This window comes from Bacillus sp. FSL L8-0152 (genome assembly GCF_038006365.1).
GTDB lineage: Bacteria > Bacillota > Bacilli > Bacillales > Bacillaceae_G > Bacillus_A > Bacillus_A cereus.
In genome coordinates this window covers 115343-230685 of record NZ_JBBOVB010000002.1, presented here as the reverse complement: position 1 = coordinate 230685, position 115343 = coordinate 115343, and the positions used below count along the sequence as shown (strand labels likewise).

The window sequence follows — 115343 nt, the reverse complement described above, 5'->3', positions numbered from 1 at the left end:
CAAAAGATAATTAAAATGTTCTTTCCAATCAGACTCATCCCCATATTCTTGTCGCATTAATACTTCTTGGTCTTTCCCATCCCAAGATCTTGTCCAAGATTCATTTGCCCAACATAAGCAATATGGGAAATCAATTTCTTTACATTGATTTCTTAGTTCTAGTGGTTTTTCTAGTAATTTTTTCCCTTTGAACCAATAGTGATAATAGCAAAAACCATCTAAACCATACTGTTTTGCTAAGTTTATCTGCCACTTATGAACATCTAAATTTAACAAGTTGTAATAATAATCCCGTAATGGAGCCCTAGGCTGATAGTGTCCCAGAAAACGTGGTTTTGCTTTTTTTACATTGGTCCATTCTGTAAAACCCTTCCCCCACCATAAATCGTTTTCAGGTATTTCATGAAATTGTGGTAAGTAAAAAGCAATAGTCTTCATTAGTAAGGACTTCCCCCTTCCCCATATGCAGTTACGTACTTATTAATAAAAAACAATTACACAATATAAAACTCCATCTTTTAACATGTAACTATTTAATCTGATGTTAAATCTTGTCACAAAATAAGGCAAAAAGACCCTAATTATTGTAATTTTCACACACAAAAAACAATATTTTTAGTTTTTTAAAGAAAATTATACAAAAAAACACTTTAAATCCATTAAATTAATGTATAGTTTTATATGATAGGAGGGGTAAAATATGTCGTATTTTGGCGAAAAATTCACAAATTTATTGATAAATTTAGATGTGGCTAGCCTAATCGGAAAAATAAAACAATACCAAGGAAGATTGGAGGTCTATGAAAAGGAGTTTCCATGTACATTAGAAAAGTTGCAAAAATCTACTCAGCTTCAACATACCAAAGATTTTGTTGCAATGTATAAAAACTTAAAAATAACAAATAAAAGGTTAAAAGAATTAATTACATATGATTTGTCGCCAAAAACAATGATTGAAGATGAAATATCTTGTTACGTAGATGCGTTATCACTCATTCATAATAATTATGAAAAGCTTACTATTGATCCAAACACAATCTTAGAAATACATTTTCAACTTTTTAAATATGCTACTTCGGATAGTGGAACATGGAGAAAACAGGACATCTTACTTGAGGAACATGAGCAACTAAATTTCTCATTTTATTGCTATCGTCCTTTAACGATTAAAGAAATCCCAGAAGCAGTAAAAAATTTATGTGAAGAATACAATTATTTATTAAATCAAAAAGAGATTGATCCACTACTTTTAATTTGTAATTTTGTGCTTAATTTTATATGTATTTTTCCTTTTGAATCTGGAAATGGAAGAATGGTACGTCTACTTATATCTTTATTACTATTACAAAGTAAACATTCACTAGTGAAATATATTTCATTAGATAAAATAATAAAAAAATACGAGAGAGATTATTATGATGCCTTATATAAATCTTCAGCAAATTGGCATTTTCAAGAACACAATGTATCCTTTATATTAAAATGTCTATTACATATTATCCTAGAAGCATATAAAGAACTAGACGTACATATTACAAGTTACCAACTAAAAGGGAACAAAACCTATAAAATTAAAGAGTATATATTAAAACAAGAACTACCTTTTACAAAAGAAGCAATACGAATGGTATTTTCAGATGTTTCACCAAGTACAATCAATAAAGCATTTGCTTGTTTACAAGAAGAAAAATTAATCAAACTAATATCAAAAGGCCGTAATGCAGTTTGGATTAAAACAAAAATATAAATAATATTAAAGAATATAGGGTAATTTTCTAACAATAATGATTAAAACATACATATAAATTTATTTCACATACACAATAGAAATTTTTACATAATACATAAAGAGAGAACTTGTCGCTACATTATTCATACAACTATTTTTTTATTTTTATTTCTCTATACTTCCCAAAGTCTGATAACAGACTTTATAGGAAGTATTAAACATATACAAACTAGACATTCAGATTTTATATCCCCACTATTATTTTAGTAATAGGAACGTTTAGCATTTATACCGTTTCACTTAAAGCTTTTTAATAAAAGTAATAGAGAAAATACCTAGATTCAGCTTTAATTCATTAAAAGATTTGATTTCACTTAAGTAAGTGCTGATTAATCTTGTCTCTAATAGCAACGGCTATAAATTCTTCAATAGAGCTATTTGTTTCATTTGTAATTTCTTTCATATATTTGTATTCCTTACTTGTAAGTATGACTGACTTCGTTACTGTGTTACTATCCAAATATACACTATGATTCATTCTTGGAACCATTTTTCCTTCTATTATATAAGGCGTTAACTCTTCAATCCATTCCATATGAATTCCTGGTGGTAATGTAATTAATGATTGACGGATCTCAAAATACCAAAACGACTCTTCTTCTGAAATTTTTATATTTCTTGGTGATACGTACTGTAATATATTATCGATTAAGTGGAAAATGTTGTTTCGTAATTGCTCAGATTTTGGAAAACGAAATTTAACAAACCTTTGATGATGGCTTCTAGGCTTATCCGATAACATATAAGCAGACTTATACCCTTCTTCTAATGCCTCACTAAGTATCATATTAGTCCCAAATTCATCAAGGAGTTGAATATCACCACGTTTTGGAATAGAAATAACACGTGCCAATGTATTGCCCTTTATAAACTTTTGTAATAATACTACATTATGTTTCTGCGAAAATGTATATACAGGATTAGCTTGTTCTACTTGCTGAACAAGTTCACGTATATCCTCTTCCTTCACAAATTTCGTTTGTCGATTACGATGATCTATTAAAGAATAAAATAACTTTCCTTCTTCTATCCATTTTTCAAGCTGATTCATACTAACATGGTACTCTTTACTTGCTTGGTATAAAGTAATACCCTCAATTTTACGTTCTTCTTTTACTTTCTCTACTTCTTCTCTACTAAATAAAAAACTACCATCTAAACGCCATGTATCCTTATTAATTGGTGTTAGCTTTCCTTGCTTCATTAAATTATTAAAAATAAAGTGACTAATATCTAAATAATTTTTCACTTCATTTGTTGTCATAGTCATTTCATATACGCTAATCATTCTAATTCCTCCTCACACCTCATAATTTACATAATAATATTATGTTAATTAAATTTATAGTATTTACATTTTAAATAAATTATAACATACATCGATATGTATATTAGATTACTTATTGTAATAACATTAAATTTAATTTTCTTTTAAAATTCGATTTTATTAATGATTAAACTTTATGAATAAAATAGTATTTTTTAAATTAAATAATAACCATAGAAAATGGGAGATTTTCTATAGTTATTGTATATTATTATTTTATAAAATTTAATCTTAATATGTAATTTATTTTCTAATTGATTACGTTATAATATTTAATATAAAAGGAATTTATAAGGAGTTGAATAACATTGAAACTTGAATTAGATACTCTTCATAGTGTGAATTCTTTAGAAAACCTAGAGAAACAAAAACAAAATTTTACAAACATAATTGCATTATGGAGCCACGATTATATAAATGAAGCGGAATTAAAAAAAGAAAATAATGAAAGAGAAGATTCATATACATATGAAGGGTTTTCAGATGAAGAGATATTGTACTACTACTTGAATCGACAAACACATTTTGACCAAGAAAAACGGATTAAGGATGCATCAAGAACCCTATATGCACGTGATCTAAGTCAGTTTTATTTTTTTATTAAACAAAGTGAGGAATTTCTACAGAAAGATGTAAAAGATTATAAAGTTGGTCAAGTCTGGAGAAATCTTAGAAAACGACATATCCGTAATTATCAAAAATGGTTGTCTCATGAGGCAATCTCCTATCAATCTAAAAATAAATACAAGCCATCTACAATTAGTAGAAAGCTTGGTGTTATTCGTTCCTACTTGAAATGGCTATATGAAATCCAATTTATTCAGGACCCTCTACATGTTGAGATACTAAGTACAACTGTAAATAAACAACATAAACCTAAAAGGGAGTTATCATATGAGGAAGTAAAGCAGTTACTTCATTACTACAAGGATAATGAAATCAATTACGCTTTATTGTCAGTCTTAGCTACTACAGGTTTACGTGTTGCAGAAGTAGCACATGCAAAGTGGGATGACCTTGAGTATGACGCTATACGAGGACGATATTATTTAAAGGTTGATACAAAGGGAGATAATGAGCGGATTGTTTCCATTAATAAGAAGATTTTTAATCGGATTGCCGCATTTCGAATGCGGAGAAGATTACCTATAGACATTGGGAATAGAAATGGTGGAACAGTATTTCAAACTAAAAACCATACTGCTTATAGAGAGAATTATTTATCACAATATATTTCTAAAATCATTAAGGATACTCAGCTACCCTTTACAGAGAATATCGGAATTACTCCCCACTTCTTTAGACATTTTTATGTACAGTACTTATATGATTACAAAGGATTACCACCTCATATTATCGCGGCTGCAGTAGGTCATAAAAATGATCGTACTACGAAAGAAAATTATTTGAATCAGCGATTGACGAAAGATAATGATGCCGGTAATCTAATTTTGGAAGATGAATTTTAATTTAAACGCTCTATAATTTATTAGTTTATAGGACTTAATCCTGTTATATTTAGATGTGTAATTTTTATATAATTAAAATTGATTTTTAAACCATTTTTCATGTTTATCATTACAGTTTATTCATAAATTCTCCGCCAAGATTCTTTGATAATTTAGCCTATCTATAGGGAACCTTGTTGTGATTTGTTATAAAATACTTGCAAAAAATTCACATCAGAACTTTTTGCAAGTTAAAAGTTGATTTTATTTAGCAGTGTTAATTTATTAGTTGTAAATAATTTATAATCTATTTTTTTTGTTCTAATAACAACTATTTCTGAAAATTCAAGCTCTCTACCGACCGTTACCACTTTGGTAGTGTTCGTAATAGTATTATTTGTATTAACCTCAACGATATCCTCTAAAGAAATATTGATTATTGCGCTTTGCCATGTAATGGTTAGTTTTTCTTTTGATTTAATAATTTCTATCTCTGCCATATTGCTAGTAACTCCCTAATCTATTTGTATTTTATCTATATAATACAGTATACGTCTAGAATAGAAACCAGCCAATTTCATATATATTCACACAGCCATTGTGTAAATAGGTAATTCTAGTATAGAGGTTCTTAAAAGATAAAAATTTAGATTAAGCGCTATTAAATCTTATTTATATATATAGATTGAAATGATTCAATCCCTTTAATTTGAGTAAGATGCTATTTAGAATTTTTCATCTATCTTTATATAATTAGTACTAAAAACCTAAAAGATACTCCAGCATTCTTTTAAGGAAAGTAGCTCTAGTATTTTAATACCAGCTATACTATTTCCATTTGCATCTAGAGCGGGACCAAAAATACCAATTCCCATTTCTCCTTTTACGCAGCCGAATATTCCACCGGAAACACCACTCTTCGCGGGAATCCCTACGCGAATTGCAAATTCACCAGATTCGTTGTACATACCACATGTGACCATAAAGGTTTTACAAATTTTTGTTATATGTTTCGGAACAATTTGTTTTTTTCTATATGGATCATATCCATCCATTGCAAAAATTAAACCTATCCGTGCTAAATCAATACAGTTTACCTCAATTGCACATTGTCTTGTGTATAAATCCATTAACGCCTCCACATCTCCATGAATAATATCATTTTGCTTCATGTAGTAACAAAGAGAGCGATTTAAATACGCTGTTCCTAATTCAGAGGCGGCTACTTTTAAAGAGTAATTAATGGTAGGATTATCCGTAATATCACGCACAAAGGAAAGAATCCGTTCCATCTTCTCGTCATTACTATCTCCTGCTAGTATACTTGTAATTGCTAGTGCTCCTGCGTTAATCATTGGATTGAGTGGTTTAGAGGGGCTAGCTGTTTCTAATTTAATAATAGAATTAAATGGATCACCAGTTGGCTCCATTCCAACTTTAGAAAATACATACTCTTCGCCGCATTCTAAAAGCGCAAGTGCAAGCGTAATTACTTTTGAAATACTTTGAAGTGTAAAGAGCGTTTCTGAGTTACCGGCATGAATATAATCTGTCTCTTTATGATAAATTGCAATCCCTAAATCATCTAGATTCGCATTTCCTAGTTCTGGGATATAAGTAGCCAGTTCCCCTTTTTTTGTATATGTTTGTACTTGCTCTAACAATTGTTCTAGGTTATTTGTTTGAATGCACTGCATCACTAATACGTCCCTTTCCTCATTATTAATTGTATTCTAATTATCAAAATTCTCTATTTCCTCAACTTGATAGCTGTGTTCATAATCTGTATTTAATAAACGACCTGAATAAAAGTGCGTCTTCAGAATCCTAGAAATTGACTCCTCTGTATTTAAGTAAATATCTTTGTTAACCAATCTTTTGTTTGGTTTTTTCGTTGTTCCAGCATTCAGTATTCTTTAAATTAGGAATATTATTTGCATAGAAAATCGGATCTTTTCCAGCTTTCTTTTGTCTTATATAATCTTTGAGTGCAGAGAAAGCATATTTTCCAAGGAAAATAATTGCAATGAGATTAAAAATGGCCATAATCCCCATGAATAGATCTGCAATATCCCATACAATTTGAATTGTAGCTATAGAACCGAGCATTACCATACCAATTACTGAAATACGATATATCATTAATAATGTCTTACTACCACTTAAAAACTCAATGTTTGTTTCACCATAGTAATAGTTCCCAACGAGAGAACTAAAGGCAAATAGAAAAATTGCAACCGCTACAAAGGTAGGTGCCCATGGACCGATATGGGTTTTTAATGCTTCTTGGGTTAATTGAATTCCATTCAAGTCTGTAGAATTGTGCATATCGGATAGAAGGATCATAAATGCAGTACAACTACAAATTATTAGTGTATCAGTAAAAACACCAAGCGTTTGAATAAATCCTTGTTTAACAGGATGAGTAACATTGGCAGTCGCAGCTGCGTTTGGAGCACTTCCCATACCAGCTTCATTTGAAAATAAACCACGCTTTACTCCTAGAAGAATCGCAGCACCAAGTCCTCCGCCTACAACTTCCTTAATACCAAAAGCATGCAGCAAAATTTCTTTAAATAGATTAGGAACTTGCGTAATATTTGTAATAACCACAAATAGTGCAACACCAACATAAAGAATCGCCATAAATGGTACAATCATTTCTGCAACACGAGCAATCCGTTTTACGCCTCCAAAAATAATTAGTGCGATTAAACCAACTAGTATACAGCCGACAATTTTAGGCTCCAGATTGAATGCGCTTTCAAATGCTAACGAAACTGTATTCGCTTGAACAGCATTAAATACCAGACCAAAGCAAACTGTAATTAAAATTGAGAAAACAACTCCCATCCAACGTTTATTTAATCCTTTTTCCATATAGTAAGCTGGACCGCCTCGAAATTTATTACCATCTTTTACTTTGTATATTTGAGCAAGTGTACTTTCTACAAATGCAGAAGCTCCCCCAATTAATGCGATAAGCCACATCCAAAATATTGCACCGGGTCCGCCGGTGGAAATCGCAATTGCTACACCGGCTAAGTTTCCTGTACCAACGCGAGAAGCTGTACTCATGCAAAATGCTTGAAAAGAAGAAACTCCATTTTTTTCTTTTTGTGCTTTACGAGTTGAGGAACTTGCGCCATCACTAAGTAAGCGAATCATTTCACCAATATAGCGAAATTGTACAAACCTTGTCTTAATTGTAAAATAGCATCCAATCCCAATTAAAAGAGCAATTAGGATGTAACCCCATAAGAATTCATTTGTTATTCCAATGAATTTGTGGATGGAAGTGATTACATCTTTGATGAAATCCATATGATTACTCCCCCTTATTCTAATGAATATATTTATCTAAAAAAAACGTGAATTCAATTTGACAAAAAATAAGCGAAAACATGATCTTCAAATTTTTTTATTAGCACTCAGATACTATTTTCGTTTATATATTTTCTCTTTGTACACGAATCAGACGTCTTTTTAGAGTTACATTGTTCCAATGATTACAATTTCCCTAATGATCTTACGTAGTAGAGAATTGTTTATTTATTCCAGAAATCATCAAACCGATCAAACCACCAAGTAAGGCTATTAAAACCCATCCCATTCCTTCATTATATAAAGGAACATGTTGCATGAAAGTAAGCAACGAGTCACTAGCAAGTTCTGCTGTTTCTAATCCTTGTATTATACTAATCAGTAATGCTCCTAAAACTGATCCAACATAGACAGCCTGCTTATCTTTTATAAAACGATCAAAAAAAGCGAGGATAATTAACACTATTGCTACAGGATAGATAACAATTAGGATAGGTAGGGAAAGTTTAATTAGCATAGACAAACCAAGGTTTGATACTCCAAAGCTAAATAAGCAAATAATTAAAATGATTTTGTTATAAGAAATCTTTGGAAATAGTGTTGTGAAAAATCTCCCACATGCTGAAACGAGTCCTACAGATGTAGTTAAACATGCGAATAACATTGTAATTCCTAATAAGGAAAGACCATATTGCCCAAATAAATGTTGTACTACATTTGTTAATAACACACTTCCGTTTTCAAATGTGCCAAATGTTTGAGAAGTAGCTCCAATATAAGCAAGTGATATATATATGATAGATAATCCAAGTGCGGCTATAAGCCCTGCTACTATAGTAGATTTAGCAATGGATTTTTTATTTGTAACACCTTTTTCTTTTATAGCGTTAATTACAATAATTCCAAATACGAGAGCAGCAAGGGCATCCATTGTTAAAAATCCTTCAATAAATCCTTTGAAAAAAGGAGCTTCCTGATATGAATCAGAGGGTGTTGAAATAGATCCAACTGGTGAAGAAATTGCTTTAACAATAATAATACTAATCATGATTAGTAACAGCGGGGTTAAATATTTTCCAATTCTATCTACCAATTTAGAGGGATTTAAAGATAGATAATACGTTATAGCGAAATATACAAGTGTGTACAGAAGTAATATATACCATTGATTTTGCATGGTGTTACTTAAAAAGGGGGAAACTGCCATTTCATATGAAACAGTGCCTGTACGAGGAATTGCGAAAAAAGGGCCAATTGCTAAATAAATGATAAGAGGAATAATAACACCACAGGCGGGGTGAATCCTACTAGCAAGGGTACTAACATTTCCACCAAAAAGGGAAATAGCAGCGATGGCTAGTAATGGAAGTCCAATACTACTCACAACAAATCCCGAAATCGATATCCAAATATTCGTTCCAGATGAATATCCTAATAATGGAGGGAATATCATATTACCTGCACCAAAAAATATTGCAAACAGCATAAGTCCAATAGGGATTGTTTCTTTAAAAGTTAACGATTGTTTCATAGAGCACTCTCCTTTTTTGACGAAAAATGTCGAAATTTTAGTTTTTTTCATTATAGCATATGTTATTAGAAAATAAAGAAAAATAAAAATGGGAATAATTTCTTAATCCACTTAAAATACCGTATTAAGTGGATTAAATTATATAAATCCCCAAATTCCATAAAATCAATTAATAAAAATACACAGATATTTTAAAATTAAACATTCGTACATTGAAATTTCAATAAATAATTATCATTTTTTCCTAGAAGACTCCTTCCTCAAGGAACTCCAATGAGAAATGAATCGTGTCACTATTAGTTGAAACAGAAGTGCAAGAACTTCCAAAAACAAATTCTTACATTGAAATGGCTGTAGAACTATAAGATTTTGCCATTTTGTCAGATGGAATGACCTAGAAAATTCCGAATTTTTTCGATCATTAGAAGAGAAGTTAGCGAAAGCACAACTTATTCTTTCTAGACGAACGAAAGAATCTTCTCGCTGGAATAAATAGCGAGTAAAAGTAGCTAGAATTCATGAACATATAGAAAATACTAGAAGATATTACTTGCACAAAATCTCAACTGATAACACTAAAAATCATGATGTTATCGATATAAAGGATTTGTAAGTATTGAATATATTAAAGAATCATAGGTTAGCAAAAGCAATTAGTGAGGTATCATGGTCACAGTTTCGAGCCATGTTAGAATACAAACCCAAGTGGTACGGCAAACAAGTCATTGTCGTATTGAAAACATTTGCTTCGATCTAATTATGATCTTGTTGTGGATATCAAAACAAAGACGTTTAAACTCTATGATACTGCCCTACTTGTCGTACACACCATGATAGGGAGATTAACGCAAGTATCAATCTAAAGAATGAAGCGATAAGGCCTCTAACCGTAAGGACTATGGAGATATCCTAAATGAATTGAAAGTGAGGATAGTTTAAAACTACTTTCTACTTTATCCCTCTCAAAATAATTAAATTCAATGAATAAAATTTAATTATAGAAAAATAATAATAAAAAAACGGACTATTATACATATTAAGAGGTGAACTCATGTCCTTAATTGAAGAAACCTTAGAAACTAAGACAGATAAAACCATTGAAAAGATCCAAACGAGTAACTTACAAAAACTTAAAGATATATTAGATAACATCTTTGATATTAGTGCAGATTTGATTGAACATCCTTTGCAATTAAAAACAAACACGAATATTTTATTATATTATTTTGAAGGCCTTACAGATGGTGTTGCATTAAAAAGCAATGTTGTTACACCATTATTACAAAACGTAAATGAAGACAGTCAAATATTTAATTCTAATATTATTGCTACTCATACCAAAATAGTATATACATGGAATGAAATTAAAGAAGGATTACTTGAGGGGCAATGTGTACTGTTTATGGAGGGAGAAAAGCGTTCACTTCTAATAAATACAAAAGGCTGGGCAGAGAGAGCAATTCAAGAGCCAATTTCAGAAGTTACTATAAAAGGATCCCATGATGGATTTATTGAAAATGCCACAAAAAATATAGGTCTTATCCGTCGATATATTCCTTCTACAGAGTTAAAAATCAAAAAGCTGACGATTGGAGAAAGAGCCACTTCTTTAGTCTATTTAATTTACTTAGGTGATGTAGCAAACGCAGATGTAGTCCAAGAAATTGAAACCAGAATCTGTAAAATCAAAACAGATGCGGTATTAAATATTGGAGAGCTATCTAATTATACAAAAGATCAAAATTGGACTCCTTTTCCACAGGCATATTTAAGCGAGCGCCCAGACGCCATTTCAAATCATATACTTGATGGGAAAGTAGCAGTATTAATGGATAGATCCCCTGGTGCAATGGTTGTTCCGATGAATTTGATTGGATTTTTTCAAACCCCAGATGACTATAATATTCATTGGCTCATCGCATCATTTTTTCGCTTATTACGATTTGCAGGATTTATTATAGCTATTTTTTTACCCGCATTTTATATTGCTATAGTCTCTTTTCACTTTGAAATTATTCCTATAGACTTATACACTTCTATTGCAACATCAAGAGTCAAAGTCCCTTTCTCCCCCTTATTGGAAGCTTTTATAATGGAAATTACACTAGAAATGCTACGTGAAGCTGGCATTCGCTTACCACAACCAATTGGACAAACTATTGGAATCGTTGGAGGGATTGTAATTGGACAGGCAGCTGTTCAAGCTGGTCTTGTTAGTAACGTTATGGTTATTATCGTATCTATTACAGCCATTGCTTCATTTATTGTTTCTAATTATGATTTATCAAGTTCTATACGCCTTATCCGTTTTCCAATGATGTTATTGGCTTACTTTTATGGGATTGTAGGTATTGTTAGTGGATTAATGCTCTTATTTGCTCATTTTGTTTCACTAACTTCCTATGGTTCACCATACGGAATGCCAATCGCACCATTTCGTCTCCAAGAGTTAAAAGATTCTTTTGTAAGATTTCCTATTTCGATGATTACCACCCGCTCGAGTACAGGACAGCCGAAACAAAGAAAGAAAAAAGAAGGTGGTTAACATGGAGAATCTTAAGTTCCAAAAAGTAACTTTATTCGAATTTATTATTTTCATTCATTCGCTGCAACTCGCATCTGGTATGTTAATTATGCCAAGCCCACTTGCTACTACTGCTGGTACAGATGGCTGGATTTCGATCATTCTCGGATGGATAGTTACTTCTATAATCGGTGTATTTATTATATTAATGTTACAAAAAAATCCTAACAAAAATTTCTCACAAATCTTAAAAACATACTTTGGTAAATGGATAGGGACAATTCTTTTTCTTGCATATGCCTTTTATCTATTTTTTGCTGGATTTAATACTTTATTAAAGGCAACTGATATTGTAAAAGTGTGGATATTCCCTTCCACTCCTGCTTATCAAATCACCATATTATTACTATTACCTTTTATTATTTTAGCCCTGAGTGGGTTAAGGGCTCTTACTAGTTATTCTATGCTTGTTTTCTTCTTCACTACTTGGATGCCATTACTTCTTCTTTTTTCATTAAAGAGTATGTATGCTCCTTTACACCTACTACCGATTTTTAAAGATGGTATATACCCTATTGTAAAAGCAACGAAAGAAACCATTACCCCTTATGCTGGTTTAGAAATTGCATATTTTATTTATCCGTTCTTACAAAAAAAACAACAAGCTATTAAGGGACTACTAATTGCGAATACTGGAACCATGTTTTTCTACCTATATGTGACTATTCTTTCTTATATATACTTTAGTCCAGAGGGGATAAAAGACGTAATTTGGCCAGTATTTCATCTGTTAAAAGGGGTTCGTTTTTCTTTCATAGAACGATTAGAAATTATATATATTGCTTACTATTTAATTGTATTTTCCACTACAATATATCCATATTTATTTTTCAGTTTTGATTCTGTGACCATTTCACTTCAAAAAAACGCTCGCAATTGGGCGCTGTTTGGTTTTATGGTATTAATAGTCGGCTTATTTATTTTTCTAAACCCCAATGTGGATCAATATTTGTTTATATATTCTCTTATGGATATCTTAAATGTCGTTTTCTTTATTCTATTACCCATCTTATTTTTCGCTTACAGTATTCTTTTTACTTGGATTACTAGGAGGAAACAACTTTGATTCGAAAATGGATATGGATTGTAATTTGTTGTGTATATATAATTGGTTGTGGTCAGAGAATTCCTCTTGAGAAGGTTTCATTAATCCTGTTAATTGGCTTGGATAGAACCCCTAATGGAGACATAAAAGTTGGAACAAGCATACCACTCTTTCATCATAAACAGTCAAAAAGTACTATAGAACATTGGACACAAGCATCAACTGTATATACTGGATTCAGTAAGATAGATACGAAGTTAACAGGCTTCATGACAGCTTCCAAAGCTGAAATCATTTTAATTGGGAAAAAATTAGCGCAAGAAGCAAATTGGTTGCAGGAGCTTGATTCTTCTTACCGTGATCCTTACGCTACCATTAATGCTAAAGTAGTACTTGTAGATGGACCTGCAGAAGAAGTTTTTAAAATTCATAAGCCTAGTAAACCATCACTTTCATCTTATATAAATGGTGTAATTGAATCGTCAATTCAAAATAACCAATCCGTCTCTTCTACAATTCAACAATTAATGAGAGAACAAAATGAAGAAGGAATGACGCAAGCCGTTCCAATTATCAAAAAAACAAATAATGAAATTGACACGATAGGAATTGCACTTTTAGATCGACAAGGAAAATTTTTAACTCGTATCCCTAAAAAAGATGTTAAGTTCTTCAATCTTATAAATAAGTCAAAAAATACAGGCCGGATGATACTACACCTTGCGCTTCCTCCTAAAAAATCCAACAAAAAAACAAACACTTCCATCTTCGTACAGAATGCGACAAGGAAGATAGATGTTAATTTTAAAAACGGGAAGTTTGTATTTAATCTAGATATAAACGCTAATGTAGCCTTAGTAGAAAAAAACAATGCGAATTTAATTAAAGAGCATTATGATAACAAAAAAAACATAAATAATTTAGAAAACGCTATCGGAAAAGAAATTAATAAGGAATTACAAAATATGTTGGATGAAATACAGCAGAATAAAATTGATCCAATCGGATTATCCCTATATGCTAGAGCATTTCAATATAAAGAGTGGAAAAAAGTAAAAAATGATTGGTTGCAAGCGTTAGCAGAGGCTAAAATAAATGTAAAGACACACGTCAAAATAAAAGATACTGGGACCATTAGAAATTAAAGGTCCTGTTGCTACGAAAATTTGAAACCAACGAGCTTTTCTTGGAGAGTGGATGCAATCGAAATGGGATTATCATACATACTTGTCGATCTAAAATTTTGTAGTACCCCCAAAACCATAATTTTCTTTTTTGGAAAATCTGAAACTTGATGATAGTATTCATAATGATGAATACTATCTTATGAAAAGAGTAATAAAATTAGAAGAACTCAAGTCCGGACAACATATGGTTTATTTTAAATATGCCCCTAGTGACCGAGAAAAATTTCTTTTGGAAAAAATATTGGAGCATAGCATATGGAGCTATGAAAATGAATCCCAGCGACTTAAGGATTGTTTAAAAACCTGTAACCTATTATTTGTTAGTGGCAAAAAATAATCTTATAGGAGAGGCTAGATAAAAGTATCTTACAATGAATAAATCCATATGTAAAAAATATACAGGAATGGTGCTAATGAGAAAAAAAACTAAATATCAAACTTGGATTCGAATGAAAAGACTGATTGTATTTTTAATAAGTTCAATAATTCTTTTATTTATAACGTTATCTCCTATTACTTTCTATCTGCGAATCCTATCAGGGGTTATAGCAATACCTTTTATTTATATAACGTTTATACTTTCTTATTCTACTTACCAATTCGCAACATTCGGAGAGAATTATCAATCCAAAATACATGATTTAATTGTTAAAAAAGTGAATTGGGATGGAAAAGGAAAAATACTAGATATAGGAACAGGTAGTGGATCATTGATTATTAAGCTTGCAATGGCTTTTCCTAAATCCTTTTTAACTGGAATTGATTATTGGGGGGGAAATTGGGAATATTCACGGGATCAATGCCAACAGAATGCTGAAATAGAAGGTGTGTCTGGTAGGATTAATTTTCTAAAAGCAAGTGCCGCCGAGCTCCCCTTACAGGATAATGAATTTGATATAGTTGTAAGTTGCCTAACATTTCATGAAGTAAAAGATACGAAAAATAAAATCGAAGTAATTAAAGAGGCTTTAAGGGTATTAAAACCTGGTGGCGAATTTATCTTCTTAGATTTATTTATGGATGAAAAAATATTTGGGGATACAGAAGAGTTCTTAAATGACCTAGAGAATCTCGATATCTGTAAATTGAATAGCTGCAAGCTTGCTGAAGAAATGAAATTACCAAGGCTATTATTAAATAAAAAAGTATTGGGGAATGCAATGATTTTGAGTGGAAGAAAATAGAAGTGTACTAATTGCTTGCTAAAATAGCGAAGATTTCTTTAAATAAAGGTAATTGGTGTATTTAACAACGTGAAGTAACTCTATATTTTTTAATTATTAAGTGACCTTAGACTTATTTAAGTAATCAAACATAAATTCTTTAAAATAGTGTAGCGAAGCACTTTACATAAAAGTTAATTTTTTTTCATATTTTTTTCCGAAGCAATAGTGATACCTCATTGCTATCAAGTTACGGTTTTTTAAGACTTCTTAAGCAAAAGATTTATTTCTCTATGATTAGTAATTTTGAGAAATCAGTTTACTTTTCTTAAGTTGATAGGTATGGAATCACCATATCAACAAAGGCAATTGTACGTTAATACATATTTTAGGAACAGGTTAATTAACTCACTGTTCACTATCCATCTGGTATTGTTAAATATATTAAACCACCTCCTGATATTCGCGAGGTGGTTTATGTCTATTTATTCACAATTCTATTATATGAATTAACGGTTAATACATAGTAAAGAAGGTAGATCACGCCATATGTTGTCACAGCATACATAAATGAAATGATATCATGCTGTATGTCCATGCTAAATTGTAAGGATACAGACATTGTTAACATGCCTGCATTTAGTATTCCAATAATTAACGGAAGAAGAAATACAAATAACGTTTGTTTTGCTATCGTAGTTCGTATTTCTTTTCTATTTACACCAATTTTTCGTAAAATTTCATAACGATTTTTATCTGAATGTGCTTCTGTTAGCTGTTTGAAGTAAATAACACTTCCTGTTGCCACTAGTAAAACTAATGCTAAAGAGCTAACTACAAAGATTTTCATTCCTGTAAGTGCCTTTATTTTTTTATGCTCTTCATAGAACGTACGCATATGCGTATCCTGCCCAGCTAATTTTATTACTATCTTAGAAGTTTCTTCTGTTGTTTTCTCATCTTCCACTTTATAAGCTTTATATGTGATTGGACTGACTTGTTTTGCAACAAGATTAAACATCGCATCGTCAATGACAATATATAAAAGCTCCGTTCCAGAGGCTAGTTGTATCGATTTTTTTTCGAGTTTCTCGAGTTTAAAAGTATAATTCCCCTCAGGTAGCTGAATATTCACTTGTTGTCCCGTGAAATTAGAAACTGGTTGGTTAAAAAGGTATTTTTTAAATGCGATAGCTTGCTCACTAGCTAGTAATGAAAAAAAGCCTCTTTTCTCGTTGAAAAGAGGCTTTTTACCGTATCATATTAAGTTATTTGGGTACTAGTAATAGTAAGTAATGTACTGGGATACAATTTATTTACTATGCAACTAAGTATAACATGTATATATTATAAAAGGCTGTGTCAAATTTACGAATAAATATAGTATCAAAAATACTTATAGCTAACTAAGTACTGAATTTAAACTATTTTCATACTTCTGCAGTTGACTAAAATTCAAATGAAACGTTAAATTGAGACTAATTATCCAATGTTCTTATCTCTTTGGGAGTATATTTGTATTTTTTATTTTCTTTCAACAATCTATAAAACTCATTTTTTAATACATTTTTTTCGCGCTCTAGTTTCTTTTGATGCTTAGTCAATTCATTTATACGCTTCGCACTTTCTTGTATTTTTAAATACATGCTCATGATTAACCTCCCAATAAGTTATGCTTAAATATATGAGGTTTTTGTACAAAAAATACGGTGAAATTTTTCCACAAAGGAAGCTTTTCTCTGGTAGTCATTATGGCCTTGCTATCTGGAGTTTGTGTAGAGATATAAAAACTTCATAGGAAAATTATCTTTACTTCATATCAGCTTAGATGCATGAGATAATTTATATGCATAATAACACTAAAAAGAAAGAGGTAAACAAGATATCACTTGAAACAAACATTTATTCTTTCTTTATTAGATGTACAACTGTGAATTGCTCATCATTCGGATTATAGTCGCATACAAGTAAAAAAACACAAATTAAATTCAGCACCGTACTCAAATAAGTACGCAAGTGTAAATAAAGGAAATTAGACATTTATACTTGTATATAAATTAACCGGTTCCTTATATGTTAAGGTACCGGTTGTTGACTTATTAAAAAAGTTATATTTTATTAATTACTTCTTGGGTCTTTAGATTCCACTTTACCTTCACTATATTCTTTAGCAGTACTGAATCCTGAATTCCCACTTTTAATAGATGAGGGTTGTCTTTGCTTCGGGCCAATCTCATCTTGAAATATATTTACTTGATCTTGGTTAGACTCACTTATATCTTCTTGAATAAATTCTCCTTATTCGTCTTTTAATAAAATCTGTTTTGGATTTAAACGAAGAATGGATAATGCCGGAAGAATCGTTCCTAGCATAGCGATTCCTAATCCAATCCCCCCTACTTTTCCTAAATCTTCAGTTGAAATACTTACCTCGATATTATCAACCGGATCTACGTCTGCAGCAGGGTTACCACTTAATTTTGCTATAGGATCTTCCGGTTTATCTTCATTCTTTGCTATTTCACTAGATAACAGATTATCACCCACTTTTTGAGAAACTTTCTCTCCTGTTGCTAAAGATAAACCAAAAGCTAATACAGCAATACATAATACCTCAACTAATAGTTGACCCATTAACTTCCACTTTTTCTCGCCTATAGATAACAAAATTCCCATTTCTTTTCTACGTTCCTTAATAGAGAGCATAATGATTAATCCTAAAATCGTTGCACCTGCAATAGACACCATAATTACAATCGTTTTCGAAAAAGATGCAATATTTTCGATTGGACCAATCATCTGTTTATAAACGTTATCTTGTGCATCTAATTCATAGTACGCTGGTAACCCCAATTTTTTTACTTCTTCTTTAAATGCATCAATATCCTTAGGATCCTTTAATGAATAGATTGCATTTTCCAGTGAATTCATAACAGAATACGGTACATATATTTGATTAGCAGGCTCTAATAAAGCAAAAGATTGTCCCCCAAAAGATGGAGCCTCTTCTTTAGACTCATATATACCTATAATTTCTAGCTCTTTCGTGGTAAGTTCCTCATCCATTACTTCACCTATCTGCAATTTATCACCCACTTTTAAATTGTTTTTTTCAGCTAGTTTTTTTTCAATCATAGCAACGTTTTTTCCTACTGTTTTTGACGTAATTCCCTCTCCTTCAACAAGTTTTAATTTTTTTTCTTGAGCAGCTTCTAATAAAGAAAAGTCTCTAACACCCTGTAAAGTGAAATTTAAATTATTATTTGCACCAAATGATTGAGCTCCTCCAGATGGTTCGACATTATGAAGCTCTTTCAGCTCAGCAATAACACTTTTTAGATAATTATAGTGATCTAAATACTTAGAGTTCTTTAATTTATCAGCTTCTTTTTTTTCGATACTTGGTACCTTTCTTGCTTCATTAGCATTTTGATTACTGTTTTGTTCTTCCAAATACTTATTTATATCGATTCTTAAGTTGATATCAGCTCCTAATTGTTGTCTAGCCAAATCCGTTGCTTTACTGGATGCACTTTGAATCGTAAAACCAGCGAATACCAAATTAGTAACAACTAGAAAAATAGCAAGTAATATAAGTGACTTTCCCTTTCTTGATTGTAAACTCAAAAATGATCGTTTGATAAAATTCATGTTCTCTAACCTCCTGGATGCCATAGTATTGTATCAATCTGGAGTTTATATGTGGATTATCTAAAGATTTGTGGAGTTTATATGAGTTTCTGGTGCAAAAACTTCAAGATAATTGCAAGTAACCTTTTTAATTTGGACATATAAACTGTGATTTAGACAATAACCTTGCCACTTTGGCAAATTTATGCTTACAACGATAAAATTTTAAATCCATCATAAAACCGCTTAAAATTATAAAGGCATTAAAAATAAGGTTTTACCAAACTAACTTAATAACACTTAATTATAGAAGCATTATCGTACAATATAACTTAAACTAACTTGCGGAATAACTTACTTTAACTTAATATATTCTTATGGAGGTTACTTATGAATCAAGAAGAACGATTGATACGAGTCTTTAATTATTTAGAAACAAATAAAACTATGAATATAAAAAAAATGTGTGAAATGTTTCATATCTCAAGAGATACTGCAAGAAGAGATATAGTAAAACTTTCAAAAAACAAAGCAATAGTTAGAACTTATGGCGGAGTGGCTTTAGCTACTTTTCATAAGAAAATTGATACTTATCAAGTGCGGTCAAAGACTGAATTAGAAACGAAAAAATTGATTGGAATGAAGGCTGCAAATATAATTGCAAACAATGACATGGTTTATTTAGACGTTTCAACAACTGTCAACTTTGTAGCGCAACATTTACAATCAAAGAACGTAACTATTGTGACGAACTCTATTGATACTGCTTATATGTTAGCTCACTCTGAAGATACGACTATTCACCTTTTGGGAGGAACTTTAAATAAGGTTTCTCGACATACTACGGGGACTTCGACCACTGAAAAACTCAAAGATTATCACTTTGACAAGGTATTCATTGGAACCGCAGGTATTACAGAAGACGGGATATACTATGGTTTTGAAGAAGATATTTATTTCAAGCGTGAATTAATAAAGCATGCTGATCAAGTTATTTTAGTGGCAGATCACACTAAATGGAATCAGCGACGAAATTATAAGGGTTTAACGCTTGAATCTATAGACACATTCATTACAAATCAAGTTATGTCTAATGATTTATATAACACTTTGAAAGAAAACGGTGTTGAAGTAGTTATTGCAAGTGAAGATTAAAAAATCGGGAGGATTTATTCTGATTACATCTCTTATTTTTGACGTAGACGGCACAATTTTAGACACAGAAAAAGCAATACTAAAATCCTTACAAAAAGTTTTAAAAGAAGAACTAAAGGAAGATTATGCGTTACAGGATTTAAGATTTGCATTAGGGATTCCCGGAAAAGAAACCTTAAAAAAATTAAATTTTAAAAATATAGACGTTGTTCATCCGAAATGGGCCAAATCTGTACTAGATTTTTCTCATGAAGTCTCCGTGTTTGAAGAGTTAGAAAAAATTATTAAAGAGTTATCTTTTAGTAAAATAAAGCTTGGTATTGTTACATCAAAAACTAAGCAAGAATTAATAGATGAGTTCGAGCCATTTGATCTAAGCGGTCATTTTGAACGTATAATTTGTGCGTGTGATACGGATAAACACAAACCACACCCTGAACCATTATTAGCTTGTTTGAAACAATTAGATGTTCCAAATAATGAGTCAGTATACATCGGAGACTCTATATACGATATGCAATGTGCGAAAAGTGCTGGTGTTAAATTCGCACTCGCTTTATGGGGTTCAAAGACAAAAAAAGGTTTTGAAAAGGCTGATTATGTATTAAATACACCAAAAGATATTTTAAATTTAATTTAACCAAGCTCGAGTCTAATAAAGAAATTAAGTTACTCACTAAAAAGTCGATTTCTTAACGTACAGGAAATCGACTTTTTATTTATAGGATTAGCGAAAGAAATTCGGTTATTGTTGGTGCTATCTTTCAGTGAAGGCTTTATTGATATTCTAGTTTTTTTTAGCTAAGAACACGTTAACTCTAGTTGTCTTTATGGTTTATATTAAAATTTCGGCAATTTTATGGGTTAACAATTAACTTACGGCTAATTAATAGATAAAATGATAATCAAAGTATTAGCTTGATAGGAATAGAGTAACATCACTTGCCTATCAACTTAATATTTTAAACACCCCCATAACAAAGTTTTTCTCTCTACAGTTATTTATGTAAACGCCATTGACTAATTTATTTATAGACAATGCCATTCAACCAAAATAAAAAGGCCTAGATTGATCATATTTTAAGATTTATTTCCATAGTTGAAAGTAAACCTCATTTACAAATTCATTTGTTTCATAACCATTTTTAACTATAGCAAATACGGTGTCATATATTCACTGAATTGTTAAATCAAATATATATTCAAAATCTTCTTCGTCACCGGATAACAGACGGTCTATCCAGTTGCTTATATTGTCATTACTAGCCAAACAGGCAACCTCCTTAAAATTGATTTCACTATATATTGGACAGTAATCATGATAAAGTTCCAAGTTTGATAAAAAATATATATTTATCATCTCTTTAGAAATATATAGATTACGTTAAGCAATTAGGATGGTGTAAATTCCAGTAAATCCAATGTTTCCCATTTAAATGTGATAGAATAGAAAGATATCTAAAGAGGAGGAAAAACAACTGAACTCAAACACAAAACAGTTTATTTATGATATCCAGAAAAGAAAGAACAATTATATGGAAGATGTATTAACAGCAATACAACACCCTAAAAAAGAGCAATCTGTACAGATCATTCAAAATATAGTAGAGAAGATGGATATGATGATTAGTTTAGTTACTACCTACATGACTATTGAAACAGAATCTATGAAAGAATTAAAAGAACTTCAGGAAGAAATTATTCATGCACAAGCTTATATTCAAAAACGAAAATTTGAAGAAACACAGAGATAAAACCCTGTGTTTTTATCCAGCAGTCTATGACGCCAATCTTTTATGAATCAAACTAGATGTAATTTGATTCTCAATTTAACTCGCGTTATGGAGTTTTGAGAATCCCTTAGCGTATAAAAACGTTAAAATGTGCGTGCTCCCCCTTTGTAACCTTAAAATTCATTCCAGCAATTCCTTACAACGTATATTTATATATGCAAACTCTAATTACAGACAAAGGGAGAAGAATGTTTATTATTCTCCTCCCTCGGTCTATTAACAATACTTGATTATAGCTCTGTAACCTTTTTTATTCATCACGTATTATTCTACGAATAGTTTAAGGTATAAGTACTTCTTATTTGATATTTAGTGCTGATTCACTGAAAACATATATTCTTTGTATGTTTTTCGTGTGGATAAAATAAGCCCCATCATTAACATGTTCGAAAATAAAGAGCTTCCTCCATATGATAAAAATGGAAGTGCAATACCTTTGACAGGCATTAATCCCACAATCATACCGATATTTTGAAAAAATTGTAACATTAGAACGCCTACAATTCCTGCACATAGTAAGGTGCCGAATAAATTATCTGCGGAATTACCAATTATAAGTATTCGGGAAAGCATTAAGAAGAATATACATATTATAAAAGTGGCAACTATAAAACCGCCTTCTTCGGCAATTGTGGCAAAAATGAAATCAGTATGTTTTTCTGGAATATAAACATTACCAGAACCGAGGCCTTTTCCTTCTATCCCCCCACTACCAACAGCTAAAATTGATTGTTGAGTTTGATATCCCTGATCTGTATGCTGAAATGGATCTAACCAGCCTAAAATTCGCGATTGTTGATGGGGCTTTAATAAAGTAACTAACTTATTGAAGAAAATATCTGGATATTTTAAGTATATAAATATTAAAGCAGACAATACAGTCATCGGAATTCCTGCACATAGTACGATTAACTTTTTTTGGATTCCTGACATAAATATAATACATGCAATGGCTGCTATATATAGGAACACCATTCCCGTATCGGGTTGACTATATACAAGTAACGCAGGTGGAATAGTTATCAAACATATTTTACCAATCAAAAGTAAATCAGTTTGAAATGTCCGTGCCATATACTGTGCATTATGTTTTACGACTAAACTTGCGGCCAGAAGAATTAAGGCAAGCTTAAAAAATTCAGCTGGTTGAATAGCACCAATAATCGGAAATCTAAACCATCTTTTTGCCCCTAATATTTCAGGTGTAAAACTTGACACTGGTAATACCTTTAAAATGATAATTGAGATGAACCCCACAATATAAATCGGCCAAGCTAATTTTTGTAATTGATCTAAATCGATATTGGCAACAATTAATAATAGAACAAAACCTATGGCATAATTTACCATTTGTTTCATAGCAAAATTTTGGTTACCATATTGCCCGGTTTGCTGACTACTGTATATTGCAACGATACTGGTGACACATAATATGAATAAAATGAATATTAGTTTCTTATCTAATTTTTTAAAAAAAACTATTTTCCCCACCATTTCACCCCCCTGGACATTGTGGTATTTACTTTTTATAGGAACTATCCTGTTTTTTTATGTGTACATTAACATTTATTAATATAATTTTACAATAATAAGGAGATATTGAACATTCTCAAAATTATCCATACTGATTAGACTACTTTAAAAAGGTGAATGATTAGTGTAGATAAGGAAATTTTATTTAAATGGAGACATTATCAGCCTAATATTATTTTGTTGAACGTGAAATGGTACCTACGGTAAAACCTAACCTCTCGTGACTTGGTGGAGTACTTTTTAAATCTTGCCTACTTTGCATGAGTTACTCCAAACTTATCTGAACCAGACATGTAGTCAGACTATTTTTAGAATACGGGTATCACTATGACCTGATTTAATAAATCTCTCACATCAATCTTAAAATTCAAGTTATAAATTTTCTGAATTATAACTTGAATTTTTTCGGAGAATTTCTTCAATAAGCTTCGCTTTTTCATTCACCTTTGTTGCATATGTGAAATCACCATAACAATATGGATACCTAAAATTTTTTTTATTTCCACCACAAGTATACATTTCTGGATTTTGATCAACTTTCATCTTAGAAAAATTTTTGGCCAAATCTTCCGAGTGTTGTTTAACCTCTTGACTAGCAATAAAATCAATATACCCTGGTCCCATATTATAGCTTTGAATAATTGTCTCTATACTTACATTTTTTTCCATTCCATATTTGTACATTTGAGCAAAGTGTTTTACCCCTTGTTTAATGCTCAAGCTTGTCTCTTTTATTTCATTTGGCTTTAATCCAAGCGATTCAGAAGACTGCATAGGATCGTTGCCCTCACCTCTACTCTCTTGGTACATAATTCCTAATAAAACCGCTGTTTTGCCTCCTAAATTATATTTTTCTAATTCTTTTTTCAAGGTGGGCTCGTATTGCAATAAACGTTTTTCCGTAGCAACCTCTTTATTTCTTTGAATATTGGTTTTATGCTTAACATAAAATATTCCAAGCATGGTTCCTAAACCTAAAATACTAATATAGAATAATATAATAAATCGTGTTTTAATCGTATCCTTCATATAATACTCCTCCTCGTATAAAAAGTTCGTACCTTTTTGGACTCAAAATTATTTCTTTTAGGTGTAAAGTTTAATATAGAAATTTAAAGAAAAACAAACGCCTGAATTGGAGGATTTTTCAAGGCGGGTTATTCTTTGAATCGTTTCCATACCCCTACAAGTGTCACACTTTTTTTTTGAACTTTGTTGTTCTTTGTTTTGCCCAATTGATACATTTCTTTTCAATTAAATGATACGATAATATAGAACAAAGTATTGTCGTTGTAATACATAAGATAAGAAGAAAAAGGGTAGGTATCTTTGCATACAAAAGTTTAAAGAGTACCATCGAGATTGGAAAATGACATAAATAGATACTATATGAAATTTCCCCTAAGTACACAAATACCCCCTTATTTAAAATAGCTTTTACCTTTAGGTTATTCATTGCCATAATGATTATTATACTAACACCAATTACGACACCCCAATCTTTTAATAGGAAAGCAGTATCACTACGAGAAATCAACAAAATTCCAGTAGAGTATACATATAGAAAGATTCCTAGTGTGATAAGAAGATTTCTATTTAAGTTTTTCATATTTCTATATAAGTGGGTAAGTTCTTCCTGATGCTTAAAAAGTAACATTCCGACCATAAACATAGATGTGAAATGCAGTGTATCGGCATAACCATTATAAAACCCCTCAGCTTTCCCAATATGCAACATATTAAGGAAAATACTAATTAAAGAAAAGCTCATAGCAAACAGTATCGTTTTCTTCCAACTCTGTTTATAAAACAGAAGGAAGAACAAGGGAAACACGATAGATATACGCATTTCTTGAGCTAATGACCAGATAACCGGATTATAATTATCCGTAAAAAAGTTATTAAGAAGTACAAAGTGATTCATAATATCTAATTTGGTTATTGGCCCTTGCCACTTATCATAGAACCAATCTCGTAGTCCCGTAACTTCATATGGTGAAAACAAAATAAATAAAGCAAAGGTGATGAATATCCAGAAATAATAAGGGATATAGATTCGTACAAATCGCTTAATTAAATATCCCCAATAATTTGTTTTTGAATGATAAAGTGCCATAGATAGCACAAAACCACTGAGTACATAAAAAATGATTACAGCTTCCCCACCAGCCCATAAAAACCTAAGAGGTGATAGTTTTATAGAATTAGGCAACGATGGTAGCATTAAACAAAAGTGCCCAAATACCACTGTAATTGCGGCTAAACCTCGTATTGAATCTAATTCGTTTATTCTCTTACTCATAAAGTGTTCTCCTTGTAAATTGTAGTTTTTGTTATTAATATAGATGACTATACTAGCGTGGTAAGCGAAGTAAATATATTGTGTTTATTTTTCGTTAAACTCCCGATATAAACGCTACAAAAAATTGTGTATCTTTTAAAGGGTTTTTTCATATTTATACATAAATTATAGAATAAATATAGAAAGATAAAAGAAATTTTATCTAAATTTTTTATTAAGGTTTTATTCTAATTTATTGACACACATAAACATATTTACGTATTTTAAAAGCTATTTTACTATTAATATAGACCACTATACTAGTACAGTTGGAGAATTGTACATATTGTGCTTATGTTTCTTTAAATTCCTGATATAAGCAGTACAAAGTCAATCTGTGCATCTTTTAAAGAGAATTTTCCTCTTTAAGCATGAATTATATAATAATAATTATTAAAAATTTCATTCTAGAACATCGTATTGTCGTTTAGAAAGCATTATAAAACTCTTTTCTAAACCCTTGTTATAGTCTGTCTGTTTCTCTGTCCATTGAACACCCTTATTGCCAGGCCAACCTGAGGTATTAGCAACATGTTTTAATAGATCTGTTCCTTTTAAACTTTTCTATAAACCACGGTTATATGCAATTGTCATATTAGATATTGCAATTCGAGTATTGGCTTCTGCATTTTTCAAATCTTCGTTCGTTAAACCTCTCGGTACTAATCCACCTCGATGGAGTTGAAACAGTCCAAGGGATGTGCCCTGATTTCATCAAACTTGCTTTCAAGGTGCATATCCAAGCATAATTAGTGATTGAGTATGCACCCTCAATTTTTTGTTTATCTTTATTATTAATATATTTTTGTACATATGCGTTTTATATAGTGATTTCTAATAATAAGGAAATAAATAATTTGCATACAAATAAAGCTTACTAATACAACAATTGAGCTTTGAATAACGGACAGTTCCCTACTTACTGTTTGTCCTAATTGGTGAAAAGTTATAAATGCAAAACTGCTGTGAAGCATAGCCACTACTATTGGCAGGAAAAATAGTAACATCATTTGTCTTGTCACGATTTGCTTTAACTCACTTTGACTTAAACCTAATTTTGAAATCATTTCATACTGCTCTTGATCGCGTTCTAAATCAGTAAATAGACGGAAATATAAAAAGCTTAGTGTAAATACGAAAAATACAATTCCCACCATTACACTTGAAATAGAGAGTAATCCGTTTTGTTGTTTCAATTCAATCCATTTTAAATACAGTGATGAAAAGGAATAATAATCCTCTTGATTCGTACCAATGAACTTCATAAGTTTTGTAGAAATTGCACTTGTTTCAGGCCAATTTTTTATGATAAAACCGTATATGGTGTAATCTCGGAGTACGCCTTCTTGTTGTACATTTAGAACTTTACTGTAAACAGCATCAGAGACAATAAAAGGGTTGTCAATCTCGGCGAATTCTGGGATATAAATTGTTTTTTGAACAGAAAGTGGTACTTCTAGTTCACCATGTTTTAATTCCAATGTTTTTTGATCCTCTGCACTTGTGGGATTTTTCTTTGGTAGTATAGCGATACTTTCAGTTTCATTTGTTAATTTTTCTATTTCATACCCTAATTTTTTAGCGTATTCATTATACGTAGAAAGATTAATTAACACCGGACCGTTTTGTGACCTTTTAAATTTTGTTGCTACAAGTTTATAAGAAAATCCAGATTCTTTTAATTGTTTCTTTATCTCTTCAATATGGGGTTTTTCTTGTGTATTTCCATTATCCGATCGATAGGTAAATGCATATGGCGTCGCACTTTTTGCCAATTCAGGATTTGCGATCGCCCTACAAACTCCAATTGCTGTAAAAGATACAGCTGATATAATTGTAACGATAAAGAACGTTCTTGCATTATCTTTCATTCGATACATTAATTCTGAAATAACAAGGAGATTGGTTCTTTTAAAGAATGTAGTTTCCCTATTTTTTAAAGTGTGTAACACATATACACACAATTGAGTAAAGAAAAAATAAGTTCCAAATACAATAAATACGACACCTACTCCTACGAGTAGGAATAATTGGTTCAAAGTCATGTAATTTACAGCGGCAATACTGTGGTGAACAGCGGAGTAACCCGCTCCAAATAAAATAAGTACCAACAAGGATATAGAGACTGACACTATTGGCTCAGTTTTTGGTTTTTCATCTGATTTTATGAGTTCTACAAGCTCATTCATTTTCACCATTTTTAATGTAAACAAAGAAATAAGTAGAAATAAAACAATAAAGGACATTGCTGTTACTAGCATTGCCTTTAAAGGAAAGTAAAATGTTAACGTTTGTTCTACTCCTAATAAAGACCCACTAACTAGTAAAAACAATTTAGAAAAAACCATTCCAAGTCCGATTCCTACTACTATAGAAGGGATTCCAATCAACATATTTTCGAAAAAAATTAATCGATGAAGCTGTTGATGAGACATTCCATGTAACATTAATAATCCAAACTCTTTTTTTCTATTTTTTAAAAATGCACTAACAGAATAGAAAATAAATAAGAAAGAAAAGACAAAGATTAAGTAATAAGATAAATGAAATCCTATTTTCCCAAATGTACTCATGATGGTACTTACATGAGTTAGTTCGCCTTGTAGGTTCGGATGAAAGATAAGTAGCCCATAAGTGAAAAAAACCAATACCGCAAATGTACTACTAAAAAAATGACCTAGATATATTCGTTTATTCCGTAAAACATTATTGAATGCCAGCTTTCGAAAAGTCATGTTTATTCCCTCCTAACATAGAAAGACTATCCATAATATTTTTATAAAATAATGGGCGATCACCATTGTAGCAAACTTCATTGTATAACTGTCCATCTTTAATAAAAATAATGCGGTCACAGAAACTTGCAGCAACTGGATCGTGCGTTACTAACATCATTGTTGCCTTTTCTTCTTTATTTAATAGTGTTAATATCTCCATTACGTCTTGAGAGGCTTTAGAATCTAAGTTTCCTGTCGGCTCATCTGCAAGTACCAATTTAGGAGAGTGAATGAGTGCACGGGCAATCGCTGTTCGCTGTGCTTGTCCTCCTGATATTTCATATGTTCGTTTATTTAAGATTTCGTTGATTCCTAATTTTTTCGAAATAGATTCTACTCGTTTATTTATTCTCTTCACATTCATTCCATCTAATACGAGCGGAAGAACCATATTTTCTTTTACTGTTAAGGTATGCAACAGATTAAAGGATTGAAAGACGAATCCTAATTCCTGTCTGCGAAATACGGCCAAATCATTGGGTGATAGTTGATAAGGATTGTTACTATTAATGAATACACTGCCTGATGTTGGCGAGTCAATAGTAGAAATCATATTCAATAACGTTGTTTTCCCACTACCAGAAGGACCCATAATCCCAACAAATTCTCCTTCTGTAATTGTTAAATTAATATTTGAAAGTGCTGTATGTGAAACCTTGCCTGTGTATTCTTTACTAAGATCTGTTACTTTTACTATTTTCATACGAGAAATTCCCTCCAAATTTACACACTAAGAATGAGCGTTGATAGATGATGCCTGCCAACATTTTTATTTTTTTTAAAATACGAGTAATTTACCATTAATTGTTGGTCTAGTTTCGTATTTCCTTATTTAAGCTGTAATACTTGGTCGAATGTTTTAAGCACTAAAATAACTTGATATTGCATCACAGGTATTTCATGAATGTTTCTGTTATTCATTGTAGTAGTAAGATTGTTTTTCTCATATTGAATTGCCTTACATTTTACTTACATGCTTGTCATGTTTCTGAAAATACAGTTTATAAGGTCCTCGGCAATGATTTTTTGGGGGGAGGTAACAAAGAGGGATTTTTTATATGCACTTTACTATACCGAACTAGATTTCGGTATAGTTTTTATTTGCAATTCATTGTGTCTTCTTTACCAAACACTTATAAAAATCAATAGTATGAACTAAACTACTGGGTGAAAGTTTACATCCGATTTTTTGATCATTTATAGTTTGTTTTGCAATAAATTTCTCAATATAGATATACTTATCAATTATGGTTTTAACATTCAAAATTAACAAAAATCTAAGAATTATAAAAATATGATGGTTATTCCTTTTGTTTACTCCTTGTGCTAAAGATAACTTTTTTTACATAGTAAAGATTCAATATTTTTCACGCAATCTCTTAAAAATCCACATTTTTTTGTAAACGTTACATATACCTATATATGGGCGACCGAAGAATTTTATTTTTTCATGAAGAGATAGGGAATTCTATCGCCTTTTTATAGAAATTGTCGTGTGAATCGAAAAGGAATTGCATACAACCTTGATTGTCTATCTGTCATAGAAGGAAAATGTAGAAAAACTATTCAAGTTGATGGATGCGGTCCTATCGAATGTTTACCGGATTATGAAATCAATTGTCATCATGTTGTTGTTTCAGATTTTAAAGGGGTACGGCAACGATTCTTTACTTTTTGAGCCACTCAAAAAAATGTACTACATAAGCCCTTTTTCTAGAAAGAAAGTAGTGATACAAGTACTAAATAGAACCAAAATAAAAATCAATAAAAGGAGGCAGTAAACATGAAAGATTCTTATAATACAAATGAAGTAAATCCAACATCCTTCACGTTATTCGATTTGGATGATTATTTAAATCATAATGTAGATAATGTATTACACGGTCCTATCGGTTTATTTGCTAGATTTGATGGGTACGCTCCACTAGGTTCTTGGAAGTTCGATCAAAGGTTTGTTCCTACCCCAACTTCTGCCCAAATACCTAGCCCTTGTAACGCCGGTAATACTCTATACTCCACATGTGAATGGCGACCAAATAACGCTGGTACTTGGAAGGTAGAGACATCCGATTTAGTCGCAGGAGGGACAGATGTTTATGAACAAATCGAAGACGTTGTTCTACAAACCCCGATTATTGCGGATCAACATACATATCAAAATGAATCATCTTTACAACAAGCATATGTAACTCCCGCCTATTCCGAATCAGTGACTACCACCACGACAAACACAACAACAAACGGATGTAAAATAAATCCAAAAGCTAGTATTTCGCGTAAATCAAGTTATAAAGTCAAGATTACGGATAAAGAAAGAGGATTTAATCTGGAAGTAGGGGCAGAATATAATTTTACTAATACAGAAACAAAAACAGATACGACAACTCGGACTGTAACATATCCAGCATTCACGACACAAGTTCCACCCTATACCACTGCGATTGTAACAATTACATTAAACAAAGGATATTATGCCAATTATAATGTTCCAGTCGAAGTTGATTTGTTTGGGAGATTCAGGAATCAACACGCCAAACACTATGATCCGAACGACCCGCTTACGTACAACTATTTTGATCTATATCCTTTCGTGGAATTAGTTCAAACCTGTTGTAAAAGTTGTAGTCAATGTGTGTCAAATACGATTCGCGCTCTTCCTGACAATAAAACAGTTCGTTTTAATGGAACAGGGTCATTTATAGCGGATATTGCATCAAATAATTATGTCGTAAAGACTAAATTTGTTGACAATAAAACAGGAGCAACCATTGCGGAACAAGTAGAATATATACCAGCTATTTATACAAACCCAGTTATCAAGACAGTCACCACATCTGAATAGACGATTCGAACAAGTAGAATTACGATTAGGCGTCAACTCCCTTTTTTATGTGTAAGAACCCCGGTTTATAAACCGGGGTTTCTTCTTGGGGTACCACCACATCGCCATCAAGTTAAGGTTTTGAAGTACCCCCTAAACGAAAAATTTCTTTCTCTATAGGTAGTTACTTTGAGAAGTCAGCTTATTTACATAATTATCGTTATTGGAAGTCATTTAGACTTATAATCTATCTATTATCGAATAGCTATTAGTGTATATAGTCCAGGAATCTTAAATTCTGTTTCTGTAGGTGCATCTAGGGGAAAAACCCATTTTTGATGTGGTCCAGATTCTTCAGTTAATGATTGTACTTGTAATCCGGATTGAACTAAGGTTGTTATAATTTCACCTAAGGTCCACCGTTTAATTCTTACTAAGGGTATAGAGTTTGTTTCATCTTCTGATAATAAACTAGTGTAGGCTACTTCTCCTTCAATAATTTCATTATCAAAGTAATTACCGTTGGCTTTCATTTCTCCATCCTGAAACTGTATAAGCTTAGAGTAAACTGGATGATAATCACGCAAGATGAACATACCGCCATTTTTTAGTAATTTATAGACTGTATCAAAAAGAGGTCTCAAGTCAACGAAATAGTGCAACACACCTAGTTCTAACACGACATAATCAAATCCTTGTGTATCTATAGGTAAATCCAAAACATCAGATACAATATATGTAATGTTAACACCTGACTCGTAAGCTAATTCATTTGCATACTGGGCGTTACTTTCAGAAATATCTACTACAGTTACATCAGCACCCATTAAAGCAAATGCGACAGCTTTACTTCCTTTGGATCCTAAAAGATTAATTATTCTTTTCTTTTCTATATTTCCTGTATATTGAAGGTAATATGATATCTGTTTTTGCGGGTTTGCAGCGATTGTTTTAGCAAAATCTTTTGGAACCCCATGCCTATTTACCCAAGCTTGATAAGCTGAATGTTCCCAACCCTTTTTATTAAGGTTACTCATTTGTTTTTGTTCCATCTATACCCCTCCTTTTTTAACAACTTGAATATTTTAACAATTCAAAATCTATATGTCTACTAGTAAATCATTTCTTAAATAACTTGATGTAAATTGTATATCCTATTCATGAGAAGTTGACATAACGTCTCATTATCGGTAGCAAGAAAAAAGCGAATTCCCTTTGAAAATAGGGTTTCGTCTTTTTCTTTTTCTATAACCCTATTCATCTTTTTATACATTCCTGTCCTGGCGTGTGTTCAGGGCTATTGTTTGTTACTGCATTAGCCCAAAAACTGTATAAAATCTTGCATACTCTTAGCGTGGGGGTTTTCCAAAATGCTGGCGATACCCCTATAACTATTACAGAGCTAAAAGTTCTGCAAGAAGTAGATTCAGAAATATGTGGAATGCAAAACCGTAGTAATGAAAAATTATTACTACGGTGAGTTATCAAAATTGATAACTACGAGATTTAACGTTTCATAAAAAAACTGAGAATACTATTTGGATGCACGGTTTTTTTGTTATGGTGAGGTGAGGGTAGAATATAAAAAAGGATTTCTTAGCATATGACTGCGCTTATATGAACTATGTGGAATATAAATGTTCCGGCTCGTCCCACTAACAACGTAATAGGATTTGTTTTATATAAACTATGTGGAACGTATATCGAAGTACATATGCTGTACCTTGAAGTACTTTTCGTAACACCGTTATAATAAATGGTAAATAAAGACTGAAAATTCTATCTTTTTATGAGAAATGCATTTAACTCTTTCGTTTGTTTGGAAAATAAAGTAAGTTTAAGTTGTACTAAATATTAATAAGGGGGATTAAGTCATGAAGAAAAATAAAGCGCTTTCAGTATTGCTATCTACAACCTTAGCTTTTGGTATTAGCTTTACCGCACTATCATTTCCGACAGATGCTAATGCAGCATCAACTACTAAAGTAGAATTGCTTGCAGGTGATTTATATTCTAAAACGCAGTACGTAGATGTCCATTATCCAAAGGGAAAATCACCAGCACAAACCTATTCATATGATCAGAACGGATATAAAGGGATATTAACTCTTTATTCGACTAAAGTAACGGATTTTGGTGGAATTATGGCAACTTACAAGGGGACAGTAACTTGTAAGGCTCCATGCATGATGAAAAAGTAATACTTCATAGTTACATAGACTTAGCCATATGTATCTATTTTTACACATATCTCGGCTGTATCCCATGCCCATCAACTTAAGTAAACAAATCCAACCCAAAACGAGAAAATTGATATCTCCAGGTGAGAATGTACAATTTACTCGTTTTGGGAGCGTTATAAAATTTTTAAGCTGATGGATGTGGCGAACCCCACATCCATCAGCTTAAAAATTCAAAAATAAGAACTTTGATTTGTCTTGCAATCCAATGTTACCTAGCCTTTTATGACAGTCATGTTCCTCAGATCATATGTCTCCACCATTCTGGACTTAATTCCTAGGGAATATATGTATGCTAGTTGTGCTCAAGAAAAAACATAGTATGTCGTCCCTACTTTATAAATGATTTAACATTTCCTGCACTTTCTTCCATGTCTTTCATAAATTCGAAGTCTTCCGAACTTTGAATATCCTCACCAATGACCATAATTATGAGGAGTCTAAATTTTGAAGAAAACAAAAAAATAGTGTAAATAAGAGCTACATACTATTTTTTTGTTTTCTTTTTTAATCCGTATAAATTTTTTAATTACTACAAGCATTTAATGTATTACACTTTTTTCGTCCTTTAATTTCCGCCGGCTGGGCACCAAGCCAATAAGTGGGAAAAGCAGTCCCTTCAGTAACACTCCCATCACGATGCATGTAATAACGCTCATCATGGTTAGCTTTAAAGTTTCCTTCAAGTGCAAATTCCACCCACTCTGCACCAAAACGAAAAATTTCTGCAGCTACTCCACCAAGTGGGTGAAATTCATTCTCATAGACGCGTATCTCCTTTGGTGCTTCTACAAACTCATAAAGACTTAATGCTTCTTCCAAACGGGTAAGTTCATCAAATTCTCCTATTCCCATGAAGACTGGACAAGTAATCTTTGGTACCAATTTCCACAAATTCATCTGGCTACTCAATTCGTTTTCAAAAGCAACTTCATCAGTGTAACCAGACATGTACATAAAATTTGCTTTGAAACTCGGCTGCGCTCTGTTAAAGATGGTATCAAATTCACCATATACACCTTCAAAAGTCGCTATAGCGTTTATACGATTATCACTCGCAGCAGCTCGCATCCCCCAATACCCGCTCATACTGATACCAAAAAATCCAATACACTTTGGATCAACCTCAGGCCGTTTTGATAGAAAATCGATATAACAACTAACGGCGCGTTCGTAATTAGTCAAATCAACTTTTAGACCTCCAGATACAGATTCGCCTTGCCCCGGTCCTTCAATTGATAGAGCTACGATACCACGAGACGTATAATAACGTTGCGCAATCTGTATATAGTCTTCCTTAATCATATCCATACCTGGACCTAATATTACTGCTGGTGCATTATGAACTTCACCTGAGGGCAAATGAAGGAGTGCATATATCTGTTTGCCTTCAAATTCTAGTACTATACGTTGTACCGTTCCTCCTCCAAGTGATGAAATAGCTGCCACACATTCGTTACAACGCTCTCGAAATGCCAATTTTCGTGGATCATCATTAAAATATGAGTATTGTGCACGTCCCCACATAACAGCAGCTCGCTGATATAGATCACGAGCAGTAACAGTGAATCCCTTTTGTTCATAATGTTTTGCACGTTCTTGAGCCTGAGAAGCAACCGTCGCCCATGCTTTTGGTATCATTGCTCCACTCTTTACTTGAGAAAAAATTTTATCAAAATCAGTGTGGTCGTGCCCTAACTGTCCATAGTTGCCTTTGCTTCAGGATGCAAAGCATCAAACCCACCAAGTGAAAGAGCTATATCTAAAGCCCATCCTTGAGATTGTGAACGTTGAGTCATAATAATCATCTTTTTTATTTTTAATTAAGTACTTAACGATTCAGTACTTAATTAAAATATTGAAGTATAATATGTACTTTTGTCAAGACTACGAGCCAAGTCTTTTTATTATTTTATTGATGACTTAAGGTGAGCATATATAATATTGCTTAGAAAATGAATAGCCAGTCTCTACTTAATTTGACTCTACTCTTTTTCATATGTTAATGTTAACTTAATATAATTAAGTACTTAGTTAATGAGAAAATGGTGATGTTATGACAAATTCTTCAAATAAGTTAACTGCGATAGACGAACTTAGTCAGGCTATATATAGTCTAACTGCAGCCGATGGACGTTTAAGAGGGCGAGCTACTCGTACATTAGGGGCCGTTTCAATGGTCCATGCTCGAACCCTTAAAGTATTAGCTGAAGAAGGCGAATTGTCAGTCAAAGAATTAGCTGATCGAGCAGAAACTACCGCCGCTGGTATTACTCAATTAATCAATGGATTACAACAGGCTGGTTACGTTGAGCGTGTTCGTTCAAATAACGACCGGAGAGTTGTCAACGTTCAACTTACGCCTAGTGGTTTAAATTGTCACTTAGAAAGAGAGAAAAAACTAAAACATATTCTTAATGCGAACCTTTCAGATTTTGATGCAGAGCAAATCGAGAAATCCTCTGAAATAATTAGATGTCTAGTTCATGTGCTTGACCAACTATAATAGTATTCTAAAGCTTTCTTGAGTTTTTAGAACTAACACATCGCTATTATGCTAAAATTTTATAGTAACCCCAGAACGAAATCTTATGTTAACTTGTAACAATAAAGCTCATTTTTTCGTTTTGGGGTATTTCAAAATATGAGCTGGATGGGCATGTATGGTGACCTCTACTTAATTATTAGAAAAACATTAGTTTTTAATTGTATACACGCTAATTATGTTGATTTTCCGATGCCCCATCATAATGAATTTCCTCTTTTTATCAGTATTGGTAGGTAAAGAGAGGGCTAGGCACAAAAACAGGTTGTGGAGAAAGTCTTCTTCACAACCTAAGAGTAAGTTATATATCCAAATATGACCTGTTCTTTTAACTATTAAGTCTTTTATAATCTGTTATAGTCGATATAACTAGAGTCATAATAAATCCACTGCCCTGTTCCAATTCTTAGCCAGCCGTTCTTTTCTTCATATACTGTAACTTTTTCGCCTTTACTTGTCTTTCTAACAATAGAATAGTTTGTCCCTGATCCGCTTCGAACATTTACCCCAATACCATTAATTTGAGCCGTTCCAATTACCTTTTCAACACTACCATTTTCAATTACTTGTAGCATATTTAGAATGAATGTTGCTGTCTCACCACGAGTTGTTGTTCCCTTAGGGTCGTATTGATTGTCACCCTTACCTTTTACAATACCTAGGCCATACAGTCTTTGTACGTCTTCTTTATAAATAATTTGGTCTTTGTCTGAGAATGGTAGGTTTACAACTGGTCCCCATATACCTTTATACTGTAAAGCCTTGTTTACAATAATTGCTGATTCTTCTCTTGTAATAGGTGTGTTTGGGTCAAAATAACCATCTCCTCTACCTTGAATGATACCTGCACTTGCAGTACGTTTAATACCATCTCGTAAAGTTGAATTTGCATCGTTTAGGTCTCTAAATGAAGCATCTCCAGCTGACAGGTTTAGAGATTTAGAGATTAATTGAGCAAATTCGGCTCTTGTTATCGCTCTATTGGGTGCGAAAACTCCGTTTCCTTCCCCTATCATAATACCCCTTCTATTTAACTCTCGAATAGCTTCTTCATACCAACCTCCTGTAATGTCATCTTTTGGTTGATAAAGATTATTATAATACCCCTCAACGCTATTTACGAATACATCCCATTGCCCATTATTAATCATGTTGGCAGGGCATATTTTACCGCTCCATTTTTGATGTTTTACAATGTTATTTAACGGTACACCAGTTTCTTTCATTAAATAAGCTACAAGTTTCTTAGCGTTATCTACCGCTTTACTGTAGTTTCCGTCACTATTAACTGCGATTTCAATTGCAATAGATTCTCTATTCCCTGGACCATCACCGTCTCCTGCGTGCCATCCGTTCTCGTTTAATGGTAGATGTTGATAAATCTCTTTATCGTCTACTGTAAAATGCCACGATGCAGCTCGATCTGTGTTCCCTACTGCTTGGTTATATAGGTATTGAGCGTGGTTTCTAGCACCTGCTCCTACACTTGTATTATCAGTCTCATGAATTGTAATATACTTTGGACTCATATAGTTTTGAGGACGAATATTATCGTTACCTGCTGGAACAATCCATTCCGTGAATGGAACACCATTTATTGTACTAGAGGTGCTAGGTGATATGGGAGACAGACTACGTTTTGTTCTGTTTGAATTGTTAGGAACAGTTAGTGTACCTGTTTCTTCATGAATACCTTCTGAACGTTGAAGACTATCTACTTTCTTATTGTCGACAGTACCTCCACCACGTCCGTCTACCTCTTCAAAACTAGCTTCAATACTTTTTAAAGCCTGTTCATCTGATGTTGTTTTACTTTGTTCCTGAACGTTTGTAGGTTGCTTATTGTTTACTAATTGTTGTTCCTCTGCAAACGATATCAATGGTGAAGATAATACCGTTAATCCTGCCGTGAATGCTACTACTTTTTTATTAAATTTAATATTCATTTTGAATTTGGTATATCTCACTACTTTAATAGATATACCTTCCTCCTTGTACTTCTTTTAGTCTAAATAATAGTGTGAATAATAGTTTAAATAATCATAGCCTGACCCTCAAATATAATAGATTAATTTTCCACTTCGTATGATAAACCGAAATCTTTAAGTCCTACTAGATATATCAGTATTTCAGAATTATAACACAGCACGATTGCAAAAATATAATTAAATAACATAAATAACCTTTAGTGTATACAACGGTTCTGGTGCAAAAATCCCAAGGCTCTTACAACTAATATCTTAATCTTGAACATACTGATAGTATGACTCTAAAAAGGAGCATAATCAGTTAATCTATTTTTACACCAAAATCATGTTAGCTCCTATATAAAAAATACACCCTTCTTTTCATTTTATTATTTCTTTTTACCTAGCGATTTAAGACCACGTTTAATAACATCATAGAAACTTAGAGATTGTGCCATATGACCTGGATCTACATATTCTCGTATAGCCCGAAGAACTTTCTTAGGTTCCTTAGAAGAAAAGGTGAAGATTCCATTTCTCTTGGTTTCAATAGCATAACGTGGAATCCATTTCCCCTTAAACATTACAGAAGCTATAACGTAATCTACCTCCTCCCACGGAATTTGAATAAATTTACGCGTATCACGAGAATTATAAAATTCAAACCCTTTATCACCAATCATAATTTTCCCATAGTCCGTAAGTCCCGTAAAAGCGGTAGCATCTATTACTAAATCTACCTTTGTATTAATTGATTGAATCATCATATCCACTCCATTTCATTTATCCTATTTATAATTCATAACTTCAAACAATTAAGTCAATACAAAAAGTGGCTGAAGCGATAATCCCCAGCCACTTTTTGTATACGAACTATTATCGATTCACAGGCTACTAACCTATACTTTAATCTCAACAATTCCTAAATATTAAATTTTAAGAATTGAAAACGTGAGCAACTTAAATTATAAAAGTCCGATTACGTGACCAACTACCCCAACTACGAATAATGAAAGAATAATAACAATTGGGCTGACCTTTTTCTTCAGCAACCACATGCAGAAAAATGTCAGAAGCAATGCAGCTAAACCAGGAATTAATTGATCTAAGTTATCTTGCAAGGTAGTTACTTTCGTAGGTGACAGTGCCATTCCTGAGTTTACTTGTTCAAAAGATTGACGAATCCCTTCACCATTTCTAGGAAGTTTGTCCCACTCAACATACGCACCTTTATCTAACTGAACTTCAGATACAACTGGCTTGAATTTAATTGATACCCATCGTTCCACCAAGGCTGCAAGTACAAACATACCAAGGATTGATGCTCCTTTTGTAATATCTTGTAATAATCCACCTGAAAGATCATCAGTGATTTTAGAACCGGCTTTATAACCAAATTCTTGTGTATACCACATAAATCCCCAACGAACCAGATTCCAAGCTAAGAAGAAAAGGATTGGCCCAAGGATATTCCCCCCCATTGCTAATGATGCTCCTAAAGCACCTAACATTGGACGTAAAGTAAACCAGAATACCGGATCACCAACGCCGGCTAAAGGACCCATCATTCCAACTTTAACCCCCTGAATTGCCACATCATCAACTTCTGCACCATTAGCACGTTCTTCTTCGAGTGCTAATGTAACTCCTAGAATTGGTGAAGCAATATAAGGATGTGTATTGAAGAATTCCAAGTGACGTTTTAATGCTGCTTTTCGATCTTCTTTTGATTTATATAACTTTTTAATCGCTGGAATCATCGAGAAGGCCCAACCACCATTCTGCATACGTTCGTAGTTCCAAGAACCCTGAATAAATGTAGATCGCCATGCAACGGCTAAACGATCTCTTTTTGTTAATTGAATTTTTTCTGCCATTTGTCTTCTCCTCCTCCTGAATTAATAATCGTTTAAGATATCGTCAAGCGGGTCACCAGAGTTACCTCCACCACCATTTGAAGAACCACCCATTTTAGAAAGACTCAAATAAATAAGAGCTAAAGCCACACCCAATGCACCAAGAGCAATAAGTGTTAATTGAGAAATTGCAGCTATTACGAAACCAATAATAAAGAATGGCCATACTTCTTTTGTTGCCATCATATTAATAACTAATGCATAACCAACAGCAACAACCATTCCCCCACCAATAGCCATTCCATCAGTTAACCATGCAGGCATTGATTCCAAGAATCCTTGAACGCTTTGTGCAGGGATAAATAAAAGTGCTCCGGCAGGAATTGCAATTCGGATACCCTGTAAACACACCGCAGCGATGTGTAACACTTCAATTTTTTTTATATTTCCTTCTTCAGCTGCCGTATCCATCATGTGAACAATAGGAACAGCAAGTGTACGAACAATCATTGTTAAGAAAAGTCCTGCTACTGCAAGTGGTACCGCTACTGCAATTGCTGATGCAACACCGCTAACACCTTGTCCGCCTAATACTAAAATGATCGCTGATGCAACTGATGCCAATGCAGCATCTGGCGCTACGGCTGCTCCAATATTTGCCCATCCAAGTGCAATCATTTGAAGTGTACCGCCAAGAACAATGCCAGCCTCCAGGTTACCTGTTACTAATCCAATTAGTGTACATGCCACTAGTGGTTGATGGAATTGAAATTCATCTAATATTCCTTCCATACCGGCTAGAAATGCAATTAGTATCACTAAAATTATTTCTATAGTAGACATTATGATCCCCCATTTCATTTACATTTACTATGTAACTACGATAATTCAACCTTCGCTTTTTTTAGAATATCATCCATATTTGCACGAGAATCATTAGGTACTTTACGTACATCAAAATGAATGCCTTTTGCTTTCATTTTCTCGAAAGCCTCTACATCTTCTCTTCCCATAGAAAGAACCTTATTAACAACAACCTTTCCAGTTGAATGAGCCATAGAACCAACGTTAACTTCTTTAATATCCACGCCACCCTCTATAACTCTCAGGATATCTAGTGGGTTTTCAAATAATACCAGTGCATTAGTATTACCAAAACGGGGATCTTTTTCAACTTCAATCATTTTGCTGATTGGAATAACATTGGCCTTAACCCCTGGTGGTGCCGCCTGTTCGATTAATTTTTTACGAAGATCGTCTTTAGACACTGCATCTGAAACTACGATAATACGATTTGGTTGTGTAGACTTTGTCCATGCAGTCGCTACCTGACCATGCAATAAACGAGAATCCACACGGACTAAAACGAACTTGATTTTCCCATCACCAACTACTGTACCGGGAGCAAGTCTGCCATTTGCTTTTCCATCTTTTGCAACTGCGATATCAGTATTTTCTTTGGGTTCCAGCTCTTCAGGTTTAATCCTGATCCCTTCTTTTGCTGTTTTAACGATTTGTGCTGCGATCTCTTGAGCAGACGTAATTGATAAACGGGATGCATAAGCTTCAATCACCATTGGTAAGTTTAAACCAGCAACGATTGCCCAATTGTCTTTGTGTTCTTCATACAAGCCATTAGCTTGATTGAATGGAGTACCGCCCCATAGATCGACTAAAAATAATACCTCATCTTGATTATCAAAAGATGCAACTGCTGCTTCCATTTTTGCTCTCAAATCGTCTGGCCCTTCGTTTGGCATTAAGGTAACAGCCTTAACATTCTCTTGCTCTCCAAAAATCATTGCGCCAGATTGTAAAATGCCTTCAGCAAATTGGCCATGGCTTGCTAGGATAATCCCTACCATCTCTCTACCTCCTAAATATTTCATCCTAATTTTTTCTGAATTGACGCAACCAACACAACTTTTCTTCTTCATTTCATCAATCTTTAACTATTAAAAACCAACTTTTTCTATCCTTGAGAAAACCACCTCCTAGGCTATTTAAATCTCACTTCTTTTATAAAATTTTGTTTACTACTAAAAATGTGTTTGTGAATCTCCAATTCATCATTTTTCAAATCATTACTTAAAACACATAATTTCTTAGGTAAAAGGTTCATAATCTTATAAAATAACTCACCACAAGAAAACGCTTTCAAAATATAGAAAGAACATACCGTTGAAAATCTTTGTTTCAAATACACTTACTCTAAACCTAATCAACTATAAATAGACTGAGTTGCGTCAAACCAAAATAGGAGTAAAACTCCACTTGCGAATTGCCTCATTGATAAGGAAAGCGTTTATCTCGAAAAACATGATTATCACTGCAAACAAACATGACAGAAATCAATTTAAAGTTCTTTCGAATGATAAAAATACCATGTAAGTTTTTAATTACGCACATGTTACTCACCAAAAGTTCAATTGAATGACAGACTATACATATTTATCCTTTTCCCAAATAAAGAAAAGCACTGTTATTCGTATAATGAAATCGATTCCACTTACTAAAAACATTGCCGTTCTATCTGATAAGATGATTTATATCGCCTGCATACAAAATAACAAACAAAAAAACAATAACCCCCTCTTACGAGTCAGAAGTTTGCTAAAGATAGCTATCTAGAAAACAGTTTGTAGTTGGAGACAGAAATTTGATAAAAGAGTTGATTCGTCGCAAAAGAATATTTGGCATTGGTATTTTTGATCTTGCTTAGATTGGATATTTGCTCAACTTTAAAGAGAATATGTATCAAATAATAATAATATTTGTAAAAAAACACATGAATATAACAATATAAAAGCAGCTCGTTTATCAGTTCTCAAAAGAATAAAACCACTATCACCCTCTACAACGGTTATATATTCATTATATCCATTGTGAATTTTTTCACAATGGATATAAATTGAACATTTTATGAATAAAACAATTCCACATTATAAGAAATATATAGTGATTTTTTAGCATACATTTTTTACTTAAATACCCCTTTGCATTATATGATCGATAGTAAACGTGGTTAACTAATCGATTTCTAATTGAAGTTTAATATATTAATTGCTTAATAAATCAATTGAAAACATATAGCTCCTATGATTCCTCCTATGGTACTACCAATTATGGGAATCCATGCGTATCCCCAATCCGAAGAGCCTTTATTACATATTGGTAAGATTTGATGTGCTAGTCTTGGGCCAAAATCTCGAGCTGGATTTAAAGCAAATCCAGTTGTTCCACCAAGAGATAAACCTATAGATACTATTAACGCTCCTATTATTATTGGAAGTAGTCCATCTATAACTTTATTATGACTCATAGCTAAAATTGAAAATACAAATACTGCAGTGCCAATAATTTCACTTAACAAATTGGACGGCCAACTTTTTATTGCAGGGCTTGTAGAAAACACCGACAATATAATTTCTTGATTTTTAGTTTCTTTCCAATGCGGAAAATACTGGAGCCAGACAAATATTGAACCTAAAAAAGCCCCCATCAACTGTGCACCAATATAGGAAGGAACTTCACTCCAAGGAAATAGCCCTATACAAGCAAAAGCAATTGTAACTGCAGGATTCAAATGCGCACCACTTATGTTATCTACTATATATATAGCGAATGTAACTGCTAATCCCCAGCCAAGAGTAATTGCAACCCATCCGGAATTTTGTGCTTTGGATTTTTTCAGCAAAGTACCTGCTACAACGCCGTTCCCTAATAAAATAAGAACCAAGGTTCCAATTAATTCCCCCATAAATGGAGACATATTTATGACCCCCTTTGTTATTTCAAAAACCATTGTATAAATACAAGGGCATCATCAGCATCTTTCCCATCAAGAATTACATGTATTTCTGCTCCTCTTTTTACTGCTAAATCAATTAGTTGAAGAGTACTTTTTGCATTAACTTTTTTATCTTTAAATATAAACTGCACCGAACAATCATAATCCCTTAAGCCATCTACAATTTCACTTGCTGATTTTGCATGAATTCCATCCTTACGAGTTACAATTAATTTTCTTTCGATTCTCATAAGATTAGCTCCTTTTATATTTTTATAATGGTTTTCGCTTCAAGTACAGCCTTAAATCTTATATATTTTTTCTAATGTTTTGCCAATCCCTAATTCAACAATCGCTACGTAGGACCCTCTATTAATATTGGATCTGCTATTTTGATTTAATCACTCTTAATTAGAGCGCCCCCAAAATTTAGGAATACAATTACAACTCGTTCATTATAAATAACCTCTTGAATTTATCTGACGCTTCTACCTACTTATCGTTATCTACTACTCCTGCAGAAACTTTTAAAACACTGGAACTTAATTGGGCGAGTAAAGCTTTTAAATCTCTTAACTAGTAGATAAACAAGAGAAACTAAAGCAATTCCTGCATTACTCATCACAATTGCTCCCTAAGTTCATTAACAATATCTTTTTCACCTATAAGAGATAAACATAGAGTTTCAAAGATAATAAAAGATGAGACTGCTCCTGGATCTAAATGACCAATAGACCTTTCTCCTAGAAAAGAAGCACGTCCTTTTTTAGCTAATAATGGCTTAGTTTTTTCCATTTGTTCTCTTGCAAAAATGATAAGACCAATAGGTTTTATTTTTTCTCCATTTCTTTGGATATACTTCAAAACAGGATCCCAAACATCAAGCATTGTTTTATCTCCTATCTGAGTTTTTCCTCTTAGACAGATGCCATTTACAGATTCTTGAAAAGCAACCCCCAATTCATTGATTGTAATTTTATTTTTCCCTTTCAAAACACTGCCAGCCCTCAAAAAGGCTGTTCCATATAAAGGCCCTGATGCACCTCCAACCTTTGAAATAAGTATCATTCCAATATCCTGAAATACATTTCCAATATCATCATAAGCTGTATATGATATCTTTTTTTCAACCTCTTTAAACCCTCTATTCATATTAATACCATGATCTCCATCACCTATGAATTGATCAAGTTGCGTTAGATTTTTTTTTTGATACTCAAGTTGTTTTGCAGTAAGTTGCATCCAATTGATGATATGTCTTGGTGTAATATACATGTTGGCCCTCCTATTGTACACGCCAGTTAGTCGTATTTGCTGGATCATTAAGCAAAGCAGTTAATTGTTCATCTAGTTTTAATAAAGTAATAGAAAAACCGTCCATATCAATTGCTGTCATGTATTCTCCAACATATGTTTTACAGATATCGATACCAATTTTGTTTAATATGGTGTTAATCATTTTATTTAAAACATATAATTCCATTAACGGCGTTCCCCCTAAGCCGTTTACCATTACTGCAACTTTGTCACCAATCTTCAATTGCATATCACTTAAAATATGCTCTAAAAGGAGTTCAGCCATTTTATTAGCTGCTATCATACTAATACGATGAGTTCCAGGTTCACCGTGGATACCTATACCAACCTCTACTTCATTTTCACCAATTTTATAACCAACTGTACCAGCTCCAGGTATAGTACACGTTTTTAATGCCATGCCCATACTACCTATATTAGCAATTACTTTATTTGCAACATCTTCAACTTCTTTAAGCGATGCCCCTTTCTCAGCCATCGCTCCAGCTATTTTATGTACAAATATTGTTCCAGAAATTCCTCTTCTTCTCATAGTGTGTGAACTATTGTCAATAGCAATATCATCATTAACAATGACTGTAGCAATTGGGATTCCCTGTGCTTCAGCCATTTCAGCAGCCATTTCAAAATTCATTATGTCTCCTGAGTAGTTTTTTACAATTAATAAAACCCCACTTCCAGCATCCACCTTTTGAATCGCTTTCAAAATCTGGTCTGGTGTAGGAGAAGTAAAAATTTCGCCCATTACAGCAGCATCAAGCATTCCTTTACCAACAAATCCTATATGCGCTGGTTCATGACCACTCCCGCCTCCGCTGATAATTGCCACTTTTCCTTGAAATGGACTATTAGCTCGAATAATTATATTTGTTTCAGCCATATTTTGTAGTTTATCAGAATGTGCAAACAACATTCCGTCAATCATATCCCTAACTACTTTTTCTGGATTATTAATAAATTTTTTCATGGCATCTATTCCTTTCCATTAGTCGCCGCTAGTACCCTAACATTTAATTTTCTAGTTTTATTCCCTACTACAATTCCCTTTTATTATAAAAACCTATAATGATTTTACTTGGACATTTAGCTTTAAGCCTCCAATTTCATCTAAAAAGATTGTTCCAATCTTTGCTTGCTCAAATTTCCCTTTCCTCATGTGAAGTGCTCCAGTGAATACTCCTTTTTCATGCTCAAATAGCTCACTTTCAATTAAATTAGGGGGGATAGCCGCACAATTTACTAGAATAGACGACTTATCCTTTCTGAAAACAGCTTTATGGATACCTTTACCTATAAGTTCTTTTCCTGTTTCACTCTCTCCAGTAATAAGAATCGTAGAATCTAATTCTGCCACTTTATTCGCAACAAAGAGCGTCTTCATTAAAGTGTCACTATAAATAATAATGTCTGGAAAAGAGTTGTTTAGTTTTTTATATTTCGACAATTCACTTTCTAAATACGTTATTCTTTTCTTTTCAAGAGTCAATTGGTCTAATAATGATTGTGTTTCATGAATAGATTCATCGTTAAAAGTATTCCGCTCAATTTTGCTATAAGTATAGCTACGGCTCGAGCATGTGGACCATTTGTAATATGAATATTAATTTCAATCTTTTGTATCATAAGAACCTATTTCATAATAATACATGCATAAAAATACATAAAATTCAACCAGTGCATTTTATGTATTTTTATTTTCATTATTAAAACTCTAACTATTACATAATAAGTTTTTTTATACAAAACCTGATAATATAGGTTTTTAATACTAATTTTCCCATTTCATCTTTCTTAAGAAATAGTATTTTATTTTTGATAATCATAACACTATCTTTTAACCCGTCATATAACAGACGAAAAATATACATAAAATATTCATAATTCTGTACTCTGAATTTTGATAACATTAGATTCAAGGCTAGATTTTCAGCTTACTTACAAAAAATCAAGGAGTGATTATCATGGAACGTATCCTAATTAGCCCGCAAAAATATATTCAGGGAAGAAATGTAATTGAAAAAATCGGAGAGTATGTAAAACCTCTAGGAACCAATTTATTAGTTATTGCAGATGAATGTGTTTGGCATCTTGTTGGTGAAAAAGTTATGGAAAGCTTTCACAAACAAAATCTAAGCTTTGAAAAAGTCGGTTTTAATGGCGAAAGTTCTGAAAATGAAATTGCAAGAATTGAGAAAATAGGAAAAGAATTTGGTGCTGATGTAATCATTGGTATAGGTGGTGGTAAATCAGTAGACACAGCAAAAGCGGTAGGAGAAATTCTTTCGGCCAAAGTTGTAAGCGTTCCCACTATTGCCTCAACAGATGCACCAACCAGTTCTCTTTCTGTTATTTACTCTGATGATGGAGTATTTGAGAAATACAAATTTTATTTAAAAAATCCGGATATTATTTTAGTAGATTCCCAAGTCATTGCACAAGCTCCATCTAGATTTTTAGCTGCTGGGATTGGAGACGGAATGGCTACATGGATTGAAGCTAGAGCAAATTTAGAATCACGAAAACCCGCTATGGCTGGAGGACTCTCTACCCTAGCAGCTGCTAAGATTGCAGAACTCTGTTGGGATACCTTATTTCAATATGGAGAAGCTGCTCTTTTAGCAGTTAAACAAAAAACAGTTACTCCAGCAGTTGAAGCCGTAATAGAGGCAAACACCTTGCTTAGTGGCCTTGGATTTGAAAGTGTGGGGTTAGCTGCAGCTCATGCCATCCATAATGGTTTTACTGTTTTACATGATAAGACTCATGATTTGATGCATGGAGAAAAGGTTGCATTTGGCACATTAGTACAAATGACATTGGAATCTTGGACAACTGAAGAACTATATAACTACATTGATTTCTGTATCAAGCTTGGCTTACCTACTACACTTGAAGATCTGAACCTAGGTGATGCAAGTAAAGAAGAATTGATGAAAGTGGCTGAAGCTGCCTGTCAAGATGGTGAAACTATACATAATATGCCATTTGAAATTTCACCAGAAATGGTTTTTGATGCAATTATTGCTGCTGATGCTTATGCTACTGAGTATAAATTAAAAAAATTAGTTCAAAATTACAATCCCAAAAATTAATTAAGTGTATATTACACATTATTTAATTTTATATGTGTCCTTTTAAGAATTTAGCAAAATTACAATACTATATATTAAAAACTAAATAAGCATTAAAATTGTATATATCATGAAATAATCTGAAGACTTCATCCAACATATAAGAGCACGAAATATTTAAATGAATCATAGCATTATGTCAAAATTAATTTTGTAACTGAATTTTCACACCAAAGATAAATATAGGACTAGAAAAAACCTCTTTATGAGGTTTTTTCTAGTCCTATACTTTTGATAAAAAAATAAGCTGTTTTTATTATAAACAATAGGTTAGCAACACCATCTTAACATATAAAAACCAAAAATCTATGTGTCAATTTTTCAAACATCCTATAGTTTTTATGAGAATACTAAAAAGATATAATTCATAAAAAATGTAGGAGAAGTAAAGGACTTAATTTATGCTGCTTCCAGTTTACCTACTCAACTAAAGTAAGACAATTTTAGAAAACCTAAAAAGAATATTCTCATTTTATTACTAAAGAATACAACAAATTGTTTAGATTTAGTAATAGAAGTAGTTAGTCTTGTACTCAAGATAAAAATTTTTTAGCCAAACTAGATTATTAGAATCGACACTTTTGTGTACATTTATATTACTTCTAGCTCACTATTCATCCCCACCTTACAAAAATGGTATATATATGTACATTTTAATTCGATTTTCTGTAGTTTATGAGAAGAAATATATTGTTTTTGGATGAATATTATTATATTTCCCTCTAATTTGTTTCATTTTTTGTAAGTTGTTATCCTACTAAATGAGGGTAATCATCACGTATAAAAGTATCAGTATTGGGAGTTACGGCAATAATTCTTCAAAATATATATTAAAAGAATTTTAATAATGCCAAATATAATTTCTTTTTTTAATTATAAATTAGAAGTGAGGAGATATTATTATGATTAGAAAAAAACATCCATTTTGTACTCTAGCAAAAACAGCTGTTGCATTAACTATGATCATTCCTACATCCCAAGCCATTAGCCATACGTTTGCCTACGCTCAAGAAAATATAGCGAATTCTCAACAAAAAGTAGCGCCATTTTGGAATAAAAATAAAGATTATCCAGGTGAATCTTACGTTACATATGAAGGTAAGATTTATCATTCTGTATATTGGGTAAATGCAGGTACATTACCTACCCAACAATTTAGCGGTTGGGAATTATATACTGGTTCAGAATATATAACTGACAATAGTGATCCAAATGATTTATTTGGTGAAGGAATCACTTGGCCAACTCATGTTTTTGCACCATATGTAGATAACGGCATGAATCCTCAAAACCTATTAAAATATGCCCAAGAAACAAATACTAGTTTCTTCACGCTTTCTTTTATAGTGGCTGATAAAAATGGAAATCCAGTATGGGGAGGAAGTCATACCCCTATTGGAGATGGTAACTTAGATGATCAAATTAAACAAATTAGAAAAATAGGTGGAGATGTTAAAGTATCTTTTGGTGGAGCAAATGCTGGTAATATCCCTGGATTAGGTGCAGATCTTGCCGCAGCTATTACAGATGTGAATAAATTAAAAGATGCTTATAAAAGTGTAATTAACACATTACATTTAACACACATGGATTTTGATATTGAAGGCGTCTTAGTTGCTCACCCAGAATCTATCGAAAGAAGATCGAAAGCAATTGCGTTATTACAAAAGGAATTAAAAGCTGAAGGTAAAGATGTAAAAATTGGTTATACCTTACCAGTAATGCCATATGGCCTAACTAATGATGGACTAAATGTAATTCAAAACGCTATAAAACATGATGTAGATTTAAATTCAGTTAATATTATGACTATGGATTACGGGCAACAAAACCAACAAATGGGACAAGCTGCAATAGATGCTATTAATAGCTTGCATGGACAATTAACTAATTTATATAAAGGTACTATTAAAGATTCTGACATTTGGAAAATGATTGCTGTTACACCTATGATAGGAAAAAATGATACTCAAAATGAAATTTTCACATTAAATAATGCAAAAGAATTGTTCCAATTTGCCAAAGAAAAAGGTATTGGGGAAATTAGTATGTGGTCAGTGTATCGTGATAAAAAAGCTACTGAAAGTTGGCAAATCGGTCAGGCAACTGGAGATGCTTCTGGATTACCCGATGTAGACGACGGTGCTTTTTCTAAACTATTTTCTGCTTTTAATAGTAGTACTGAAATTGACGTAATCGCTCCAACAGCTCCTTCTAACCTACGCTCTGCTAGTCAAACAGCAACAACTGTTGAGCTACAGTGGGAGGCTTCCACAGATAATATTGGTGTGAAAGAATATGAAGTTTATCGTGATGGAAAAAAAGTAGGAACAACAAAAACAACACGTTATGAAGATGCGGGATTACAAGCCAATACAAAATATAATTATACAATTAAAGCTACAGATGCAGCAGGAAATAAGTCAAAAAGTAGCAATGAAGTTTCAGTTACAACAAAAGAAGAGAATCCAGACCAAATAGCTCCAACAGCTCCAACAGGATTACAAGCATCAGAAACTACTACAAACAGTGTTCATTTAATATGGGAAGAATCCATAAGTAATGTTGGTATAAAAGAATATGAGATTTATCGTAACGGTACGAAAATAGCTACAAGTCCTTCAACTTACTATACAGATGAAAATTTACTGGCTAGTACAGAATATAGATATATGGTAAAAGCTATAGATACTCAAGGAAAAGTTTCAGTTGCGAGTAATGAAATCAAAATCACAACAAAAGATACCCCCTCTTCTGAGTATAAGGCATGGAATTCGTATGCTGCATATAAAAAAGGAGATAGAGTAGAACATCAAGGTAAAATTTATGAAGCAGTTCAAAGTTATCAAGGATACGGTGATCCAAATTGGATTTTCTCATTAGCTTTATGGAAAGTAATTAAATAAACCGTAATACTATTAAATAAAAGACATCTTTCTTTTCAGATTAATGTCTTTTATGAATTGAAAATTATATTTTACAAATCTATTCTTTCATTTGCCCTAGACTATATATTTTCTATAGGTAATTCTTATTTTACATTACTATGATTTGATTAAGCATCATATTTTCTAAGTTAAGATAGAGTTTACATTTTTAATAGTTCGGACGAAAGTCCTAACATTAAAATCTATTTAACTATATATACAATTAAAAGAAGGTCTTAAGATGCAGACAAACACTAATACTATAGAGGACATCTATCAGGAGATATTAGATGGAAAAAGAAATAGATTCCCACCAAATACTTGGAAATTAGATAGAAATAATCAATTGGCTAGAAGAGTAACAAAATATTTAGTAACAAAAATTTTGAATTGGAATGACGAAGAGATAAAACAAAATTGGAATAACAAATTGATTGCAAAGTATCGATTACGTGGTGTATTGAAGCACAAATATAATAATAGTCCATATGCGATGATTAATGATTTATACCCGAATCAATTTAAAGAATGGGAATTTAGAATGACACCATTAAATTTTTGGACGAAAGAAAAGGCCCTACAATTATTAAAATGGTTAATTGAAGAAGAGGAGAATTTACCACCACAAAAACTCTTGCAAATTTATGGGAAAAAATGGTTAATTGAACATCGACTAAGTGCACCTTTAAGGGTGATTTGGAATGGAAGCCCGTATGCGATGATTAATGATTTATATCCAAATCGATTTAAAGAATGGGAATTTAATAAGGCTCCTAATAAGTTTTGGACGAAAGAAAAAACATTACAAGCACTAAAATGGACAATTGAAGAAAAAGAAAAATTAAATCTGGATCAATTGAAGAATATATACGAAAATAAATGGTTAGCCCAATCAGGATTGCGTGGAGCCTGTCAATTATATTGGAATGATAGTCCGTATGCAATGATTAATGATTTATATCCAAATCAATTTAAAGAATGGGAATTTAAGATGACACCTAGTGGTTTTTGGACGAGAGAAAAAGCGCTAGATGCATTACGGTGGACAATTGAAGAAAAAGAAAAGCTGACAGATAATCAATTATTACAGCAATACACAATGAAGTGGCTTAAAAGTCATAGACTATGGACACCTGTAGTAAGATACTGGAATGGAAGTCCATACGCAATGATTAATGATTTATACCCAAATAAATATATAAAAAGTTCCTTCAGAGGATATATATATAAAGTTTAATATTATTAGACATAGCTTAATTAAAATAAAAGCTTAACTTGCTAAACAGCAAATTATATTTTCTTGATGAGAGAAATATTTAATGAATAATTGGCACAATTAATAACAATAGTAAAACAGTAAAAAATGGCTATTGGTTTAAAAATAAATTCAAGATTTTAGAGGAGGATATTTATGCAAATAAAAAATATTCTATTTATATTTAATATGATGAGGCTTCTAGCAATAGTTATCTTTTTTCTTCTCTTTTATTTTACACATCAACTATCTTACCTTTATTTTTTAGTTCCTTTTATTCTTGAAATATTCACTAGAATTATTTTTAAAAAAAACAAAATTTTATATATGAATTTGATAAAAAAGCTAACAATGACGCAATAGCTTGAATTCTCCCTAAAAATAAATATGTAAACTGTCTCACACAGGGTTTGAATTGAAAACAAAGATGCGAAGTCATAAAATAGACCTCGCATCTTTGTACTTAAAACAATCTATATAAATCCCCTTAAACATTATAGCAAGTTTTTTAACAAGACCATCACATCTTACTCACTACTTTAAATCCCACTTTTCTAAACGGAAGTAAAACAATACCCCATCCTTAGTATTGGTTACACCGTACTTTGCATCATGTAATTCGAATATATTCTTTACAATTGAAAGCCCTAGACCCATCCCCCCGCATACTCGTTTTCTTGATTTATCTACTCTATAGAATTGATCCCATATTTTCTCTATTTCTTCTTCTTTAATATGGGATCCTTTATTTTCGAACCCTATATATACGTCATGTTCTTCTTCATTTACCACTAATACTATAGTTTGTCCCGAATCTGTATACCGAATTGCATTCGTAAACAAATTGGTTATCACTTGTTCCAATAAATTTGCTTTCCCCTTCACACACACATCATCTATATTTGTTTTTATTTGCAGTGCTTTTGCATCAATTTGACCGTGTAAATCTTTTGCAGCCTGATGAATCAAATTTCCTATATGAACTTGCTCCGACTGTATTTGATACGTGCCTGATTCATATTTAGCTAAATTAAGCATCTCATCAATCATTACATTCATTTTCTCTATTTCTTTTTCCAACGCCCCCCAGTAGTATTGATTCATTTCAGGTGCAATCCCATCTTGCAGCATAGATGCCGATACCTGCATGACACTAAGTGGTGTTTTCAATTCATGTGAAACACCTGCAATAAAATCTTTTCTTGTCTGCTCTAATTGCTTCTCTTTTTCTAGGTCACCTTTCAACTGATTAATATAACCTTCCATTCTATCTGAAAGTTGATTTATATTAGCGGATAGTTCCCCTATTTCATTTTTGGATTTAATAGAAAGCTGATTTTGAAACTCGAATTCCATAATCTTTTTCGTCGCTTCATTAATTTTTAATAATGGTTTTGTGATGATTCTTGAATAATAGAAAGACATTATAAGCGATAGAACCAATACAAATGCAACGATATATATATAATAATCACTCATTAAGTCGCTTGCTTTCGTTATTGGCTGCAGAGAAGACATCGTATAAATAAGTTCTTCCACTTGTCCGTTTTTCAATATTGGTTTAATTGTCTCTAGATACCTGATACCACTAATTTCAATCTCACTTTGAGTCCATTTTTCTCCCTCTAACTTCACTTTATCGCCAAGCCATTCCCCTTGAAATTGTAAGATTCGATTTGCAAAAACTTCATTACCATACATTGTATTATCTTTACTCTGATTATTATAGATAGGAAAATTTAATTCTGTTACAATCCCTTCATAGCGATACAACTTTTCGAGCTCACCTTCTTTTATAAGTCCGTATACCTTTTGCGCACTTGTTACCAAATGCCTTGTAATCTGATCTTGCATAAATTTCCCATCATACCCCTTTATTTTTAATGATATTGGGACAACAATATCTTTATTAGCTACGTCTTTACTCACTGTATTCATATCGGCAATATTATTCAGTTTATTGATTAAACTCGTAATTATTATACTAAAGTTAGAATCCATATCTTTCTTTGCATTAATTAAATTATTAAAGACAACTTTAGAAGAACGAGTTGGTTTATTTTTGTCAATGACCTTGATATAATAATCCCCTGATGGCAGGATTTTAATGTCTGCTTCTTTATTTAGTCTTGCAATCAGAATACCATGTTGATTTGCATAAGTAGTTTCTAAATTTTGCATTTTCTTCTCATCCTGTGAATGAGACCCATAGTATTTCTCATACTGTTGTAATTGTTTTTGAACACTTTCTTTTTCCTTGTCTATATACAAGTATTTCGTAACATACATTTGTCCAAAAAATATAACGGCAATAATCATACAGCATAATAAAAACGTAAGGGAAAACAATTGAAATACTATTTTCCGTCTCATCATCTATCTACCTCAAACTTATACCCCGTTCGAACAACAGTTGTAATATGTTTTGCTCTCTCGCCTAGCTTTACCCGTACATTACGCATATGTGCAGTTAATGTTTTATCATCTCCATCATAATCATATCCCCAAATGTTCGTAATTAACATGTCCCTTGTCAACACTTGATTCTTATGCTGCATTAACGATAGTAAAATTTCAAACTCTGTATGTGTAAAATCTACTTTTTTTCCATCTATAGAAACAGTACGTGCCGATTTATCTAAATGAATACCACATAAATCAATGCAGTCCTGGAATTGTACAATTTGAGTTGTTTCTTTGAATAAACGCTTTGCTCTCGCTAGCAAAATAGTTGGTTTAAATGGTTTTGTTACATAATCATCAGCTCCTAGTTCAAACCCGAGTAATGTATCATCCTCATCACTTCGAGCTGTTAATAAGATAATAGGAACAGTAGAGTTCTTACGAACACGTCTACACACTGACCATCCATCCATGACTGGGAGCATAATATCTAATATGATTAAACTGATATTATCATGTGCAGTAAATAATTCTAACCCTACTTGGCCATCCTCCGCTGTTATTACTTCATACCCATCATGAGAGAAATATTGTGCTATCCCCTCTCGTATGATTTTTTCATCTTCAATGATCAACACTTTTTTCATATAATTCTCATCCAATCTATGCTTATCTACATGGAAACGGTCATGGCTTGCCTTCCCATTTGAACCCATGATTGTTCAAAATCATTTCGATTAATCGCTATATGTTTCTCTGTCTTTAGCGGATCGTTAATATATACATATTGGTCATCATAATTTGTCACTACGACACTATGCTGATGATATGTCACTTTCATTTCCCCTTCATCTGTTCTCCATGTGTAAAATTGACCCTCAGGTAATAGTTTAAAACGAGCATTAGTTAATACCCATACAGGGAACCCTTGATCTATCGCCTCATAAATTTGCTGCGGTTCCTTGTGGCTTAAATCTATTACTTTATCAGCTGGAACATATAACTTTGCTAATTCTAAAATCGGTTCCACATAAACACCTAATCCAGGTTTATCAAAAGTAGCAATATCCCCAATAAATCCCTTATGCATATTTCCCTTCAAACCATTTCTCTGAAATGGTACATGTTTTATTTTTGAGGCTAGCTCCATCTTGTCAACTTGCGCTCCTGAAAATTGAAGTACCATTGCAAGGCTCGTTACTTCACAACCGCGCATCAATTCTGGTTTTTGTAAAATCAACGGAACATCCAATGGCTTTGTAATTTTTTTCCCTTGTTCTATAGCCACATTTTCATTTTCAACTACCACTTTCTTAAGGGATTCTACAGATACATTCCTCTTTTCTTCTACTACTGATTTTTGTTTCACTTCATCTGCTATGGCAGGTTGTTTTTTTGTAATTGTAGGAATATCACTATTTGACATGCCAATACTTGTACCTAATACCGATAGAGTGACTAAACAGATTGTTGCCTTTCTGATTTTATTCATGATTATCTCTCCTTGTAACTTTCTAAGGAGAGTGTAATTTATTCATATTTAGATAAAATCATATTCATAGAAAGACAAAGTTAAATTTATATCAAGATTATATAAAGATGACTCTTATACGTATTAATCGTATGTGTGACAAATCGCGCTTTCAACAAGCAAGCATCTACCACTTTCTATCAATTGAACCACTTCATCACACGTCATGAATTCAGAAGCAGAAAAAACTCCTACAGTTTATAAGAAAAAATACATCTACGTACAATAATGTAGTTTGCTTAACATGTTTAGAATTCACACCGTATACTTTTCATATCTGGTTTGAATACAAAAATACCGATTCCAAAGTCATACATATAAGAATCATTCACTCGTCTAATATAGACCAAATCCATACATCACCATTATTTTCATGTTAAGTATTTACTGGTTCAATTTTTTCTATATGATTTATAATGTTCCAGCCAATTGAAGTTCCACCCCATCATCTATATTGATTTCACTGATTCTTTTATAAATTTAAATTCTTAATACATACATCACTTCACACAAGGTTAATATTTACTAGTACACGATAACTGGTTCATATGTGTTTAAATTATCATACACATTTTTTGCAATACTAGGAGGAAGGTTAACACACCCTCCCGATCCTCCTGTTAAATAGGCATTATTTGCCCAGTTTGTTCGCCAGCCAGCATCATGGAACCCTTGACCGCTATTTGTGAATGGAACCCAGTAATCTACTTTAACTGCATAATCACCTTTACCTACTGCGCTACCTTTAAGTGTATACGGTGACCGTTTATAAAGAACGTACCACACACCTGGTGAAGTATCTTCACTCGTGCTATGTTTCCCAGTTACTACATTTGTTGTGACTGCTAATTTCCCATCCTTATAGATCCAAATATGTTGCTCTGCAATTGAAATTTCCGCGTACGTGTCCCCGATACCATTATTCGATGTTGTTTCATAACCAATGCCTTCCTTACTCCAGCCATTTCCGCGAATGTTAGAAGCAGAAAGTGATTTTTCACCTTTTTCAAAAGCTTGTTGGACTTGCTTTGTTTCTTTTTCAACATCTAGTGCCCAGCCATAGCCTTGTCCTTTTACTAATATGACCGAACCGGAATGGGTTTTAAAACTAAAATCTTTATTTAATGTTGATTTAGCATTATTAATTTCAGCTATCTTATTCTTAATGTCGCTCGCATCGATTGTAACTTTCATGTCCTTTGACACAGAGGCATTTTGAATTAAATCTTTCGCTTTTAAAGGATACACCTCATTCTGCACTTTAAAATCTACAGACTGTTGAAAAAGATTGTGAAGTGCTTCCTCCTCTTTTTTGATAATCGGATCGTCTTCTTTAATAGGCTGTATGTATGCAGACTTCAAATGAATTTCGCTGTTATACTTCTGCTTGTCGTAATCTTTCAGTAGACTCGTAATGTCATACTGTTTTCCTTCAACGCTTTTTGAAATAACAACTTTTCCTTGTTTGAGCTTCGCCATAGCATCTTGAGGCGCTTTTAATTTTTTATTCATAGAGAAGAGCTTTTCTTCTACAACTTTTTTCATCGTTTCACTACGATATTGTTCTGCCTTTTCTGGTAACAATGAATAATTCTTTTCCTTTGAGGAAGGAAAAAGTGTCCACTGGCTTTTTAATAGTTTCTTAACTTGAGGCAAATCTTTTTCTGTAAGTTCCGTTTTAGTATCTTTTTCATCTAAAATTTGTTGTTGATCGACATAGACTTTGTTTGCTAGTTCAGATGTTTTTAATTTCTGAATTGCCTGATCAGCGCTCAGACCACCGACTTTTATGTCGTTAATTGTAACATTTGAATTGAAGTGGTTTTCCTGATAATAAATCATTCCCCCAATGAGAATTGTGATTATACCACCACCCGTTGCAACAAGCTTCCAATCTTTAAAATGTTTGCTTGATCTTACTCTTTTTTTATCAGCTTCTTCAACCGACTCATTTATTGTATTGTTGTTCATTAATCTTTCCTCCGTTTATACCAAAGCCAAAAGATTTTAAACTAAAATTATTGACTAATGTAACTTATTGTTTTTAAAATCTCATTATTTTTAACCATATTTCATGGTAATTAATTGATCTATTTTAGACTTTTATTAAACGACACATAAAAATTGGCAGATAAATTTTCAATTCACATCAAGCAGGCTTATACAAGTAATAAATCAGTATAAGTTGCGCGAAAACGATAAATACGAAATCGATACCACAAAAAATAACTTTTCCATTTAGGAGCGCTAAAGTCTTAACTTGATAGCTAAGACCTCCATCGCTATCAAATTAAGACTTTAAAAATAGTTCCAAATCCCCTATCTTTCTACAATATTCATTCAGATTACTGTTTTAAGTCAGTTTGGTTCTACTTCCTTATTACATAGTTTTAGTTTGCATACTTCCCCTGATTATTTTTCAAATCAAAATACGCATCTAAAACCTCTTTACCAATTATTGAATTAATTTTATTACCTTTGTCATTAGTTATCCATGGGACAACAACAGAAAATGCCACCTCTGGTTTATCATATGGAGCGTAACCTGTTAGAGTTAAATTATAACAACGAACACGCTTGCCCTCTTGATCCTTACCAACGCTATTATCATCGCCTCCATAAACTGTTTGTGCTGTTCCAGTTTTACCAGCAGGCTTATAAGGAAGATTTTTGAAAGTACTCACACCAGTTCCGTCACCTTCTTGAAATACACGTCTAAACCCCTCTTTTACTCGATCTATATATTCTTTTTTCATATCTACATGGTTTAATACAACTGGTTCCATCGATTTTATAATTTTACCAACATCTTCCTTTCTTGTAGTTTGTTCTCTAATTTCTCTCAAAATTTGTGGTTTTAATCGATTTCCCCCATTTGCAATAGTAGAAACATACTGTGCAAGTTGCAAAGGAGTATACGTATCGTACTGCCCGATAGCTAAGTCTAACAAGAAACCAGGTTGATAATTTTCTTTTCTCATTATTCCAGATGTTTCGTTTGGGAGATCAATTCCAGTTGGAACCCCTAATCCGAATTGCCCAAAATAATATCTCATTTTTTCAAATGCACTTGCCTTTATATCTAATGAGCTATTTGGTACGTAATCTATTCCTGCTATTTTTAATGCCGTATTAAACATATAGACGTTAGAAGAAACTTGTAAAGCTCTTAAATCATCAACAATCCCAAAATCTTTCCAAGATTTCTTCTCCTTAGTCCCTTTAAACTTCATAGGCACATCATTAAAGTTTGTACCGGGTGTAATAGCCTTCGTTTCAAATCCGGTTAACACTGTGGCACCTTTTACAGTTGATCCAAGCTCATATGAGCTCGTCATCGTACCTAAAGCATAATCAGCTATTTCTATGTCCCCATCTTTCTTCCCTAATTTTTTACCCGCCATAGATAATATTTCTCCTGTATTCGGATTCATCATCACTACAAATGCCCGATCTAAAAGAGGCTCTGAACCCTTATAAGCTTTTAATTGCTTTTCAAGAATTTCTTCTACCGCCTTCTGTAATTTCATATCAATTGTCATAATTAAATTATTGCCACTTTTCCCTTTAGAGATCGTTTCCGTTTGAATAACATTCCCTTTTCTATCAGTAACATTCTTAACTTCTGCCTTAGTTCCATGTAGTACGTCTTCATAGCGTTGCTCGATATAACTCTTTCCAATACGATCATTGCGATTGTAATCACGAACTAAATAGTAATCTAAATTTTCTTTTGGGAGCCCCTCTTCTGTGCTTGTTATATTACCTAGTACAGAGCGGAATAATTCACCATTTACATAATTACGTTCCCAGTCAATAGTTGCATCAATCCCTGGAAAGTCCGATAAGCTTTCACTAATTGTAGCGTATTCTTTCTCAGATACATTTTTCTTTATAATTTGTGGAGTCATTTTATAACCTGAATTCATTCTCCCTTTAATAGTTAATATCTTTAAGTCTTGTGGACTTAATTCATTTAATTCCTCTGCTGTGACACGTCCTCGTCTCAATTCATCTATTTTCTTATCAAATTCTTTTCCTTCAATATTTTGTTTACGTAAATTTTCTTCATCTTTTTTTGTAATCTTTTTTTTCGTTTTTTCCTTGTTTAACTGCATCCAATAGTCTTTTTTGTCTGTTTCAGTCAACCTATTTATATCTTCTTCTGGTATTTCAAGTATTTTGGAGAGTTTTTTTGCTATTTTTAAGATTTCTTCAGAAGTGATATCCTTCCCCTTTGTATACGAAATAGTACGAACAGCAGTATTATTAACCACATTCTCACCTTCCCTATCAAAAATTTGACCACGTGGAACAGGAATACTAACCGTCGCATTTTCTTGCTTTTCAACTACATTCTTATAACCCTCTCCGTCAACAATTTGTACTTTTCCAAGCCGAATGATAATTGCTGAAAATGATAAAAAAATGCACAAAAATAATATATTTAACCTTATAAATACCTTGTTTTTTTGTAATGTTTTTAATTGCTTCATATTAATCTCCTTTTAATACTAAATACATTGAACTAATATCCCTAAAAAAATTCCCATCACATAACCCAAAAGTATTTCCCCCTGCATTTACATTATGTCTACAATAACTATTTGAAAATTTTCCAATAATAAAATTTCCATACTCACTAGATAAAAACATATGCAACAGAAAACAACATAAATTTTATATAAAGATCATATAAAGATCATATAAAGATGTATATTTCAAGAAAAAATTCAGGGTGTAAATTCATGTAAAAAATAAATGTTTAACAAGTAGAGTTTTTATAAAGGTTCTCAGCAGACTGATTTTTTATACAAATCAGCTTATTAATAAAATGTATAATTTGAATAAAATAAATAAAAGTTATAAGTTGATTAAAGATATTGTGGTAAGTAATAATGTAATTCAAGAAAAATTCAAAATAAATAGTCATCATTATTTAAAATTTAAGCTCTTTAAAGTATAAATGTATTAGTATATTTTAGCTTTAGTACATTGAGACCCACATAGTTTCTATGTACTAAAGCTATTTTTAGAGTTAAGAGTTAAAAATCTATCTTTAGTACATTCTATACTTATCAATTGTATTATGAAAAATTGTTAAAAATAATGGAACACATCATTCAAAATGATCACAATAACATATAAAGGTGGAGAAGACGTTGGATTTTCGAGACTTAAAAATTTTTCAAACCGTAGCAAGATTTCAAAATATTACCGCAGCAGCACGAAGCCTTAATTATGTACAATCAAATGTAACAGCGCGTATTAAACTACTAGAACAAGAGCTAAATACAGTTTTGTTTTATCGACATGCTCGGGGTATCACATTAACTGGTGATGGACAAATATTTCTTGAAAAAGTTAATAAATTGTTAAAAGAATTCGAAGAATTGCAAAATACGTTTATAGATGATGATAATCCCACAGGTCTTCTCAATATTGGAACTGTAGATACTGTTCATCCCTTACCAACCATCTTGGCCAGCTATCATAAACAATTTCCTAATGTAGATATCTCTTTAAAAACAGATGTAAGTCAACGTTTGATCTTAGACATCCTAGAATTTAAGCTTGATGGTGCCTTTGTAACAAGTCCGATTCAAGATTCTTCCTTAGAGCAATATAAGGTAAGTACGAAGACACTTGTATTATTTTCAAATCGTCCTACATTTGATATACAAGATTTAAAAAATGAAACATTTTTAGTGTTTAGTCCCGGATGTGGGTATCGTTTTGTTTTAGAAAAATGGTTGAAAGATGAGGGAATTCTTCTTAAGAAAATTATGGAGTTTAATATGTTAGAAATGATTTTACATAGCGTATCACTGGGTCTAGGCATTACGGTTCTTCCAGTTACAGCTCTAACTTTTTTTACAAACATTCCCAATATCTACTCTCATGAAATACCTGGGAAATATGGAAAAATCGAAACGATATTTGTTAGAAATAAGGATATAGCTTTATCTCTTACTATGAGAAAATTCATAGAAAATATACAGAGTTTATAGTAAACGTCTATAAATGATAATATTTTTATAACAAAAGTCCTAAATTCTCCAAAATAACCGACAATATTTTAAAAACAACAACGACAGATTTAGAAATATATATTGAAATTAGAGAAAAATCGAAGGATCTTAACGGATACCATTCGATTTTTTTGTGATTTTTTAATATCGATCATTAAAAATGATATGTATCATTTTTTAGAATTATTTTACGAACCTATATTCAGTATTTTAAAATTCATAATAATAATGTTATTTTTATATACTCAATTTAGAAAGAAGGCTAAGGGTGAAACAACACAGAATGTTATTTAGTATGTTGATTTCTTTACTACTGGGTATTATATGGGAAGCACTGTTTCTATTCTTATGTTATGAATTTGAATATATAGATGTAATTTATTTTTCAATAATTCGTTATGGTTCGATAACAATTATATTATTGGTTTTATTATGGATTAAAAAGAAAAAAAATTCTTATTTAGAGGATACTGGTAAGTTATTTCTTTTTTTAATATTAATGGCATGCACTGTATACAGTATGTTGATTCTTCTAAAACAAATGTTAATGGAAGAAGAGATAGCTTCTCTGTTGGCTTCTACTATAGAAGTACTAATGCCCTTAATGTCTATTGTAATTTTATGGGGGTGTGAACTTAATAGGTTTAGGATATTCACAACTTGTACAGCTTTTATAGTAACATTTCTTATACTCACAAAGGGAGATATAAGTATATTGTATACATTACAAGATCAAATACTTCCATTATGCTGTATTTTAATTGGAATAGTAAGTTGGATTGTCTATAAACTAGACGATTAATACCTCATCATTCAGTATTTGGTGCCGGTACAGTATAAAATTGTACAAAATTAATAAACAAAATTCTATTATATAGAAGAGATTCAACCAATTTGTTATTAGCAAGTTGATTGGAAGAGAATATCATATTAGAAGTTCATTATTTTTCTTTATATCTTGAATGGAGGGTGACCTTACTGAAACCAATCAAAATAACAAGTAGAAAAGCAACTAGATTAATATTAAACTAGTTGCTTTTTTTCAAAATCAAACATATAAATGTTCCGTTAATACATATGGTTTTATCATTTCAAAAGGCTTTGATACCCTATTATTCCATACAGTTCCCCTACGCTCACACTCAAAGATCCCTTCAATATAATGAGCAATCTGTGGGCCAAATTCTCGCTCGATTAGTTAGATTACACTATTAATTCCTGGCTTTCCCCCTTCACTTCTTACCAACTTTCTATGATTTAAAATACGATTCTGGATTTTTTAACACCTAAAAGCCTCTTATACATTCATCTCCAACATATTTAAATTTAGTTTGATGATTTAACATAATTAAAAATCTATAAGTTAATATTTATACACAATTTTAAAATACGAATAAACAGTTAGTACATAATAACCCAAATAAATTATGCAATATGCACCACTACTAATTAGAATAGGAGTAAAAATATTATATATAGGCATATTGATTATTACTGGTATAGCAAACAAGCTATGAACAAGTCCAACTATCACAGGTGAAATAAAACTAAAGCTAACTTTTTTCGAAATGGACCTTCTTAATTCTTTTTTTGTAACACCTATCTTACGAATAGTCTCGTAATATCCCTGATTAGCATATGCCTCAGATAATTGTTTATAGTAGATAATAGAACCCGTTTCCAGTACAAATATTAGCCCTAAAAAGCTACCAATAAACAACGTCAATCCATATATATTCATAAAATCTATATGGATTTTATAAAAAGTACTAATTGTCGAATTTTCACCGTTGGGCATTAGCTTTACTAAACTCTCAGTCAATTCTTTACTATCCTCTTGCTGAGTTACATCAACGTTTTTTACAATATGTGTCTGTTGTGTTTGCATAACAATTTTATAGAGATAATCAGGTACAATTACAACCAATTCTCCTAAATTAGTAAGTCTATAATTTCTGATTCCCTTAATTACTGATGTTCTTTGTTCCGTTTCAATAGGTAATTGAACTATATTACCATTATTAAGATGCTTATTATTTTCTGGACTATATATAAATACTTCCCCTGTATTTAAATCAACTTTTTTCACCCCCATATTTTGAGCATTCAAATTAAAATTTGATTGTGACATAAGCTGAAATTCATTTGTTAATTTATATTGGGAATTTGGTACACTTATATTTCCTTCTCTCGCCTGACTCTCTCCCTTAATTGTTAACATTTCTACATCAAAATCACGAATAATAGCATTTTTTTTCTTATTATCCTCAAAAACAGCCTGTATACGCTTTTCCATTTCATCATCTTGTTTTTTATATGAAAAACTGTACGGTGCATTGTTCTTGGTTTCAGATTGTCCATAATAATAACCCGTTACAACTGTACTAATCGCTGTTAAAGCTGTGGCGCTTAATATAGCATTTGTTGCAAGTAATTTAGCATTTCCTTTTACTTGATATAATAGTTGTGAGATATTTAATATGTTCATACCATTATAGAGTATTTTTATTTTCTTTTTAATTTTCTTTATTAAAATGACTGTATAAAATGTATATAAAAGGTATGTCCCAATAACTGTTGTAAACAAAATGAAAAACGGGATTACAATAGGGGGCATAGCATCCTTCACATAGTTTATAACCTCATGAAAAAAAGCTGCTAAGAAATAGCCTAATCCAATTAACATAAGGGCTATATACGCCAAAATTTTAGATTCCTTCGGCATACTTTCTCCTTTATGATTTGCTTGAAACAATTCAATTAATTGGAATTGATAAATTAAGCGTGAGTTGTTCCATGCTGTATATAATAAAATAACTGAAAAGACGGTAAAAGTGTCTATTATTGCTTTTATAGACATCTTAAAACGAATTGGTGTGTTTAACTTCATCATACTCATTAACAGTTCCAAGAATAACTTAAAGCTCATGCTGCCAATCAGTATTCCGATTACAAGAGCTGCACCTCCCATTATCATAGTTTCACAAAATAACATCGTACCAATTTGTTTTTTAGGTATACCTAGTAAAGAATATAATCCTAGCTCTTTTTTACGTTTCCTTATAAAAAAATTAGTAGAATAAACAATAAATATGGCTATAAAAATAATAAGAATCACTTTTGACGATTGAAGAACGTTATTAATCGTCACATTAGTAATCATTTCTTTTTTTATTTGATTATTATATCGGAGTGATGCAAATATAAAATAAATAACCATACTCGAAGTTAGGGCTACAAAATAGAGTAAATACTCTTTTAAATTACGCCATATATTACGTTTAGCTATTTCAAATAAAGTCATTTATCTTAACCTCCACGAATATTTATATATCAACATTTTACCAACTTTCTTTTTACAGATTTCACGATACGTGAAATCACATACCACACTTTAGTCCGTCTTAGACATGAGGTGAACACATCATTTTTTCATAGAATTCCCCTCGTAAACCATTTAATTTGATACAGAATTAATAATCTTTACTCAATGTACACGTAATAAATCCTTTATTTAATAAAAGAGTGGATACTCATGGGAGTATCCACTCTTCTGTTAGAGGGTTTTACTATTAAATTAAATCTTCCATTCTTCTTATTCATACCGTAAACACTCAATTGGATCTAATTTAGCTGCTTTATTAGCAGGAAGTATACCAAAGAAAATACCGATTAACATAGATATTCCAACAGATAGTAAGCCAAGATCTACGGAGATAATGACCGGCCATCCACCAATGGAAGCAGCTATCCAAGCAAAGAAAATGCCTAAACCAAAACCAATTCCTCCACCCAATCCAGTTAAGAAGCAGGATTCAATGAGAAATTGCATTAATATTTTTCCTCTTGTTGCACCTAGTGCCTTTCGAACACCTATTTCACGTGTACGCTCTGTAACCGATACAAGCATGATGTTCATGACACCAATACCACCTACAATTAAAGAAATTCCAGCAATACTAGCAAATACTATTTTCATCGTTCTCATTGAATCTTCCATACCTTGACTATACTCTTTTGTATCATCTGATACTGTAAACGAATACTCCACTTCCGGTGATTTCAAACTGTTTAGTACTGATAAAGCTTGTTTTTCTACAATTTCTCGCTCGTTGGGAGAAGATAGCTTCATTTTCACTGCATCATACTCCTCGACACCTGCAATCAATGCTGTATTATCAATTGACGTATATCCATCGTATATTTTAAACGACCGCTTAAAATTATCTGCATATTTATATACCCCTACAATTTTATATGGCTTTCCTTTTATATCTATATACAAATCATCTTTCCAAGTATCAAATATTTTTATAAATAAAGCTTCACTGATAACCACAACAGGAATTGGTTTTTTCAGTTCATCCCCCGTTAATTCACGCCCATATACCATTTTTAATTTATAATCCTTCATAAAATTACCTGTTCCCACGTTTAAATTAAACGAAACAGCCTTTGGACCGATATATGTTTTTACATCTATTTGTTTCTTTGGATACACGTCTGTAACACCTTGTATCACTTGCAATTGCTTCACCATATCCGGTGTAATTTTAGCTTTTTCTGTTGGAGAATCAGGATTATAATAATTTATATTAATTTCATCCATATGGCTGCTCTCTGTAAGATCTTTTTGCATCTTTGCAGTATTTCCATCCCCCATTGCGATAATCGTAATAATTGCACTAATTCCAATAATAATTCCTAACATTGTTAAAACGGATCTCAACTTATGCGCAAAGATAGACGATATGGCCATCCTTATATTTTCTTTTGTATTTATATTCAACCCCTCCAATCTTGAACCATACTTCCATCACGGGTTACAATTTGGCATTCTGCCGCTTCTCTAATTTTATGTTTATGGCTAATCCTAATGATTTTCGATCCTTAAGAGATCCATAATTTGAGTACTTGTTTTCGTATTAAGTGGCTGCCATTGGTTTCCCCGCTATAATGATTTTCGGGTTATTTACAATCGCACGTACTACAGCAACATTTTCTCCGTTTTAACATAACAGTGCTAAATAGATTTCACCACATACCGTGTACAATATAAAAAAGCCCCCACTTTTTTATTTCCAGTTCCTTCTTTCCCTAATATATCTATAGGATAGAAAAAACTATTTAAATAAAAAGTGGGGTAAATATAAAATTTTTATTAAATTTTTAATTTCTCTTCTTTTGAAAATCTCACTTCAAATATTGTTCTTGCTGTATTACTTGTAACAGAGATTGTCCCATTATGTTGCTCGACAATATTTTTTGCAATGAATAACCCAAGACCAGTTCCGCCTCTCTGCTCTGTTCTTGCTTTATCACCTGTATAAAGTCTATCAAAAAGATAGGGTAAATCTTCTTCCGGAATCATCTCTCCATAATTAATAATCTGTACGATAACCTCTCCATTATCAATATATCCATTCATATCAACAAAATATCCACTATCTCCATATCGAATTGCATTTGTTAAAAGATTTTCAAATACTCGGTTTAATAAATTCTTGTCACCGTTAATATATAAATGAAGATCAACGTTCAATCTAACGTCTAAATGATGCTTCTTTAATAGCGGATACAATTCTTCGTGTAACCGTATTAGCAACTCATTTATATTAACTATTTTTTTATCTAGCTCTAGCATGCCAGAATTCATTCGAGTAGTTTCAAGTAACTCATCAATTAATCTTTCAAGTCTTAGCGATTTCGTAAATGCAATCGTAAAACAACGTTTAATTTGTTCCTTCGTCAGTTTTTCATCTTTAAGGGTTAAATCTAGATAACCTAAAACAGATGTTAACGGCGTTCTTAAATCATGAGCCAAATTAACAATTAGCTGATTTTTACTATTTTCTTCAAAGTCTCCCCTCTCGATCGCCTCCTTTAATCGTTCACTCGCTATATTAATTTCACGCCCAATATCTCCGACTTCATCCTTTAATGGAATTTGAACTTTATTTGTAAAATCACCGTTAGCGACATATTGAATGCCTTTAGAAATTTCATTCAAATACTTTAAGTATGGCTTTGTTAAAAGGAAAAAAAATAAAATAGATAGTACGATAAATGCAATCAAAAAGAAAGTAATATCTTCAAATGCTCTTCCTGTTGCCCTAAATTGTTCTAAGGGATCTATATGAAGTACCATTGTTTTATAATAGAGCATTCCTTTATAAGTCATATATGTTCCACCAGCTGCTAGTGCCATACTTAGCGCAAAAAATGTAAGCATTTTAAAACGAAAACTTCTCATTATTTTAGTCATTAAAAGCATAGCCTCCCCTCATATCGTCTTTACTAACTTATTCTTTTATTATCCTAGCCAAGTTTATTTTCGCAAACTATGAATATACACCTTAACTGTATTTCCATTTTCATAATAAAAATTGTCTCCCCATACTTGTTGAAAGATGTTTTAAACACTATCTAATTTCTTCGGGTGACTCACTAATCGACACAAAACATCAAGCTCTTTAGGGCTAATTTAAATTGTTCTCCATATATCTGTTCCACTTTTTGCTCAAAATCAATAACAACTCCCCCTACTTCTAAAGGGATCTTCCCTTCTCTACTTGAAATTGATTTAACCTAAAAAATTGATGAAGTTGTGCAATTACACGTGAAACCAACTCAAGCGCTTAGAATGGCTTTGTTATATAATCATCCGAGCCTAGTACAAGACCTGCCACCTTATCAAAATCAGATATTTTCGTACTTAAAAAGATGATATGCCTATAATATTTCAAACAAAATTGTCCCATCACTTCATATCTATCCATTATTGACATTATAATATCTAAAAAAATTAGAGTGATTGTATGTGAATGGATGTTACAAATTGTTTCTTCTCCATTAATTGCTTTCACAACATGTTAGCCTTCTTTTTACTAAATGCAACCTAATCATTCTAATGATATCTACATATTATAATTTAAATAAATTTCATTTGATTACTCCTCATATTTCATTTTTATACGTTTAATTTTAAAGTAGTTTATTTTACGTAAAATCAATCTAAGGGAAGTGAATTCATTAAATTTTGAAACTTAAAATTTTTATATTATTAATTAGTGTCCATGTACACTAATACTTTCTTATTAATAAATAGATTAGCTATTAAAAGATGGTAGTATAACTAATTTCTAAATGCAAACACATTGTACAAAAATAAAAAATATATACCCTCTAAATCTAGAGTATTAATCTATTCCTCAATTTAAATACATCCTTTGTAAATTAAGTGATGTATCTTAGGTATTTATTTGATAAAAAAGAAGGATGAATGTTCAATCAACTGACACAACTACTTTTTAGGAAGTGTGTTATAGTTAATTCAGAATCAATACTGCATAGCAGCATTAATTCTCACCTATCTTTTATTTATTTGTTTTTACACCAACTTAAAGGAAAGACCAACTATATTTTTAGTTGGTCTTTCCTTTTGTTATCAGAATAAGATTAAGAATCACTTAGTTTATATACAAATTACTATTTATTTTACGATAATGTACATATACTTCCGATAGAATTCTACCGTCCCCTTGATAAAATATGAAAAACATAACTAGTTAAGATATCTTTCACAAAAAAATCGAAACAAAAAGAACTTGTAATATATAATTACAAGTTCTTTTTATCGTAACTTCAACACATTGGAACTATAAACTTGTAAACAACAACATTAGAGGAAGGGTGAATTATCCCTTTAAAATGATTATATAACTAATTTTCATATTTTGAGATTGAAACCTTGAACATTTCGTTAATTTTAACGATTACTTTAATATTCTTCATTTTTAATTCACACAAACATTTATAATTATATATATTTAAATATAATTAAATAAACTAAAACTAAAAATATATGTGAAATTTTTTATATTTTTTTGATTTTAATAGAATATTTTATGATTATCATTTCATTTTCGCTCTAATATTGCCATGTTTTTAGATTGCTATTAGAGTTTTACCTTCTAAAACTTACTTAAAATTGGTTAGTATTGAATACATTGACTGAAAATTGAGAAATCAAATGCATATTGATACTATTATCATATAAATTATCTGTCAGTCTAACTTCCATTACCCACAATAATGTTTTTCTATATATGTATAGAAATAATTTATCTGTCAGTAATTTATAGTTTATTATCATACATTAAAAAGGAGGAAGTAAAATTATGAAAAAGAAAATCATTACAGCAACTGCTCTGGCTGCAACATTAGCTACAGGTGCATTACCTACAACATCAGTATTTGCTGCTGAGACAGTTGCTCCTATCCAACAACAGGAATCACAAGTTAGTATTCAACCGTTTGCACAAAGTAATCTAGAAACGGCTGTTCAAGCTGCATTAAATGGTCCCGAAGTAAAAAAAATAAAAGTATTTGAGCATGAATTTAATGTAAAAGAAATTGAAGTTGTGGATCGAGGTGCAGCTGGTAAAGATGTATACGGACAAATCTCTCATCATTTAAGCTTCCGTCCAGATGATCAACTTTACTATAAATTCACAAAAAAAGATGGTGAGGTAACCGGATTCGAATTTCATATTGATAGAGGCGGCTGGACACCAATTGTAGCTCCACTTTTATCAATTCTTGCTGCATATAACGGAATTCCTGTTAATCCAAATGATTTAAATTCACTCGGTCAACAACTTGGTAAAGTTATCGATGGTAGTTGGGAACATGCAGGACAATCTATTGCTACTGCAGTTAGTTTAAGCTTTAATGAGAAATAAGCTTATAGGCATTATTTAGGATTACAGAGAAGTATTATTCGTAAGTTTTTTTAAAATGATATTATATGTAACAAATATATTTCTAACTTTAATGCATTAATACAAGTGAGACTCTCCCCAAAAGTCTTTTGATCTCAGATATAGAATGCATATAATTTTGCCACATAGGTTCTTAACAAATAAAAATCTATGTTAATTAAAATTAAGAATCATGTAGATCTTACTAATTTCAGCAATTCATTGTACTTCGGAAAACAGACGTCTAGTTTAAGACTTCTGTTTTCTTTGTATAATATTAGATTTGAATTGTATGCCCTATAAAGTACATGAAGTATGATAATATACTTTGTCATCATTTCACTAAACTTGCACTTGATTATTTTGGCCTTCCCATCCTTGTATGATTACATTTCAAAACTTATGTTCCCAGTGTACGATGACCTTTGAGCAAATCTAAATGAAAATATTCCTCTCTAAATTTTAAAGCTAACACAATATTTTAAAGTAAATGACAATAGTAACTCTGATGGTAGCTAATATATTACCTTATTTGACTTTATAAACCCATTGGTACCTATTATAAATTTGAAACTATTTACAAAAACTAAATTTTCAAATTAATACGCTCTATTATTCTCATGCTGGACTTTATGCATATGGTAAAAGCACCTAAATTATTATATAAGACTAATCTGTTTAAAATCAGGAGAGATATAATGAAGAAAATAAAGATAAAAAAACATTTAAAATTCGGGATTCTTACTTGTTTTACACTAGCGAGTTTATGTACAGCTTCAATAGTATTTGCTGATAGACATCCAGGTTATTCCTATGAGTCAGATTTAGGTTATCGAAATCCAAACTGGATGTCAAAATTGGAAGATACAAAAAGAATAAGCGAATTATCTATTCCAGGTACTCATGGTTCAATGGCTTTACATGGAGCGAGTTTTATTGATGAGAATTTGACAAGAAATCAAACAATGCCCCTATCTCAGCAGTTCAATGCAGGAATACGTTATGTAGACATGCGTGTTAAACGTGTGAAAAATTCTTTTGCCATGCAGCATGGTATTGTAAATCAAAAAGCAATGTTTGAAGATGTATTAAAAGAAACAATCCAATTTTTAAGAGAAAACCCTCAAGAAACAATTTTAATGCGCTTAAAAGAGGAAACTGATCCAGAGAACGGCTCACTGTCATTCGAGGAGATATTTAAAAGTTATAAAGACCGTAATGTGTCCTATTTTTGGGAACCTAATTCTGTGCCATTTTCAGAAAGAAATAACCCTAAGTTAGGAGATATCCGCGGAAAAATTGTAATACTACAAAACTTCGCAGCATCTGAAGAATACGGAATTAATTATGAATCATTAGATATCCAAGATAATTTTGAAGTTAGCGCTGGACCGGATGGAATGTATGAGAAATGGAATGCAGTAAAAAACCAGCTTCTAAAGGCAAATAAAGATTTTAACAATAATCATATCTATCTCAACCATTTTAGCGGCACAGGTGGCGCTACAGCATTATGGAATAATTATTATCCTTGGTTTGTTGCAAGTGGAAAGGAAAATCGAGATACTGGTAGTAACCCACAGTTAATTCAAAAAAACACAACAAATGAATGGAAAGACTTCCCTCGTGACACAAATGGTCAAGTATTTTATGGTGGAATGAATACAATGGGGACAGATTTCATACTACAAGGTGGTATCAGACATTCTGGTATCATTGCAGATGATTTTCCAGGTCCAGGTTTAATAGATAGTATCATTAAATTAAATGGGATAAACGTTAATGAAAAAGAGATATTAATTTCCCACATTTCTTCTGTCTCTAAGCCATTGCCTGGAGAAAAGAACCGATCCAGCCAAAACTTTAGTATAAATAATTTACCCCCAGGGACAATCGGTTTAAAATGGATTATTGAGCCTACCCAGGGAGAGACTTCTGACAGTATCTCTTTCAATATTATGGTCGATGTTTCTCTGGGTCTAGATCGTGTTAGTTGGAGCAATATTTCAAATGAGTCCAGGACTGCAGCAGATACAAATTCTAAATATTATATCGCAAATCCAATTGGTGTGAATCACCCATTTACAGTAAAAGTATATGCTATCACCAATTAATTTTCTAAAAGATTACTTTATCCTTCCGTCGGTTTAAAAAGTTCAATTACCTTATATATCAAAAGGGTATTCTCTCCAGGTATGCTATATTAAAGGCAACAATAAAAAAGAATCTAGAAATGCCACTAGATTCTTTTTTATTTTTAGAAACAATTCATATTAAGATAAAAATGCTTTTATTCTATTTAGTATAAAATTCTATGAGATATCTAACAAACGAAAGTAGAACCTGCCTTACTACGCCCATCAAGCCAATTTTTGGTATTCTATGAACTTGTGCCTATAAAATTAATATTTTGATACGCTTGCCAAATATTTCTTGATGGATAAATATATCTTTCCGAAGTTCTTTAGCAAACAAATGCTATTCATTTTTTAATAAAAGCGCCATCCTTTCTATAGATTTCTATAAAAAGAATGACGCTTTCTATTAATTATAATCATAAATTCATCTTAGAGTATTGGTAATATAACTAGACTTATTCCCATGCAGCGAATGCTACATAATCTTCTTTACCATATTTGTTTTTATATTCATCTTTGTGAATTATATCAACTTCTCCAACATGGTCTGGCTGAAATCCTGTTCCATCTCCATTATCAATAGGTTTCACTAGAGAAACTAACATAAGCCCCGTAACTTCAGATTCTTTAGAAGTTTGCTTCACTGGAAGTCCTTTAGATTTAAGATATTGCTTTTGTTTTTCGGTAAGTTTAAGTACTGCTGCTTCAGAGATCTCTGTGTTCTTTTTACTTTGCTCAAGTTTGTCCATTTCTGATTGTTTTGCGGCTTCTTCTGCCTTACTAAGTCTGTCCATTTCTGATTGTTTTGCGGCTTCTTCTGCCTTACTAAGTCTGTCCATTTCTGATTGTTTTGCGGCTTCTTCTGCCTTATTAAGTCTGTCCATTTCTGATTGTTTTGCGGCTTCTTCTGCCTTACTCTTTTCAAGCTTAGTCATTTCTTCAGGTTTAGCGGCTTGTTCAATTTTATTTTTTGTAGCCTGTGATTCGCCCTTAAACTCCTCAGCATTTGCATTCATTAAAGAAAAAGTAGATATACCTAATACAGCTGTCAATCCTAAAGCTGACCAACGATACGATTTTTTATTAAATTTTTTTATCATAAGAATTCTCCTTTTTAATGCTTTTTTATTTTTACTTAGATTTGCTAAACTAGGCATTTGATAATAATTTGAATAGTGTTCTAATAATGTAATGATTGTATGCCCGTATTCGATTCTTTCTTCCGAATCAATAAAGGTAAGAGCCAATGCATCACATGCAATTTCTTGATCTTCGCGCATTGAATAATAGGCATACCAAAGGATTGGATTAAACCAATTTAGTATAAGCAGATGATGCATAAGCCAATTAACCCCAACATCTCTACGTTTAAAATGAGCTAATTCATGATAGAAAATAAACCGTATCTGATTATCATTTAATCGTTGTATATGCTGCTCACATAATAATATTCTAGGTTTTCTAAATCCAAGGAGTGTCGGACTAGCAATCTTGCCGGCTAATTGTAAAGGAATATCTTCTTTTATAGACATCGTTTCTTTACAACCCTCAAAAATATTTAAAATCCTTTCATCTGTTATAATTGATTGCTTTTGTATGTATAAATATAAACGTCTATTTGCAATTAGTGTTAAAGCCCCTAAACAAAAAACACCTAGTATCCATACATATAAACAGATTTCATACATAGATATGTGTTTGGCAACCTTTTCTTTTTCTTTGGAACTCGATTCAACCAATGGTTTATTGGAATCATTCGAATTAACAGCATACTTTGCAGGTTCATTCATTACTTTTAAACCAGAAACATTCGCTTCCTTCTGAATTAGAGAAGTAGAAGTTACATATCCATGTGAAAGTATGGAGTATAAGCTATAAGAACTATCGGGTGACCAAGGTAAAATTAATCTTACAATCAGAATTAGCCACAATGCGTAATGCCATCTTGCTGTTAATTGATTCCTTAGTAGAACTTTGACACATAAGATAAAACCTACCAATATACTGGCCATAATGGTAGTTTCTAGTAGCCAATCAAAAAGAGTAGAGAGATACGTATGTATTAACATATCCATTACAATTATTCTCCCTCCTTTTGATTATTTTTATTTTTATCATCTAGAATACGTTTGAGCTCATCGATCTCTTTAGAAGATAACTCTTCTTCTTGTAAAAAATTAACAAGTAAAGGTTTTAAAGCAGCACCATAAAAACGTTTAATAAAAGATTTAGTTTCTACTTGTAAATAATCATCTTGTGAGATCAAAGGGCCATACATATACGTTCTTCCTATTTTCTGCTGAGAAAAAATTACTTGTTTTTTCACTAGCCTATTAATTAATGTTCTAACCGTTTTTGGATTCCAATCCATTTGTCCTTCAAGAGCTTGAATTATTTCATTAGCCGTTTGTGGAGATTTTGACCAAAGGACTTTCATTACTTCTAACTCAGCTTCAGATATCTTAGGTATTTTTTTCACGTTTCCAATTTCCTCCTTCCTTTGATTACAAATGTAATCCTAATATTGATACTACATTTGTAATCTTAAATTTTCAACCCCTATTTTAACATTGGAATAAATTACCTAAAATAGGTTTATTATTAAATAAATATAGACTACAAATGTAATCTTATATTTAGATTACATTTGTAGTCTATATTTGTCAATCTTATTTAATATCACCCTAATAAAACATCCCCATATGTTTTAAGTAAATCATTATACTTTAATTAGCTATGCCCATTCTTTCCTTTTTCTTTGCAAGATAACCTGTTCTAGTTAGTTGGATAAAAATATGGCGACAGCCGTTTGCCATCAAGTTAATAAAACTTAGATAGTCCTTAATTAAAAAATAGGAATAAGCCAGTTATATATATCAATCCAAAGTTCTTTTCATACAAGAAAGCCAAAATCTCTTCCCCTTATTAATGAGAAATTTCTATTAGGGGTCACCATACATCGCTATCAAGCTAAAATAAATTTGTATCCATATAAACAAAAAAAAGCTATTCTTTTTGTAGAAATATACAGAAAGGATGGCATTTTTGTATGAATCTATCGATTCAGGATGAGTTTCATTTATTCGCTGAAGAACTACAGCGATATCTATCCCCACATATTCTTCAACAACTTGCACAAGAGGCAGGTTTTGTAAAACGTAAAAGCAAGTATGGTGCACAAGATTTGACTGCTTTATGTATCTGGATTAGTCAACACGTAGCAAGCGATTCTCTGACTCGATTATGTAGTCAGCTTTATGCAAATACAGCTACACTTATGAGTCCAGAAGGACTTAATCAACGTTTTAACCGTTGTGCTGTTTTATTTCTACAGCGTGTATTTTCCCTTTTAATCCAAAGTAAACTAAATGATTCTTCTCAAATCTCAAACCAATACATTTCTTATTTTCAACGTATACGTATTTTAGATGCTACTATTTTTCAAGTACTCAACCATTTAGCTTCTATAAGATTTCAAAGCATCAATTTGCAAGTCTAAATTTTGATCAATTGTAGATACTCGAACATATCCAACCTTCACTCTTTTTTCTCTCCTTTTGTTCAATAACTTAATTCCAGATATTTATCTGAACATAGATAAGTTTACAAGGTTTTTGAACACAAAAAAGAAGAAATCCTATAATTTTATGTTCCATATTAACGTGTACAGAAACATACAATTTTCTGTACACGTATCTGTTACTATAAATAAAATACTTAAAAGATATTGGAATAACTTACTTTTATAATATCTTTATTTTTACTTTATAAAAATTTAATCTTTTTAATATAATATAAAATTACAATTCCAAAAAAATCAAGGGAGTATGGTGGTTTGAAGAAGTTAATATTATTAGTATTTAGTTTAAATGTAGCACTAAGTGGATGTAGCTTTGAAAAGAAAGACGAAACACATAAAAATAAACAAGACAAAAAGATTTTAGTATCAAATGATAGTTACGGAACGCCCGTTCCGCTCGAGAAGGGTTTAACCAATGGATTAGTTCATATAAGTAAAAATAATAAAATAAATCCGTTGAATAGAGATGAATTTGAAGTGGGTTTAACACGTGTAGCAAAAAGATTTTTCAATCCAAAAGAGTATTTACTTCAAAACGGTAATACACTAGACAAAATTACATTAGAATCTCTGTTATTAAGAAAACGAACAGAAAAGCAACAAGAGGATCTGGTGAGGGAATTAGGAAAACAAATTCCTAATATTGGACTTAATCCATTAATACCAGATGGTAAACAAAATAGTGAAGAAGAAAATAAAAAAAATCCAGAATATATTGCTGGAATTTTGGAACAAAATTATGTTTTACAAAAAGGGAAACATAATGAATTAGGTGGCATAGTTATTGGTCTTGTAATGAATTCTGTTCATTATTTTAAGGAAGAACATGACTATCAAAGGGAAGTCCCAATTAACGAAAAGAAATTAATATCTGAAGGAAAGAAAATGGCAAATGATATTTTAAAAATAATACATCAAAAGAGTGAAACAAAAGATGTACCCATAATCTTTGCTATTTATCAACAAGAAGCGAAAAGTGCTCTCATACCAGGTTCAATTTTAACGTACGGAAAAGTAGATAAAGGGGAAAAAGAAATTACAGATTGGGAAAATACAGATGAAAAATATTTCTTATTTCCGTCTGAGGATGCATTATCAAATCATCGAGATGATTCAATGAGATTATCTAATTTCACTGAAAATATTCGTACCTATTTCCCAGAAGGCATTACTGTTTTAGGGAAGGGATTCTATATAGATGGCGCACTCAGTGATTTACAAATAGACATATCAACAAATCTTATAGGAACGGCTGAATTAATCGGCTTTATTCAATATATTAACGGTCTTATTATGGATAAATTCCCAGAATATTTACCATTACATGTAAAGATAACGATGTCTAATCAGATTAAAGCTTTAATTGAGCGAAATAAAAAGGGATCTCCACTAATTGTTAAAATTTTAGATTAGGAAAGTTCAACTAAAAACTCAATAATCTAAGTTTATTACAAGAAAATTCACAATAAAACGACTAACCGATTCCTTAGCGTATAGGGAATCGGTTAGTTTATGTTCAAACTGTGTCTAAACGTACAATTTTCCCGAAATGATATGGTGACCCCATGCCCATCAACTTAAGGGGGAAATAAACGAACCTTCATTCAGCCAGGTTAAAACATTCTTAAAATCTTCTACTTTAATAATTATTAATTCTTAATAACCTACATTCTAGCTCTATATTTACCTTTAACAGTGCAATTTTTTTGTTTGGGGGATACTTCAAAATGTTAAGTTGACGGGCATGTATGGTGATCCCTATTTGGTGATAATCGGCTTACTTCTGCATTGGTGGACCGTTTGGTCCATCATGCTCATATCATTGCATTCACAGGTGAAAATTATCGTTTGCGAAATGCTTTATCTTCTGGAAATACCAAAATTAACATTTAAAAAAATAGCTGCGCGCCTCTAGAATTTTTTCTGCATTTTTCAGGGATTGTTGCTTGCACGCCTCAGATTAAAAATTTAAAATAAAGAATAATTAACATAGCGGGAGGGGAAATACGTGATTACACTAAAGCCTATGGCCGAAGAGGAGTTTCAGCGTTATTATGAGAATGAGATTGAAGATTATGCGAAAGAGAAGGTTGCTGCTGGAAATTGGAGTGAAGATGAAGCTGTTAACTTGTCCAAAATAGAATTTGATCAGCTGTTACCAAAAGGTGAAAAAACGGAGTACAATTATTTATACTCTATCTTTCATGATCAAAATCTAGTTGGAATGATTTGGATTGCGCAAAAATCGCCTACAAGTAATGAGGAAGGTTTTATTTATGACTTTATTATTTTTGAGCAATATCAAGGGTTAGGATATGGTAAAAAGGCAATGAAAGAAATTGAAGTGATTGCTAAAGAATTAGGAATGAAAAAAATTGGACTTCATGTTTTTGGTCATAACAAAGTTGCTCGTGGATTATATGAAAAGTTAGGCTATGAAATTACAAATATAGATATGATGAAATCCATTTAAGAAAGCTATTTATAAGTATTAAAAGGGGACCTATGCTCATATCATTGCATTCACAGGTGAAAGTTATCATTTGCGAAATGCTTTATCTTCTGGAAATACCAAAATTAACATTTAAAAAAATAGCTGCGCGCCTCTGGAATTTTTTCTGCATTTTTCAGGGATTGTTGCTTGCACAAAACAGCGGTACCCGATCACTATCAAGCTAAGATAAATTTTTATCCATATGATGGGTGTTTTTATCAAATGGATAAAAAGTAAGAGTAGAAATGATGAGGAACCAGGATTATCCTACCATTATGCTAGAAATATATATGTTATATTTTCTTTTCTACTACCTTTGCACCAAAACCAAAAAATACGCTATTCTTTCTGTAGAATCATAGGAAAGGATGGCGTTTTTGTATGTATCTATCAATTTCTGACGAATTACAATTATTTGCTGAAGAATTATATGAACATCTTACCCCTTCATTTTTGGAAAATCTCGCTAGAGAGCTAGGTTTTGTAAAACGAAAACGTAAATTTTCAGGGTATGATTTAGCTACTATATGTGTCTGGATTAGTCAACGAGTAGCGAGTGATTCATTAGTCCGATTGTGTAGTCAGCTACATGCATCAACAGGAACTCTTATGAGTCCTGAAGGACTAAATAAGCGCTTTAATAAAAAGGCAGTGTTCTTTTTGAAACATATTTTCTCCACATTATTATAAAATAAAGTTTGTGGAAAGTCAGCAATTCCAAGTGCTTCACTTACCTATTTTCAGCGAATTCGTATTTTAGATGCAACCATTTTTCACGTACCAAAACACTTGACCAATGTATATCCTGGATCAGGTGGTTGTGCACAAACAGCGGGTATAAAAATCCAGTTAGAATATGATTTACATAGTGGTCAGTTTTTAAATTTCCAAGTGGAACCAAGGAAAAATAATGATAAAACCTTTGGAACAGAGTGTTTATCAACATTACGCCCTGGTGACCTATGTATTCGGGATTTAGGCTATTATTCACTGGATGATTTAGATCAAATGGATCAACGTGGTGTGTACTATATATCGCGACTCAAATTAAACAATAGGGTATATGTCAAAAATGAATTTCCTGAATACTTTCGAAACGGAACAATAAAAAAACAATCGCAGTACATCAAAGTTGATTTAGAGCACATCATGGATACCTTAAAACCAGGACAGTCCTATGAAATAAAAGAAGCTTATATTGGAAAGGATAAAAAACTATTTACTCGGGTGATTATGTATCGATTAACAGAAAAACAACTTCGTGAGCGTATGAAAAAACAAGTGTACACAGAAAGTAAAAAAGGGATTACATATTCGGAAAAAAGCAAACGATTAGCTGGCATGAACCTATATGTTACCAATACACCTTGGGAGATTGCTCCGATGGAACAAATCCATAATTTTTACTCTCTCCGCTGGCAAATTGAAATCATTTTTAAAACTTGGAAATCCTTATTTCAAATTCATCATTGGCAACATATTAAACAAGAGCGATTAGAATGCCATGTTTATGGAAAACTCATTGCCATTTTTCTATGTTCTTCTACTATGTTTAAGATGCGACAATTAATTTTACAAAAGAAGAAACAAGAATTAAGTGAATATAAAGCAATTGGAATGATTCAAGATCACTTATCGAGTTTGTATCAAGCCATACAACAAAACATCCAAGAAATAACAAAGATCCTAATCAGCCTGTTCCACCTCCTACAGAAGAACGGAAGAAAATCTCATCGATATGAGAAGAAGACTGTTTTTGATATTATGGGTGTTGTTTATGAGTATAATGGGTTGAAAAAACAAAAGAAAGTTGCATAATTTAAAAAAGGAAACCCGTTAGGGTTTATTTGGTATGCATATTATTAAAAGTATGCTTCTATTTTAGGAATGCTTTACCTCCACAAAATGAAAGTACACTTTGTTTTCATTTTTAAGTTGATGGGCATGTATGGTGACCCCTATTACTATCAAGCAAACCGAAATTAGGGGGATTTAGTTAATAGAAAGCGTTCTTCTTTTTCTAAAAAGCTAAATTATTAAATTAAAGAAAATATATACCTTTCAGTTCCCTCCTACAGATAAAGCAACTTACCCCGCTTCCTAATACCTACTGATTTGTTATACAAAATTGAATTCCTTAAAAATTTGAATTTAAAAACACCCAGGAATACAATAAATATAGTATATACCCTATTTTTTAGAAAGAAGGATTAAACATGAAAACCAAAGTAGTTAAATCAATTGAAAATTTGCAATTGAAATCATTTGAAATGATGACAAATTCTTTTTCTTTTAAATCTATTTTGCGTGGAACTGGTATGACTTTTGTAATTATTTTTGGATCATCTTTGATTAACGATTCTTCTTTATTTTCATTAAATTCTTTGATGGTGATATTGGGTTTCTTTTTAATCTTTACGCCATATATTTTTAATATTGCTGAGAAATCTAATATATGACTCAATTTCCGACGTTTAATCATTGACTTAAAAATTTTAAGCACCCAAAACAAAAAATTCACATACTTTTAATTAAAAGGTGTGAATTTTTTCGTTTGAGTCTATTTACCTTTAAATTTATAGTTAGGTGATACTACTTCAATTAATTAATTTTTATTTCATTTTATAATTTTACAAATGGGTGCCTGTATCTTCTCTACAATACAATTCCCCTTATTTAACTATTTATATAGTATAGATTTCAAAGTAAAAACACCTAATACCCCTATACAAAACTGTAAGAGTATCTTCAACTTTTTAATATTATATTTATATAAAATTTGCCCTTTCTTGAAAACCTACTATACTATAAAATTAAATTAACAAATATTATTTAATGGAGGTTCATAATGAATAAAACCGAACTAATTAACCAAGTATCTGAGAAAACATCACTTACTAAAAAAGAGGCTACTGCATCTGTACAAGCTATCCTAGATCAAATTACACAATCTCTTCAAAAAGAGGAATCCGTACAGTTAATTGGATTTGGTACATTTGAAGTACGTAAGCGTTCTGCACGTACTGGGCGCAATCCCCAAACGGGCGAAGAAATGCATATCCCAGGAGGAAAAGTACCTGGATTTAAAGCTGGAAAAGCTTTAAAAGAGGCTGTTAAATAAGGTTTAATTATCTATCTAAAAAGGAATGGAGATTTTTATCTCCATTCCTTTTTAAATTAATCATATATTTTTCCGGAAAATAATTAACTAGTTATTTATCATTTTCACGATTTCCATACCGTACACACTCTTTTAGTCGTGGTATTTCTTTTTTAGATGCTAGGTGCATCTTTCACTGCTAATTTTTTCTGACTTAAATAAACAGCTCGATCCGATTTTTTTGCAACTTCCTGTGAATGCGTTACAACAATTACACATTTATTTTCTTGATGAGCGAGCTCCTGGAACAAATCAATAATGTCATTTGCTGTTTCTTCATCAAGGTTTCCTGTCGGCTCATCCGCAATCAATAAGTCAACATTACAAGATAATGCTCGGGCAATTGCTACACGTTGTTGTTGTCCACCGCTTAGTTGTAAGACATTTCGTTTCGCTTCTACTTCTGTGAGTCCTACCTTCTCTAATAATTCTAATGCTCTTGCTTTTTTATTTTTTACCTTTACACCTGTAATTTCCATTGCCGTTAGTACATTCTGAATGGCAGTCATATAGGTAATTAAATTATAGGATTGGAAAATTACGGATACATTTTGATTACGGTATCGATCCAAACCAATTTTTCTAATATCCTTGCCATTATAAAGTACATAACCATTTTTAGGTATATCAAGCCCACAACCTAAGCTAAGCGTGGTAGTTTTACCAGATCCAGATGGCCCTAAAATCGTGTAGAAATGCCCTTTTTGAAAAGAAAAATTAACATTATCTAGTATCTTTACTTTTTTTCCGTTACTTTCATAATAATAATCTAAGTTTTTAAATTGTAAAATCGTCTCCATATCGAGCCTCCTTATTCATCTTTTAAAAGGATTTGTTTTGGATTTAAGCGTAGAATAGATAATGCTGGCAAAATAGTTGCTAATATAGCAATAGCTAGTCCAATCCCACCCATTTTCCCTACGTCTTCTCCTGTTACACTTACATTAATTTTATCTATTGGATCCTCTTTTTGATTTTGTACAGTTCCACCTGGTCCAGCCACCATTACAGTTCCATTTTGTGAAGTGTCTGTTTCTTCGCCTGCTGTAGCAACTTCACTCGAAAGTAAATTATCCCCTACGAATTGAGAAACTTTAGCTCCTGTTGTTAGAGATAATCCAAATGCTAAAATAGCGATACATACTACTTCTACTACGAACTGCGCCATCAGTTTCCATTTTTTCTCTCCAATGGACAATAAGATTCCCATTTCCTTACGACGTGCTTTAATCGATAACATAATAATTAATCCTAAGATAATTGCACCTGCAATAGATACCATATAGATAATCATTTGAGAAGTAGCAGCGATATTTTCGATAGGACCAATCATTTGTTTGTACAGTGAATCATGTGCATCTAACTTAAAATAATTAAAATCAATATCAGATTTTTTTGCTTCTTTTTTAAATCCATCAATGTATTGTGGATCGTTCAAGAAGTACACGGCTTGAATACTGTTACCCATACCGTCATCGGTTTCTAATTTTTTTAAAGTAGAGTAAGGCATATATAGCTTATTAGCTGGATCCATCATAGGAGGAGCATGCTGACCCATTGGTTGCTCATTCGTTTCATAAATACCAATAATTTCAAATTCAAGAGTTTGCTTCTTATCCCCTGATTGAATTTTAATCTTATCTCCTACTTTCAAATTGTTTTGTTCCGCTAATCGTTTTTCCATTAAAGTTACATTCTGATCTTTCATCTTTTCTGTAATTGGTTTCCCATCAATGATTTTACTTTTTCCATTTTTAAAAGTTTCTTGTAATACAGTTTTACGAACTCCTTCTATTAAAAAAGAAGAATTCATATCTATTTCTGAGCCCGAACCTGATCCACCCGCTGCTGCCACCATTCCAACTCGACCTTTTCCTTCGTCTTCTCCTTCTGAGGCACCTACTAGTTTAAATCCATCCGAAATTCCGAAAGTATTGGTTATGTAATTATAATCTTTTACATACTTGGACTTAGCTAATTGATCTGCTTCTTTTGTGTTAAGCTTTGGTGGTTTAGGCATCTCTCCAGTTTCCCTAGCTTGTTGACCTAATTTATCAAAATCAAGACCTAAAGTGACATCTGCACCTAATTTTTTTCTTGCTGCATCCGCAGCTTTTTTTGATGCATTTTGGATTGCAAATCCTGCCAACACTAAATTTGTAACAATCAGAAAGACCGCCATCAAAATTAATGATGTTCCTATTCTTTTTTTCATACTGAGAATTGCGCGTTTTATAAAATTCATTTTTCCTAACCTCCTTGATAGTTGTTATTCTAAATACACTATCTGGAGTTTATATGAAGATATTCAGTAGATTATCTAAAGATATTAGGGCTTATCTGGAGTGCATATGTAGTGATTCGTTAATATAGTCAAGAAAAGCTGGAACACAAATTAAAATATGTAATCGATTTTGAACATTGGTAAAGAGTCAGTCCATTTAATGTGGAATGAGGACAAACGGAATAATAATAGGTATAAAATATTAGTCACCAACCAATTAACTTGAGGAAGGAATACAAACACGGGATAACTCCCTTTATTTATGACCCCTACAGTACAAGATGAGATACTATCGCTAGAAAAATTAGCCTCCTGCATGGAATACCAATGTAGGCATTCTTTTTGCTTCATGACGTTTACCACCTCTGATATATCTAGTACCCACACAAAAAGCACATATAAAAAAGCCACCGAAAGGTGGCTATATTTTTAAGCGGCACTTGTTTAATCCGCTAATTTTACGTTTTTTATTAGTTTTTCACCATTTCGATAAACTGTTACTTTAATTGTATCCCCCAATTTTTTCTTTTTATATAAATATTTTCGGAATTGAACGACATTTTCTATTTTTTGTCCATCTAATGCAATCACAACATCATATTGTTGCAATCCACCTTTTTCTGCTGGTGATTGGTATGAGATATTCCGCAATACTGCACCATTTGATATCTCTTTTGGTAATTTTAATTGATTGCGTGCAGAGTCTGTCATTTTCTCCACATCTAATAACTGTACACCCATCATCGGACGTTTAACTGTTCCATCTTTCTCAAGAGACTTTAGGATCGTTTTGGCTATATGAATCGGAATTGCAAATCCAATTCCTTCAACAGCTTGTTGTGCAATTTTACTTGAATTAATTCCAATGACTTCACCCTGTTCATTAAACAAAGCTCCTCCACTATTCCCAGGATTAATAGCTGCATCTGTTTGAATTACCTGTGCTTGCCAATCAACTTGTTGATCTCCAAGAGTACTAACAGGTATTTCTCGTTCCTTACTACTAATAATCCCCTTTGTTACACTACCTTCTAACCCCAATGGATTCCCAATAGCTATTACCGTTTCCCCTGTACGAATTTTTTCTGAGTCTCCAAGTGTTGCGACTCTTTTTACATCTGCCCCATCAATTTCTAATACTGCTAAATCTAATAATGGATCTGTCCCTACTACTTTAGCGGGAACTTTTTTACCATTATTCAATTTCACTTCTACTTTATTCGCACCGTCTATCACATGATTATTTGTAACAATGAAAGCCTTATTGCCGTTTTTTTTATATATGACCCCTGATCCCGAACCAGCTTCTTCTGATTGAACTTGCATATTAAATGAATCTGCATTTTGTTTATAGTTAATGACACCTACGACAACTTCTTTTGCAGATTCAATCATATTTTGAGGATTGCTCACATCTTCTGGTTTGTAAGAGATCGGCGTAGCCTGATTTACTTCGTTATTCTTAGGAGATTGACCTGCACTTCCTTTGATTTCATTTATATAAGGAGTGGTCAATCCAATGGTAATTGCACCAATCACTGCACCAATTATTCCTGTGAAAAAATAACCTGTTTTTTTATAGACTGTACGCCTATTACTTTCTGTTTGATTTGTATCATCGTGTCCCATTGTGAACATCCCTTTCTCCTTTAATTTACAATTAAATGTTTTTATCTTAATATTTGAAATACGATGTTTGAATGTAATATTTAAGAATCACCATTTCAAAAAAAGAAAATTTCACCTTTAGGCATGTTTAAACATAAATCAACTGTTTTTTCGTAGGGGTAACATTATATTTGAAATTTCCTATGAATATATGTATGACGATATTCAAACCCACTTCGAGCTTTTCTCTAAAAAAAAAGAGCCTATTTGGCTCTCAACAAATAGAGTATTCAATGTACAAAGTAGGATACGTGTTTATACAGGTGTTTTGCAAAAAGTGGAAACAAGGGACAATGAACATCCATTAGCTTATTTATTCTTTTGTTATAAACTTAGATTCTAGCATTCTCGTGAGAATGGATGGTAATAGGTTTGTGTGTAAATAAGAAGGAAGGGATAAAATTTGATAGATTGTGTAAGTCGTCAACATCATGTATCATACAAACTTAATCTGTATTCTATATGGAGCTAATCTAGAGTTATAGTAAAGATTTTCAGTACCTAATTATGGAATACAAAAATAGAGAGAATCAATTTAATCCTCCCTATTTTTGTTCACTAGACTTATATAGTTTTCTTTTATTTACACTTGTGTATTTGTTTAAGCCCGGTGCTGGTTTCAATTTTTGTTTTTTCTCTTTTATGCGTCTATTATTCGAATGAGGGGCCATCCACAGTTGTACATCTAATAAAGAAAGAATGATGTTTGCTTCTAGTGACATCTTAATTACCTCCCTCTGTCTTGCTATGTATATAAACTATCTCATGCATCTGGAGCTAATTTGAAATACATGTAGTTTTCTTATGAAGTTTTTATAGTATTTCTAATACGTCTCCACATCAACTCCAGTTTGGAAGGTTATAATGACTACAAGAGGTGATATTATGAAGAACTATCACATTCTGGTGGTAGAAGATGATCAAGAAATACAAGAATTAATCAAACAATTTTTAATGACACAACAGTATAAAGTTATAGTTGCATCAGATGGATTAGAGGGCATGAAACAATTTAATAAGCAGTCCTTCGATTTAATTCTTCTAGATGTGATGATGCCAAACCTGAATGGATTTGAAGTTGCCAAAATGATTCGAAGTCAGTCAAATATACCAATTATTATGCTAACTGCGCTAGAAGAAGAACAAGATCAAATGAAAGGATTTGATCTTGGAATCGATGATTATATTACGAAACCTTTTTCTTTTCATGTTTTGATGAGACGAGTCGAAGCAGTACTGAGAAGAAGTAATAATCAAAGTACAGATAATCATTTTGTATTTAGAGAACTACATGTCGATGGCGATGCATATAAAGTATATGTAAATAAAACTGAAGTTCCCTTAACGACAAAAGAATTTGAAATTCTGCAACTACTACTTCAAAATGAGAAAAAGGTACTCACAAGAGAAAATATCGTAGAAAAAATTTGGGGATATGAGTATGCCGGAGATACACGAATGATTGATACGCATATGAAAAATATACGAAAAAAATTAGATATACCCTATATTAAAACAGTAAAGGGCATTGGTTATAAAATCGATGAATAAGATTGTAAAAATCATAAAGATGAAGAGAATTACCTATAAACTCTTTATGACTACATCCCTCATTTTGTTAGCCTTTGCAACCTTAATTTATGTAACTTTATACTTCTTTCTCCCTAAATTTTATGAGAAATACAAAACAGATCAGCTTCAAACGGGAATCGAAGAAATAATTGATAAATCTAAAGATCTTACGCTTCAAAATGCAACACCACTTGTTGATGAATACGCACAAAAAAATAATGCAATTATATATCTTCAAGATAATCAGGGAAGGCTTATTTATTCTCCTTTTCTTCAAAGTACTATTCATGGGAGTACTATTCAAGAGGGTACTGTTCGGGGGGTACTGTTCAGGGGGGTACTGTTCAGGGGGTACTGTTCAGGGGGGTACTGTTCAGGGGGGTACTCCAGCAAAAGGTTTTGTTACAACAGTACCAATAAAGGGTTTGGCTCAATCTCGTAATTCATATGAGGCTACCAAGCCAATACAATTCCAAGATGTTAACTTAACGCTTGTGGTGTTCGCAACATTTCAACCAATCGATGAAGCTTCACAGGTCTTGGTACGTTTTCTACCCTATATTAGTATCATTGTACTGGTTATTGGTTTAGGAAGTGCTTATCTCTATTCAAGGTTTATTACTAAACCACTTATTTATATTAATAAAGGTGCACAAAAGATGGCAAACTTGGATTTCTCCGAAAAAATTGAGGTTCGTTCTATGGATGAATTAGGGGAATTGTCCAATAGCTTGAATGATATGTCCATAAATTTACAACAGGCAATTTTTGATTTACAAAAAGCGAATCAGCAATTAAAAAGTGATATTGAAAAAGAAAGAGAAATAGAAACAAAGCGAAGGGAATTCTTTGCTATTGTAGCACATGAATTAAAAACTCCTCTTACTGTTATGAAAGGATACCTAGAAGGGATGATATATAATATCGGCCCTTATCAAAATCGTGACCAGTATTTAAAGAAAAATTATCAAATAATTGAAAGTCTGGAACAACTGGTTCGCGAAATTTTAAGCATGTCAAAATTAGAACAACATACCTTTAAACTTCAAGTGGAAGAAGTAAATCTTTCGAGATCAATAGATACAATTGCCAAAAAACTCGAATTTTTTGCTTCTCAAAAAGGCATTCAAATAATAAAAGAAGTCGATTCTGATATTTTTGTTTATACGGATTATGTTCTTTTAGAAAAAGCATGTAAAAACATCATTCATAATGCGATTATGTATTCACCGTATAACGAAAAAGTCTATATAAAGTTAACAAAGGATTCTAAACAAAACAACGTCCAAATGCGAGTTATCAATACAGGTGTCAAAATAAAAGAAGAAGATATACAACATATTTTCAAACCATTTTATCGAATCGAAAAGTCAAGAAATCGAAATACGGGAGGGAGTGGCTTAGGTTTATATATTGTAAAACAAATTTTCGAGTCCCTTTTTATCACATATTCTATAAATAATACCAAACAAGGCGTAGAATTTTTAGTTACCATTCCATTATCCAGCAAATAAACAACAAAAGAGTCTCAATCTCATTTCATCCTATAAAAATGAGATTGAGATTTTTCATATTATGTTGGGTATGGCAACCCAAACATAATATGGTGAAGAAAATTCAGATAAAAACATTATTCATTTGACACATAAAGATCCAAAATAATACACTTGCAAGTGTATTAACGGAAGAGAATTTATGAAACAAAAAAGTATTCATAGTGTTTGTAATATAAGTATGATCCCTGAATTGTATATTAATAAACCATTTGTAGACGGGATAGAAATATTTTTTGTTACACAAACTGGCCGACTGTACTTTTTTCACTACAAACTGATAACTTAACAGCTGGGTAGAAAGTGGTGAGTATACTGGACCAGATATGACTGATTTCAGATTTCACATTTTTTGTCAGTATTTCCTTTCATCATATCTAAAACAGATTTATATGCTTAGTGACAAGGTCGATCAAGCTATATAAGCAGATAATCCATTCTACTCATTCGCCATATTATGCATAATAATCTATAAAATACGTATCTATAAATTAAAGATCTAAAAAAGAAAAAATCTGAAAATCCTTCTGACGTAAGGAGTTTCAGATTTTTTTATTTTAGTAATACCCTTTGCAACAAGTTGCCATTAGGATAGTGTATCAGCAACTTGTAGCTATTACTATGAATGCTAGATTCCTCAAAATTATTCCATATTTTTTCATTTTATTTATATTATTCTATGCTTTATTCTAAATTATAATTCCATATTTATGGACAAAAGTTTAAATTTATGGAATTTTGTACAAGCTATTTATACATCATTCTTAATTAGGAGGGATTCTTTATGTTTGGTCTAGGAAAAAAAAGAACTCCATTTGGTGAGTATTTAGATCACAGAGGAATCAAACAACAATGGCTTGTACAAAGGACTGGATTAAGTAAATCTCTGATAAGTGATTTAGCAAATAAAAAGGATCGTATTCCCACTTTAACATCTGCAACTAAAATCATTAGAATACTAAAAAAATTTGATAAGCATATTGATTATCAAGATTTTTGGAATATTGATATTTAAAACTTCTAGAATGTACTACACATCTAATTGTCTCTAATCCAATCGTGTAGATTACTAAAAACATAGATTTTTTCCTTTACAACTATTGATTATTTAACACTTATAATACAAAAATTACTTTTATTAAAAAGCATATAAACTTCTATTTAGCTCTGTTCATATCCCCGCTTAAAATAATTAATGATTACATCCCACTTCATTTTTGACAAATCAATTTTTTAATAACATTTTTTGTTAGAAAATCTAAATTTCGTTGTTTTTTATCCAGAAGCCTTAATATACATTTGATATTATTCTAAAATTTATAGCTCACTATTCGAACATTTTGTGAAAATCACCAAAAAACATCACAAACTACTAGTAGTAGGTATTAATTTCCTGTGTTTGTTCCAAACACCGTGTTAAACTGAAGGGGTTTAACAGATCTACTCTAATAACATTAATGAAATGGGGTATTTACTTGAACTTTCCACAATTAAAAATCGGGCATATGATGCCAAAGGTCCCAATTCTACAGGGAGGAATGGGCGTAGGCATTTCATTAAGTAAACTTGCATCTGCAGTTGCAAATGCTGGAGGAATTGGGATTATATCAGGAACTGGTATTTCCATAGATGAAATGAGAATGCATATTAGGAAGGCGAAAGAAAAGATTCGGAATACTGGTTATATTGGAGTAAATGTCCTTTTTGCAATGAATGATTTTGCTGAAAAAATGAAAGCAGCCATTGAGGAAAAAGTTGATTTCATCATATCTGGTGCTGGCATTTCACGAGATATGTATACTTGGGGGAAAAATGCCGGCATACCAGTTATTTCAATAGTATCCTCAGCCAAACTCGCTAGATTATCTGAACGCTTGGGTGCGGCCGCTGTTGTAGTAGAGGGGCATGAAGCAGGAGGACATCTGGGTACCGATCGACCTTTATTCGATATATTACCGGAAGTAGTTGCAGCAGTCAAAATTCCCGTAATTGCTGCTGGAGGAATTATGACTGGGAAAGATATTGCTCGTGCCTTAAAAATGGGTGCATCTGGTGTGCAAATGGGTACAAGATTCGTTGCAAGTAATGAGTGTGACGCACCACTATCCTTTAAAGAAAAATATATAAATGCTCGATTAGAAGATACCATATTAGTCAAAACAACTGTCGGGCTCCAAGGTCGTGCGGTTAAAAATAACTTTACTAAATTAATAGCTGATAATAATAAAAAGATAAAAATAAAAAAGTGTATAAATTGCTTAAAAAACTGTTCTTATCGTTTCTGCACGCTAGATTCTTTGATAACCTCTATGGATGGTGATTGTGAAAATGGTCTTGTTTTCGCAGGTGCACGAGTAAATGAAGTCCAAGAGATATTGCCCGTCCAAACAATTATTAACAATATTATGATGGAATATAGAGCATGTATTTAAGGTAGAATCCATGTAAGTTTTTTAAAAGATATTTAATGTTGTAAATTCTTATTTTCCTGACGATACATCAACTAATAATTATACTCCGGACATTATTGGTCATAAAAAAGAACACCTACAAATGCTGTAGGTGTTCTTTTTTATTTATAATTGGATAATTTCTCTTATTTCTTCTATAGGTAACTTCGTAAATTTGGCAATATCCTCTACAGACATTCCGTTTTTATACATACCACATACCAATTGTATACGTTCGGATTTTTTGCCTTCTTCAATACCCTTTTCAATACCTTTTTTGATTCCTTGCTCCTCTGCGTGAGCAAACTTTGCAGCTTCATCCATTAGGGTTTTTTCCCTCGCTTCATAGGCTTGTCGGAATGTCGAATCTTGACTCATTCGCTCCCACTTATTCATTGCTTTTTGTAAAATCGGATCTTGATTCATCGCAATGTCCTCCAATGTTTGAGTTAAGTGTTCATCTTCATTTGCCGGAAGTAATAACAGCCAACGAACAAATGAATCTTCCCACGGATTAACTTTCTCTTCCCGCCATTGTTCCATTAGTTTAGGAAGCTCTATAACATGAATCTCTATATCATCACTAAACTGCTTTTGCTGTTGTACATTCCATAGCTTTCCCGTTGTATGAAATTCCTCATATTCGGGAAAAAGTACGAAGTTTAACAAATTAATAGTAATTGTTTTACTAAGAGAGCTGTAAGGCATCCCTTTTTGTAACTGTGAAGTATATAATTTACCCCAGTAATACAAACTTCGTTTAATCATGTCGTGATTATTATTCAGCTGAATTTCTACGTTTACTTTAGTACCTGTGTCTAATGTGGCTGAGACATCTAAAATTGATAATTTATCATCCTCGTGTTCTCGATGTAAATGTGGATCCTCTAATTGTAGTGACATAATAGGTGATTCTAATGAATTCTTTAGCATGGCATTTAAAAATGTGATAAGAATATCCTCACTACCACTTGTCCCAAATAATTGCTTAAAAGCAAAATCAATTCGTAAATTTACTAATGACTTGGTCATGACTTTCCTCTTCCTGTCTAAGAAACTCTCTTTTCTTTATTGTACATAAAAATTAGGTAATCATGCAAATAGGAACATTCACAAAAGATAGCGCTATCATTCTTTTCAAAAATATATATTCACTAGAAAATAGAGGTAAAATTAATAGTTAATTTGGTGAATTATAACATATATTATCTTTAAATAATACCCATTTGAAAAAACAATGGATTATTTGTTACATAATTGTTAAATTTAGGGATATAAAAAAGGCTTTCTATATAAAAAATAGAAAGGTGATGGTGTACGGATAAAATATAAGGGGGATTTATATTATGTTTTCAAAAAAACAAAAATTAGTAACAGTGGTTACCACTCTGACGCTAGGATGTGGATTAGTTTTCGGATTAACTCCTACTTCCGCAGATTCTATAAGTAATCCTACTCCTATTAAGGAAGAACAAGTAAGAATACAGATACCTTTTACTGGATATGTTATTTCAGCAGATGATAATTATTTAGTTGTAGCTGACACTAATACAAAAGAGGAGGCACTTTCTTATCAAAATAATTGGTGGGAATTAGCTTCTCAGAATAAAATTTTACGTGTTCCTATTACTAGCAAGGATAACTATAGCGTAGGTGAAAAACTAAATATATTTTCCGTAGGATGGACTCACTCTATTCCACCAATCGCTGTTATGCCTGTTATCGAAAAAATAATTGAATAAATTATATATTTTTTACAAAAGAAGATAGCCATTACAAATGGCTATCTTCTTTTAAACTCATTTATTCTAAATTGGACTAAAGAATTCTTGTTTGTAACTATCTTTATAAATTTATGCTATAACAACACTTGTGCACTTTTTTATTTACTGAACCATGCCTTGTTCTTCCTTCTTCATAGCTCTAATGGATTGAGCTACTTTAACCATCATAGAACATTCTATTCTCTTTCGGAAGATTTTACAGCTGAACTCATGTGTTCCCTTAAGAGAACCCGTTGCATGTATTGTATTAGCTGGACAACCGCCACTACAGTAAAGCTGTGCCCAACATTCCTGACATTCCGGTTTTGAATAGCAATTACTTTCCTTAAACTGAGACTGTATCTCTGCTTTTATAATGCCATCCCATATATTCCCCATACTATATTCTTCTTCTCCCACAAACTGATGACAAGGAAATATCTCCCCCCACGGGGTAATAGCTAGATATTCAGTCCCTGAACCGCAACCAGAAATTCTCTTTTGAACGCACGGACCTTCTGAAAGGTCGAGCATGTAATGATAAAATGTAAAACCATTTCCTTTTTCCTCACGGTTTAGCATTTCTTTCGAGAGAATTTCATACTGATTGTAAATTTCCAGCAGGTCTTCTTCACAGAGCGCATATGGTTCTTGGGGATTACAGATAACAGGTTCCATTGAGATTTTGTTAAAACCTAAGTCAGCGATGTGATAAATATCATTGGTAAAATCAACATTATTATGGGTATAGGTTCCACGTACATAGTATTCTTTATCTCCACGCTTCTCAACAAACTCCTGAAATTTTGGAACGATATGATTATAGCTACCTTTCCCATTGACAGTTTTACGAAGATAATCATGAACTTTTTTTCTTCCATCAAGGCTTAATACAACATTGTGCATTTCTTGATTTAAGAATTCAGTAATTTCATCATTAAGCAGCATACCATTTGTAGTAAAGGTAAAACGAAAAGTTTTTTTGTACTCTTTTTCTTTATTTCTTGCATAGGCGACAATCTGTTTGACAGTTTTCCACGCCATGAGTGGCTCCCCACCAAAAAAATCAACATCGAGATTTCGATGATTACCTGAGTTTTCTAATAGAAAATCTATGGCTCTTTTTCCAACTTCAAAACTCATTATGGCTCTATTTCCATTGTATTTTCCTTGGCTAGCAAAGCAGTATTCACACGACAGATTACATGTATGCGCGACATTAAGGCAAAGAGCTTTTACATAAGTGGGACGATTTATCAAATCAATTGAAAGGTCACTATAATCATCTTCGGTAAAAAGCTTCCCATCTCTTTTTAGTTCTTCAATATCCGCAATTGTTTCTCGAATTTCCTTCTTGGAAACGTGGAAATCATATTTATACTTTTCCTGCATTATTGACAGGATTTCTTCCATAGGAGTATTCTGATATAGCATAATTATTTCATAAGCAAGATCGTCAACGACATGTACGGATCCGCTATAAGTATCTAACACGATATTGTATCCATTTAATTTATATTGATGAATCATACTGGATAACCAAACTCCTTTTTCATAAAGATTGCCACCTAAATAAAATATAATTGAATACTATACTTCTTGTTTCCTATTTATTGTATTTTCACACTTTTGATTTGCAACTCCACATGAGGTTTTACAAGCAGACTGACAAGATGTCTGACATGCACCACACCCACCATGTTTTATAGTATCTTGCAGTTTACAAGTGCTCAGTGTTATAATTCTTTTCATTGTTTATAACCTCCTTTTGAAATAATTTTGAAGAACTAAGGTATATGTTTGTGGTTTTTTTCACAATCATATACCTTAGTTCTTCAATTTCCCACAAATTATTACTAATATCCTTATATATTAACGAATTACTTTATTTTACGTTCCTTTCTTTTAACCTTAATTTAAAATATCACGAGAAGGTTGAATATTATCCATTTAACAGTTACATATCGCAAAGCTACATATAGAATAATATTTATTGTAATTATTTATACATTCACAAATACGGTACGTGAAATTGCAACATTTATCTTATAATAAATATGGGCGTTTATAACTTTGTGCTACAACTATAAAAAGTCAATCCCATTGGAATTGACCTTTTATAAACTGTGGCAACAGAAGGATGTCATAAAACTAGGATTTGATATTGTAGCATTTCATTTGTGAAAAGTATAACATGATTAACTAAGAATAGATGTGTCAATCCTTGGAACATTAGCTATAACTTGATTTTTTGAGTATATATAATAGTTAGTGGGCTATAGAATTCATCCTATATCACTATTAATAATTAGCGTTTTTTAATAATAAAAAAGGATGTCTAAAAAAATTCTATTTTTTTGGACATCCTTTTTATCTATTTTATTAATAATCCTGTAGGAGTAACTTGATATGTTTTTTTCTTGCCTACAAATTCCTGTTTACTATTCTCAAGATTAGTAAGTGTGGCACGGGTCTTTTCCTTCTGTGCTTCTCCCTCTATATGAGTAAACTCGATATAATCCCCTACCTTAACTGGAACGGTTTGGCTTTCAGCATTTTGTTGTCTATTTCCTACAATTTCTTTATTGTACAATATATTGCCCGATGAGTTTTGAACTTTAATGCTTGCATACGTACTAGTAAAATAGGAATGGGGGATACCCGCTTCTAATTTAATCTGCATTTTTTCTGTTGCTTTGTTATACTCTACTTTTGCGATTTCTCGATCATTATATCCCTTTAAAGACCAGTTAAATTGATTTCCATCTAAAACTGTTGTTTCTGGCATTTTTTCTACTTTCTTCAGGCCTTCTTTTGTAACTTGATATCTTGCTGTCTTTCCAATGGTTTCATTTTTGTTATTTTCAAGGTTAATTAAAGTCGCTCTCGTCTTTTCCTTTGTTGCTTCCCCTTCTATATGAGTAAGTTCAATGTAATCACCTATTTTAACGGGCACAGTTTGGCTTTCAGCATTTTGTTGTTTATTTCCCACGATTTCCTTATTGTACAGAACGTTGCCAGAAGCATTCTGGACCTTAATACTCGCATACGTACTAGTAAAGTAGGAATGGGGTACACCTGCTTCTAGTTTTACCTTCATCTCTTCTACTGTTTTATCATAATTTACTTTTGCAATTTCTCTATCACTATATCCTTTTAATGACCATGCAAATTGATTTCCATCTAAAATTGTTGCTTCTGGCATTTTTTCTACTTTCTTTAGACCTTCTTTTGTAACTTCATATATGGCTTTTTTTCCAAAGCTCTCTTGTTTACTATTATCTACATTTGTGAGAGTAGCTCTATGCACACCTTCTAGATGTGTTAACTCTATATAGTCTCCTACCTTGACCGAAACTTTTTGTGATTCAGCATTTTGTTGTTTGTTTCCATAAATCTCTTTGTTATAGACCACTTTACCTGCTGTGTTTTGCACTTTAATACTTGCATATGTACTATCAAAGTAGTTATGTGGTACACCTGCTTTTAAATCAATTTGCATTTCTTCTGTTGATTTATTTAAATTTACTTTTGCGAATTCAAAATCTCCAATCCCTTTCAGCGACCATGCAAACTGGTTTCCTTCTAAAATATTATTTACATTAGGCATATCTGGTTTAATTGGATTAGAATCCGTCCCCTTCCAAATCTCTGCTGTTAAAACTGGATATCCTAATGCAGCTACTTTTTGAATGGTATCGTTATTTGGACGTAATCCCCACTTCTCAAAGAAAGGAATCAAATTTTGTTTGGCTACTTTTGATGCTGAAATCATAAATAATTGTTTTTTATTTTCATCAGTTTGTGGAAGTTCACTTGAAGGCATGTCTCTATACAATTGATGCAATTTAGGATAGAAATCCTCTCCATACGCTAACTGTAGTTGCCAAAGCATAACAAGCTTTACAAAAACATCGCTAATTTCATCATAATTTTTATTCACTTGTTCTAGATATTGAAATGCTTTTGGATAAATTCCACTTTTCTCTAAGTTGGATGGTTGATTAAATGCTTTTTCTACAGAAAGGCTGTATATATTATTTTGTACTTCTGTCATATTATAAAACTTCCAGGGCGATTGTTGTCTCAAATGTCCTGCCTCATGCCAAGGGCCCCAGCCATCTGTTATAAATTTATTAATATCTAACACGTATTGGATTGCATCTCCTACATATGCTGTTCGATAAGAAGTTGCATACATATAATAATCAGGAGAATGATTTTCTTCTACGTAATGAACATAATGTTTATCTACTTGTTCTTCCGATAATCCAGCTACTTTGTCTTGAATTCGAGTAGCTTCATCCATCTTTTTTAAGAGTTGTACAGGATCTGTATTAGAACCCAACAAATATTTCTTAACACGTGCAGGGCTGGCCGTAATTAATACACGTTCGCCTTTTAACTCCACTGCATGTGCATTTGGATATTGGTCCAGCATGTTAATTAAATCTTGTTTCGTATGCTTTCCTAGTTCAAAGAAAGGCGTAGTCGTTCCACCTGTTGTGATTGTTGTTCGAATGGTACCACCTTGTTGTTTATTATAAAAATAAATCATCCCCCCATTTGGAGATTGGATTGTGTTTATACCAGGTTTTAATGTAAATGATTTTATCTTTGAATCTTCTCTCCAAGAAGCATCATACGAATACGTTCCAATATATACCTGAATATCTTGATTACCTTCCACATTAATCGTTATTTGTTCATTTGGCTTTGCATATAAACCAGTTGGTTCATATGGACTAAATGCCATACTTTTTCTTTCCTGTTGTTTCAGTACCTCAACATCCCCTTTTCCTGGGACTGTAAATATTCTATTTTCTGATTTAACTGATTTTTCACTTTGCAGTGATGTCGATAAATTTTTTTGCTGCTGCGTTTCCTCTGCAAAGACATCTGATGAAGAAGTCATTCCAGAAGCAATTATAGTTAATGTTGCAGTAGCTACTAGTATTCTTTTGGTTTTATACTTTGATTTATTCCCCATAGTATCTCCCTCTCATTTCCTTGATCAATTTAATAGTTTTGGTTTCTTTAGCATGTACTTACGTGCAAAAACAGTTCATGAACTTGTATTTATTACTTTTTTACATAGTCCTCCCTTATTCTATTTATAATTATATTTTGATATTATTTTATGACACATATTAATACAACTTTATAAAATATCAATCAATAATGAGCTTTTATGTTTTGATTTGGTATTCTTAACTATCTTATAAATCAAATAAATTACATAAAGGTATTCATTTCGTATGAATAATACTTTAAATCAAATTATTTTCAGATTAATAATTCACAAAAAATTAATATTATGTAAAATCCTATCAAGGAAATAAATACAAATTGATTTGTCATATATACATTGAAATCACTAAGACATTTACTATCATCCGAATAATTAATTCCTTTTTCTATTTCAGTTTAATTTTTTAAGTTATTAGGAGATAAAAAAGTGAATCTATTTTGAAAATAGATTCGCTTTTTTACGTATAACATAAACTTTCAAGTTCTTTTAATTGAATTTTTTATAAAAAGAAAAGGTACTTCCCAAAAGAGAAGGATCCTACTTGCTCAAACATGTAGGTCGTGATAACTTTTGTCTCTAATATATCTCATTTATAGTTTGTTTAATTGACTATGTCTTTTAGAATACATAAAATATACTATTATCCCTATAAATAACCAAATGCTGAAATAAACCCAGGTTTTTAAAGGTAGATTTACCATTAAAAATAAGCAACATGTTATTGAAATAATCGGTAAAATTGGTACCAGTGGTACCATGAAACCACGTTTTAAATTTGGATGTGTTTTACGAAGAATAATAACTGACACACCAACCATCGCAAATGTTAATAACGCTCCAATATTCGCTAAATTCGATAATTCTTTTAAATCGATAAATCCAGCAATTAAAGCACTACCAATACCTGTTAACCAAGTTGAGAATACTGGTGCTTCTGTCTTCTTATTAATTTTCGCAAACGATTTTGGTAATAAACCGTCACGACTCATCGCAAAGAATACACGTGTTGTTGCATAAATGTAAGCGAAAATTACAGCCATAATACCAATTACAGCTCCAATTGCGATTATACCCGCTACTTTATCTTGTCCTACAACTTCTAATACGTAGGCCATTGCTTCTGGTACATCTAATTCCTTATAAGAAACCATACCAGTCATAACAAGGCAAACTATAACATAAATAATTGTACAAATAACTAGCGAAGCAATAATACCAATCGGTAAATCACGTTGTGGATTTTTTACTTCTTCAGCAGACGTTGCTAACGCATCAAATCCTAAAAAGGCAAAAAATACTGCAGCTCCTCCGGCAAAGATTCCGCTTATACCATAAGGTGCAAACGGGATCCAGTTTTCTGGTTTTACGTAAAATATACCAACTGAAATGAATAAAACAACAATACCAATTTTTATTAATACCATTGCGTTATTCACTCGCTTACTTTCTTTCGTTCCTTTTGATAATAACCAAGTTAATAACAAAGTAATGATTACTGCTGGTAAGTTAACGATTCCACCTTGTGTTGGAATTGTTAAAAGTGATTTTGGTATCTCAATCCCAAACCCGTTTAATAAGTTTTGAAAATAGCCTGTCCATCCACCCGCTACTGCGGCAGTTGTAACTATATATACAGACAATAAAGTCCATCCCATTAAGTAGGCTACAAACTCACCAATCGTCGCATATGAATAGGTGTATACACTACCAGAGACTGGAAGAGCAGATGCGATTTCCGCATAACATAGGGCTGCAAACCCACAAACAATTGCAGCAATCATAAATGAAAAAATAACTGCTGGACCCGCATCTCTTGCGGCTACTAATCCAGTTAATACAAGTACTCCTGTACCAATTATTGCACCAATCCCTAGCATGGTAAGATCAAATGCTCCCAATGTTTTTGTCAAAGTCTTACTTTCACCATCTTCCAATAATTTCCTTACCGATTTTTTCCTAAATAAGTTGGCCATAACACACGCCTCCATTTATTAAAAAAGGAGCTAAGATATCGTCTCCTAGCTCCCCTTAAGTAAAATAATTTTATTTTATAAGATTATTCAATCGTTATTTTACCTCATTGGCAACAAAGAAATGCTCACATACAGTTGAAATACGTTTTAAATCCACATTGCCACCTGAAATAACCGCTACTACTTTTTTACCTTGTACATATTTATCAACTTTGCCTGCCAGAAGTGCGGCTGTGGCTAACGCTCCCGCTCCTTCTACGACAGCCTTTCCGCGTTGCAATAAGTCTTTCATCGCTACTTCTAATTCTTCTTCCGATACAGTTACAATTTCATCTACTAGGTCTTTTACAATTTCAAAAGTTAAATTTCCTGGTATTTTTACCGCACAACCATCCGCTATTGTTGGTGCTTCATAGTGTTCTAAAATTCTCCCCGCATCATAAGAAGCTTTCATTCCATGAACATTATCTGCTTGAACCCCAATAATATTAATGGAAGGATTAAATGATTTCAGCGCTACAGCAATTCCTGAAATAATTCCTCCTCCACCAATAGGTACAATAACAGTATCAACATCCCACATATCATCCAGAATATCTAACCCAATTGTCCCTTGGCCAGCCATTACTTCTACATCATCATATGGATGTAGGTATGTTTCGCCTGTTTCTTTTATAATCTCTTCACACTTCGCTTTTGCATCATCAAACGTATCACCGTATAAAATAACTTCAGAACCATATCCTCTCGTCGCATCCACTTTAGCTTGCGGTGCAGAGGTTGGCATCACAATTTTACTTTTGATTCCTAGTAAATGGGAAGATAGTGCAACACCTTGTGCATGATTTCCAGCTGAACAAGCGATTACACCACGTTCTTTCTCTTCATTTGTTAGTTGGGAAATTTTATTAAATGCACCACGAAATTTAAATGAACCCGTTAACTGCATGTTTTCCAGCTTTAAATAAATTTCTCCACCCGTTTTACTAGTTAAATAGAAAGATTTAACCAAAGGTGTTTTTCGGGCATTTACATCAAGAATTTCTTTGGCTTTTTTAATGTCAGTGATATCTAACAATACTTTTTTGGTAATCATACTAACACTTCTTTCAATTCTTTAAAGTCCAAACCTAGCGTCATACCTAAATTTTCGTAGGTAATAATACCTTTATATACATTTACCCCAGATGCTAATGATGATTTATTTTGAATTGCAATTTCTAATCCATCTTTAGAAATTGCTAATAAATACTCAATATTTCCATTTGCCAACGCCATAGTTGAAGTACGTGGGGTGGCACCAGGCATATTTGGTACTGCATAATGAATTACGTCATGTTTAATAAATACAGGATTATCATGAGTTGTATAATGATCAATAGTTTCTACTGTACCACCTTGATCTATTGCGATATCCACAATGACACTTCCTGGCTTCATAGATTGAACCATATACTCTTTAACAATTTTAGGAGGGCGAGATCCTGGTATTAAAATTGTTGAAATAAATAAATCTGCTTCTTTAATCGTTCGCTCTAGATTTTCAGTATTAGATTCAATTATATTTACTTCTTCTGTTGCGTATTGCTTTCTTAAATATGCAATTCTTTCTTGATTAACCTCTAGGATTGTAACACTACATCCAATTCCAATTGCCATATCACAGGCATTAGTTGCAGCATTCCCTCCACCTAGGATTACAACTTTTCCGGCTGGGATTCCCTCAATACCTGATAATAAAATCCCCTCTCCTTGATGTTGTTTTTCTAAATAATAAGCTCCCATAAATACCGCACGTCTTCCAGCAATTGCACTCATAGGTTTTAATAATGCTAAATTTCCATCCTCACTAATAGTTTCACCAGCAATCGCAGTAGTACCAGCATTTCTCATTGCTTCTACACACTCTTTCGACGCAGCCAGATGTAAAAAGCCCCAAACGATTAGATCCTTTTTAAAGTAATGGTATTCTGCAGGTAGTGGTTCTTTTACCTTTACTACCATATCAACATCCCATGCCTGGCCTTGATTTACTATGCTTGCTCCTGCACTTATATATTCATCATTTGTATAACCAGAACCTAATCCAGCATCTTTTTGTACTAAAACTTCATTTCCAGCTGAAACTAATTTTTGAACATTTTCTGGAGTCATCCCTACACGAGCTTCCCCTTTTTTTATCTCTTTCACTACACCAATTTTCATATCTACACATCCTTTTTTAGAGTGAGTTATAAATTAAATTAATTATTGTCAGATAAATATAAGATTCTAAATATTCATCCTTACAATATTTTTCAAATATAATTTAATTTATAACATTGGATTGCACCTACAAGATACCATTAGTAAAAATAAGAGGTCAACAATTTTGTGAAACATTTCACAAAATGTTTTATTTAGTTGATTTTCTATATTTTATATCGAAAATATGATTGAATCCCTCAATACTTTGTGATATTCTTCACAAGAATATATCTTCTCTTTTGAATTTCGATTTACCATTTTACTATATCACAATATTAAAATACCTCATTTATTATTATTATTCATATAAAAGAAATCTCGTTTTTAACTTCATGTTTCGGGTTAAATTAAAGAATTTCTTTTAATGTATAATTCATTGAATTTTACTCGCCTCAAATCATGTGAAAATTTTCACATGATTTGAGGCGAAATTAAACTTTCTTTACTTATACGTTTAATTTCTTTTTTATTTAGTATCTGAAATGTATTCAAATTCTCTAGCTGGTAAGGATGAGGGGCGGCTATTTGTATGGATACAGGATATACTATCAAATAATTTAACAAACAGGATAAAGAATTCATAAGAGAATTTATATATTTTTCTAATTGGGAGTGATTATTTTGTCACAACAACAACTAAAAAAGGATATTGGTTTCTTTGCAGCATTAACCACAGTTATTGGTACCGTTATCGGCGCCGGAGTATTTTTCAAGCCCACTGCATTATATGGAGTAACAGGAACAGCTAGCCTAGGATTACTTGCATGGGTAATTGGTGGTATCTTGACCGTTTGCGCAGGACTAACTGCTGCTGAACTATCTGCCGCTATTCCTGAAACGGGGGGAATGATGGCATATTTAAAGAGGACTTATGGAAACTTAACTGCTTTCTTGCTTGGCTGGGCACAAACTGTCATATACTTCCCTGCAAATATTGCAGCTCTTGCTATTATTTTCGGGACACAAACGGTTAGTTTATTTGGCCTAAATGTTAATGAACACAAAATGCTAATTATCGCAATTGCAATTATCACAGCAACATTTGTAACTCTTATGAACTTTTTAGGAGCTAAAGCAGCTGGTGGAATCCAAATGGCTTCGACTATATGCAAATTGGTTCCATTAGCATTGATTATTATTTTTGGATTACTACACAAAAGTGACGTTACTTTTCAGCTTTTTCCAATTGAGGCAGGGCCGAACAAATCTATGATATCTGCCCTTGGATCTGGTTTACTCGCAACAATGTTCGCCTATGATGGATGGATTCATGTAGGGAATATTGCTGGAGAAATGAAAAACCCTAAAAAAGACTTACCTAAAGCAATCGTATTAGGATTATCAACAGTAATGGTTGTTTATTTATTAATTAATGTCGCGTTTCTAATGGTCATGTCTGCAACATCGCTCGCAGGTACTGATACACCCGCTTCTCAAGTAGCTACAATTCTTTTTGGAGCTATGGGAGGAAAACTAGTTACCATTGGCATTTTAATTTCCGTATTTGGAACGATTAATGGTTATATTATGACAGGAATGCGAATTCCTTATGCCATGGCTATTGAGAACAAACTACCATTTAGTAAATGGTTTGCTACACTATCTAAAAATAGTCGGGTCCCTTATAATTCTGGTCTATTTATGCTATTTATTTCAATTATTATGATGGCCGTCGGCGGATTCAATACTCTTACTGATATGTTGGTATTTGTAATATGGATATTCTACACAATGACATTCCTTGCTGTATTTATCTTACGAAAAAGAGAACCTGATCTTGTACGACCTTATAAAGTTCCATTGTATCCTTTTATACCATTAGTTGCTATTATTGGCGGATTGTTCATTGTTATTAATACCTTATTCACTCAACCTCTACTAGCTTTATGTGGAATAGGTCTAACAGCACTCGGCCTCCCTATTTATTACACTATGCGTAAAAAGGTACAATTTGGTTTAGAAAATCATAACGAGTAGACCAGTCTTTCTTAAAGATGTGATACAAAATTTTATGATTAGATTGCAATTAATAAATAGTCTATTTTACTTCTTTATCCTTCTAAAAGATACATTAGTCTAACAAATAATAAACAAGGAGAACCCTTTTTGGGTTCTCCTTGTTTATTATTTGCCAGTGTTCTAGTTTTTTACCCTAAGTTAATTTACGCTTTATCCATGTTGCATTCCTACCTTTAGAAACCAATTTAATATATCCCTGTGAATTTAAAGCGTGTAATGTTTTATTTATAGTACTTTCACTTATGTCTGGATGCATGTTTCGAATATTTTCTTTAGTAAAAGGATGATTTTGCCTGTCTATGTATTTCTCAATTCTTTTTCTTTTAGTATGAGTGCTTATACAATTTTTTATTAAATTACCTAATTCTTCATATGCATCTAAAACAATATCTAAAAAAATTTTCATCCAGAAAACTACATTATGATCTCCTTGATGCCAATTAGCTGCAGATTTATACAGAGCATCATAATAATCTGATTCATATTTTTTAAAATATTTCTCTATACATGTATATTTTACAAATGTATATCCACTTTCAATTAATAACCATTGAATTAATATTTTTGCTAACTTGCCATTCCCTTTATTAAATGGATAAATACATAGGAAATTTAATATAAATTGAGGAATCAGTAGGAGCGGATGAAAATTCCCTTTAGCCCTTAATGTATTATATTGTTCGCATAGCTGATACAAATATTGCGGAACCATATCATATAAAACAACTGTACTTAATTTGGATTGATTATTTAACATTGGAATACACGATAATACAAGTTCGTTTTTTCTCCAATTACCACTTTCAGACGTTGAATAATTCAGTAATTGGAAATGCAGTTCTTGAATTGTTTGTGGTTTAATAGGCAGTTTGTGATTTTCTTTTTGCACAAGTTCTAATGTTTTGCAATAACAAAATAAAGCGTCCTCTTCCAATGTTTGAGGGCTAACATGATTAGAAACAAATTTTTTCAACTGTTTATTTGAGAATGTAAACTTGTCATATATATTAGGAAAAGTTTTAATATATTGTAGGGATATACTCTTTTCCAAAAGATTAAAGATCTCTGGTTTTTGAGTTTGATATGCTGATATTTCTCCTTTATATTCACTGATTTTACTTATAATATTTATTAGTTCCCTTTTAAATTCTAAATTTGTATATTTTTCTTCAAAGAAATTTCTCATCTCGTTCCCTCCTTTCCCTACGGTTTATTGCCAACTTTGTATGCTCCATTATCCCCCTAATTTTCACATTTCCTACTGTATGCTTATTGTTTTATAAATGCCCATTAAGGATGTAATTAAACGGTAGCCAGATGCACACAGGGACCGCTCTCTTCTTATTAATGTATGTATTAGATTGCTAATGTTAATTAATAAATAAAAAGGCACTCTCTTAAATTTTTAAAAAAGTGCTTTTTATTTAATCAAATTTGTCTGCATTTAGTGCCTTAATAGAAAGTATACACAAAAGGTATCAATCCTTTGTGAAAGACATAACATATTTAGCTATAAATAGTTATGTTGATTCTAAAAATGTTCAATCTTGATATGTTATGAACTAATATCATGAAGGCCATTAACTTCTTAATAATGTTTATAAAATGATTCTTTACAAGGCGAAAGTACTGTATTTCAGTTTAAACAAACATTTTTCTATAGTATTTAATTTCAGATTACATTAGATTAGATACATTTAAACTTTTGCCAAGCATTTATATATCCGACATAATATAATAAGATAAATTCACCTTATAGTATTGGTGACATGGTTTCTTTTAATGTATGTACAGAATGATTAAAGTTAAACTTTTCTTCCTCATTTAACTCAATTTCTATAATTTCCCGAATACCTTGACGATTTATAACAGCAGGAACTCCTATATATACATCATTATGACCATATTCATTTTCAAGGTATGCAGATACTGTTAATACACTATTTTCATGATGTAGAATTGCCTTTGTGATACGTAATAAAGACATTCCAATTCCATAACAGGTTGCTCCCTTACGTTCAATTATATGATAGGCCGCATCACGTGAACGAACAAAAATTTCGTCTAAGTCACTTTGATTATACTGACTTTTATTTTCTAAAATGGTTTGTAGCTTTTGAACGCCAACTGACACATGACTCCAAACCGGAAGCTCCGTATCACCATGTTCACCAATTATATAAGCATGAACATTATGAGAATCGATTTCAAAATATTCTCCTAACATGTAACGGAAACGTGCAGAATCAAGTGTTGTACCTGAACCAATTACGCGTTCTTTCGGCAATCCAGATTCTTTCCAAGTTACATATGTTAAAATGTCCACTGGATTTGTTGCAATTAAGAAAATACCATCGAATCCGCTTGACATGACATTACGTATAATTTCTTTAAAAATCTTAGTATTTTTTTCAACTAAGTCTAAACGTGTTTCACCTGGTCTCTGTGGCAATCCGGCTGTTATTACAACAATTTGTGCATCTTTACAGTCCTCACAGCTACCCTTCCATACTTTTGTTGGTGATGGTGAAAAAGGAATTGCATGACTTAAATCCATTGCTTCTCCTTCTGCTCTTGCTTCATTTACATCTACAAGAACGAATTCTTCTGCCAACCCCTGATTAATCATACAATATGCATAACTACACCCTACGGCCCCTGTACCAATTAAAACTACACGATTAATATTTTTATTCATTTATAGATCCCTCACTATTTATGTTATGTTTTTGTGCATTGTTGTTATTCTAATAAAAAGAGATTTAATTGATTTTGAATAAACAAATAATGAACTCGAAATACATTAATGTTCAATACCACATAGTTAAACTTAAATTCCTTTTCATATGTATTTCCAGCAAATATTGCTCCAACATTATTTCTTATTTAACTCAAAAAAATATTATGTATAGCTTCACTAGATAAGATAATTTTTCTTTATCTACATTTCAAAGATTCTTTGATATTCTGTGAAAAATCTAGTTTATACATCTAGTTAAATAAAATTGTTAACGCTTACATTTTTATTAAGATTCACTAACGGATTATCACTTTTCATAATGACATTCATGCTTATATTATCTTCATTCAAATCTAATTACTGCAAGTTTTTATTTTGTATATCGAAGGTTATTTCACCTATTTTAGCAATCCCCCCCTAAAAGCACTTCTATACCAAACAAAATTTTTCAAAATTCATTTTCTAGTAAACCTCCCACTGATTTTTTAGAGTTTTCTGTAATAAATTCGACATGTGATCTTGCATTTTATATTAACAAATTTAGGTCACATAAGTTGTGAATGTTTTTTGTATATTTCCCTTCCCTTATATGTCTAACAAAAACAAATAATATATTTTATAAAAGAAAAAAATATATTTAAAAGAATTATTAAAACGGGATTTCCGGCTAATTAGGCCAACTGATATAAAAATAACATTCAAAATAATTATGTTATTTTTATACGAAAATGATTATATTAGTAGCTTAAATTTTTATTTGTGTTTGTAATGGGATGTTTTCCTCACATTGAGATTCAACTAAATCGCCCTTCTGTTCAGCTGTAGGGTTGTTTTGGGTTATATAATGATATACCATGCCAACAAATACAGATCCACCAATAATATTTCCAATTGTAACTGGAATTAAATTATAAATAGCCCCACTAAAAGAAATAGTATTGGGATGTGGCGATACCAGGGAGATTGCAAATAGCGATAAATTTGCAATGCTATGTTCATATCCAGATAAAAAGAATGTAAAAACCAATAACATCATAACAATTATTTTTGCTGTATCCCCTTTTACTTGAGAAGGAAGGAAGCATGCTAGACAAACAAGCCAATTACATAAAATAGCTTTGAAAAATAGCTGTATTGTCGGTGTATTCATTTTTACTTCAACAACATTACTTATCAAATGTTCATATTCAATTTGATTAAAAATACCAGTACCATAAAATAATAACGCAAAAAATATTGCACCTACCAGATTACCTAAAAAACAAGCACCCCAGTTACGACAAGTATCTAAGACCGTTGTTTTTTTTCGTAAGGTCGAAATTGTAAAATACATTGTATTCCCAGTAAATAATTCCGCTCCACCATATATTATTAATATAAGTGCAATTCCAAAAAATAAAGAAGCACTTAAATAAGTTGCAGGTGAATTTAAAACGTGAAAAAAATCCCCTAATTTAAAACATAATACTATAATAAATCCAATATAGATGCCGGCTAGTAATGCACGAACAAAATATTGTATTGGGTTTATATCTAATATTTGTTTCTTCTTTTGTGCAAGTTTTATAGCATCAGCTATCCCTTGTTCTAACATAAAATTACACACTCCTTTAATTCATGGTTATTATAAATAATCCTAAGAATAAGCTACATGTTTCAATATTCACTTTCAAGATTTTGTTCAATATTTCACAAAATAAACATACTCACTTTACAAAATGATTCAAATGATGTGCAATCTGCTATATTCACTAAATCCTAGAAGGTGCATAATACACGAATATACCTAGTGAATATAGAATAAAAGAATAATTAATCTGGTATAAAAAGTTTTAATTTATCATGTTTAGGAAAAGCACTCCATCTTAATTTTTACTTACTTGTATAGTGACCTATCAGGAAATTATTCGCATTTATACATAAAAAAACTTTAATTATAAGGTTACAGTGTGTTTGTATGCGTTATTCTTTAAAAATTGAAGAAATACTACTAGCAGCAAACATATTCAACATTTTCCATCTGAAATATCTTAGTAACATTTTTAAAATTTCCTCTAACCTATGAGTTTAATGGGATCATCTTTGTATCTCATTACCCGAATAAAGATAATTTGTGACATATTTTAAAATAAACTATATATCAAGCAATCTGCTTTTTAAAATTGTTATAATATGAACGAACATCTTTGCTCAACACTTCACAATCGAAAGGAGAAATTGATATAAGAAAACGAAAACGCTTAGTAATAATCGGTAATAGTATATCTAGTTTACGCTGTATTGAAGAGATTTTAATACAAAATCCTAATATGTATAGCATTTCTATTTTCAGTGATGAACTCTATCCTCTCTACAATCAAATAAACACTATTTCATTACAATTAGATATTAAAAATAGAATACAAAAGCAATATAATTGGTACAAACAACATAATATTAAGCTTTTTACAAACGAAAAGGTAATAGAAATTGATCGTGAGGACGAGGTCATTGTTACAGATAAACGCCGTATTGTTTTCTACGATAAACTCATCATTGCAACAGGATCTACTGCTTTTATTTTTCCCGTTAAAGGACTGCAATTATTGGGAGTAAATAAACTTAGAACAACTGAAGAAATTCAATTTCTATTAAATATTAAGAAGCATGCAAAAAAAGCTATTATTATTGGTAATGGCATGCTCGGTCTAAAAATTGCACAAAATTTATTTGATTTTGGAATAGACGTCCACGTAGTTCATTTCAGTTCACACTTAATGGCAAAACAAGATATCTTGGCTTGTTCATTACTATGTAACAAGCTAAAAGCAAAAGGGATTCAATTTCTCATGGAAAAAAACACGGTTAAAATCCTAGGTACAGACTATGCAGAGGGGATCCAATTCGAAGATGGCACTATTAAAAAATACGATTTAATTGTAATACCTATTGGTAGGCGACCTAATACACATTTAGCAAAAAAAGCTGGCTTATATGTTAAACGTGGCATAGTTGTTAATAAGTATATGCAAACAAATGATAAATTAATTTATGCAATTGGTGAATGCACTGAACACAATGGTATTACATTAGGATTTCCAGCCCCCCTCCACGCACAAGCTACTGTATTAGCCGAGCATATAACAAATGTACAGACAAATACTCTTTTTGCATAATTTCTTAGTTAATTAAAACTAATTCTTTATAACTTTTATCTAAAAAACTCTTCTTAATAATTGTTTAAGAAGAGTTTTAAACCTTTGAAAACGTGTTAAAGAGAACACTGTAATATTGACACATTTGCAACCCCGTTACGTATTAAATTAAAGTATTAATTTAATTAAGGAGACATATTAAAATGCAACGACACAAAAGTATTTATCTATTAATTATTTTATGCACGGTATTATGTATAATAACTCTAGTCCATAAAGGTGAAAATAATAGCGTTAAAAATACAACATATGAGATGGATAAACTTGTTAAAATTGATAAAAAAAACTATCTTCTAAAGAGAATAATCCTTTAGAAGTCCCTTTGATTTTACAAAATCCAGAATTAGAACGTGGATGCGAAGTTACAAGTTTAGCAATGCTTTTAAATTTTAACGGTCTATCCGTTAATAAATTAGAGTTAGCTGAAAATATTAAATATGTACCTTTTCAAAACAATGGATTGATGGGAAATATGGACGAAGGATTTGTTGGAGATATGTATGACATAGATATGCCTGGTTTAGGTGTGCATATTAAGCCGATTTTAGAGTTAGCCAAATTATACATATCAGAGAATTGTATTATAGACTTAACCGGAAGTAATCCTGAGGATTTATATAAAGCAATTGATAAAGAACACCCTGTTTGGATTTTAACAAACGCGAGCTTTCGCAAACTACCTGATTATGAATTTCGTACTTGGAAAACAAATATGGGTGAGAGACAGGTTACATACCGTCAACATAGTGTTTTACTAACTGGATACACCGATCAATATGTATACATTAATGATCCATTAGATACGGAAAAAAATAAAAGAATTGATAAGAAGGATTTTGAAGAAGCATGGGTTCAATTAGGCAGACAAGCCCTAACTATCATTCCTTAAAAAAACACAGAGCTATAAGATTTGAGATAAACTTTAAATTACTAATTTCTCATTATATAATTATTATATAATAATCCCTATTTTACACGAGAATCACTAACGTTATTTAATTATATAAAATTAAAGGACACACCTATACCATTGGAGTGGTACCTAAGGTGTGTCCCTCGCATAAATCAAAAATATAAGATAAAATAATTTGAAATTTATTTTTTAAATTTGATGATAAGGCATGTGATATTTTGCGGCTCAAAAAATCCATACCTTATCAATTAAACCGATTGGTAACACATATTCCCTTTTTCGTGTTTTACTCATATATAATGATTTTAAGAATTCATATAATTAAAATACTTACTAATTTGTAATAACTCCTCTTTTATATTCTGAGAAAGGGGTCTTTTGTCAGAAACTGATAAGTCTTCTAATAGCTAACTGATTTTTTATTATTATTTTCTTATTTCCAACAGAGGCCATGAGCCCTAAACTTTCAAACTTATTCAATTTACGACTAATAGTCTCTCTTGTTACCCCCGCATAATTTGCCAATTCCTCTCGTGTCAATGGCAAGTTAATAAGTATTCCATCCTCTGTACTTTTGCCATATTTATCACAAAACTCCAATAGTATATGAGCAATTCTAACTTCAGGATTGTTTGTCGCTAAATTTTGCACTAAATTCTCTATCTTAGCTAAACGTTTTGTGACAACTTTTAACAACTTTAATGCAATACTTGGATTTCGTTCCATTATATAATCCATATTTTCTTTTTTTAGCATACAGATATGAGTATCTTCTATAGCATATGCACTAAAATTACTTTTTTCATCATAATTAAATATATTTAATTCACAAAAGGATTCACCACTTGTTAGTATATGCAATATTTGCTCTTTCCCTTGAAGAGTTAGTGTACATAGCTTTACTTGTCCACTATTAATAATAAATAATGTATCTGATTTATCTCCCTCAAGAATTAATGGCTGACCCTTTTTAAACTTCCTATGTTTTGTCATTGAAGCTATATTACTAATTTCCTCTTCGGAAAGGGTCTTAAAAATTAGTACTTTTCTTGGGCAAAGCTCTCTTGATTTTTTATGATTATCGTCCATATTTTCTCACCTTACTTTAACTATAGAATTAAAAATATAATGATATCCAAGGTTATTATAGACATTTTTATCAAATATTGCAGTGATCCCAATCACAACTATATGTTTATAAAGACAGTGATATACACTATCTTCATAAACATATTTTGAATATGGCATAGAAAAATAAGGCCCTGAGGAGAAAGGGTGGCGCCAGGGCCCTATAGAGTGTACCGAAAATGGCTGTATCGGTATAAGTATCTGCTACATAACTATTATAGGATTTTTCAAAGAATATTTCTGTGACCAGAATCACATTCAAAAATATAAAAAACAATGAGAATACTGTGCAGTATTCTCATTGTTTTTTCCTTCTTATTCATCTAGTGGTGCAAAATGATTTTTATCTTCTCCGCACACAGGACAAACCCAGTCCTCTGGTAAATCTTCGAAACTTGTTCCTGGTTCTATATCCTCATCTGGATCCCCTACCTCTGGGTTATAAATATATCCACATGGTAAACAAATGTATTTTTTCATGATTTCCTCTCCTTTTTGTACAGCTTTATATTTTTTCTTTTAACTTGCTCATTATTTCACTTATGTTTGTATTTAATAAATCTATTCCTTCTAACGATACATGCTTTTCAATCGCAGATTTGTAAGGAATAGATGCCGCAACTCCTTCTAATGAAATCACACCGACTATTTTATTATCCTTAATAAATAACCTTGTATACTTCTCCTTACCGTCTTCTTCAACAATTGTTGTATCACATTGCTCTTCATTAACAACTCCAATTGAAAATAAAGATACATTGAATGCGTTAAAAATAGTAGTTGGAATTTCTTTTTTATAAATAGCAGTTTTAGAGACCATATTACTACCTGCTACTCTTCCTTGTTCCAAGGCAGTCCCCCATAAGCCTTCAATTTCATTATTTACTTCTGCAACATCTCCCGCAGCGTATACGGAGTCTATATTTGTTCTCATCTCCTCATCCACAACAATTCCTCTATTTAATTTAATAGCCGTATCATGTACAAGTTTAGTGTTCGGAGTAACGCCAATTGAGTAAACAATACTATCACAATTAATTTGAGAATTGTCGTTCATCTTTATACCAGTTACAGATTCTTTCCCGAGAATAGAATCAATAGAAGTATTTAAATACACCTTTACTCCTTCCTTTTCAATTTTTCGTTTCAAGAGAAGCGAAGATTTTGTATCTAATTGTCTTCTCATTAATAAAGGAGCTACTTCTACAATGGATACCTTTTTATCAGCTTTCAGAATAGACCATGCTGTTTCTAAACCTTGTACACCCCCACCAATGGTCACAACACTTTCTTTGTCCTCTAAATGACCTTTAAGCTCATCTGCTTCTTTCATGTCCCTAATAGTAAAAATATTTTTTTTATTAATTCCATTTATCTCTAATCTTCTATTATTCGCTCCTGTACAAATTAATAGTTTATGATAAGAAAATACCGCTTCATTGGATGTAACAATAAATTGCTCATCTGTATTAATTTTTACCACCTTTGTATTTATAAAAACTGATATGTGATTATCTTGATACCACTTTTTCTTTTTAATTAACACTTTTTCACTGTGTAAATCTGAATACAGATCCTTTGATAATTTAATTCTTTTATAAGGTAGTAATGGCTCTTCACCAAAAATAAATATATTTGATCCTTTATCGTACTCTCTAATAGTTTTAGCGGCATTTACAGCAGCTACACCACTCCCAATAATAACAAAATTCTTTTCCATGTTTTCACCTCCATTTTTCTATTAAATAGAACTCAATAATAAATCTGTAACAAATGTTGTTGCATGTTGGATTTTCTTTACTTTCCCCTCATCTTTTGGAGAGAATCTAATCCGAATAGGAAATTCAACATGAGTCATACCTGTAGATTGGATAACTTTTGATGTGCTTTGTACATTCATATTTGTTTCATTGAGGTAATCTTGTATCACTTCAATTGCCTCTCCACTCCAACCATATGAACCGAATGAAGCTGCAATTTTTCCTTCTAGGTTCATTTCTGTCATTTCTTTTAAAATTTCTTCTAAATTACCAATCATATCTGCATATCTAGTTGAAGATCCTATGAAGACTGCATCTGCTTCTTGAATACTCTTTAAAACCTCTGATTTTTTTGATTTATCAGCGTTAAATACTGTTACATGAATATTATCTGCTTCTAAAGTTTCTTTAATAATATTTGCCACTTTTTTTGTATTATTTTTAATTGTTGTATATACAATTGTTACTTTC

General features: G+C 32.0%; 84 protein-coding genes and 13 pseudogenes (2 of these 97 running past the window's edge). 37 read left to right on the top strand and 60 right to left on the bottom strand.

Annotation, left to right across the window (positions count from 1 at the left end; genetic code table 11):
• A protein-coding gene (locus MHH27_RS29420) for a glycosyltransferase WbsX family protein (protein WP_097960278.1) crosses the window boundary here: on the bottom strand, positions 1-438 show its start. Its footprint begins 585 nt before the window's first position; only the first 438 of its 1023 coding nucleotides appear in the window; it begins with the start codon at positions 436-438; its stop codon lies off the left edge, out of view.
• Between the two features lie 262 nt (positions 439-700).
• On the opposite strand from MHH27_RS29420, the gene MHH27_RS29415 reads away from it, so the two are divergent.
• Entirely contained in the window at positions 701-1747 is a 1047-nt protein-coding gene (locus MHH27_RS29415; protein ID WP_000119837.1) for a Fic family protein, read from the top strand.
• Between the two features lie 352 nt (positions 1748-2099).
• Here MHH27_RS29415 and MHH27_RS29410 read toward each other — a convergent pair whose 3' ends face one another.
• Entirely contained in the window at positions 2100-3077 is a 978-nt protein-coding gene (locus tag MHH27_RS29410; protein ID WP_088911236.1) for a DNA-binding protein, read from the bottom strand.
• A 347-nt stretch (positions 3078-3424) separates the two neighbouring features.
• Here MHH27_RS29410 and MHH27_RS29405 point away from each other — a divergent pair, with 347 nt between their 5' ends.
• Positions 3425-4585, top strand: a complete 1161-nt coding sequence (locus tag MHH27_RS29405) for a tyrosine-type recombinase/integrase (RefSeq protein ID WP_340945216.1) — start codon at positions 3425-3427, stop codon at positions 4583-4585.
• A 230-nt stretch (positions 4586-4815) separates the two neighbouring features.
• On the opposite strand, the gene MHH27_RS29400 is transcribed toward MHH27_RS29405, so the two are convergent.
• From MHH27_RS29400 to brnQ, 4 genes are all read right to left on the bottom strand, one after another.
• Positions 4816-5064 (bottom strand): SunI/YnzG family protein, encoded by a 249-nt coding sequence (locus MHH27_RS29400; protein ID WP_095691593.1) that lies wholly within the window; start codon positions 5062-5064, stop codon positions 4816-4818.
• Positions 5065-5331: 267 nt separating this feature from the next.
• Positions 5332-6261: a glutaminase A gene (glsA, locus tag MHH27_RS29395; protein WP_097861640.1), complete on the bottom strand. Its 930-nt coding sequence runs from the start codon at positions 6259-6261 to the stop codon at positions 5332-5334.
• A 169-nt stretch (positions 6262-6430) separates the two neighbouring features.
• A complete protein-coding gene (locus tag MHH27_RS29390) occupies positions 6431-7888 on the bottom strand; it encodes an alanine/glycine:cation symporter family protein (RefSeq protein ID WP_242807230.1) in 1458 nt (485 codons plus the stop codon).
• A gap of 205 nt (positions 7889-8093) precedes the next feature.
• Positions 8094-9419 (bottom strand): branched-chain amino acid transport system II carrier protein, encoded by a 1326-nt coding sequence (brnQ, locus tag MHH27_RS29385; protein WP_340945210.1) that lies wholly within the window; start codon positions 9417-9419, stop codon positions 8094-8096.
• A 287-nt stretch (positions 9420-9706) separates the two neighbouring features.
• On the opposite strand from brnQ, the pseudogene MHH27_RS29380 reads away from it, so the two are divergent.
• From MHH27_RS29380 to MHH27_RS29360, 5 genes and pseudogenes are all read left to right on the top strand, one after another.
• Positions 9707-10332: pseudogene (locus tag MHH27_RS29380) on the top strand (RNA-guided endonuclease TnpB family protein); the annotation flags it as partial.
• A 138-nt stretch (positions 10333-10470) separates the two neighbouring features.
• Positions 10471-11964, top strand: a complete 1494-nt coding sequence (locus MHH27_RS29375) for a spore germination protein (RefSeq protein WP_340945207.1) — start codon at positions 10471-10473, stop codon at positions 11962-11964.
• Position 11965: 1 nt separating this feature from the next.
• A complete protein-coding gene (locus tag MHH27_RS29370) occupies positions 11966-13069 on the top strand; it encodes a GerAB/ArcD/ProY family transporter (protein ID WP_340945205.1) in 1104 nt (367 codons plus the stop codon).
• On the top strand, positions 13066-14193 hold the full coding sequence (locus MHH27_RS29365; RefSeq protein WP_242807223.1) for a Ger(x)C family spore germination protein: 1128 nt from the start codon (positions 13066-13068) through the stop codon (positions 14191-14193). Before MHH27_RS29370 ends, MHH27_RS29365 begins: the two co-directional genes overlap by 4 nt.
• A 455-nt stretch (positions 14194-14648) precedes the next feature.
• On the top strand, positions 14649-15419 hold the full coding sequence (locus tag MHH27_RS29360; protein ID WP_340945318.1) for a class I SAM-dependent methyltransferase: 771 nt from the start codon (positions 14649-14651) through the stop codon (positions 15417-15419).
• Positions 15420-15879: 460 nt separating this feature from the next.
• On the opposite strand, the pseudogene MHH27_RS29355 reads toward MHH27_RS29360, so the two are convergent.
• From MHH27_RS29355 to MHH27_RS29345, 3 genes and pseudogenes are all read right to left on the bottom strand, one after another.
• Positions 15880-16602, bottom strand: a pseudogene (locus MHH27_RS29355) (ABC transporter permease); the annotation flags it as partial.
• Between the two features lie 274 nt (positions 16603-16876).
• Positions 16877-17050, bottom strand: coding sequence for a hypothetical protein (locus tag MHH27_RS29350; protein WP_340945201.1), 174 nt, complete (start codon positions 17048-17050; stop codon positions 16877-16879).
• Between the two features lie 646 nt (positions 17051-17696).
• Positions 17697-19049 (bottom strand): ABC transporter permease, encoded by a 1353-nt coding sequence (locus MHH27_RS29345; RefSeq protein WP_340945198.1) that lies wholly within the window; start codon positions 19047-19049, stop codon positions 17697-17699.
• A 369-nt stretch (positions 19050-19418) separates the two neighbouring features.
• Here MHH27_RS29345 and MHH27_RS29340 point away from each other — a divergent pair, with 369 nt between their 5' ends.
• Positions 19419-20183, top strand: coding sequence for a DeoR/GlpR family DNA-binding transcription regulator (locus MHH27_RS29340; protein ID WP_340945195.1), 765 nt, complete (start codon positions 19419-19421; stop codon positions 20181-20183).
• A 19-nt stretch (positions 20184-20202) separates the two neighbouring features.
• The gene (locus MHH27_RS29335) at positions 20203-20823 is read left to right on the top strand and encodes an HAD family hydrolase (protein ID WP_340945317.1); all 621 of its coding nucleotides are present in this window, start codon (positions 20203-20205) and stop codon (positions 20821-20823) included.
• Between the two features lie 388 nt (positions 20824-21211).
• On the opposite strand, the pseudogene MHH27_RS29330 reads toward MHH27_RS29335, so the two are convergent.
• Positions 21212-21453 (bottom strand): annotated as a pseudogene (locus tag MHH27_RS29330) (sigma-70 family RNA polymerase sigma factor); the annotation flags it as partial.
• Positions 21454-21661: 208 nt separating this feature from the next.
• On the opposite strand from MHH27_RS29330, the gene MHH27_RS29325 reads away from it, so the two are divergent.
• A complete protein-coding gene (locus MHH27_RS29325; RefSeq protein ID WP_340945315.1) occupies positions 21662-21937 on the top strand; it encodes a hypothetical protein in 276 nt (91 codons plus the stop codon).
• Between the two features lie 348 nt (positions 21938-22285).
• Here the strand turns inward: MHH27_RS29325 and MHH27_RS29320 are convergent, their stop codons facing one another.
• Positions 22286-23470, bottom strand: a complete 1185-nt coding sequence (locus tag MHH27_RS29320) for an FtsW/RodA/SpoVE family cell cycle protein (RefSeq protein WP_340945192.1) — start codon at positions 23468-23470, stop codon at positions 22286-22288.
• A 156-nt stretch (positions 23471-23626) separates the two neighbouring features.
• Between MHH27_RS29320 and MHH27_RS29315 the strand changes: the two are divergent.
• Positions 23627-23713: pseudogene (locus MHH27_RS29315) on the top strand (IS6 family transposase); the annotation flags it as partial.
• A gap of 168 nt (positions 23714-23881) precedes the next feature.
• Here the strand turns inward: MHH27_RS29315 and MHH27_RS29310 are convergent.
• The 5 genes and pseudogenes from MHH27_RS29310 to MHH27_RS29290 all read right to left on the bottom strand — a co-directional run bounded on the left by MHH27_RS29310 (position 23882) and on the right by MHH27_RS29290 (position 29330).
• Positions 23882-24538, bottom strand: a complete 657-nt coding sequence (locus tag MHH27_RS29310) for a lysozyme family protein (RefSeq protein ID WP_340945191.1) — start codon at positions 24536-24538, stop codon at positions 23882-23884.
• A 163-nt stretch (positions 24539-24701) separates the two neighbouring features.
• Complete coding sequence (locus tag MHH27_RS29305) at positions 24702-25811, bottom strand: acyltransferase family protein (protein WP_161114217.1); 1110 nt, start codon at positions 25809-25811, stop codon at positions 24702-24704.
• Positions 25812-26252: 441 nt separating this feature from the next.
• Positions 26253-26561: pseudogene (locus tag MHH27_RS29300) on the bottom strand (transglycosylase); the annotation flags it as partial.
• 83 nt (positions 26562-26644) lie between these two features.
• A complete protein-coding gene (locus tag MHH27_RS29295; protein ID WP_161114216.1) occupies positions 26645-28585 on the bottom strand; it encodes an FtsX-like permease family protein in 1941 nt (646 codons plus the stop codon).
• Complete coding sequence (locus MHH27_RS29290) at positions 28557-29330, bottom strand: ABC transporter ATP-binding protein (protein ID WP_340945184.1); 774 nt, start codon at positions 29328-29330, stop codon at positions 28557-28559. The genes MHH27_RS29295 and MHH27_RS29290 overlap by 29 nt, the downstream gene beginning before the upstream one ends.
• 792 nt (positions 29331-30122) lie before the next feature.
• Here MHH27_RS29290 and MHH27_RS29285 point away from each other — a divergent pair.
• Complete coding sequence (locus MHH27_RS29285; protein WP_161114214.1) at positions 30123-30305, top strand: hypothetical protein; 183 nt, start codon at positions 30123-30125, stop codon at positions 30303-30305.
• 105 nt (positions 30306-30410) lie between these two features.
• Complete coding sequence (locus MHH27_RS29280) at positions 30411-31469, top strand: ETX/MTX2 family pore-forming toxin (RefSeq protein WP_161114213.1); 1059 nt, start codon at positions 30411-30413, stop codon at positions 31467-31469.
• Between the two features lie 233 nt (positions 31470-31702).
• Here MHH27_RS29280 and MHH27_RS29275 read toward each other — a convergent pair whose 3' ends face one another.
• Positions 31703-32500 (bottom strand): class I SAM-dependent methyltransferase, encoded by a 798-nt coding sequence (locus tag MHH27_RS29275; RefSeq protein WP_340945179.1) that lies wholly within the window; start codon positions 32498-32500, stop codon positions 31703-31705.
• 822 nt (positions 32501-33322) lie between these two features.
• Here MHH27_RS29275 and MHH27_RS29270 point away from each other — a divergent pair.
• A complete protein-coding gene (locus tag MHH27_RS29270) occupies positions 33323-33649 on the top strand; it encodes a hypothetical protein (RefSeq protein WP_098587907.1) in 327 nt (108 codons plus the stop codon).
• A gap of 564 nt (positions 33650-34213) precedes the next feature.
• Here MHH27_RS29270 and MHH27_RS29265 read toward each other — a convergent pair.
• A pseudogene (locus MHH27_RS29265) lies at positions 34214-35487 on the bottom strand (alpha/beta hydrolase).
• A 257-nt stretch (positions 35488-35744) separates the two neighbouring features.
• Here MHH27_RS29265 and MHH27_RS29260 point away from each other — a divergent pair.
• The gene (locus MHH27_RS29260) at positions 35745-36194 is read left to right on the top strand and encodes a MarR family winged helix-turn-helix transcriptional regulator (RefSeq protein ID WP_000185335.1); all 450 of its coding nucleotides are present in this window, start codon (positions 35745-35747) and stop codon (positions 36192-36194) included.
• Positions 36195-36577: 383 nt separating this feature from the next.
• Here MHH27_RS29260 and MHH27_RS29255 read toward each other — a convergent pair whose 3' ends face one another.
• The 10 genes from MHH27_RS29255 to MHH27_RS29210 all read right to left on the bottom strand — a co-directional run bounded on the left by MHH27_RS29255 (position 36578) and on the right by MHH27_RS29210 (position 46607).
• On the bottom strand, positions 36578-38179 hold the full coding sequence (locus MHH27_RS29255; protein ID WP_340945175.1) for an S-layer homology domain-containing protein: 1602 nt from the start codon (positions 38177-38179) through the stop codon (positions 36578-36580).
• A gap of 410 nt (positions 38180-38589) precedes the next feature.
• The gene (locus tag MHH27_RS29250) at positions 38590-38967 is read right to left on the bottom strand and encodes a DUF956 family protein (RefSeq protein ID WP_002099017.1); all 378 of its coding nucleotides are present in this window, start codon (positions 38965-38967) and stop codon (positions 38590-38592) included.
• 198 nt (positions 38968-39165) lie between these two features.
• Positions 39166-40077 (bottom strand): PTS system mannose/fructose/sorbose family transporter subunit IID, encoded by a 912-nt coding sequence (locus MHH27_RS29245; RefSeq protein ID WP_071714019.1) that lies wholly within the window; start codon positions 40075-40077, stop codon positions 39166-39168.
• 21 nt (positions 40078-40098) lie between these two features.
• Positions 40099-40899, bottom strand: coding sequence for a PTS mannose/fructose/sorbose transporter subunit IIC (locus MHH27_RS29240; RefSeq protein WP_000103758.1), 801 nt, complete (start codon positions 40897-40899; stop codon positions 40099-40101).
• A gap of 35 nt (positions 40900-40934) precedes the next feature.
• Positions 40935-41921 (bottom strand): mannose/fructose/sorbose PTS transporter subunit IIA, encoded by a 987-nt coding sequence (locus MHH27_RS29235; RefSeq protein ID WP_340945312.1) that lies wholly within the window; start codon positions 41919-41921, stop codon positions 40935-40937.
• A gap of 1202 nt (positions 41922-43123) precedes the next feature.
• Entirely contained in the window at positions 43124-43828 is a 705-nt protein-coding gene (locus tag MHH27_RS29230) for an MIP/aquaporin family protein (protein WP_098212101.1), read from the bottom strand.
• Positions 43829-43845: 17 nt separating this feature from the next.
• Entirely contained in the window at positions 43846-44097 is a 252-nt protein-coding gene (locus MHH27_RS29225; protein WP_001217720.1) for an HPr family phosphocarrier protein, read from the bottom strand.
• Positions 44098-44467: 370 nt separating this feature from the next.
• Positions 44468-45121: a dihydroxyacetone kinase subunit DhaL gene (gene dhaL / locus MHH27_RS29220; RefSeq protein WP_340945170.1), complete on the bottom strand. Its 654-nt coding sequence runs from the start codon at positions 45119-45121 to the stop codon at positions 44468-44470.
• Positions 45122-45131: 10 nt separating this feature from the next.
• Entirely contained in the window at positions 45132-46130 is a 999-nt protein-coding gene (gene dhaK, locus MHH27_RS29215; RefSeq protein ID WP_340945167.1) for a dihydroxyacetone kinase subunit DhaK, read from the bottom strand.
• A 93-nt stretch (positions 46131-46223) separates the two neighbouring features.
• Positions 46224-46607: a sigma 54-interacting transcriptional regulator gene (locus MHH27_RS29210; protein WP_340945165.1), complete on the bottom strand. Its 384-nt coding sequence runs from the start codon at positions 46605-46607 to the stop codon at positions 46224-46226.
• Between the two features lie 517 nt (positions 46608-47124).
• Here MHH27_RS29210 and MHH27_RS29205 point away from each other — a divergent pair.
• The 3 genes from MHH27_RS29205 (at position 47125) to MHH27_RS29195 (ending at position 52458) form a co-directional block, all read left to right on the top strand.
• A complete protein-coding gene (locus MHH27_RS29205; RefSeq protein WP_340945163.1) occupies positions 47125-48255 on the top strand; it encodes a glycerol dehydrogenase in 1131 nt (376 codons plus the stop codon).
• A gap of 941 nt (positions 48256-49196) precedes the next feature.
• Positions 49197-51200, top strand: coding sequence for a fibronectin type III domain-containing protein (locus MHH27_RS29200; protein WP_340945160.1), 2004 nt, complete (start codon positions 49197-49199; stop codon positions 51198-51200).
• A 262-nt stretch (positions 51201-51462) separates the two neighbouring features.
• On the top strand, positions 51463-52458 hold the full coding sequence (locus MHH27_RS29195) for a DUF4046 domain-containing protein (protein ID WP_340945158.1): 996 nt from the start codon (positions 51463-51465) through the stop codon (positions 52456-52458).
• A 552-nt stretch (positions 52459-53010) separates the two neighbouring features.
• Here the strand turns inward: MHH27_RS29195 and MHH27_RS29190 are convergent.
• The 5 genes from MHH27_RS29190 to MHH27_RS29170 all read right to left on the bottom strand — a co-directional run bounded on the left by MHH27_RS29190 (position 53011) and on the right by MHH27_RS29170 (position 60906).
• Positions 53011-54849: a sensor histidine kinase gene (locus tag MHH27_RS29190; RefSeq protein WP_340945155.1), complete on the bottom strand. Its 1839-nt coding sequence runs from the start codon at positions 54847-54849 to the stop codon at positions 53011-53013.
• Complete coding sequence (locus MHH27_RS29185) at positions 54849-55526, bottom strand: response regulator transcription factor (protein ID WP_161114039.1); 678 nt, start codon at positions 55524-55526, stop codon at positions 54849-54851. Before MHH27_RS29185 ends, MHH27_RS29190 begins: the two co-directional genes overlap by 1 nt.
• A 26-nt stretch (positions 55527-55552) precedes the next feature.
• Positions 55553-56371, bottom strand: coding sequence for a C39 family peptidase (locus MHH27_RS29180; protein WP_161114038.1), 819 nt, complete (start codon positions 56369-56371; stop codon positions 55553-55555).
• 564 nt (positions 56372-56935) lie between these two features.
• On the bottom strand, positions 56936-58381 hold the full coding sequence (locus MHH27_RS29175; protein WP_305926233.1) for a L,D-transpeptidase family protein: 1446 nt from the start codon (positions 58379-58381) through the stop codon (positions 56936-56938).
• 419 nt (positions 58382-58800) lie between these two features.
• On the bottom strand, positions 58801-60906 hold the full coding sequence (locus MHH27_RS29170) for a peptidoglycan D,D-transpeptidase FtsI family protein (RefSeq protein WP_161114036.1): 2106 nt from the start codon (positions 60904-60906) through the stop codon (positions 58801-58803).
• 666 nt (positions 60907-61572) lie between these two features.
• On the opposite strand from MHH27_RS29170, the gene MHH27_RS29165 reads away from it, so the two are divergent.
• Positions 61573-62421, top strand: coding sequence for a LysR family transcriptional regulator (locus MHH27_RS29165; RefSeq protein ID WP_305926232.1), 849 nt, complete (start codon positions 61573-61575; stop codon positions 62419-62421).
• Positions 62422-62710: 289 nt separating this feature from the next.
• Positions 62711-63244: a hypothetical protein gene (locus tag MHH27_RS29160; RefSeq protein ID WP_340945145.1), complete on the top strand. Its 534-nt coding sequence runs from the start codon at positions 62711-62713 to the stop codon at positions 63242-63244.
• A 561-nt stretch (positions 63245-63805) separates the two neighbouring features.
• On the opposite strand, the gene MHH27_RS29155 is transcribed toward MHH27_RS29160, so the two are convergent.
• From MHH27_RS29155 to MHH27_RS32110, 5 genes and pseudogenes are all read right to left on the bottom strand, one after another.
• The gene (locus MHH27_RS29155) at positions 63806-65746 is read right to left on the bottom strand and encodes an ABC transporter permease (RefSeq protein ID WP_340945143.1); all 1941 of its coding nucleotides are present in this window, start codon (positions 65744-65746) and stop codon (positions 63806-63808) included.
• A 291-nt stretch (positions 65747-66037) separates the two neighbouring features.
• Positions 66038-67201: an ABC transporter permease gene (locus MHH27_RS29150; RefSeq protein WP_276576204.1), complete on the bottom strand. Its 1164-nt coding sequence runs from the start codon at positions 67199-67201 to the stop codon at positions 66038-66040.
• A 26-nt stretch (positions 67202-67227) separates the two neighbouring features.
• A pseudogene (locus MHH27_RS29145) lies at positions 67228-67445 on the bottom strand (macrolide ABC transporter ATP-binding protein); the annotation flags it as partial.
• A 158-nt stretch (positions 67446-67603) separates the two neighbouring features.
• Entirely contained in the window at positions 67604-68707 is a 1104-nt protein-coding gene (locus MHH27_RS29140; protein WP_161114032.1) for a sensor histidine kinase, read from the bottom strand.
• 373 nt (positions 68708-69080) lie between these two features.
• A complete protein-coding gene (locus MHH27_RS32110) occupies positions 69081-69308 on the bottom strand; it encodes a response regulator (RefSeq protein WP_305926230.1) in 228 nt (75 codons plus the stop codon).
• 1314 nt (positions 69309-70622) lie between these two features.
• On the opposite strand from MHH27_RS32110, the gene MHH27_RS29135 reads away from it, so the two are divergent.
• Together MHH27_RS29135 and MHH27_RS29130 are read left to right on the top strand one after the other, a co-directional pair.
• Positions 70623-71186 (top strand): hypothetical protein, encoded by a 564-nt coding sequence (locus tag MHH27_RS29135; RefSeq protein WP_000726947.1) that lies wholly within the window; start codon positions 70623-70625, stop codon positions 71184-71186.
• Positions 71187-71902: 716 nt separating this feature from the next.
• The gene (locus MHH27_RS29130; protein ID WP_340945138.1) at positions 71903-73318 is read left to right on the top strand and encodes a phosphatidylinositol-specific phospholipase C; all 1416 of its coding nucleotides are present in this window, start codon (positions 71903-71905) and stop codon (positions 73316-73318) included.
• A 479-nt stretch (positions 73319-73797) separates the two neighbouring features.
• Here MHH27_RS29130 and MHH27_RS29125 read toward each other — a convergent pair whose 3' ends face one another.
• Complete coding sequence (locus tag MHH27_RS29125; RefSeq protein WP_445688822.1) at positions 73798-75411, bottom strand: M56 family metallopeptidase; 1614 nt, start codon at positions 75409-75411, stop codon at positions 73798-73800.
• An 11-nt stretch (positions 75412-75422) separates the two neighbouring features.
• Positions 75423-75821, bottom strand: coding sequence for a BlaI/MecI/CopY family transcriptional regulator (locus MHH27_RS29120; RefSeq protein WP_340945132.1), 399 nt, complete (start codon positions 75819-75821; stop codon positions 75423-75425).
• A gap of 570 nt (positions 75822-76391) precedes the next feature.
• Between MHH27_RS29120 and MHH27_RS29115 the strand changes: the two are divergent.
• A pseudogene (locus MHH27_RS29115) lies at positions 76392-76808 on the top strand (IS4 family transposase); the annotation flags it as partial.
• Here MHH27_RS29115 and MHH27_RS29110 read toward each other — a convergent pair.
• On the bottom strand, positions 76800-76883 hold the full coding sequence (locus tag MHH27_RS29110; RefSeq protein WP_340945307.1) for a recombinase family protein: 84 nt from the start codon (positions 76881-76883) through the stop codon (positions 76800-76802). The pseudogene MHH27_RS29115 and the gene MHH27_RS29110 sit on opposite strands and share 9 nt — an antisense overlap.
• A 294-nt stretch (positions 76884-77177) precedes the next feature.
• On the opposite strand from MHH27_RS29110, the gene MHH27_RS29105 reads away from it, so the two are divergent.
• The 5 genes and pseudogenes from MHH27_RS29105 to MHH27_RS29090 all read left to right on the top strand — a co-directional run bounded on the left by MHH27_RS29105 (position 77178) and on the right by MHH27_RS29090 (position 81234).
• Positions 77178-78335, top strand: a complete 1158-nt coding sequence (locus tag MHH27_RS29105) for a CamS family sex pheromone protein (RefSeq protein ID WP_340945130.1) — start codon at positions 77178-77180, stop codon at positions 78333-78335.
• A 345-nt stretch (positions 78336-78680) separates the two neighbouring features.
• A pseudogene (locus tag MHH27_RS29100) lies at positions 78681-78815 on the top strand (ATP-binding protein); the annotation flags it as partial.
• Positions 78816-78930: 115 nt separating this feature from the next.
• Entirely contained in the window at positions 78931-79395 is a 465-nt protein-coding gene (locus MHH27_RS29095) for a GNAT family N-acetyltransferase (protein ID WP_000631398.1), read from the top strand.
• Between the two features lie 31 nt (positions 79396-79426).
• Positions 79427-79510, top strand: a pseudogene (locus MHH27_RS32105) (ATP-binding protein); the annotation flags it as partial.
• A 287-nt stretch (positions 79511-79797) separates the two neighbouring features.
• A pseudogene (locus tag MHH27_RS29090) lies at positions 79798-81234 on the top strand (IS4 family transposase).
• A gap of 379 nt (positions 81235-81613) precedes the next feature.
• Here MHH27_RS29090 and MHH27_RS29085 read toward each other — a convergent pair.
• On the bottom strand, positions 81614-81937 hold the full coding sequence (locus tag MHH27_RS29085; protein WP_340945128.1) for a hypothetical protein: 324 nt from the start codon (positions 81935-81937) through the stop codon (positions 81614-81616).
• A gap of 327 nt (positions 81938-82264) precedes the next feature.
• On the opposite strand from MHH27_RS29085, the gene MHH27_RS29080 reads away from it, so the two are divergent.
• Positions 82265-82537, top strand: coding sequence for an HU family DNA-binding protein (locus MHH27_RS29080; protein WP_001043921.1), 273 nt, complete (start codon positions 82265-82267; stop codon positions 82535-82537).
• 152 nt (positions 82538-82689) lie between these two features.
• Here MHH27_RS29080 and MHH27_RS29075 read toward each other — a convergent pair whose 3' ends face one another.
• The 4 genes from MHH27_RS29075 to MHH27_RS29060 form a co-directional block, all read right to left on the bottom strand.
• Positions 82690-83376: an ABC transporter ATP-binding protein gene (locus tag MHH27_RS29075; RefSeq protein ID WP_000447832.1), complete on the bottom strand. Its 687-nt coding sequence runs from the start codon at positions 83374-83376 to the stop codon at positions 82690-82692.
• 11 nt (positions 83377-83387) lie between these two features.
• Complete coding sequence (locus tag MHH27_RS29070; RefSeq protein WP_305926229.1) at positions 83388-84821, bottom strand: ABC transporter permease; 1434 nt, start codon at positions 84819-84821, stop codon at positions 83388-83390.
• Between the two features lie 483 nt (positions 84822-85304).
• Positions 85305-86498 carry a S1C family serine protease gene (locus MHH27_RS29065; RefSeq protein ID WP_340945122.1) on the bottom strand — a complete coding sequence of 398 codons (1194 nt, stop codon included), beginning with the start codon at positions 86496-86498 and terminating at the stop codon, positions 85305-85307.
• A gap of 575 nt (positions 86499-87073) precedes the next feature.
• Complete coding sequence (locus tag MHH27_RS29060) at positions 87074-87250, bottom strand: hypothetical protein (RefSeq protein WP_000050958.1); 177 nt, start codon at positions 87248-87250, stop codon at positions 87074-87076.
• Between the two features lie 163 nt (positions 87251-87413).
• Here MHH27_RS29060 and MHH27_RS29055 point away from each other — a divergent pair, with 163 nt between their 5' ends.
• From MHH27_RS29055 to MHH27_RS29040, 4 genes and pseudogenes are all read left to right on the top strand, one after another.
• Positions 87414-88079 (top strand): response regulator transcription factor, encoded by a 666-nt coding sequence (locus tag MHH27_RS29055; protein WP_061660506.1) that lies wholly within the window; start codon positions 87414-87416, stop codon positions 88077-88079.
• Positions 88072-89614 (top strand): annotated as a pseudogene (locus MHH27_RS29050) (ATP-binding protein). The gene MHH27_RS29055 and the pseudogene MHH27_RS29050 overlap by 8 nt, the downstream one beginning before the upstream one ends.
• Before the next feature lie 823 nt (positions 89615-90437).
• Complete coding sequence (locus tag MHH27_RS29045) at positions 90438-90668, top strand: helix-turn-helix domain-containing protein (RefSeq protein ID WP_000467334.1); 231 nt, start codon at positions 90438-90440, stop codon at positions 90666-90668.
• A gap of 442 nt (positions 90669-91110) precedes the next feature.
• Positions 91111-92085, top strand: coding sequence for an NAD(P)H-dependent flavin oxidoreductase (locus MHH27_RS29040; protein ID WP_340945117.1), 975 nt, complete (start codon positions 91111-91113; stop codon positions 92083-92085).
• A 144-nt stretch (positions 92086-92229) separates the two neighbouring features.
• Here MHH27_RS29040 and MHH27_RS29035 read toward each other — a convergent pair whose 3' ends face one another.
• Positions 92230-93135 (bottom strand): Rpn family recombination-promoting nuclease/putative transposase, encoded by a 906-nt coding sequence (locus MHH27_RS29035; protein WP_340945115.1) that lies wholly within the window; start codon positions 93133-93135, stop codon positions 92230-92232.
• 314 nt (positions 93136-93449) lie between these two features.
• Between MHH27_RS29035 and MHH27_RS29030 the strand changes: the two genes are divergently transcribed.
• Positions 93450-93845, top strand: coding sequence for a DUF3221 domain-containing protein (locus MHH27_RS29030; RefSeq protein ID WP_000491774.1), 396 nt, complete (start codon positions 93450-93452; stop codon positions 93843-93845).
• Between the two features lie 144 nt (positions 93846-93989).
• Here the strand turns inward: MHH27_RS29030 and scfB are convergent, their stop codons facing one another.
• From scfB to ald, 6 genes are all read right to left on the bottom strand, one after another.
• Positions 93990-95396, bottom strand: coding sequence for a thioether cross-link-forming SCIFF peptide maturase (gene scfB / locus MHH27_RS29025; protein ID WP_340945113.1), 1407 nt, complete (start codon positions 95394-95396; stop codon positions 93990-93992).
• A gap of 60 nt (positions 95397-95456) precedes the next feature.
• Entirely contained in the window at positions 95457-95618 is a 162-nt protein-coding gene (scfA, locus tag MHH27_RS29020) for a six-cysteine ranthipeptide SCIFF (protein WP_000821353.1), read from the bottom strand.
• Between the two features lie 622 nt (positions 95619-96240).
• Entirely contained in the window at positions 96241-98856 is a 2616-nt protein-coding gene (locus MHH27_RS29015; RefSeq protein WP_333724817.1) for a putative mucin/carbohydrate-binding domain-containing protein, read from the bottom strand.
• A 632-nt stretch (positions 98857-99488) separates the two neighbouring features.
• Positions 99489-100871, bottom strand: coding sequence for an amino acid permease (locus tag MHH27_RS29010; protein ID WP_098212137.1), 1383 nt, complete (start codon positions 100869-100871; stop codon positions 99489-99491).
• Between the two features lie 94 nt (positions 100872-100965).
• Positions 100966-101967 carry a bifunctional threonine ammonia-lyase/L-serine ammonia-lyase TdcB gene (gene tdcB / locus MHH27_RS29005; protein ID WP_029442949.1) on the bottom strand — a complete coding sequence of 334 codons (1002 nt, stop codon included), beginning with the start codon at positions 101965-101967 and terminating at the stop codon, positions 100966-100968.
• Entirely contained in the window at positions 101964-103076 is a 1113-nt protein-coding gene (ald, locus tag MHH27_RS29000) for an alanine dehydrogenase (protein WP_098329581.1), read from the bottom strand. The genes tdcB and ald overlap by 4 nt, the downstream gene beginning before the upstream one ends.
• A 663-nt stretch (positions 103077-103739) precedes the next feature.
• On the opposite strand from ald, the gene MHH27_RS28995 reads away from it, so the two are divergent.
• Positions 103740-105095: an APC family permease gene (locus MHH27_RS28995; protein ID WP_097925525.1), complete on the top strand. Its 1356-nt coding sequence runs from the start codon at positions 103740-103742 to the stop codon at positions 105093-105095.
• A 175-nt stretch (positions 105096-105270) separates the two neighbouring features.
• Here MHH27_RS28995 and MHH27_RS28990 read toward each other — a convergent pair whose 3' ends face one another.
• The 3 genes from MHH27_RS28990 to MHH27_RS28980 all read right to left on the bottom strand — a co-directional run bounded on the left by MHH27_RS28990 (position 105271) and on the right by MHH27_RS28980 (position 109471).
• The gene (locus MHH27_RS28990) at positions 105271-106323 is read right to left on the bottom strand and encodes a Fic family protein (protein WP_098283005.1); all 1053 of its coding nucleotides are present in this window, start codon (positions 106321-106323) and stop codon (positions 105271-105273) included.
• A gap of 567 nt (positions 106324-106890) precedes the next feature.
• Positions 106891-107835: an L-lactate dehydrogenase gene (locus tag MHH27_RS28985; RefSeq protein WP_001038829.1), complete on the bottom strand. Its 945-nt coding sequence runs from the start codon at positions 107833-107835 to the stop codon at positions 106891-106893.
• A 787-nt stretch (positions 107836-108622) separates the two neighbouring features.
• The gene (locus tag MHH27_RS28980) at positions 108623-109471 is read right to left on the bottom strand and encodes a formate/nitrite transporter family protein (protein ID WP_340945100.1); all 849 of its coding nucleotides are present in this window, start codon (positions 109469-109471) and stop codon (positions 108623-108625) included.
• Positions 109472-110099: 628 nt separating this feature from the next.
• Here MHH27_RS28980 and MHH27_RS28975 point away from each other — a divergent pair.
• Both MHH27_RS28975 and MHH27_RS28970 read left to right on the top strand, forming a co-directional pair.
• Positions 110100-111032: an FAD-dependent oxidoreductase gene (locus tag MHH27_RS28975; protein WP_001231611.1), complete on the top strand. Its 933-nt coding sequence runs from the start codon at positions 110100-110102 to the stop codon at positions 111030-111032.
• 182 nt (positions 111033-111214) lie between these two features.
• Positions 111215-111960 (top strand): annotated as a pseudogene (locus MHH27_RS28970) (C39 family peptidase).
• A gap of 405 nt (positions 111961-112365) precedes the next feature.
• Here the strand turns inward: MHH27_RS28970 and MHH27_RS28965 are convergent.
• From MHH27_RS28965 to MHH27_RS28950, 4 genes are all read right to left on the bottom strand, one after another.
• On the bottom strand, positions 112366-113073 hold the full coding sequence (locus tag MHH27_RS28965; RefSeq protein WP_000342564.1) for a Crp/Fnr family transcriptional regulator: 708 nt from the start codon (positions 113071-113073) through the stop codon (positions 112366-112368).
• Between the two features lie 354 nt (positions 113074-113427).
• Positions 113428-113592 (bottom strand): rubredoxin, encoded by a 165-nt coding sequence (gene rd, locus MHH27_RS28960; protein WP_000759867.1) that lies wholly within the window; start codon positions 113590-113592, stop codon positions 113428-113430.
• A gap of 25 nt (positions 113593-113617) precedes the next feature.
• Positions 113618-114832: an NAD(P)/FAD-dependent oxidoreductase gene (locus MHH27_RS28955; protein WP_340945098.1), complete on the bottom strand. Its 1215-nt coding sequence runs from the start codon at positions 114830-114832 to the stop codon at positions 113618-113620.
• Positions 114833-114853: 21 nt separating this feature from the next.
• A protein-coding gene (locus MHH27_RS28950) for an FprA family A-type flavoprotein (RefSeq protein ID WP_000335065.1) crosses the window boundary here: on the bottom strand, positions 114854-115343 show its 3' portion. Its footprint extends 746 nt past the window's final position; 490 of the gene's 1236 nt are visible here — the last part of the coding sequence; its start codon lies beyond the right edge, outside the window; its stop codon occupies positions 114854-114856.

Excerpts from the sequence above, each read along its gene's own strand:
- MHH27_RS29370 (WP_340945205.1), top strand. The coding sequence starts at position 11,966 with ATGGAGAATCTTAAGTTCCAAAAAGTAACTTTATTCGAATTTATTATT.
- MHH27_RS29185 (WP_161114039.1), bottom strand. The coding sequence starts at position 55,526 with ATGAAAAAAGTGTTGATCATTGAAGATGAAAAAATCATACGAGAGGGG.
- tdcB (WP_029442949.1), bottom strand. The coding sequence starts at position 101,967 with ATGATTACCAAAAAAGTATTGTTAGATATCACTGACATTAAAAAAGCC.
- MHH27_RS29040 (WP_340945117.1), top strand. The coding sequence starts at position 91,111 with ATGAAATGGGGTATTTACTTGAACTTTCCACAATTAAAAATCGGGCAT.
- MHH27_RS29170 (WP_161114036.1), bottom strand. The coding sequence starts at position 60,906 with ATGAAGCAATTAAAAACATTACAAAAAAACAAGGTATTTATAAGGTTA.
- MHH27_RS29200 (WP_340945160.1), top strand. The coding sequence starts at position 49,197 with ATGATTAGAAAAAAACATCCATTTTGTACTCTAGCAAAAACAGCTGTT.
- MHH27_RS29180 (WP_161114038.1), bottom strand. The coding sequence starts at position 56,371 with ATGAATAAAATCAGAAAGGCAACAATCTGTTTAGTCACTCTATCGGTA.
- glsA (WP_097861640.1), bottom strand. The coding sequence starts at position 6,261 with ATGCAGTGCATTCAAACAAATAACCTAGAACAATTGTTAGAGCAAGTA.
- scfB (WP_340945113.1), bottom strand. The coding sequence starts at position 95,396 with ATGATTCATCAATATAAATTAAATGGATACAATATCGTGTTAGATACT.
- MHH27_RS29275 (WP_340945179.1), bottom strand. The coding sequence starts at position 32,500 with ATGGAACAAAAACAAATGAGTAACCTTAATAAAAAGGGTTGGGAACAT.
- MHH27_RS29080 (WP_001043921.1), top strand. The coding sequence starts at position 82,265 with ATGAATAAAACCGAACTAATTAACCAAGTATCTGAGAAAACATCACTT.
- MHH27_RS29250 (WP_002099017.1), bottom strand. The coding sequence starts at position 38,967 with ATGATGATTCAATCAATTAATACAAAGGTAGATTTAGTAATAGATGCT.
- MHH27_RS29130 (WP_340945138.1), top strand. The coding sequence starts at position 71,903 with ATGAAGAAAATAAAGATAAAAAAACATTTAAAATTCGGGATTCTTACT.
- MHH27_RS29065 (WP_340945122.1), bottom strand. The coding sequence starts at position 86,498 with ATGTTCACAATGGGACACGATGATACAAATCAAACAGAAAGTAATAGG.
- MHH27_RS29010 (WP_098212137.1), bottom strand. The coding sequence starts at position 100,871 with ATGGCCAACTTATTTAGGAAAAAATCGGTAAGGAAATTATTGGAAGAT.
- dhaK (WP_340945167.1), bottom strand. The coding sequence starts at position 46,130 with ATGAAAAAATTTATTAATAATCCAGAAAAAGTAGTTAGGGATATGATT.
- rd (WP_000759867.1), bottom strand. The coding sequence starts at position 113,592 with ATGAAAAAATACATTTGTTTACCATGTGGATATATTTATAACCCAGAG.
- MHH27_RS29140 (WP_161114032.1), bottom strand. The coding sequence starts at position 68,707 with ATGACTAAAATAATGAGAAGTTTTCGTTTTAAAATGCTTACATTTTTT.
- MHH27_RS29075 (WP_000447832.1), bottom strand. The coding sequence starts at position 83,376 with ATGGAGACGATTTTACAATTTAAAAACTTAGATTATTATTATGAAAGT.
- MHH27_RS29255 (WP_340945175.1), bottom strand. The coding sequence starts at position 38,179 with ATGAATATTAAATTTAATAAAAAAGTAGTAGCATTCACGGCAGGATTA.
- MHH27_RS29290 (WP_340945184.1), bottom strand. The coding sequence starts at position 29,330 with ATGAAAATAGTAAAAGTAACAGATCTTAGTAAAGAATACACAGGCAAG.
- MHH27_RS29150 (WP_276576204.1), bottom strand. The coding sequence starts at position 67,201 with ATGGCCATATCGTCTATCTTTGCGCATAAGTTGAGATCCGTTTTAACA.
- MHH27_RS29190 (WP_340945155.1), bottom strand. The coding sequence starts at position 54,849 with ATGAGACGGAAAATAGTATTTCAATTGTTTTCCCTTACGTTTTTATTA.
- MHH27_RS29225 (WP_001217720.1), bottom strand. The coding sequence starts at position 44,097 with ATGAGAATCGAAAGAAAATTAATTGTAACTCGTAAGGATGGAATTCAT.
- MHH27_RS29045 (WP_000467334.1), top strand. The coding sequence starts at position 90,438 with ATGTTTGGTCTAGGAAAAAAAAGAACTCCATTTGGTGAGTATTTAGAT.
- MHH27_RS29235 (WP_340945312.1), bottom strand. The coding sequence starts at position 41,921 with ATGGTAGGGATTATCCTAGCAAGCCATGGCCAATTTGCTGAAGGCATT.
- MHH27_RS29305 (WP_161114217.1), bottom strand. The coding sequence starts at position 25,811 with ATGAGTAAGAGAATAAACGAATTAGATTCAATACGAGGTTTAGCCGCA.
- MHH27_RS29390 (WP_242807230.1), bottom strand. The coding sequence starts at position 7,888 with ATGGATTTCATCAAAGATGTAATCACTTCCATCCACAAATTCATTGGA.
- MHH27_RS28965 (WP_000342564.1), bottom strand. The coding sequence starts at position 113,073 with ATGGACGATAATCATAAAAAATCAAGAGAGCTTTGCCCAAGAAAAGTA.
- MHH27_RS28985 (WP_001038829.1), bottom strand. The coding sequence starts at position 107,835 with ATGAATAAAAATATTAATCGTGTAGTTTTAATTGGTACAGGGGCCGTA.
- ald (WP_098329581.1), bottom strand. The coding sequence starts at position 103,076 with ATGAAAATTGGTGTAGTGAAAGAGATAAAAAAAGGGGAAGCTCGTGTA.
- MHH27_RS29060 (WP_000050958.1), bottom strand. The coding sequence starts at position 87,250 with ATGTCACTAGAAGCAAACATCATTCTTTCTTTATTAGATGTACAACTG.
- MHH27_RS29230 (WP_098212101.1), bottom strand. The coding sequence starts at position 43,828 with ATGTCTCCATTTATGGGGGAATTAATTGGAACCTTGGTTCTTATTTTA.
- MHH27_RS29310 (WP_340945191.1), bottom strand. The coding sequence starts at position 24,538 with ATGAAGGATACGATTAAAACACGATTTATTATATTATTCTATATTAGT.
- MHH27_RS29035 (WP_340945115.1), bottom strand. The coding sequence starts at position 93,135 with ATGACCAAGTCATTAGTAAATTTACGAATTGATTTTGCTTTTAAGCAA.
- MHH27_RS29205 (WP_340945163.1), top strand. The coding sequence starts at position 47,125 with ATGGAACGTATCCTAATTAGCCCGCAAAAATATATTCAGGGAAGAAAT.
- MHH27_RS29055 (WP_061660506.1), top strand. The coding sequence starts at position 87,414 with ATGAAGAACTATCACATTCTGGTGGTAGAAGATGATCAAGAAATACAA.
- MHH27_RS29245 (WP_071714019.1), bottom strand. The coding sequence starts at position 40,077 with ATGGCAGAAAAAATTCAATTAACAAAAAGAGATCGTTTAGCCGTTGCA.
- MHH27_RS28990 (WP_098283005.1), bottom strand. The coding sequence starts at position 106,323 with ATGAGAAATTTCTTTGAAGAAAAATATACAAATTTAGAATTTAAAAGG.
- MHH27_RS28955 (WP_340945098.1), bottom strand. The coding sequence starts at position 114,832 with ATGGAAAAGAATTTTGTTATTATTGGGAGTGGTGTAGCTGCTGTAAAT.
- MHH27_RS29340 (WP_340945195.1), top strand. The coding sequence starts at position 19,419 with ATGAATCAAGAAGAACGATTGATACGAGTCTTTAATTATTTAGAAACA.
- MHH27_RS29175 (WP_305926233.1), bottom strand. The coding sequence starts at position 58,381 with ATGAACAACAATACAATAAATGAGTCGGTTGAAGAAGCTGATAAAAAA.
- scfA (WP_000821353.1), bottom strand. The coding sequence starts at position 95,618 with ATGAAAAGAATTATAACACTGAGCACTTGTAAACTGCAAGATACTATA.
- MHH27_RS29270 (WP_098587907.1), top strand. The coding sequence starts at position 33,323 with ATGAAGAAAAATAAAGCGCTTTCAGTATTGCTATCTACAACCTTAGCT.
- MHH27_RS29125 (WP_445688822.1), bottom strand. The coding sequence starts at position 75,411 with ATGTTAATACATACGTATCTCTCTACTCTTTTTGATTGGCTACTAGAA.
- MHH27_RS29410 (WP_088911236.1), bottom strand. The coding sequence starts at position 3,077 with ATGATTAGCGTATATGAAATGACTATGACAACAAATGAAGTGAAAAAT.
- MHH27_RS29030 (WP_000491774.1), top strand. The coding sequence starts at position 93,450 with ATGTTTTCAAAAAAACAAAAATTAGTAACAGTGGTTACCACTCTGACG.
- MHH27_RS29350 (WP_340945201.1), bottom strand. The coding sequence starts at position 17,050 with ATGAGCATGTATTTAAAAATACAAGAAAGTGCGAAGCGTATAAATGAA.
- brnQ (WP_340945210.1), bottom strand. The coding sequence starts at position 9,419 with ATGAAACAATCGTTAACTTTTAAAGAAACAATCCCTATTGGACTTATG.
- MHH27_RS29295 (WP_161114216.1), bottom strand. The coding sequence starts at position 28,585 with ATGACTTTTCGAAAGCTGGCATTCAATAATGTTTTACGGAATAAACGA.
- MHH27_RS29155 (WP_340945143.1), bottom strand. The coding sequence starts at position 65,746 with ATGACTTTATTTGAAATAGCTAAACGTAATATATGGCGTAATTTAAAA.
- MHH27_RS29280 (WP_161114213.1), top strand. The coding sequence starts at position 30,411 with ATGAAAGATTCTTATAATACAAATGAAGTAAATCCAACATCCTTCACG.
- MHH27_RS29360 (WP_340945318.1), top strand. The coding sequence starts at position 14,649 with ATGAGAAAAAAAACTAAATATCAAACTTGGATTCGAATGAAAAGACTG.
- MHH27_RS29195 (WP_340945158.1), top strand. The coding sequence starts at position 51,463 with ATGCAGACAAACACTAATACTATAGAGGACATCTATCAGGAGATATTA.
- MHH27_RS29375 (WP_340945207.1), top strand. The coding sequence starts at position 10,471 with ATGTCCTTAATTGAAGAAACCTTAGAAACTAAGACAGATAAAACCATT.
- MHH27_RS29015 (WP_333724817.1), bottom strand. The coding sequence starts at position 98,856 with ATGGGGAATAAATCAAAGTATAAAACCAAAAGAATACTAGTAGCTACT.
- MHH27_RS29415 (WP_000119837.1), top strand. The coding sequence starts at position 701 with ATGTCGTATTTTGGCGAAAAATTCACAAATTTATTGATAAATTTAGAT.
- MHH27_RS29260 (WP_000185335.1), top strand. The coding sequence starts at position 35,745 with ATGACAAATTCTTCAAATAAGTTAACTGCGATAGACGAACTTAGTCAG.
- MHH27_RS29400 (WP_095691593.1), bottom strand. The coding sequence starts at position 5,064 with ATGGCAGAGATAGAAATTATTAAATCAAAAGAAAAACTAACCATTACA.
- dhaL (WP_340945170.1), bottom strand. The coding sequence starts at position 45,121 with ATGTATATTACACCAAGACATATCATCAATTGGATGCAACTTACTGCA.
- MHH27_RS29345 (WP_340945198.1), bottom strand. The coding sequence starts at position 19,049 with ATGAATTTTATCAAACGATCATTTTTGAGTTTACAATCAAGAAAGGGA.
- MHH27_RS29135 (WP_000726947.1), top strand. The coding sequence starts at position 70,623 with ATGAAAAAGAAAATCATTACAGCAACTGCTCTGGCTGCAACATTAGCT.
- MHH27_RS28980 (WP_340945100.1), bottom strand. The coding sequence starts at position 109,471 with ATGTTAGAACAAGGGATAGCTGATGCTATAAAACTTGCACAAAAGAAG.
- MHH27_RS29320 (WP_340945192.1), bottom strand. The coding sequence starts at position 23,470 with ATGGTGGGGAAAATAGTTTTTTTTAAAAAATTAGATAAGAAACTAATA.
- MHH27_RS29070 (WP_305926229.1), bottom strand. The coding sequence starts at position 84,821 with ATGAATTTTATAAAACGCGCAATTCTCAGTATGAAAAAAAGAATAGGA.
- MHH27_RS29240 (WP_000103758.1), bottom strand. The coding sequence starts at position 40,899 with ATGTCTACTATAGAAATAATTTTAGTGATACTAATTGCATTTCTAGCC.